This window comes from Clostridium sp. YIM B02569, from assembly GCF_022320765.1.
In the GTDB taxonomy this organism is placed as follows: Bacteria; Bacillota; Clostridia; order Clostridiales; family Clostridiaceae; genus Clostridium; species Clostridium beijerinckii.
In genome coordinates this window covers 1-115,343 of record NZ_JAKJJX010000017.1, presented here as the reverse complement: position 1 = coordinate 115,343, position 115,343 = coordinate 1, and the positions used below count along the sequence as shown (strand labels likewise).

The following is a 115,343-nucleotide window of genomic DNA, read 5'->3' as shown; positions in this document are numbered from 1 at the left end:
TTTCTATTTAAATATTTACATTTTTAAATAGTTTTCTATAAACGTAGATTCCTTTTTAAATATATTTATTTTTCATTAAATACAAACTGAACACAACTTTATTTTTAAGGAAAAAAGAGCATAAATTCGAATTAAGAAAACCGACCCGAAGGCTGTGTTCTACTCGCTTTTATGCTCTATCTTTTATTCTATTTTGAGTTCTCTTTTTTACTGCTCCGCCACGTAGTCAATCTTTTTTATTTCTTGGGCGATCTTTTTTGGACGAGGAGAACTATTTTAATTCATGAATAAATAATCCACTTCTTAATTTAGGCTCAAACCATGTTGATTTTGGTGGCATTACCTCTCCAATATCAGCAACATCCATAATGTCATGAACCTCTGTTGGATACATAGAAAAAGCAATCTTCATATCTGAATTAACTCTTTTTTCAAGCTCTTTGATTCCTCTGATACCGCCTATAAAGTCAATTCTATCTGATGTTCTGACATCTTCAATTCCTAAGATCGGTGTTAGTACATTACTTTGAAGAATTGCAACATCAAGTTGCGCTATAGGATTATTTTCATCAAACGTCCCATCTTTTGCCTCTAATAAATACCATTCTCCTTCAACATCCATCCCAAATGTATGCTTCTTAGCAGGCTTTACAGGCACATTATTTTCAGATTTAGTTACAATAAAGTTTTCCTCTAACTTCGTAATCAATTCTTCTTTAGTCATTCCATTTAAATCTTTAACAACTCTGTTATAATCCATAACCATTAGATCATTATCAGGGAATGCAACCGCTAAGAAATAGTTAAACTCTTCCTCACCAGTATAATTTGGATTTTCGGCTCTTCTCTTAAGCCCAACTTTTACAGCGGAAGCCGATCTATGATGACCATCTGCAATATATAAATAATCTATTTCCTTAAATAGGTCAACTATTTCGTCTATAATAATTTCATTATCTACAACCCATACAATGTGCGTTATACCATCTTCGGCTACGAAATTATATATAGGTTTTCTTTTACTTTCATTCTGAATCCAAGCATCTATTATTTCTGATGCAATTTGATCTTCCTTGTATGTTAAGAAAATTGGCCCAGTATTTGCATCACAATAATCAACATGATTAATTCTATCCTGTTCCTTATCCGCCCTTGTAAACTCGTGTTTTTTAATTATATTATTCATATAATCATCTATAGATGCACAGAATACAATTCCTGTTTGAGATCTTCCATTCATTATTTGCCTATATATGTATAAACAAGGTTCCTCATCTTGAATAAATTCTCCATCTCTTATCATTCTATCAAGATTCTCTTTAGCCTTTGCATATACTTTAGGATCATGTACATCTATTTCTGGATCTAAATCTATTTCTGGTCTATCAACGTGGAGAAATGAGTGTGGATTTCCAACCACCATTTCTCTTGCTTCATCACTACTCATTACATCATATGGTAAAGCTGCTATTTTTGAAGCTAATTCCTTAACTGGTCTAATTCCTCTAAAAGCTTTAACTATCGCCATCAAAAATTCCTCCTAAATTATAGATTAAAGAATTCCTTTATTACTGAAACTACTTCTTCACCTATTCTTGTTTGAGCTTCTTTAGTTGCAGCTCCAATGTGTGGGGTAGCACTAACTTTTGGATGGTTAATTAATTCTTCATTCTTAGTTGGCTCCTCTTCAAATACATCAATACCAGCTCCAGCAATTTCACCTTTATTAAGTGCTTCTATTAATGCTGCTTCATCAACAACCTTACCTCTAGCACAATTAATAAGATATGCTGTATTCTTCATTAATTCCAATTCTTTTTTTCCTATTAGTGAACCAGCCGCTTTATCATAAGGTACATGAAGTGAAATAAAATCTGAAACCTTTAATACTTCTTCTAAAGATACAAAATCATAATCTAAATCATCATGTCTTCCTTCAATTGTATAATATACAACCTTCATACCCAAAGCAGTTGCCTTTTTAGCTAAAGATTGACCTATTCTTCCCATTCCAACGATTCCAAGTGTTTTACCCGCAATTTCAGTTCCTTCATATTTCTTTTTATTCCATTCACCATTTCTCATAGTGTAGTTAGATATCGCAATAAATCTTGCAAGTGCAAACATATGACCAATTGCAAGTTCTGCAACTGAATCCGAGCTTGCTGATGGAGTATTTCTTACTGTTACTCCTTTTCCCTCTGCAGCAGGAATATCTATGTTATCTATTCCAACACCAGCTCTAATAGCCAATTTTAAATTTCCGCCTGCTTCTGCTTCAAATACATCAGCTGTAAGCTTAGTAGCTGATCTAATAACAACTGCATCAAATTCCTTTAATTTCGCCCCCAATATATCTTGGTTAAAGTGTTCATTGACAACTTCTACTCCCAATCCATTCAATGCCTCAATTGACGCATTTTCTAATCCGTCGTTTGTTAATACTTTGATCATGTTTAAAATCCCCCTTAATTTAAATACGCTTATTGCTAATATTTCTAATAAAATTTATAAGCTTCAAACAATAACTAATTGTTATATCATAGTTATTAACTACTAATATTATTAGTCAGATAAATTATCCGCCTTTTCATAATAGCTAACATAAATTCACACAATTAATTATAATTCCACTACTAAAGTACCATAAACAATATCCAATTTCCATATCCTATTAAACTTATCTGAATTGTAGAGCTAAAAAAATTGCATAGACTTAAATTCCTTATATTTCTATATAATTCTAAGCTTCTGCACCATATAAATTACTCTATAATAAACTTTAAATTTTATCCTTGGACTTGGAATATTTATTTCACTTCTTAAATCCTATCTTTTTTATTTTACTACTTATTTGGCTTTAATTCAATACTTTATGGGCCAAATTATGATTTTAATATTGATGCTTTTATACTGTTAAATCTATGTAAATATGTCTTAAAAATTGCTTAATATAAATCTTAAAGTATATATTTTCAAAATCCTAGTAATCGAGTACTTATACTTAATTCAGCTGGAAACGTAAAAATCGCTTGCAGCAGAATATATTAAATAGTTTTCTTTATAGTGACATGCTCCACTTTTGAGATTGCGTATTTCTATTATTTTTAAGAGCTATCTTCGGATTTAATTTAATTATATCTTCCTAAAAAATAAAAGAACCACTTTAAAACATAAGCATATTTTAAAGTAGCTCTTTCAATTTATTTAACTAAAGTTTATTATTTTTTACCTTCTACATAAGCATTTTTAAAGTAGATAGTGTTCATTACAGATACTCTAGCGCCTTTAACATAATCTTTTATACCTATTGTTCTAGTGTAATAGTATAAAGGAATAACTGGCATATCATTCATTAACATATCTTCTGCTTGATGCATTATATCAAATCTCTTTTGTGGATCTAATTCTTTCTTTGCAGCATCAATTAAGGCATCATATGATGGATTGTTATATCCGCAATTATTTTGATCTGATGTTGATTGGAACATATCTAAGAAAGTCATAGGATCGACATAATCAGCATTCCAACCATCTCTTGCAAGCTCAAATTGCTTTTGAACTCTTGTTGTTAAGAATACTTTCCATTCTTGGCTTTGAAGTTCAGCATTCACGCCTATCTTTTTCCACATATCTTGAATTGCTTGCATTGTATCACCGTGACCGGACTCTGGGTTATAAAGTAGTTGAAGTGTTGGTAATCCTTGACCATCTGGATATCCAGCTTCAGCTAATAATTTTTTAGCTTCTTCTACATTTCCCTTTGGATCAAAATAAGTAGTTTTTTCTGTATAGTCTTTTCCATCTGGACCTATAATTCCTTTTCCTACAATACCATGAGCAGGAATTTGGCCAGCCTTAGTAACATTATCAACAATTGATTGTCTATCAATTGCAAGATTTAAAGCCTTTCTTACCTTTGGATCACTTAAAACCTTAGCAGCATTTGGATCTACAGCTTTTGCCTTATCTGAAACATTTATTGATAAGAAATATGTTGCTAAATTAGGGAATGACTTAGCACTTCCATCTTTTAAAGCACCTTGTACATCAGATTTTGGAACTGTATCAACTACATCAAATTGACCTGATTTATAACTTGCCCATGCTGATGTTTCTTCTGCAACAAATTTTAGGTTTAACTTATCAAGTTTAACTTTATCTTTATCATAGTAATTTTCGTTCTTTTCTAAAACTACTGAGTCTTTTATTGTATAATTTGTGATTTTGAATGGACCATTAGAAACTAATGTCTTTGCATCATTTGCCCAATCTTTATTACTTTCAACAACCTTTTGATCTACTGGGAAGTAGTATGATTGTGCTGTTAACTCTAAGAAATATGGACATGGAGCTTCTAAAGTAACAACTAGTGTATTATCATCAGTTGCCTTTACCCCAACAGCATCCGCATTTCCTTTTCCTTTGTTATAAGCTTCTCCACCTTTAAGATAGTATAATGCATAAGCGTATTCTGAAGCAGTTTCAGGATTTAATAATCTCTTCCACTCATATTCATAATCGCTTGCTTTAACTGGATCTCCATTTGACCATTTAAGATCCTTTTTTAAATGGAAAGTATATGTTAGTTTATCATCAGACACATCCCATTTTTCGGCTTGACCTGGAATCGCCTTTTCATTCTCGTCTAATTCAGCTAAACCTGAAAAAGCATTTGCTAATACAGTAGTTCCAGTAGTGTCCGTACACAATGCTGGATCTAAAGTTCTTGGATCTGCTCCTAAATTATAAGTTATTTCTTGTTTACTTGCAGCTGCTTTATCTCCACCTTTATTTGAACCACAACCAACTAAGATTGACATTCCAAGTGTTGCTGCTAAAGCTACTGCACAAAGTTGTTTTACTTTGCTTGTTTTCATTTATATTCCCCCTTAATTTATTATTTATTATTTATATCTGTTTAAATCATTTTTCCCAAAATTCTTTAACAGTATGCTAAATATCTAATTTTTTTTTTATTTCTTAATCATTATTAAATTTTAACTAATCACTTTTCTTGATAAACATTAGTTATCGTACAAGTGGCATGCCACGAAATGACCTGGTTTTACTTCCTTTAACTCTGGATCAACTTCTGAGCAAATTGGCTTTGCATATTTACATCTACCTTTAAATCTACATCCTGGCGGTGGATCTATTGGCGATGGAATATCTCCTTCAAGTACTATTCTTTTGCTATTCTTAGCCACATCTGGATCCGGTATTGGTACTGCTGAAAGCAATGCTTGTGTATATGGATGTAATCCTTCAGAGTAAACTTTATTACTTTCTCCCTTTTCAACCATTCTTCCAAGATACATAACTCCAATATGAGTTGATATATGCTTAACCATTGAAAGATCATGCGCTATGAATAGATAAGTTAACCCGAGTTCCTCTTGAAGCTCTTCAAGCATATTTATAACTTGAGCTTGAATAGAAACATCCAGCGCTGATATAGGTTCATCACAAACTATTAGTGATGGTTCAACAGCTAATGCCCTTGCAATACCAATTCTTTGTCTTTGCCCACCTGAAAATTCATGTGGATATCTATTTATATGATCACTAGCAAGCCCAACTTTTGATAATAAACTTCTTATTCTTTCTGTTCTTGCTTCACCTGTTAGCAATTTATGAATATCTATAGCTTCTCCAATTATGTCCCCAACAGTCATTCTTGGATTTAAAGATGCATATGGATCTTGAAATATCATCTGCATTTCTTTTCTTAACGGAACCATTTCTTTTACTGAATTCTTTGTTATATCTTTTCCATTAAATATTATTTGTCCTGATGTTGGCTCATAAAGCTTCAGTATTGTTCTTCCTGTAGTTGTCTTACCACAACCAGATTCACCTACAAGTCCTAAAGTCTCTCCCTTTTTAATTGTAAATGAAACTCTATCTACAGCTTTAACATAGCTATTGCCTTTAAATAAGCCCTTTTTTGCAGGGAAGTATTTACATAAGTCTTTAACTTCTAAAATTATATCTTTATTAGCTTCCACTACTTTATCCTCCTTATAGGTGATTCAACTTCCGGTGCATCCTCATGGCATAACCAACATGCTGCTTGATGTTTTGCTCCTACTTCAAATAATGGAGGCTGCTTTTGAATACATATCTTCATTGCATAGTCACATCTAGCTGCAAACGGACATCCAACTGGTGGATTTAATAAATCTGGTGGTTGCCCTTCAATTGGAATAAGCTTTTCCTTTATATCTTCCTTAGGATTTGGCACACTTCTTAGAAGTCCCCATGTATACGGATGTTTCCCTCTATAAAATATGTCTTCTGTTGTTCCAGTCTCTACTATTACCCCGCCATACATTACATTTATCCTTGAACAAACATCTGCAACAACTCCTAAGTCATGAGTTATTAATATAATTGCAGTATTAAGTTTTTCTCTTAAATCTTTCATTAAATCTAAAATTTGAGCTTGAATAGTAACATCTAATGCTGTTGTTGGTTCATCTGCAATAATAAGCTTTGGCTCACAAATTAAACTCATAGCAATCATTGCTCTCTGTCTCATACCACCTGAAAATTCATGAGGGTATTGTTTCATTCTCTTTTCAGGACTTGGAATTCCAACTAATCCAAGCATCTTTATAGCTTCCTTTTTTGCTTCTGCTCTACTAATTTTTCTATGTTTTAAAAGAGGCTCCATTAATTGCTCACCTATTGTATATACTGGATTTAATGATGTCATAGGATCCTGAAAAATCATTCCTATATCATTACCTCTTATAGTTTCCATTTCAGATTCTCTAATATTAGAGATATCTTTTCCATTAAAATGTATTTCTCCACCAACAATTTTTCCATTGTCAGCTAGAAGTCTCATGATAGACATCATAGTAACACTTTTACCACAACCTGATTCCCCAACTATTCCTAATGCCTCTCCTTTTTCTAAGTAGAAGGATACTCCTCTTACTGAGTGTACTTCACCAGCACTAGTTTTAAAGGAAGTTTGTAGGTCTTTTACATCCAATAATCTTTCCATATACTCTTTCTTCCTCCTATCTCTTGTTCTTAGGATCTAATGCTTGGCTCAATCCATCACCAAAAAGGTTAAACGCTAATATAATTATACAAATCATCGCTGCTGGAAATATTAATTGATACGGATATGTATAAATACCAACCATTGCTTCATTTGCTAAAGTTCCAAGAGATGCTCTTGGAGCAGCTATTCCAAGACCGATAAAACTCAAAAATGCTTCAGTAAATACTGCTTCAGGAATTAATAGTGTTAATGTAACCATTATTGACCCTATACAGTTAGGTATTAAATGCCTTATTAATATTCTTGCATTTGATGCACCTAATGATTTTGCTGCAAGAACAAATTCTTGTTGCTTTAATTGAAGTATATCTCCTCTAACTATTCTAGCCATTCCAATCCAATACGATATAGAAAGTGCTATTACTATTGTAAGAAGCCCACTTCCGCCTGAACCTGGCTTGTTTAAAATAGCCATAAATATTATTACATATATAGTTAACGGAATTGCATATATGATATCAACTATTCTCATTAATATAGCATCTACTTTTCCACCAAAGAAACCAGCTATTCCACCATAAAATACTCCTATTACTAAATTAATAACTGCCGCTAAAACCGCAATAAGAAGTGAATATCTTGCTCCATAAAAGTTTCTAACGAACAAATCTCTTCCAAGATTGTCTGTTCCAAACCAATGCTCTGCCGAAGGTTTCAAATATGTTGATGATAAATCATTTGCTGCATAATTGTATTTAGATAACCATGGAACAAATATAGCTCCAAGGATTACAGCTACTATTACAACAAGTGATATTATAGCAAACTTATCTTTTTTCAATCTCATCCAAGCATCTTTCCAATAACTAATACTTGGTCTTACTGATACCTCAATTTTCTTTTCTTCTTCGCTTAGAGGAGTAAATAAATCCTTTTTAACTTTTAATCCATTTTCCATCTTCTCTTCCTCCCTAAACTTCTGCATCTTGTAGTTTTATTCTTGGATCAATTAATACGTATATTACATCTACAAAGAAAGCAAAAAATACTAACATTGTTCCATAGAATATAGTTACTCCAAGCAGCATACTGTAATCTCTATTTGTAACTGACTGTACGAATTCATTTCCAAGCCCTGGAATCGCAAAAATCTTTTCTGTTACAAAACTTCCTGTTAATATGCTTGCTATTAATGGTCCAATATATGTAACTATTGGTATCAAAGAATTTCTCAATGCATGTTTGAATATAATTGTAGTTTTGCTTAAGCCTTTTGCTTTCGCAGTTCTTATATAATCAGCTTTCAATACATCTATTAATTTACTTCTTGTAAGTCTTGTGATAAATGATAATGGTGCTGCTGCTAGTGCCATACATGGCATTACATAATTCTCCCATTCTCCAAATCCAGTCGCTGGTAATAACCCTAACTGAACTGCTAGTACATATATTAAAACCGCACCTATTACAAAACTTGGTATAGTTATGCATAATGTAGAAATGAACACTATTAATTTATCCGGCCATTTTCCATTTTTAAGAGCTGCAAGCACTCCAAGAATTATACCTGTTATCACGGCCATTCCTACTGCTACGCCTCCAATTTTTGCAGATGCTGGAAAAGATTTAGCTATAGTATCTGTAACGCTTCTTCCCTTAAAAGTCATTGATTCGCCAAAATCTCCTTGAACTAAATTCTTCATGTACATCCCATATTGCTCTAATACTGGCTTATCCATTCCATATTTAGCTTCCATATTTGCCTTAATTTGTGGCGTTAACTTTTCACCATCAAATGGTCCCCCCGGCATAAGTCTCATTAGAAAAAATACTATTGTGATTATAGCCCATATCGTTACAAGGCTTATAAGAAATCTTTTTCCAATATATTTTAACATGTATTTCTCTCCTTCTTTTTTTATTTTATATAATTTATTTTTTAATATTTGGAAATTCTGTATGAATATTTAAAATTTTTAATAAAATTTTAAATATTTTCTGTTTTCTTGGAAGCGCTTCCACATTCGCTTAAAAATTTCAATATATTATGGCAATGGAGTCATTAAACAAAACTTAAATGTCTAATAACTCCGTTGTTATCTATTTATCAATATTTAATTTTTACTCCATAAAATTTAATTTATTCTCAATATAATACTATAATAATAATCTCATTCTCTAAAAATGTCAACATTATATTTGAAATAGATAATATCAACTCTATGTAAATTTCATAAAATATTACCATTATGATGAACTAAATATATGCATTATAAATCTAAATATTCGTTATTTTAACTAGTTTCTAATGATCAATATTATATTCTTTCTAGCGCAAAGCTATAACTTATTATTCCAATTATAATTTCTTTATATCTTTGAAAATACAGAGCATTTTTACTAAACTCCATATTTTTTTGATATCATAATCTGATGTAAAATAGTATTCATATGATTATCCTAATTTATTTATAGATTTAAATTGTTATTATCATTAAGACCTTTTGTCTTTTACTTAATTTTATAAATTTCTATAATTTATATTTGTTTCTTCTATATTTAATCTATCGCCTCTTACTTGATGAACTTTTTACAATTAGTTTGCATAATAGATTTTCTACTTGTTCAAACACTTCGCTAGTATTGCACTCTAACAAATTTGCAAAAAATCCATTCAATATTATGATGTCACTATCAGGATATATCCGCTGATAAGATTTGAGCATTTCCATAAACTTAATATAATTAGCTTCTCCATACGTAACTGTATTATCTTTTTTTCTTAATTCCTGCTTAATTACATCTAAATCATCCCCGCCTGTATTTGCAAAAGCAATTTCTGAATAATTGCCTGCTAAAAGAAAATCATCTACTGTCTGACTACTCATAACCATTTCCTTGTTTATAATATTTTTATAGCTTCTAAATATTATTTCAACAGCTTTTAAAGAAAAAAGCCTAGTATATTCAGTTGCTCTGGGAGATAAATATGATTCAATGGCATGAATTAATGCATTTATAGAGCTACTTATAAGCAGGTCTAGTGGTAATTTGCTTAGTAATTCTGTTATCATAACTGTACTATCAGCATATAATTCATCTGCAACAAGGCTTACTTTCATATTATTTTCTTTTAATTCTAATGCAGAAACATTATTTACTTCACTTCCGATACCAAGTTTAGTTGGAACTAATACTAATTCTTTTTCTTTAATTATTTCTAACTTATTATTGTATAAATCTACAACCGGAGAAATATTTGTTAAGGAAAATAATTTTCCGATCTCTAAAATACATTTCTCGCCAATAGCAATAATCCTTTCATGAGATATTCTTCTAACATGTTCATACATACTCTCAACGATATCCTCAGACATATTTCCAATTCCATAGTTCTCTTTAAACAGAACTGCTGCCTCATTTACATTAAATTTCAAGCAATTATTATATATTTCTTTTCCTGTAATTATCAGATCATCTTTGCCTATGTGAAATTCCTTACAAAAAGTTTTACAATCATTATATTTATATATCACAGGACCTAGCATTAATTGTCTCATAAGCACATATCTCCTTATCATGAAAAAAATGCTATATACATTGATATATAGCATCTTTACTTCTAAATATTAAATTCCTTTTTTGTATCTTCCAATGCTGCATCCATTCTCTCAATAACATTATCCATATCTTTTTTTGAAATAACAGCTGCCGGTTCAAAACGGATGCATTTAGCATTTACTAATGTTCCTGCAGTCATAACTCCTCTTTTAAATAACCCCTTAGCGACAGAGTATCCTATATCACTTTCACGAAACTCTACAGCTAACATAAGTCCAGTACCTCTTACCTCATTTATAACTGTAGGATACTTCTTCCATAACATTTCTAACCCTGACTTTAAATATTCGCCTTTTTCTTTACATTGTCCTGGAACATCATTTTCTAGCATATATTTTATTGTAGCAAGCGCTGCTGAACAGCAAACTGGATTTCCTCCAAAAGTTGGTGATCCTAAAAGCCATGGATTGTCCACTAATTCTTCTGTCCACATTTTAGGTCTGCATATAATACCTGTTATTGGCATTATTCCTCCACCAAACGCCTTACCAAAAGTCATGATATCAGGAGTTACACCTTCTGCTTCACACCTCCACATTGTTCCAGTCCTACCCATCCCAGTTTGAATTTCATCAAATATTAGAGCAACTCCATATTCATCGCATATTTCACGAACTTCTTGTAAATAACCTTCTGGTGGAATGATAATCCCTGCTTCACCTTGTATTGGCTCTAATATAACAGCTGCAACTTTCTCGCCTACTGCATATAGATTACTTATAGCTTTCCTTATATCTTCTGCATTTCCATATTCAACGTGTTGAACTTGCTGTACCATTGGTGTATACGGCACTCTGTACGTGCTCTTCCCCCCCATTGAAATAGCTCCCATTGATTTACCATGAAACGCTCCTACTGTTGAAATGTACCATCTTCCACCTGTTGCAATTCTTGCAAGCTTTAATGCCATTTCTACTGCTTCTGCTCCTCCATTAGTGAAAAAGCAATATTCTAAATCTCCCGGCGTAATTTCAGCAACTGCTTTTGCAAGATATCCTCTTAATGGATCTAATAATTCTTGTGAATGTAATGCTTGATGATCGAGCTGTGCTTTTACAACATCAAGTATTTCCTCATTTCTATGCCCACATGTATAAATTCCAAATCCACCTAGACAATCTATAAATTCTTCTCCATATAATCCTGTGCAATATGCTCCCTGATCTGTCCATTCTACAACTGCTGCATTTGTTGATACTGATTTTCTGTATTTAAGCCATCCTGGACTTACATAGTTATCAAAATAATTTATTGTATCCTTTGTAATTGATTCTTTTTCCTCATTTGTTAATCCATCGCTTTTTATATATCCTATAACTCTGTTTAAATCTTCAATAATTTGTTCTCTTTGTGCCATAATAATTACTCCCTTTCTAAAATTAAAACGACGCATTACAATGATTTTAAATCAGTAATACGTCGTTGTATTTAATCTATTTTCTTTATTGATATTATTATAAATCAAATGCCCTAGTTAAAACAATTCTCTCAATGTATGGTTATTGCATTATTTTAGAAGTACGTATACTACTTTATAAGTATCTTCTTTCCTTGTTAGTATATACTTACAATAATTTTTAAGTATTATAACCGCATGTACAATTTATGTAATTTATGGTAAAATACCTTTAATAATCTCGCATATTTATAGAATATTTGTGCAGATATAAATATTAGTAATATATAGTTATGGAAGGTATCTATATGCAAAATAATGAATTTCTATTAATAAATAATATAATTTATCAGATATATAGCATTCCGGATTTTGATACAATGAAAATAACATTTTTGAACCTACTAAAAATGTTAATTCCTAATACAGCCTCCAGTATTTTAATGGCTGACCATACTAATTCGAAGAACTTGGTATGTGATCCCATCTGTGTCCCTGAGATTTACTCAGATACTGAAAAAAATTACCTTTTAAATGAAGATGAAGATTATACTCGTTGGGTAATGTTGAGCGGACAATGCCTACTTATTCGTGAAAGCGATTTAATGCCTGAAGAAGAGAGAGTGAAAACAGTACTATATAAGAAATGCTACGAGCCATTTAGGCTTCATTACTCATTACAATTAAATCTCGTATATAATGATTTATTTTTAGGAGTTCTCACAATTTATCGTAAACGAGAAGAAGGAGATTTTACCTCCGATGAGATGTTCATTGTAAAGGCCTTTAGCGATCATCTCAATCTTCGCTTTTATGAATATTATACAAAGGATTCAAAAAATTCTTCCAATATATCTTTCTCTATGGCAAATCTAGCCTCGAAGTATAATTTAACGAATCGTGAAGTAGAAGTTTTACAATTAATTTTTCAGGATATGAATAATGATGAAATTGCAAGCAAACTTTATATAAGTGGATATACACTAAAAAAACACATTCAGAATTTATACCGCAAATTCAATGTGTCTACTAAATGGAGCTTATTAAAATTTAGAGAATAACTGAATACTTAAAGTGAGGCGCTAGCAACCGAAATAGAATACATATATTTAATTTCTGTTGCTTAGCAGCAAACTTAAAATATCATAAAACTGCAAGTATTTTTATACCAAATTTAGTGTTCGTACCAACCAATTGGTCCTGGTGTTAAATTGATGTTTATTTGCTTTATTTCCTGGTATTCTTCTAAGCCGTGGACACCTAGTTCTCTACCATATCCACTCATTTTATATCCTCCCCATGGTGCTTCGTTGAAGGTTGGATTATAACAATTAATCCATGTGATACCTGCTCTAATTTCCTTTATTACTTTTAATGCTCTGGTTCCATCTGATGTAAATACTGCTCCTGCCAAACCATATACGGTGTCATTAGCTAAGGCTATAGCTTCCTCTTCTGTTTTAAATGTTTGAATTGTTACAACTGGTCCAAAGATTTCTTCTTTTGCAATTGTCATATCTGAAGTGCAGTTATCAAATATAGTTGGTCTTACATAATATCCCTCTGCACATTCTCTCTCAATATATCTTTCGCCACCGCAAACTAAAGTTGCACCTTCTTTTTTACCTATCTCAATATATTTTAAAACTGTTTCCATATGCTCTTTCGAAACTAATGGTCCCATGTCAGGATTATTTACTGGATTACCTATAGTCATTGCATTAGCCTTTTCTGAAAGACGTGCGACAAACTTATCTTTAATTGATTCCTCAATAATAATTCGTGAACCTGCTGAACAAACTTCACCTTGATTAAAGAATATACCAACCATGGCCCATTCAACTGCTCCTTCAAAGTCCGCATCTGCAAAAATAATATTTGGTGATTTCCCCCCAAGTTCTAGGCCAACTTTTTTAAGGTTTCCTACAGCAGCTCTTGCAATACTTTGTCCTACTTCTGTGCTTCCTGTGAAAGTAACCATGTCTACATCATTGCTTTCAGCTATTTCCTGCCCTACAGTTCCACCTGAACCTAACACTAGATTGACACATCCTTTTGGAAGTCCTATTTCATCAAATATTTCAAATAAGGCAATTGTTGATAACGGAGTATTTGAGCTAGGTTTAAATACGACGCTGTTTCCTGCTGCGATTGCCGGTGCAATCTTCCAAACAGCCATTAAAAATGGATAGTTCCAAGGAGTAATCTGTCCGCAAACTCCCACTGGTTCATGCACTGTATATGAATGCATTTGTCCAAAGCCATCATTTACATCATAAACTCCGCCATATGGTTTAGTAATTAATCCTGAATAATATCTAAAGCAGTGAATTCCATCATCAACATCCCCCTCAGCCTCGCGAAGAGGCTTTCCATTATCTATTGTATCGAGCATTGCAAATTTATCTCTTTTTTCTGCTATCTTATCTGCAATTTGTAAAAGAATATCAGCACGAGCTTGTGCATTCATTCTCCTCCATTCACCTTTTCCATAAAAAGATTCTTTTGCAGCTGCAATTGCTAGCTTAGTATCCTCAATCCCACCTTCTGTTGTCTTTGCAATTACTTGTCCATTAGCCGGATTTATTACATCTCTCGTTTTTTTAGAAATAGCTTCTACCCATTCACCATTGATGTACATCTTTTTAATTTCCATAATATCTCTTCCTCTCATTTAATTAATATAAAATCTCTCAACTTATTTTTGCCAACAATTTATTTTGCTGTGAATTTCACAGATTAATTTCTATTAACAATTAATTTCAAATTCTAATAAAATATCTGTAGCTCCCGATTTTTTAAGCATATTCTGAAGAATATATATGGTACAGAATACTTATTCTTAAGAATATTTGTGGTAGAGCTTATTAGTTTATTCCATACTTCTCATTGTTCCCAATTCCACATAAGACACTTATCTTTAATAGTTTTCCCTGCACTTATATCCAATGCTTCTTTCCCTTTTACTGTCATAACTCCATTTACAAAAACATATTCAATGCCTTCTGGCCTTGTGTCTGTGGCTCCAAAGCATGGATACTCTGCTTTATCTTCTATTATTTTTGCATCAAATATTAAAATATCTGCATCAGCTCCAACTCCAATAAATCCTTTATTTATTAATCCTAAGCGTTTTGCCGGCATATATGTGCATCGTCTTATAGCATCTATTAAAGTGATTCTATGCTGCTCTCTTACCATAGTTTTAAAAAATTTAGGATATGTCCCTGCATCTTGGGGATGACCTGGAACTCCAGCATCGTATAATGTTCCCGCATCTGTAGAGACCATTACATAAGGTTTTTCTAGGATTTCAAATACTTCATATTCCTCTCCCACCATGCCTATGACCGTATCATCCTGATAATTTCGTCTAAGTTCTTCATAAATTTCTTTGGTTAATCTCTTACCTTTATATTTACCAGTCCCAGCTATTAAGCTGCTATAATCACATCCCCACTTTTCTATGCAGCCTTCATCAAAAACAGCACTTCCAATGGAAGTCGCAAATCCACTATACAATCCGCTATCTACGGATATATCTAGCCCTTCGGCTAAAGCTTCTTCTATCATATGAAGAGCTTCTGTTGCCATTCCCATTCCAAACTGATAAGTTAAATGAGATATATTTACAGCTGCACCTGTTTTTCTAGTTATGTCAATAGCTTCTCTTAAGCTAGAAAGGCCACCATAAGAGTCTGACCTTGTATGAATTGATACTAACTTTCCATACTTAGCTGCAACTTTTGCTAGTTCTAATACTTCCTTCCTTGAGCTTCCAGGAACATATTCAAGTCCGAATGATAATCCGCTGACTCCAAATTCAAATGCTTCTTCAAGGATAACCTTCATCTTTTCAATTTCTTCATCGCTGGATGATTTATATCTATCAGTAACCCCAACTTGTTCTCTCAGAGTAGTATGTCCAATTTGTTCTATTTGATTGATTAAAAAACTATCATACTTATTGTAGAATTCCTTAATATTTTCTGGAGACATTCCACAATTACCATTGTATACTGTAGTAACTCCCATGGCTGCTAGCACTCTAGCACAATCTAAATCCCCCTCTACATGAGCATGAATATCTATAATACCTGGACATACTATTTTACCTCTTACATCTAATTCAATGTTACCTTCCATATCTTCTCTTGTTATAGCTTTTATTTTTCCATTCAGGATTCCAATATTAGCAATAGTGCTCTTTTTTCGCTCTGGATCTATTATGGTTCCATTCTTAATAACAACATCGTATTTAATCATTAACTCACCCTCTTATTCAAGTTAGTAAACCTTTATGCCTTATTATCTTTATGAACATGAAAATAAATAACAGACAAACATTCTGTTCCACTATTCTCTTATTGTGACTTAAGCTTCCTAACTTGAAATGCAGTATTTAAAGCTATAATTATAATAGTTATAACCATTATTACTGTGGATAAAGCATTTACTTCTGGTGTTACTCCAGTCTTTACCATAGAGAAAATTTTAAGTGGAAGTGTTGTACTTCCTGGTCCAGCTGTAAAGAAGCTAATTACAACATCATCAATAGATAATGAAAATGCCAGCATAGCACCAGACAAAACTCCTGGCATTATGAGCGGTAACGTTACTCTCCAGAAAGTCACAATCCTATTTGCACCTAAATCCATAGCTGCTTCTTCAAGATATTTATCAAATCCGGCAAGTCTTGCTCTTACTGTTATTACAACAAAAGGAATACTGAAAGTAATGTGAGATAAAGTAATACTAATTAATCCTAAAGGAATACTAAGAACTGAATATATTGAAAGTAGAGCAATACCAAGCACTACTTCTGGAATTACTATAGGGATGTATAATAATTTATCTATTACATCTCTTCCTCTAAATCTGTATTTACTTAGCCCTATAGCACCAATAGTTCCTATAATAGTTGAAATAATAGTACTTATAATCCCAATAATCAAAGTATTTGAAAGCGCCTCCATTAAAGTTCTATTTTTGAAGAAGGTCCCATACCATTGAAAAGTGAAATTTTCGAAAGTAATATTTAACTTTGAAGTATTAAATGAAAAAATAATTACATAAAAGATAGGAAGATATAAAAATAAGAAAACAAGATAAATATAAATATTTTTAAATATTCTAGATATATTCTTTTTCTGCATCTTTGTCATTTTACATACCTCCTAAGTCGTCCATATTACCACCTGATTTTTGGTATAACCATACAAGTACCAGAGTAATTACAATTAAAAATATTGAAATTGCTGATCCGAGTGGCCAATTCCTGGCGGTTATAAATTGAGTTCTAATAACATTACCAATTACTTGAGTTTTACTTCCTCCAAGTAAGTCAGTAACAAAGAAATATCCTAGCGAAGGAATAAATACTAGAATACTGCCTGCAAATATTCCCGGCATCGTAAGTGGTAAGGTAACTTTTATAAAAGAAGTAATAGGTTTTGATCCTAAATCACTACAAGCTTCTAATAGCGATTTATCTAATTTTTCAATTGAGCTGTATAAAGGCAAGATCATAAATGGCAGTAACATATATACTAGGCCTATCATAACACCAGTTGTATTGTATACTAATTGAAGTGGTTCATTAATCAATCCTAATTTCAACAATAGTGAATTAATAATCCCATCCTTACGTAGTAAATTTATCCATCCAAAAAGTCTAATTAATGAACTTACTAAGAAAGGGACTATTACCATAGCCATAAAAACAGTCTTCTTTATAGTAGTTTTTTGGGCTATAAAGTAAGTAAATGGATATGCAATTACTATACAAATTATAGTCGTAAAAGCCGAAATCAAAAATGATTCACCAAAAACCTTTAAATATAACGGATCGAATACCTGTATAAAATTATTTAGAGTGAATCCAATAACAACCCCACCATAAGTTCCTTTATTCATAAAACTCATAGCAAAGACATAAATAAATGGAATAGCTACTAGCAAAATCATCCATGCTGAAACTGGACCAACTCTGGTTATAAGAGGCATGTTTATTTTCTTTTTACTTTTCATTTAAGCACCTCCTTATTTTGTTTGGTTCTCTACTGTAAATACGGGATTATCTACAACATTGAAGACTTCTTGGCTTTGTGATTTAATAACAACTGCATCTTCCTTTTCCCAATACACATATACTTCTGAACCTATTGGTAGTAATTCCACTTTTGGAGTAGTATTCATCTTTATCTCCATTCCTGTTGGAAGCATAATTATTGTTTTATTAACATTCCCAATATAAACATGCTCTTTTACTTTTCCTACGAGAGTAAATCCTTCTATCGGTTCCTTAGATAATCTTATATTTTCAGGCCTTACTAGAACATAAATTATTTCATTATCCATAACCTGAGAATCCAATACTATAGCATCTCCATTTTCTAATTTTACTCTTGATAAATCATTCTCTAACTTATTAGCAACTCCATAAAAAATATTTGATTCTCCAATAAAATCTGCCACAAATTTAGATTTTGGCTTTTCATATATTTCCTTTGGTGTTCCTATTTGCTCTAAATCTCCTCCATACATAATTGCAATTCTATCACTCATTGTAAGTGCTTCCTCTTGATCATGAGTGACATAAACAAATGTAATTCCCAACTTTTTTTGGAGACGCTTCAATTCAAATTGCATTTGCTTTCTTAATTTTAAATCCAAAGCTCCTAAAGGTTCATCTAGCAGCAAAACCTTTGGTCTATTTATAAGGGCTCTTCCTATTGCAACCCTTTGTTTTTGTCCACCTGATAATTGATCTGGTTTTCTATTTTCAAATCCCACTAGCTGCACTAGCTCGAGAATTTCTGTAACACGCTGTTTAATTTCTGCTTTGTTAACTTTCTTGACTGATAATCCAAAAGCTAAATTATCATAAATAGTCATATGAGGAAATAGTGCATAGTTTTGGAAAACTGTATTTACTTCTCTCTCATAAGGTTCAGAGTTTTGAACCTCTTCACCCTCAATATAAATGCTTCCACTAGTAGGTGTTTCAAAGCCTGCTATCATCCTCAAGGTTGTAGTTTTACCACAACCTGAGGGGCCAAGCATAGTTAAAAATTCACCTTTTTTTATGTCAATAAATAGATCTCTAACTACATGATTATCTCCGTATTTTTTATTTATATTATCTATTTTCACGATAACCTCAGACATTTAATCCCCTCCAAAGTCTTATTTTTCACCCTTATACTTTAAACTTAGTCCATAAGTCAGTTATTTTTGATACATTTTCTCCAATATCTTGTAAACCCTGACTTTTCTTCATTTCAGCCTCTGGGATATTCATAATATTATTATTTTTAAAGTCGTCTCCTAGAATATCTTTAGCTGCTTTGTTTGGATTTACATATGGGAAAGTCTTTGAAATAGTAGCACTTACTTCTGGATCTAATATATAGTTCATTAGTAAGTCTGCATTCTCAGAATTCTTAGCTCCGTTAACTTTCATCATCATATCAAATGTGAAATAAATGCCTTCTTCTGGATAAACTACTTTAATTGCCGGATTCTCCTTAGCTGCTAAAGCGCATTCCCCTCCATAAACAAGGCCTAATGAACACTCACCATTTAATAATAATGTTTTTGGACTATCACCGTTGAATGCATGAATATTTGGTTTCAATTGTGTTAAAAAGTCCTCTGCTTTCTTTAATCCTTCATCGCTTGTATCATTTATCTTATATCCATTTGTCATTAATCCAATCCCGACTATTGGTCTGGCATCCTCAACAACAACCATAGTATCTTTATACTTAGGATTCAATAAATCTTTATATGATTTTATATTATCCTTAATTTTATCTGTATTAACTGCGATTAATATGCTTGTACCCAAATAAGGAATACTGTATTCATTTTTAGGATCATTTGCTTCATGTAAATATTGCTCATCAATATTTTTGAAGTTCTCTATTTTACTTGTATCTAATTTTTGAATCAAATCTTGAGATTTTAGTATATTAATATCTTGAGCCGGGCCAATAATCATATCATATGTCCCTTTACTTCCTGATTTAACTTTTGCAAGCATTTCATCTGGATCAGTAAATGTAGTCATATTAACTGTAACTCCATACTTTTCTTCAAAACCTTTTAGGACGTCATCAGGTAGATATTCGGACCAGCAGATAACATTTAATTCCTTACTTTCACCAGAATTTTCACCTGTACTTCCATTAGAAGTTGATTGAGTATTTGAACCACAGCCAGATAAACTCATTGTTACCATGCATCCTATTGTTATACTTAATATAAGTTTCTTTAATATACCTTTTATCATCTAAATCACTCCTCTAAATAAAAATAGCTTTTATGCTTATAATTTCCTAACTCTTCTATCATGAGCTAAAACAAAAAAGTGCATAAAGATATTCATACCTTTATGCACCCTTGCATCTAAATATTTATGATTATAAAGCCTTACTTCCTCTTTCACCTGTCCTAATACGAACAACTTGTTCTATATTTCTAACGAAAATTTTTCCGTCTCCAACATTACCAGTTCCTACCTTGTCTATTACCGATAAGATAATATCTTCTATTATATTGTCCTCTACTACTGCCTCGACTTTAATTTTGGGTAATAAATTTATATTTGTTTTTAAACCCTTAATCTCATTTACACCTTCTAGCGAGCCTCTTTGAGTTCCACATCCCATTGCAGTTGATATTGTCATTCCACCACAGTGGTATTCATCCAAAATACTTTTAATAATTTCTAATTTTTCCGGTCTTATAATTAATACTATTTCTTTCATAACCTCTCTCCTCCCTAATTGCAAAATTATATACAAACTTCCATCTAAACAACTATTTCACTACTTCTTGTGAATAATATACTATCAAAATCTTTTTATAACAATTCACCAAAAACACCATTTTAATTATCCTTTTTAATATATAGATACCCCTAAAGTAGTATTCTCATCCTCTTTCTTTAACCATCTTAAATAGCTGAACTCTATTCTTAATACCTAGCTTTCTATATATATTAAGTACATGTTTCTTTAATGTATTATTTGTAATGCATAATTTATTGCTAATCTCACTGTTCTCTAATCCATTCATTAGTTCACATAACACAGCTTCTTCCCTTTTGGTTAATCCACAAGTATCTACACACTGGGAAATAGATATTTTTTCTCCACCCATGGAATTATTATTTAGATCATGATATAACCTAAAGGCTAAATGTTCTTTAATAATATCAAGTACAAAAGAATCCTCATATATAAAATCCTCTTTTCCTTTTATTCTAAAGAAACATACTACACCAACAAACTGATTTTTGTGTGCCAATATCATATTTAGTGTATGATGCCAATTGTTAGGTTCAAAGTACTTTTTATAGTATTCCGTCTCTACTCTCTTTTTCTCCGAAATAATATCACTTTCTCTATATACTTTACTTTTACCACCAAACATTAATCCCCTGCTATAATCTATACCGTCATACTTGTCCATGTAATTTTCATCTGCTCTAGGCTTGTAATTGTAAAATACTGGTTTAACCAATGTATGGCTATTTAATTCTGATGCAATATAAAAATCAGCACTATCAAAATCTAAAACTAAAGCCATCTGAGTAAGGAAATTTTTTCGCATAGTAGTAGAATTCTCAATAGAATTAATCTGATATACTATATTGTTAATAACCATCCAATCATTTGTTTCTAAACTACGCATTTGCTAAAACTTCCTTTCCTAAAATATTAAATAATATAAAATAAGAGGCATATGTAATTCTCTTAATGAGATATTTACATATGCCTCTTTGCACATATCAATTTACTTATACATTATTTTACTCTTTCACTATTCGCCTTTCAACATTATCATTTGATTATTTTTTATACTAAACATACTCCTTTAGGAGTACATTTAAAGTAATTATAAAGTTATATTTTAATTATCTTCATCAAAATATAATACTGATTCAGTTTCTCTACAATATTTAACACACATACATTGTGCTAATTTTCTTGGGCACTTATAACATAAACAAGTCAGATCCTTTCCATTACATCTTCCTTGCTTTAGCTCTCCACAATCTCCGCAATTTACTCCATTTCCTGCTGGCATAATAGTATCACTACTCCTTTAACTTTATACTTACATTATTATTAACTCAAAATTAATGAATGTCAAATTATAAGCCATTAATAAATAAATAGATAGCTTTTTTGAAAAGCTACCTACTTTTTCACTTAAAACATATAAGATATCATTTACCAAATCCCTATTCTATCCCCCGGCTTAACATACATACCATCTTTTTCAGTAATTCCATATGTGTCATAGAACTTTTGAAATTGTGGTAGGACTGCATTTACTCTAACCTTATTAGGAGAGTGAACATCTATGATTAATGCATATGTTGCATATTCCTTTGTTGTTATCTGTCTCCAAGTAACTGCATAACTTTCAAAAAACGCTTTATAATTTGCATTATTCATTTCGCCTAGTATATCTAAAAGACAGGATACTCCACCTATATCTGCAATATTTTCTCCCACAGTAAGATTGCCATCTAACTTTTCACCAGGCATTGCTTCAATCTGACTATAAAAATTTGCAACCTTTTGAGTTTTTTGCATGAATTCTTTATAATCCTCTTCGGTCCACCAATTATTAAGGTTACCATCAGAATCATATTGAGCTCCAGTATTATCAAAGGCATGGCTAATTTCATGACCAATAATAACTCCAATTCCGCCTAAATTAACTTCCTTAGGTGTATTTACATCATAAAAATGGCCTTGAATTATTCCGCCTGGTATAATAATTGAATTTTCTGTTGCACTATAAAAAGCATTGACTGTTTGAGGTTTAAACTGATCTTCATCTTTATCCACTAGTTTGTTTATTTTATTAAACATCTTATCACGCTCAAATATTCTAAGTGTCATTGCATTTTGGAAAAGTGATCCACCTTCTTCGTATGATTTAATATCTAACTTTGAATAATCATTCCAACTGTCAGGATACGCTATCTTTATCTTTAACTTATCTAGCTTATCAATAGCATTTTTTTTAGTTTGACTACTCATCCAATCAAGATTATCAATTCTCTTTTTGTAAACTGCTATAATATCCTTTGTTATGGACTCTACATCTTTTTTAGTCTTTTCAGGAACATATTTTTCAGAATAAAGTCTTCCAATAGCCATTCCCATCATAGAATTTACATTATCAACGGCCTCTTCCTCTTTTGATACATTACCAGTTATGCCTAGCATATTACTTGCGTATTCTTTATTGGCATTTTCAAAATCCTCACTTAAATAATTTGATGCATATAGTAAATTAACTATTTCAATATAATTTTTAATGAGAGGTACATTTTCTTGATTATATAATTTATTAAATGCTTTCAACCATTCTGGATCTTCTAAAATAATCTTATTAGCTTTGTCTATTCCCATATAATTCATAATTTCTGGTAGATTTAAATTAGGAGCTAAATTATTTAATTCTGCTACTGTATATACATTATATTGTTCATCAATCAAATTCTTAGTTGTAGCCTTTTCCTTTTTTCCTTTAATATACGGAGCTACCATTTCTTCAAATTTAAACATATCATCAACTTTTTTCTGAGATTCTTGTTGAGTATATCCACTTAACATCAATATTTTATTATAATAATCTTCCGTTAACTTACGCTCTTTTTTGCTATTCTCTGTTGGATTAGTATATTCATCTGAATCCCCTAAACTAAGCGCAATAGGACTTATATAAAGTATATTTGTTTTCACATCTTTTATATCTTTTTCTACAGAAAACTTTATTGTTGAGTTTAATATCCTCTTATCCTTCCAGAGCTTAGTAATATCATCTATTGTTCCAATTGATTTAATTTCATCTAAATTTTCCTTTACTGGTTTTATCCCTTCTCTATTTCTTGCTTCTATATTTAAAGTATTATTGTAAATATTTATTATTTTCTTCTCATCACTATTTTCTTTATACGCATCCTTATTAATCAACAAATTGTTAATTATATCTTTGATTTGTTCTGTTACTTTATTCTCAACATCATCAAAAGTAGACGCAGTAGATTTTCCATCTTCAATTTTAGCATTTTTAATCCAATCACTATTTACTGCATCATAAAAATCATCATTTAATCTTACTCCTTGACTATTGTTTGTTACTGATGATTCCTCTGCCATTGCAACATTATGTGATCCATTAGATACAACCAGCATAAATGCTACTATACTTGCTACTATACTTAACTTTTTAATTTTTTTCATTACTACACCTCTCTTTCAGGATAGCTTTTTATAATTAGCTTTTATAACTTACTATTAACCTCTGTTTATATTACATGTGCAATAATATTTATTATGTTTCACTAATAAAAACTACTCCCTAGCCCCTTTAGCTTATGAAATTCTTAGTGGTTTGCCTTGTCCAGATAAATATATCCATATAAATAATTGGTATCATATATTTCTCTATACCTAAAAGTTACACCATTCCAAGTTGATTCTGATATATAAATTTTACCACCATCTATTTTTTCAACTATTGCTACATGTCCATCGCCTCCAGAATTAGGCATGTTAGATTTCCAAACTGCAATAGCTCCTACTCTAGGTTGAGAACCATACTGGTATTTACCGCTTTTTTGATTTGCGTCCCACCATTCATAGGCATTTCCTATAAATCCTGCATCACTTGGCTTTACTCCTGTAATTTCCCAAGCGCGTCCCCAAGCATACCATGTACAATTTCCTTTAATCGGTTTTCCTCCACTATAAAATGGTGGCGAAAGTTTAACTTTATAAAAAAGATTATCATCAGAATAGTAATACTTATTATCTGTACTTGGCTGTGTATTCCTTATATCACTAAGCGAACTACTGATCGCATTAGAATTTTTATTATCTACTGATGGAGTATCTACACTAGAATTAGGTATATTAGAAGAGGTTGGACTCTTTGTTGTATCATCTTCAGGTTTATTAAACGTGACCCATTTAGAGCTTACCCATCCCCTTTTTCCATTTATTATTATAGGATAGAATCCATTCTTTTCATCATCAACAATTTTAACCTGTGCACCTCTGTATATATTGTCAATTATATCTGACGAAGTTGATGCATCTGATCGAACATTTAATGAATCATTATTTGTCGCAACATATGCAATACGAGAATTCGTGTCATCCTTTACACCATTTACATTCTCTGATCCACTTTCTATTTGCTCAGTATTACCATTTAGCATTTCTCCGCTATCAGAGAAAGTATAAACTTTGCCACTTATGCCTAATGTTCCAGTTTCCATTTCTCCACTAAAATTAGTATAATACCAAGTGCCATTGTCATTTACCCATCCTATGCTCATTACCCCATCATTATTAAAGTGATACCACTTTTCACCAACCTTTTTCCAACCTATAGTCATCTCTCCACTATTAGATAGGTTGTACCATTTTCCATTATCACTAAGCCATCCTGTTTTCATTATTCCATCTGTATTAAAATAATACCACTTTTCATCAATTTCTTTCCAACCAGTAATTTTAATATCTCCATCTAACCAACTCCAACCATTGTTCTTATCATTAATCCATTTAGCTGATGCTGAGATATAACACATGTTTGTTACCATTAGAGTTGTCATTCCCGTTATTATAATCTTTTTAAGAAATTCTTTGTTCACTTTCTTTTCCCCTTCATAAATTATTTCTTATACGTAACTCATAATATACTCTTTTATTGTTTATACATAAAAAATTACTATATTAATTTCAATATAAAACTAATCTCAATAAGTTAAAAGAGTCCCCCCTTGGAAAATAAATAATACTCTAGGAATTTTAATCCTTATACATTAAATATTAACTCAAAATCACTTAATTAACAAACATAATTATAATTAAAAATAACAAAATCTGTATTTAGAAACATAATGAACTTTTTATATTTCTAAATACAGACAATCTTTGAACAATTATTAAATTTTGCAATGTCAAAATTCTCTAAATGAAAATTCTAAAACTCAATTAAAGAAATAACCTTATTATAATCAAAACAATAACACCAGGAACTCCAAAAAAACCTGCTATCAAAGCGGTAATTGGATTAATCGCCAGCGAAAAATTAACATTTATGCCTATTAATCCGAGATTTGCAATTATAAAATTAGCTAAATATAATATTACAACGCCTATGATACCATTTATAAGTATTTTTATCGGCCATTTTAATAATCTTATCATTAAAAATAATAATATTATCCCTGCTAATCCATATATTAAATATTGTCCCTCCATATTTAGCTCCCCCACTTTATTTATTCAACAATTCGTACATTATTTTCTACTACATAATTATGTTCTACTCTTATCCCCTTTTCTCTTGCTATTGATAATAAGTAATCATATCTTTTTCTTGCAACATTCTCTGAATAAATAGCTACTTCTATTAATTTGTCATCGTTAACATTATTAAACATGCTACGAGCCACATTTATTTCCATTTTTGCAATTTCCATATCATGTAATAACTTAGCATACATAGTTGAGTCATTAGTCTTGTTCATCAGGTACTCTACAATATTTTTTTTATTCATGTAAATCCCTCCAAAAAACTTCTTACTACCATTTTATCCATTCAATGGTAAAAATATACATAATTTGATTTCATAATTTATTTTAATACTGTAACACTTTTTCAAATATATATATATATATATATATTATACTTAAGAAGCTTTTCACTCATGCAGATAGAAACTTCTAACTCCCATCTATGTAACACTTTTTAGGAACCTAATTTTATTTAGGTTCCTTTATTTTATATCTCTTTTCTTCCCTCTAGTGCCTTAGATAATGTAACTTCATCTGCATAATCTAAATCACCACCAACAGGTATACCTGAAGCAATCCTAGTAACTTTAACATCAAGAGGTTTAAGTATCTTAGATATGTACATTGCAGTTGCCTCTCCTTCTATATTAGGATTCGTTGCTAATATTACTTCCTTTACATCTTCGTTCATTCTAGAAACAAGCTCTCTAATTCTTATATCTTGAGGACCTCTTCCTTGCATTGGAGATATATTTCCATGTAATACATGATATACTCCATTGTATTCTTTAACCTTTTCCATTGTCATAATATCCTTTGGCTGCTCTACAACACATATTGTACCCTTATCTCTATTAGGATTCCCACATAATGCACAAGGATCTTTATCTGTAAAGTTTCCACATACCGAGCAATACTTAACCGTTCCTTTTGCCTTAACTAATGCATCCGCAAATTCCTTAACTTCATCATCCGGAAGATTTAAGATATGTAATGTTAATCTTTGAGCCGTCTTTTGTCCAATACTTGGTAGCTTGGCAAATTCTTCTATCAACTTTTCTATGGCTACTGGATAAAACTCCATCATAATTTATAATTCTCCTTTATCTATATTTTTAGCCTATTATAAAAAGCATACAGGCTGAAGTTTCTTCTACAATCCTGTATGCTAACCTATTAATAACTATTGAGATTCTTAGAATAACCCGCCTGGCATTCCGCCTGTTAGTTTACCCATTTTGCTTGAAGTTTCCTCTTCTGCTTTTCTTAGTGCTTCATTAACAGCACTCATTACTAGGTCTTCAAGCATTTCAACGTCATCTGCATCTACAACTTCTGGTTTTATGTTAATTGATGATACTTCTTTTTTACCAGTTACTTTTACAACTACAGCACCACCACCTACTGATGCTTCAAATTCCTTTGTCTCAAGTTCCTTTTGCATATCTTCCATTTGCTTTTGAAGCTTTTGTGCTTGCTTCATAAGGTTATTCATATTCCCGCCACCAAAGCCTCCTGGAAATCCACCTTTTGCCATAAAAAATCCTCCTCTTTCTTGAATCTCATTCATTAATTATAAAACATCTTTTATTAATACTCAAGTTTAATGAATAAGTAACTTCTTATTCATCATATATTTCAAATGGTATTCCTTCTATTGTTTCTTTTAATAGCTCTTCTTGATCTTTTACTTCATTATCATTTTTTACTACATAATCTACAATTACTTTTTCTTTTAGAACTTCTGAAAATACGGTATTCACAATTTCTCTGTATTCTGCCTTCTGCAACCTATCTTTATTAAATGCATACATTGAATCATATTCAAGTGTAGCTATACCATTTTTTAAGCTATATGGCTTTGCTGTAACGATTGAAGCATAAACAATCATTGCCCTCTTTGCCTTGAACTTTTCTAATATTTCTGTCCATACTCTCCCAACATCATCTACTGTTAACGATGAATTTGGATTAGCTTCTAAATTAACACTGTTACTATTTATGTTACCCTTATTAATAGCATTTCTACTTTGATTATTATTTGAATTAGTTCCTATATTATTATGTGCAGATTTTAATTCTTCATTAATATTTTCTGATTGAACCATTCGAATCTTGCCAGTTTTTAATGATTCCTCCAACTTGTTTATTCTTGATAAAATAACCTCATTTGAAGTATCATACTCAATTTTACACATCTTTATAATAGCAAGCTCTAAATATAATCTACTTTGCTTGCTAGCTTTTGAATTTGTTTCCGAATCCTGAAGTATTCTAATAGCTCTCATTATTTCTTCTACTCTAATCTTTCTTCCCTGCTCTTTAATTAAATGAATATTTTCAAGAGACATGTCTAAAACTTCTTCTGGATTATTTGTAACCTTTACCATAAGTAAATTTCTAAAATGTGCTATTAAATCTTTAATGAACAATTGCATATCCTTACCAGAATAAACAAGCTTATCAATTATAATCATGGATTTTTCAATACTTCTATCTATAATGGCATAAGTTATGTCAAACAAATATTCATTTGTCACAAGTCCCAATATACTAACTAAATCTTCGTAGTTAATTTTATCTTCACCCATAGCAATCGCTTGATCTAATATACTTAATGCATCTCTCATTGCACCATCGCAGACTCTTGAAATTAAATCCAAACTTTTTTGCTCATAAGTTATTCCCTGAGAATCTGTTATCTTTTTAAGTCTGCTAGATATTTCTTTTTGGCTTATTCTCTTAAAATCAAACCTTTGACATCTAGATAGAATAGTTATAGGTAGCTTTTGCGGATCTGTTGTGGCTAATATAAATATTACTCTCTTAGGAGGCTCTTCTAAAGTTTTTAAGAACGCATTAACTGCTCCTACTGAAAGCATATGAACCTCATCCATTATATATATTTTATACCTAGCTTCCTGGGGCGGATATTTTGTATCATCTATAATGTCTCTAATTTTATCTATACCATTATTAGAAGCGGCATCAAGTTCTGTTACATCAATTGCTAATCCCTCATTTATTTTTCTACACATCTCACACTCGTTACATGGTTCTCCATTTTGTAAATCTAGACAATTTAATGCCTTTGCCATTACTTTTGCAGTTGATGTTTTTCCTGTTCCTCTAGTTCCACAAAAAAGATAAGCATGTGCAATTCTATCGTTTAAAATTTCATTTTTTAACGTTGTAGTTATATGTTCCTGTCCAACAACGTCTTCAAAATTCTTTGGTCTCCACTCTCTATATAGTGCTGTATAACCCACGGGATACCACCTCGCCATTTCTCTTAAATATAACATTATTATACACTATTGCTTGTGCAATGCAAAATACACAATTAGTTTTATATTACATATATTTGAATAAATATATGTAATATAAAAATCTTTAAAAATAAATACTAATAGTTTCTTGAATTTACACTCCTTCTGAAGACCATATACTTTTAATATGCTTTTATATAAAATATATTGGATGACTTGTTAAATACTTTAGGTTAAAATGTATATTGAATAATTTTATTATAAAAATAATTTTTAAATATAAGGAGGCATATCTATAATGAGTTTATATGATGATAAATATTTAGCCATTGCTAATGATATATTAGAAAATGGTTACTTCGATAATAACAGAACTGGAGTCAAGACTTATAAACTACCTCATCAAATTATGCAATTTAATTTAGAAAAAGAATTTCCAATACTAACAACAAAATTTGTGGCATTTAAAACTGCCGTTAAAGAACTTCTTTGGATCTTTAAAGATCAATCAAACAGTGTAAAAGAACTTCAATCTCAAAACGTAAAAATATGGGATGAATGGATGATGGAAGACGGAACTATTGGAACTTCTTATGGTTGGATAGTGAAAAAGTTCGATCAAATGGATAAATTAATAGATGCATTAAAAAATAACCCACAAGATAGAAGAATGATGATTAATTTATGGCAGATTCCATACCTAGATAGCGCTCCTTTATATCCTTGCTGCTTTCTTACAATGTGGGATGTAACAGATGGGAAGCTCAACTGTATGCTTGTTCAACGAAGCGGAGATTGGGGACTTGGTGTTCCATTTAATACATCTCAGTATGCTGTATTAGTTCATCTGTTAGCTCAAGTTACTGGACTTAAGCCAGGATTATTTACTCATGTAATAAATAATGCTCATATATACGAAAATCAAGTAGATGGTTTGAAACTTCAACTTACAAGAAAAAATGATGCATATAATGCTCCAAAACTTTGGATCAATCCAGAAATTACAAATTTCTATGATTTTACTCCTGACGACATAAAATTAGAAGATTATAAGCATCATGAATCTATAAAAATGGACGTATCAGTATAATTAAATTTAAGGCATATGAAAGAAAATAATATACTTTTTGATTGTGCCTAAGATAGGTGGGATAATAAATGATTTCAATAATTGTTGCTATTGCTAAAGATAATGTAATCGGGAAAGATAACAAATTATTATGGCATATTTCAGAGGATTTAAAGAGATTTAAAAAAATAACTACAGGCAAAAAAATGATTATGGGTAGAAAAACTTTTGAATCATTGCCTGGAATTTTACCAAATAGAGAACATATAGTTCTAACTAGAGATAATAATTTTAATGTAGATTCAGATAAGGTGACAATAGAGCACGATTTTAATTCAGTACTTCAAAGATATTCGGAGTGTGAAGATGAAGTCTTTGTAATTGGAGGTGCTGAAATTTATAAACAATTTCTCCCTTATGCAAAGAAATTATACTTAACAAAAGTAGATGAAGAATTTGAAGGCGATACATATTTCCCTGGAATTAATTATTCAAATTATAATACTGAATACACATCAGAGAAATTTATTGATGAAAAGAATGGATTGCATTATACCTTTGTAAATTTAATACAGGCATAAATATACGGTAATATCAGTTTTAAATTCATATTACTATATCATAATTACGAAGAATTACATTCTATTTTAGAAATGGGCTACAATACAACTTTAAAATAAAAAATCTTTAGAATTGGGGAATGTATTATGAAATTTGTAACTTTTAAGCATGAAGGTATAGAGCAAGTAGGAATACTAGCTCTCAATGAGCAAGGAGTTTATCCTATGAAATCTCTTGGCATTAATTATGATAGCATGATCAGTTTAATAGAAAACATAACAGATCATGAAATGGATCTTCTACAAAAATCATTAACTAATAATGATAAGGAATATATCTCCATAGAGAATATTTCTAAAATGCCTCCAATACCTAATCCTAATCAAGATATTATTTGTTTAGGTATCAACTATATGGAACATGCAGTTGAATCTGCTCGATATAAAAACGAAGCCTTTGGTGGAGATAGACCATATGCAGTATATTTTTCTAAAAGAGTTAATACTGCGACTGCTGATGGTGATTATATCCCTAGTTATCCACAAATAGTTGATAGTCTAGATTATGAGGCTGAATTAGCAGTGATCATTGGAAAAGACGCTAAAGATGTACCTAAAGAAAAAGCTTTTGATTATGTTTTTGGTTATACTATAATAAATGATGTGAGTGCAAGAAATCTTCAAACAAGACATAAACAATGGTATTTTGGTAAAAGTTTAGATGGTTTTACTCCAATGGGGCCTTGTATTGTCACTAAAGATGAATTTGTTAATCCTCCAGTATTAAGGATATGCTCTAGAGTTAACGGAGAGCTAAGACAAAATAGTACTACTGATCTTATGATTACTTCAATACAAGACGTAATTCATGAATTGTCTCAGGGAATTACTTTAAAGGCTGGAACTATTATTGCAATGGGAACTCCAGCTGGTGTGGGCATGGGATTCATACCACCTAAATTCCTAAAGACTGGCGATATAGTTGAATGCGAAATTGAAGGTATAGGCTGTCTTAAAAATATTGTAAAGTAAATAGTAAATTTAAATTAAATAGGATAAGAAAATGAGGGTATTTCATTGCTGAAATGCCCTCACTTTCTTATCCTATTGTGTCCTATGTTAATCCTATTGAAGAATAACCTAATTAATTTTTCATTTCCATGCTATAATTAAACATTAAAATAAACCATGCACCTCGCTTCGTTATTAGTTTTCTATACGTTACTAATGCAGTTAGCTCAGACCAGATTGATCCACGGCACATGGAAGGAACCACTTATCGCTGCTTCCTTCCAGATCTGACGAGGTTCATGGGCTTCCATTGCGTGGGACCCAGTCATCAACACCACTTACAAAAGTCAGACTATAAATCGCTAATACCTAAGCGAGGAATTCAATCCTGCTATAGCGGATTGCAGGTTACAGGGCACCGCTAACTCCCCATCTAGCATGGCAATGGTGGAATGATAAGGGTTTGCACCTTAATTTCTCCTATTGAGAAAATCGTCTCTTCTCAGACGTCAAACCATGTTAATCATTGCTTTTATCAAAAATATATTTTTAAAATTATTATTAATTTATTAAATGTCATTTTTGATACTTGTTAATGATAACACATAAAAAGTCTAAATTCAAGAACATTATTACTGTCTTTATGTTAAATTTATTCCATACATACCATAATACAATAACAAAATTAAATTTATATCAATTCTTCCCTCATATTTTTTATTTAAATAAGCCTTAAATCTTTTCAAATTAAAGATTATCTATTCTTCAACAAGAATGATATGCTCTTTCTCTACGCCAGCTAAAGCTGCAAATATTTCAAATAAATTGCTGTCATTAACCTGATTTTTATATTTTTCATAATATCCAACAGCATGTTCTTCTTTTTGCTTTGCTAATTGTAAAAGTGCACTATCACTATCATATCTATCATAGCTAACTTTACTTAAATTAGGAGCCTTTATAAAATCACCTAGTCTTTGGTGTATTCTTGAATGACATATTTCTATTTTTGATAATGCTCCAAATACTTTTTTGACTTTATCATTTTTAGCTCTCATAGCTGCCGTGTTATAAAAGTCACCATTAAAGAGCTCAAGCTTAACAGCATGATCTAAAATCTTCAAAGTATTTTCATCAAACAAGTCACTTTGTACTGTAATTATTTCGTTACTTTCACTCAAATACTCCTTACCTACACCACAAAATGGACAATGAATAATATTGTCTATCGAATTCTTATTAATAAAAGCTTCTTCATTAAAATTAAAATTTATTTCATTTATTTCCATACCACATATTTTACACTTCAAATAGTCCATCCCCCTTAAATTTCATATATATTTTAACATACTTTTCATAGACTCATTGCTTTAATCTCATCTTTTTTTAGTTTTTTAAAATAACTATTCTTTTCTAAATTGATATACTACATACTAATCTAGCTAAGGCAACTCCCCCTATGCTTAAAAATACATTTAATAAAATGTTAGCAATTCCAAATAAGTATCTTCCGTCGCTAATTAAATTTATTGTTTCATAGCTAAATGTTGAAAATGTTGTTAGCCCACCCATAACACCTGTTGTTAAAAAAAGCTTTAAATTGGGCGATATCAAATCTGTTGAAACACTTAGTTCCATTATCATTCCTATAAGGAAACCTCCGACTACGTTTACTATTAATGTTCCTAATGGAATATTAGAATTTATCATTTTTGCTGATTGCATGGTCACTAGGTATCTCATTACAGCTCCAATGCAACCACCTATTCCAACATAAATAATCTTTTGCAAAATAATCTCCTCCTTAATAATAAAAAAACTCCCGCCTTCTAAAGCAAGAGTCTTTAACATAGCGTATGTCGTATTAACCTCGCTATATTTAATCAGTTTTTCTTATAAATGTTATTATATACCAGAGAGTTTCAAAAGTAAATTATAATTAACTTTTCGAACCTAATTTGTTTCTAATATAAAGTAACTTTATAACTACAGTAACTACTACCAACAAAATTATTATGCTCATTAATTCAAGCATAAAAAATTCTTCTGGTAATGCATTTATTATAGGATCAGTTCTAGGATCAAATATCCAGTAATTATTTCTAAAGAATATTTTATGAAAATAAATAAATGCTTTGGAAAAATCCTTTGCTGATATTGCACCAACAAATATGAATATTACTGCCATCATATTTACACCACTATTGAAATTTGCTATAAGCCTCTTTTTTAAATCATTTGATTTATTAGCCAATACTTTAAAGATTATAACGCCAATAAATATTATACTAAATACATATAGCGCTATAAATATTCTCTTCACCTCAAAAAAGTGTATCCTTCCGAATTCACTCATAGGTATACTATTAAACTTTAATTCCTTAATAAACGGATTCTGAACATAATAAATTACTCTTTTATAGTTATCCATTAATATTTCTGTTGATAATCCAGTGTATTCATTTAATTTATATCTTTGTATTGCATAACCATATATACTAGTTGTATTTAAAACACTTAAAACTATAATGGATATAATTGATATCGCATAAAATATATCTCTAGAAATCCCCAAAGCTATTCTTAAAACTTTTGAAAATATACTCTTATTTATATGAATTCACTTCCTTAAATAATCTAATTCGCCTTTAATAAAACCACTTATGATTCAAAATCACAAATGGTTTTATTATAAAAATTATAAATGTTCTAAATTGTGTTTTTCTCCATTGAAATATTAACCTCAATATTCATATCTCCAACACCCATTTGCACACATACAACTTTATCTGAACTCGCATTTGCAGTAAAGTTTCCATGTACAAGAGTTGGTGTAGATATATTTATATTAATATCTTCTTTTGAAAAATTAGTTGCTACAGTTGCAGTCAACATATTTGTTAGTTCTGAAATTGCACTTTGAGCCAATTCATCAAATTGTTCAACTGGCATTCCCATCATCATTGTAGATGCTATTCGTTTTGCATCATCTAAGCTTAACCCATAAATAACATTACCTTTAATGTCACCTATAATACCAACAATAATGACAACTCCAGGACTCTCTATGAATCTACCTCTTAGACTTATTCCCTTTTTCTCTACATCAGGTAACCCTAACTGTGGCAATACACTTGCAAAAGAATTTAATATTGGATTTATATAATTGACATCCATTCTCCTTCACCTCTTCCAAAGCCTATACTAATTGATAAATCTCCGAACTGAGTTTTTGCATTCGCAGAATAAGTAGTTTCTAATTCTGCTTTCGATATACTAATTGATTCTCCATGGAATGTGGTTGGCGGAGCAACCCTTAATCCAAATATCCTATTTCTTTTATTTATCATTGAACATGCATTTCCTGCCGCCATATTTGTTATCTCAGACATAACATTAAGCATTTCTTCAGTATTCTTTACCTCTCTCTTAAGCAATGCTTTTCCTATGCTATTAGCAGTTTCAAATGACATATCGAAAATTATTCTTCCTGAATACTTTCCTATAACCCCCATGACAATTGAAATTCCCTTACTAATTTTCTCAACATTTTCATTACTTTCATGTGTAATCACCGGCACTGTTTTAGTAAGCTTATTAAAGACATCTAATAGAGCCTCTCTAAACACTGATGAATATAGGCCTTCCAATTCTAAAAACAATTCTTCATCTGCCATAACTCTATTTATTAATAATGTTAATTCTTCTGCATCTACTGGCTTTTGTGCGTACCCACATACGTGATTCTTTTTCGCTTTTCTTACTATTTCATCATCCATCATAGAACTAACAATTATAACTTTAATATTAGGATCAATTTTATGTATTTCCCTTGTACATTCAAATCCATCAGTTCCTGGCATAGTCATATCCATTGTTACTAAATCCGGCTTCATATTTGTAACAACCTCAATAGTTTCCTCTAAGGAACCTGCTTCACCCACAACATTAAATCCACTTTCTGTCAATAAATCTCTCAATAAAGCAATTTGAAAAGGCGAGTCATCCACTATAACAATATTCACATTTTTCATAATTACACCACCTACCCCTTTATTTATAAATACAATCAACCTACCTAACTTTAATATCAATCTGTCTCACAATTCTCCTTCTTAAAATAACCATTAAATTTAATATGCTTTGTAAGTTAATCATATTATCATTATATTTTAAATTCTACTAATACTCAACGAAATTTCTACATAATATAATAAATTTATCATATTAATACATATTCTAGTTAAGATAAAAATCAGTAAATCACCCTATTTCTTATTTCATATTTATATTATATTTTGAGCTTGTCACTTTCTGTATAATTAATATTCCATCCACTATAAATAGCCCTATAAACTATCTTATAGGGCTATTTATATATGCTTATTATTTAAGTTTTACTAATAATTCACCTGTTTTAACTTGTTGTCCTTCACTTACTAAAACAGATTCAATAGTTCCTGCACTAGATGCAACAATATTTGTTTCCATCTTCATTGCTTCTACCACAAGTAAACTATCTCCTTCTTTTACACCGTCTCCTTCTTTTACAAGCACCTTGATTATGGTTCCTGGGATACTAGCTCCAACTTCTAGCTTATTATCAGGATCAGCCATCTTAGATGAATCATCCTTACCTGAATTACTGATAATTCTCTCAGTTTTATCTTTTATTTTAATTTCTCTTCTATTTCCATTGATTTCGAAATCTAAGGTTCTATTTCCTTCAGCATCAAGATCTCCGATTTTAACCAGTTGGACAATCATGGTCTTTCCTTCTGCTATTTCAATTTCACTGGTTTCTCCCTCTGCAAGTCCATGGAAGAATACATCACTGCCCATACGGCTTACGTCACCGTACTCTAATATAGATTTTATATATGCTTCAAATACATCTGGATATAATGCATAACTTATTACGTCTTTTTTGCATGGTGTGAACTTATACTTTTCTTTTAAGTATGTTTCAATCTTTCCAAAGTCTTCTGGTGGTAATAATTCACCTGGTCTAACAGTTATAGCCTCTTCTCCTTTTAGTACAATTTCTTGTAAATCCTTAGGGAAACCGCCTTCTGGCTGACCCATCATTCCTTTGAAATATGAAACTACAGAATCTGGAAAGGCCATATTCTTAGCTTTTTCAACTATATTTTCAGGAGTTAAATCATTCTTAACCATGAAGATAGCTAAATCTCCAACCATTTTTGATGATGGAGTAACCTTGATTATGTCTCCAAGCATATCATTTACATCTTTATACATGTATTTTACATCATTAAATCTATGTCCAAGACCAAAGCTCTCAACTTGTGGCTTTAAGTTTGAATATTGTCCACCAGGTATTTCAAATTTATAAATTTCAGCACTTCCTGATTTTAAGTCTGATTCAAACTGGCTGTATACTGGTCTTACTGTATCCCAATAATCAGATATCTTTTGAATTCCGCTTAAATTAATACCTGTATCTCTATCTGTATTACGAAGAGCAGCAACAACTGAGTTTAAAGCCGGCTGACTTGTAAGTCCTGACATTCCATTGAAAGTTGTATCAACAATATCAACTCCTGCATCTGCTGCCATTAATACTGTAGCAACACCATTACCAGTAGTATCATGAGTATGAAGATGAATAGGGATCGAAACTTCATTCTTTAATGCAGTTATAAGCTTCTTAGCTGCATAAGGTTTAAGTAGTGCTGACATATCCTTTATTGCAAGAATATGAGCTCCCATTTTTTCAATTTCCTTAGCTTTATTTACATAGTACTCTAAGCTATATTTATCTCTTTTTTCATCTAAAATATCTCCAGTATAGCATAATGCTACTTCAGCTACCTTATTGCATTTTAATACTTCCTCTAAAGATACCTCTATGCCCTTTAACCAGTTAAGAGAATCAAAAATTCTAAATACATCTATTCCGCTGTCAGCTGATTCTTTTATAAATTCTCTTATAACATTATCTGGATAATTCTTATAACCTACACCATTTGCTCCTCTAACAAGCATTTGGAACATTACGTTTGGAATTCTCTTTCTTAACGATTCAAGTCTCTTCCATGGAGATTCCTTTAAGAATCTATAAGCAGTATCAAAAGTAGCTCCTCCCCACATTTCAAGTGAGAATAAATCATTTCCAAAAACTGCTGTTGCCTTTGCAATATTCTTCATGTCCTGGGTTCTAACACGAGTAGCCATTAAAGACTGCTGAGCATCTCTCATAGTTGTGTCTGTAAGAAGCAGCTTATTTTGATTTTTTATCCATTTAACTACACCTTCTGGACCTTCTGCATCTAAAATCTGCTTAGTTCCGCTTAAGCCTTCTAAAGATGCTATAGCTGGAATATCTGGCACGTCATATTCTTTCTTAGTACCCTTAGTTTCATTTACGATCTTTTCACCAATGAACTTTAATACTCTGTATTCTTCATCACTTCTAGGCCTTATATCAAATAATTGTGGATTATTTGATATAAAGTTAGTATCACATTCACCTTTTTTGAAGGTTTCATTATTTAACACATTAATTAAAAAGTCTACATTAGTTTTAACCCCTGAAATTGTAAGCTCCTTGATTGCACGTATGGATTTTCTAACAGCATCATCAAAAGTTCTTGCATATGCAGTACTCTTTACAAGTAAACTGTCATAATATGGGCTTATTACTGCGCCACTATATCCATTTCCTCCATCAAGTCTGATACCAAAACCTGATCCTGTTCTGTAAACATCAATTTTACCTGTGTCTGGTGAAAAATTATTTGCAGGATCTTCTGTAGTTATTCTACATTGGATTGCATATCCTCTTGGCTGTATATCGTCTTGAGAGTGTATACCTACTTCTGCAGAGCCTAACTCATAGCCTTCTGCTATTAAAATCTGGCTTTGAACTATATCAATTCCAGTGACCATTTCAGTAATTGTATGTTCAACCTGGATTCTTGGATTCATTTCTATAAAGTAATGATTTCCGTGCATATCAACTAAGAACTCTAGAGTTCCTGCACTTCTATAACCTACAGATTTAGCTATTTTAAGTGCATCTACGCAGATTTCTTCTCTTTTTTCTTGTGTTAATGATAATGCTGGAGCAATTTCGATAACCTTTTGGTGTCTTCTTTGAATAGAGCAGTCTCTTTCATAAAGATGTACTATGTTACCATACTTATCTCCAAGCACTTGTATTTCAATATGCTTTGGTCCTTCTATATATTTCTCAATGAACATATCATCATTACCAAAAGCTTTTTTTGCTTCATTCTTAGCATTTCTAAAAGAAGGTAGAAGCTCATTTTCGCTTCTTACTATTCTCATTCCTCTACCACCACCACCGGCAGCAGCTTTTATCATTACAGGAAAACCACATATTTTTGCAATTTCAATTGCTTCTTCTTCAGAAGATATAGGTTTTTCTACCCCTGGTATTACTGGAACGCCAACTTCTTTAGCTACTATTTTTGATTTAATTTTATCCCCCAATTTTTCCATCATTTCTGATTTTGGACCTATGAATTCTATACCAGCTTCTTCACATCTTCTAGCAAAGTCTGGATTTTCAGATAAAAATCCATATCCTGGATGGATAGCGTCTACATGTTTTTTTAATGCAAGATTTATTATTTCGTCAATGTTTAAATAAGCTTCAACTGGCCCCTTATTCTTTCCAATTTGATATGCTTCATGAGCCTTAGTTCTAAAAAGAGCAAACTTATCTTCTTCTGTGTATATAGCCACAGTTCTTATTCCAAGTTCATGACAAGCTCTGAAAATTCTTATTGCTATTTCGCCTCTGTTTGCAACCAGTACTCTTTTAAATTTTTTCCCCAATTAAAATACAACTCCTTCAATGCTTATTATTTTTATTTCATATGAATTATCTTTTAATGCATGTGTTAGTTGTTAGAAACCAATTATGCAATTTTTATAACTCATAAGTTGTCATAATACAAATTTTGTTCATTAAAAAATTAATATATTGATTATAACATATTTGACGTTAAATGATACATATTATTTATCTTTTCTATGAATCTTTACATAATTCTCACTATGCCTGCAAGCTATTTTTTTTCACAAATATGAAATATAAAAAAATTTTTCTTTCATTTTTCTGTATTTATACACCATCTCATTTATCTAATTTTCTTTCAATTCTGACGTACAATTAGGACATCTTGTTGCCTGCGAATTAATTTCGGTGTAGCAGTATTTACATTTTTTCTTATCAGGAACAATATTTTCTCCCTTTTTCTTAGTAAGTTTGCTTATTTGCTGTATAATAATAAAAATTGAGAATGCTACAATCAGAAAATCTATTATGTTATTTATAAATATTCCATAGTTAACTGTAGCCACTCCTGCATCTTTAGCTTCTTGAACAGTTTTAAAATTTCCACTTCCTAAAGTAAAAAATAAATTAGAGAAATCAACTCTTCCCATCAATAAGCCAACTAGTGGCATTATAATATCATTAACTAAAGATGTAACAATTTTGCTAAAAGCTCCACCAATAACAACACCTATCGCTAGACTAACCATGTTTCCTTTCATAGCAAATTCTTTGAATTCCTTAAACATTTTTATTCTCCTTTTTCTTGCTTTATTGTTTAAATGCGTAACTGCATTAAACATAGACTAATCATTCATAACTTATTTTATTATCTGTGACTTTAAATTTTTTATTCTTGTGAATTATTTTATATTCATTAATTAATGAACATTAACATTATAGTGAAAATTATAACTTTCTACTTTATATTCTTTATTATCTATGTGTTGATTTCAGGCTATTGAAACTTAAATATACCAAAAAAAGAAATGTAAGAATATCTAATTTTTACAAACTACATATTCCTACATTTCTACTACATATATCTATACTCTTGTAAATTCATGACTTTTGTTTTTTATATTCTTTGATTGATAGACCAGTACACTTCTTAAACCAATTACTAAAATAGTTAGGATCATCGATACCAATTTTTTTTGAGATTTCATAAGCCTTCGCATTAGGGTTCTTGAGCATTTCAGTAACTATCTTTACTTTAGTATTTACAATATATTCTGAAAAAGTCTCATCAGTTTTTTCCTTAAAAATTCTGCTTAGGTAACTTGGATTAACATAAAAATATTCAGCTACCAGTTTTAAAGATAAATCTCGATTAGATATATTTTTCACTATAAATTTTTTAATTTGTTCTATACTTAAATTTTTATCCTCAGTTTCATTAGCATCATTTAGATTTATTATATTATTGTATACAACCATCTTTTCTTTAATATCCTTATATTCTTTTTTCTTTAGATATTCATCTTGAATCTCGTCTTTTAGCTTTAAAACTGAATTTCTTAATTCATCTTCATCTATAGGCTTAAGAATAAAATCATTCACACCAATCTTTATACTTCTTTTAGCATATTCAAATTCATTGTAACCTGTAATTACAATAACTTTTATATCTGGATACCTTTCTAATATACTTTTACTCATATCCAATCCATCTGTTACAGGCATATTTATATCTGTTAAAATAATATCTGGCTTTTCTTTATTTATTAGATTCAATCCCTCAACTGCATTAGAAGCTTCAGCTACTATCTCCATGCCAATTTCATTCCAATCAATGCAATTTTTTATTAGATCCCTTATAAGATGTTCATCATCAATTATCATAACTTTTATAATGTTATCCATAAAATAATCCACTTCCCTTTAGAATATTCGTTAGAAAACTTAATCTATTTCTTAATTCTAGGCATCTTAATAGTTATTCTGGTACCAACATTTTTTTTGCTTTCAACAATAAATTCGTGCTCGTCTCCATAGAACACTCTTAATCTTTCCTTTGTAGTTCTTACTCCAATGCCAGTAGTTTTATTTTCGTTTATATTTCTAACTTGTGATTCCTCCATGCCATTCCCATTATCTTCTAGCATTAATATAACTTTTTCTTCCTCTTGAAAGGTAGATATTCTTATCTTTCCTTTATTCTTGCTGCTTCTAATTCCATGATAAATAGCATTTTCAACTAGCGGTTGTAATACTAATTTTATTATCTTAAAATCGTCGCATCGTGGATCTAAATCATATTCAACCTCAAACATATCCTCATATCTTATATTTTGAATTATCAGATAGCTTTTTACCGTATTTATTTCTTCTTTTACAGTAATAATATCTTTTCCATTATTTAAGCTTGTTCTATAGAATTTACCCAAGGCTTTTATCATTTCATATATTGTTTTATTTTTTCCGAGTAGAGCTAAAGAATTAATAGTATCAAACGTATTGTATAGAAAGTGAGGCTTTATTTGTGACATTAACAAATTCAATTCATTTTGCCTTTTTATCTTTTCATCTTTACGTATTTTATCCAAAAGTAAATTAATTTGAGAAATTGCAATGTTATATCCCTTTTTTAATTCTCCTACTTCGTCGTTGTACGTTTTTATATTAACAATATTAAACTCTCCACTTTGAATCCCCTTCATTGATTCACTAAGCTTCTTTAAAGGCATTGTTATAAATTTAGATATTACTATAGACCCAATAATAATTAATAGGAAATTTATTATACTAAAACACAAAAGAAAATAATTAGTATACTTTGTTTGCTCCGGAGATTCATTGTATTCTGCCACAGTCGTCAGATTCCAGTTATAGTCTGAATTTTTAAGATTTGATATTATATAATCTTTATCTTGTATTTTTTCCTCTAAAAAAAACACTTTTGATTTAGAATCATTATAATTTTTTATTCTACTTAGTATTTTAGAGTCAACCTCTGAACCTGTTATCAATTCATCTTTATCATTCTTTATAATCAATTTTGTTCCATATTGATTATTTAGCTTCAAACTTAAATTATAGAATGCATTCTCGTTCATGTTTATAATTATCAAACCAATTTTTTCACCAGTATTTATATCATTTATTTCTCTTATGAGGGATACATAATTATTACCATAACCCTCAAAAAATCCTCCGCCATTTAATCTTAGTATATATTTACCCTTACCCTCTAGTAATTCATTATACCATTCAGAATTTTTAATCTTATCCATCTGAAAATCCTTATAAAAGACATTTTCAGAATAATACTTATTGCCATAGTTATCTAATACATATATTGAAGATATATTAGAGCTAAAATTAGTGAATTGTATCAGATAATTACTAATATTATCATAGGCAGTCCCTTCTTCCTGAACTCTCTTTAATGTATTTTGAACATTGTCACTTGATATAATCATCTTTGATACGTTATTAACATTATCAATTATCATGCTCGTATTAGTTTCTGCACTTTCCAAAACCTCAACTGAACTTTGTTTCATTTTTTCTATATTATAAATAGAATTTATTTTCTTATATGCAAAGGTAAGTATGACTGTTGAAAGCACAAAAATTATTGAAAAATATACAATAATCTTTATACTTATTTTTGAATTTAAATATTTATCCTTCAAATTCTTTAATATAAAAAATTTATTATACATTTAATCATATCCTCATCATTCTATTTTCACCATTTCCTTTGTGAAGTCTTCAGGACTTATTTGTCCTTTAAATAGCTTACTAACTAGCTCCTTCTCTTTGTTTCCCTTTTCTTCTCCTAAGTAAATATCTCCGTATAAGCTATATGATGCATTCTCTGTTAATGTCTCTAATTCCTTAGATAATTTATTTACATTGCTCTTATCATCAGTGTATTTCCACGCTGGAAGCCCTGAACCAAATTCAAAATATCTTTTTGATATTCTTTCAGCTATAAATTTTGCCGCATCAACAGCTTCTTTTTTATATTTTGTATTATTACTTACCATCAAGTGATCCACTGCTCCACCCAAAAATTCTTTATCATTCCCATCTCCCTCTTTAACTACCGGGAATTTCTTAACGATTACATTGTCCTTTATAGACGGATCCATATTCCCTATCTCACCAATGAACCAGTTTCCTGTATAATACATAGGAATTTTTCCTTGTTTAAATAAGATCTCAGATTCATCTCTTGTAAGCTCCATATTTGATTCATTAAAAGCTTTTGAATCTATTAATTCCTTTAATCTATATGCAGCTTTTAATATTGTATCACTTTTATTGGCACCTACATGCGGATCACTGACTCCACCTATTCCACCTTCCCGTAACGCTAAGATATCATAATAGAGAATTCCTGTCCAATTGTCTTTTTCACCTACTAAAAGAGGTGTTATACCTTTATTCCTAAAAGCTTTTACTGCATCTAGGAATTCATCATAATTTTCTGGCACTTTAATATTTGCTTGTGAAAAGAGCTTTGTATTACAATAAAATGTTCCAACTGATAAAGTCATTGGTAATCCATATATGTTGTTATTATAGGTTACATTATTAAGCATATCTTTATTAATCTTATCTTTTGTATCTTCATCTATATATTCATTAAGATTTAATACCTTTCCAGATTCTATGAATGGCTTACTAAAGCCACCTCCCCAAGAATAAAATATATCAGGTAACTCGTTTACGGCAAATGCTGTCTTTATTTTTGCTTTATATCTTTCATTTTCTACAGCCTCAACTTTAATTTGGACATTAGGATTAGCCTTATTCCATTCTTCCACCGTATCCTGAATTATCCTTCCATTAGCATCCATTGTAGTTTGTGACCATATATGCCACATTGTTAATGTTATTTTTTCTTTATTTTCTGTGTCATTTTTTTTATCTAAAGAACAGCCATTTAAACTAACTAAAAATATTAAAATTATAGGAAATAAAATTACTTTTTTAATAATTATCCCTCCCCAAAAAAACTGATAATTAGGTCGATGATGATCAATCATTTAAATTTTCCTTCTTTAACTATATCTGTATTATGCTTTTACTGCAAGTCTTCAAATTCCTCTTAAAATATAAATATACTTTATATTTCAATAAAACCAAAACTCTCTTTTAACACAACTCATCTATATAGTAAATCTATTAATGACCTCATTCAATTTTACTGTTAATTCACTTTGATTCTGCGTATTAAAGGAAATTTGCTCTACTTCTTTGGTTACTTCATTTATACTATCTAATATTTCATTAGAATTATTTTTAGATTTCTCTATATTACTTGAAAACTCTCTCATTGTACTATCTACATTATCAATATTTGAATTTATTGCCTTTACCATGATAGCAATTTCCTCAGACATTTCATTTATAAATCTAGCATCATTTTCATAACTTTTACTAGATTCTATCATAAACTCATAATCATCGTTTACGTTTTGTTCTATATACTTTAAAATTCCTTTTGAATTTTCTGATAAATATTCAAATACATTTTTTATTTCTTCTATAATTCCATGAATACCACTTACAGTAGTAATAGATTCTTCTGCTAGCTTTCCAACTTCATCTGCAACAACTGAGAAACCTTTTCCCATTTCTCCCGCTCTTGCTGCCTCTATTCTTGCATTTAAGGCTAAAAGGTTAGTCTCTGAAGCAATGCTTACTATAGATTCACTTAAAACTTCTATTTCTTTAACTACCTTTCCCCTCTCTATAGCATCTTTAATTTTTTTATTTTTCTCCTCATATATCTTTCTGGATAATTGTATGGAATCTTCGCTTTTTTCCATCATGCTACTTGATTTAGTTTTTATATCTACTGATTTTTTAAGCTCTTGATTTACTATTCCAGCTAGATTATTTATATTTTCATTAATCTTTTGAATAGATAAAACAAATTTCTCGGTTGATGAACTCGTCTGCTCAGCTCCTACTGCTATTTCATCTGTCGATTCATTTATAAAAGAAAGCTTTGAGCTTATTTCATGAACAGATGCAGCTAATTCCTCAGATGATGCTGATAGTTCTGTTGAGTTATCTAGGATTGTCCTAATAAGTTCCCTTACATTTTTCAATGCTATATTAAGAGCGTCTCCTGTTTGTGCAAATTCATCTTTTCCCTTAAGTATAATTTCCTCTGAAAAATTATACTGCGCAAGATTATTCGCATAATTCTTTATCTTCTTTAAAGGTACTATCATATTTCTAGCCATTGCATATCCCAAAACTATAGTAAGCATCAATCCTGCTATTATAAAAGTTAATATTTGTATCTCTACCTTACTGTATAAATCAGCATTGTTAATATTCTCATTCTTTGCCTTAATCGAGCTATACTCTAATAATTTAGTTAGTGATGCTGCAACCTTGCTTCGTGATACTGATAAATTTCGATAATCTAGTATAGCTTCATCATAATTATTTTCCTTTACAAGCTTTAGCAACGAATCACTTTTTTCCTTATAATCCTTATAAATTTCATTATAATTTACAAGCTCATTCTCTTGATATTCATCTAAATTTAACCCTCTATATTCATCTATAAGTATATTTCCTTGTTCAAATCCTTTTGAAATGTCATCATTTAATTTTTTTATCATTAATTCATCTCTATCATAAATTAGGCTTAATATGTTATTATTTATTTCCAATGAATTTGCGTTTAATCTATGTAAAACATCTATAGATACAAGATCTGTATTGTACATACTATCTGATGCATTATTAACTTTACTTAAACTCTTTAAACCTATGACTCCTACCGATGTTATAATTATAAATAATAGCGTGTATGAAATTACCAATCTTTTACCTACACTAAAATTATTCCCAAAATTCATCCTCTAAACCTCCTTGTAACCTTTAGTTCAAAGCTTGATTTTCATATGTATCTTAAATCACTTATAAATCATTCCCAATTACCAATTAATATGTATAGTTATTTAATTAAATAGCAATAAAAAGGGTAACTCAATTTGAAAATATACTAAAGTAAATTTGAATACATTAATCATTTGAGTTAGCCCTTATTAATTTTATTTGTATTTAATTATTATTTAGTTTCTGTTGTAAATTGCTTTTGTTTTTCTTTTCCGTATTCAACAATTTTATCTGGAGTTACCCATTTAACTGGTACTGGATAAACATCATCAACTTTTTCACCTTTTATTTTCTTATCTAAAGTATCAATTATAGTTTTACCTATTGCATAAGAATCTTGGTCAACAATTCCTGATATTAAATTGCTACTTACACCATTTTCCCAAGTTGGAGTATAGTCAAAACCAAAGTGATAGATACTTCCTGATTTACCTTGAGATTTTATTGCTTCCATTACACCTGTATCTGGTCCTTCTGATCCTAATGAGAATACAGCTACCATATCAGGATTTGAAGTTATTTGTCCTTCTAATTGTCTTTTAGATTCTGCTGATTGGTCATTATCTTGGATTGGTTCTAACCACTCAAAATTCTTAGCATCTGCTCCCATAACTTTTTCAAATCCAGATTTTATTCCATCTTGTCTATATGTCATAGTTGTTTGAGTTAAGTTTACTGCTGCCATTGCAATTTTACCTTTTGTGATTCCCTTTTCCTTTAAAGCTTTAGCACCATTTTCACCAAGTTGTTCTCCTGCTAGCTTATTGTCTGTTCCTATATAAGATGTTCTATTTTCTTTTGTCTTTACATCAGCATCAAAAGTTACTACTGGAATTCCCTTATCATTTGCTTCCTTAACCTTCTTATCAAACATATCTGGATCCATTGGAGCAATAGCTATTCCTGCTGCTTTATTCTTTATAGCTTCGTCAAGGAATCCTATATGCTTTTCGTTCTTTTGTGTTTCATTTGGTGGTGAAGTTTTAACTACTAAATCATATCCTAATGCCTTAGCCTCATCCTCGGCTGCTTTCTTCATAGGTGACCAGTAAGCTCCTGTATCAACTATTGGAATAAAATAAATAACCTTTTTTCCACTTGTACTTGCTGTTCCCCCTGCTTGTGTCTTTGTTCCACACCCTGCTAAGCTACCAACAATAAGCACTGTTGATAATAAAGCAATTATTTTCTTCTTCATAATTTTTCCCCTTCCGTAATTCCAATTTTTTAGATATGTTTTTATATTTTAAGCCTTATTCAGTAGTAAACACTTAAGCCTCAAGTCTACCAAATTACGCTCAAACGACTTTTTATGATTAGCCTTTTTTCTTAAATAAACTTCCTTTTCTGTAGAAGTCAACAACTATAGCAAGTACAATAACAGCTCCTGTTACAGCTTGTTGTAAGAATGAGTTAATTCCAAGGATTGCTAATCCACTTTGGAATACTTGTATAGTAAATATTCCTACCATAGCTCCACCGATAGTTCCTACTCCTCCACCGAATTGTACTCCACCCATGATTGCACCAGCCATTGCAAATAGATCTGGACCATTTATTTCACTTGGAGCACCAACATTTATACTAGACATTAGTAATATACCAGCTATTGCAGCTAAAACACCTTCTATTGCATATACCTTTATAACATGCTTGTTTACATTTATTCCTGATAATCTTCCTGCTTCCTTGTTTGATCCAACCACATAACAGTATCTACCAAATCTTGTATTTTTCATTAAGTAAGCCATTACTAATACTATTATGATGAATACTATAGTGTTAGTGTGTATTATTGATATTCCAACTTCTGTGTTAGAAATATTATAGAACCAATCCGGAACACCCTTGATATAAATCCCATTTGTAAAAAATAGTATTAATCCTCTTATTAAATAACTTGTACCCATAGTAAGTATAAAAGATTCTAATTTAAATTTTGTAATTAATACTCCATTAAATAATCCCCAAACTGCACCTACTAATAACCCAGCAAGTAAAGAAACTGGTACGCTAACCCCTTTTACAGATAGATAGGCTACTGTACATCCAGAAAATGCAGCTATTGCACCAATGGAAAGATCAACACCTCCAGTTATTATTACCATAGTAATAGCAACAGTTAAAATTCCCACTGTAGGAATCTGTCTTAAGAAATTTGAAGCATTTGCTGCTCCCAAAAAGTCCGGGCTTGCTATTGAGAATACTAAAATAAGCACTACAAGTACTAGATAGATTGAATATTTGAGAAATAAGTTTTTAATATTAAACCCTTCCTTTTTCATCTTAATACCTTCTTCTTGTACAATTTTATTATTAATTGTTTGATTCATCTTTATTAATCCCTCCAAGCGTAGCTAATTTCATAATCTTTTCTTGTGTCGCTTCTTCTCTGCTAAGTTCTCCAGTGAGTTTTCCTTCACACATAACATATATTCTATCTGACATACCTAATAATTCAGGTAATTCAGAAGACACCATTATAACTACTTTGCCCTTTCTAACTAGATCATTCATTATGTGATATATTTCAGCTTTAGTACCAACGTCTATTCCTTTAGTTGGCTCATCAAAAATAAATATTTCCGAGTCCGTATTTAACCACTTAGCTAGTATTAACTTTTGTTGATTTCCACCTGATAATGTTCCTGCCATAACATCAAGATTTGCTGTTTTAATCTCAAGTGCATCCTTAAATCTTTCTCCAGTTTCCCTTAACTTTTTATGATTTAACACAAAATCTTTTAAGTTAGTTAAAGTTATATTATCAAGCACACTCATTACTAGAGATAATCCTTGGCTCTTCCTATCTTCTGTTAAAAGGCAGATACCATTATTGATTGCATCCATAGGTGAATTAATCTTAACTTCCTTCCCATTGATTCTTATCTTACCTTCACTTATTTTATCAGCGCCAAATACAAGCCTCATAAGTTCTGTTCTACCTGATCCAACCAAACCAGCTAGTCCTAAAATTTCACCTTTTCTTGCTTTCAAACTAACATTCTTAACTCTGCCAACATTATCACTAATATTTTCTACTTCTAAAACGTATTCTTTAGGCTCAAAAATCTCCTTAGGAAATAGCTCTGTCAAATCTCTTCCTACCATCATATTTATAAGTCTTTCCTGAGTTATCCCTTCTAGTTCACAGCTTTCAATATAAGTACCATCTCTGAGTACTGTAGCTCTATCACAAATATCAAAAACCTCTTTTAATCTATGTGATATATATATTGCTGCAACACCTTCATTTTTTAGTGTTTTTATAACTTTAAAAAGGTTTTCAACGTCCTTCTGAGATAACGATGTTGTCGGTTCATCAAAAATAATCGCTTTTGCATTTAAACTTATTGCTTTTGCTATTTCTACCATCTGTTTCTTTGCAGTTGGAAGCTGCATAACTAGGTCAGTAGCTTTTATATCTATTCCTAATTTTTTTATTATAGAATCTGTATCTTCGTGTAATTTCTTGTAGTCAACAATACCCAAGGCTTCATTTTTATATGGTAGTCTTCCCATATAAACATTTTCTGCAACCGTCAATGTCTCTGCTAGATTTAGCTCCTGATGAACAAATCCAATACCTAATTGTGCAGCTTTAGTTGGATTAATAACTCCACAATCAACTCCTTCAACAAATATTTGACCTTCATCCTGTGTATGAACTCCCCCAAGTATTTTCATTAAAGTTGATTTTCCAGCACCGTTTTCTCCTAATAAAGCATGTACTTCACCCTTTTTAATTTCCAACTGTGCTCCCTTAAGAGCATAAACTCCTGGAAATCTTTTATGTATATTTTTCATTTCTAAAAATACATTACTCAATTCTAACCACCTCAACTTTCACTAATCGTTTTCATGAACATTTTACAATAATATATTAGTTAGTTATATTTAATATCTTTACTTCTACATTTGAAATTTTTACTTTTTAAATAATGATTAAAAAGTTATTAAATCTCTAAGAATACGTTTGCTAAACTCTAATCTTCAAAGTGTTTAATATCGTTTACATTTGTTATTTTACAGTAATGCATTAATTAATTATATGTAATATCTTTACCTTTACATTTGAAATCTTTACTTCTTAAATAAGTTTTAAAAAGTACTTATTTACTAAATTAAAATAAAAAGAGCTGCTACAAAAGTAATTAACTAAGTTTGTAGTAGCTCTTTTTTTGCACATATTTAAAGCCCGGCTTGCACGTCGGGCTTTCTTTATTTTTGCTTTTACCATACAATTTCACAAAACATTCCAATAGTCTTCTAGTATCTTATTTATTTTATCCTTTTTCATTTGTATACCTCTTAATTTTATAGTTACTTCTTAACATGCCGAAGGATTTCATCTAGCTTTAAACTCTTAAAAATTCTATAATTTCCTATACAATTAAATTATCCTAATAAATAAATCATACATTAAAAATTATTGTAAAAGACAGTTTTGGAAATATCCTTTCTTTTTTCGTGGTTAGGATTTGGCTTAGCCTCGCTACTTGGATAACCAATTGGTAAAAGACATACAGGTTCAAGATTTATTGGTATATTAAAAGCCTCACGTATAGCCGCAGGATCAAAATGACCAACCCATGTTGAACCTAATCCAAGTTCAGCAGCTTGTAACATCATATGCGTAGCAATAATACTTCCATCAATATCAGTGTAGACTTTTCCGTCATAGCTGCGTTCCCATGCTTCATTTTTATCGGCGCATATAAGTAATGCTAGCGGTGCATTAAAATGATAAATTGTGCAAGTTTGTAGTTTAGCAAGAGCATCCTCACTTTCAAGTACCAAAATTCTTTGCGGTTGGCGATTTGCAGCAGTCGGAGCTAATTGTCCTGCTTTTAAAATTAAATTTAAATCCTCCTGACTGATTTTCTTTGTGTCAAAACTTCTTACAGAATATCTTTTGGCAGCTAATTCTATAAATTTCATATATACATCTCCATTCATTTAAGTTAATATCTTTATACCTCATCTATTATGACTTTGTAAAATGTTTTATGATTAAACTTATATATATTACTTGATTAGACTAGCCCCTATTTCAAATGCCTTTTGACAATCTAAAGGAAATTGAATTTTTCTATGTTCTGCTTTTGCTTCTTCAGAGAATACTTCCATTTTATATTTTGAGTAATCATCAAATTGATAAGTATCATTTGAATGCATAACTAATGGTTTTGTAAATATTCTTTCAATCACTCCTTCTACATTATTAAAGGTTGATAAGTAACCAGATTTATTCATTATCTCTTCTGTTACATTCATTGTATAAATTATTGCTGTTGCCATCTTCTTTGGAGCAATTGAAGAATGATTATTATCATATACTAAATAAGGGAAGAATAATCGTTCTAGAAATGATCGTAATTGACCTGTTATATCCCCAAAATATACTGGAGACCCAAGAATAATCCCATCAGCTTGAGATACTTTTTCTAAAACTTCTTGAAGATCGTCTTTTACTGCGCATTTCCCATAACTTTTTCCTCCAAGCCTCTTGCAAGCAAAACAGCTTTTACATCCAGTATAGTTATAATCATATAAATTAATCATTTCAGTTTCAATTTCTTTATCTTTTGCCGCTTCTTTCACTCCATCTAAAGCTTTTTGAAGTAATGTAGCTGTATTTTTATTTTTTCTTGGGCTTCCATTGATAGCATAAACCTTCATAAATAACACTCCTCTTTTTAATGTTTTATTTTTCTGTTATAATCAATATAACACAAAGGTATAAATACACAAGTATGCAGTTTTTTCTGTGTCAGTATAGAAAGTATACTATGAAATTCAAAGGAGCTATGCTTATGAGTGAGTATATGAATAGAGAATTCCCTGATGATAATATATATGAAACAGAATGTCCTGTTTTATATGCACTTGATGTTGTAGGTCAAAAATGGAAACTACCTATTATATGGTATTTATCCCGTAAAGATTCTACTAGATATAATGAATTAAAACGAAAAGTTAACGGTGTTACTAATATGATGCTTACAAAGTCTTTAAAAGAATTAGAAGAACATAAGCTAGTTATTAGAACTCAATATGAAACTATTCCTCCTAAGGTTGAATATTCTTTGACAGAAAGAGGTAAAGCCTTAATTCCCACATTAAAGGAATTATATGTATGGGGCGAAGATCAACTTAAACTTGATAAATAAATTTTTAAAATACTTCTTATTTATCTCCGTATATTATATATTAACAGGTGGTTTAAATCTATATTGAAACCACCTGTTTTGACATATGAACCATTTATGATAATGCAATTGGAATTTTAACTTATCTTCCCTCTACATATGAAAAATAATCAAAATCTGCATACTTATTCATACCCGATAAGTCCTGACACGCAATTCCTATAAAAGCACCGGTGAAAGCCCATGAACCTTTGATAGCATCATCTGACAATGTACTTGCGTCATAAACTTTGCCTATAGGCCTCCACTCGTCCTTATTGGTAGCAAAGAAAAATCTAAGTTGCCCAAAATTCACTTCCACTTTTAGATAAATACGTTCTACATCAGTTATCAAGATGTTATCATCCTGAGTCATGGACTCTGATAAATCATTATTTATGCTAGCTAGAACCCCTATGCATTTGCCTCCTAATTCTTCATCCATACTTATCCTCAAATAATAATAGTTTTCTGTGTTGTAATAGCAAATTAATCCTGCAAGCTGCAACGTTGTTTCAGGCCCAAATTCAACACAGGTTTCGGCAGAATAAACAAAGTTCTGCTGACGTCTTGCTATCATACTTTGTGCAAACTTGGAGAACATTGATTCTTTTCCATATAACCTTAAAAATCCTGGCCTTTCAGTAAGTGACATAAAGGTTTCCGCTGGAACTCTTAAGGACTGAAAATTTATATTTAATAAAGTATTATTAAAATCGTCATACTGTGAAACTAAGACATCTTCTTCATTATTTGATTCACTTTCACTGTTATTGTTAATTTCTATTTCCCAAGAAGGTAAGTTATCTGTGTCAGAACATAAATAAAGCCAATCATCTTCACGCCATTCCACCTTTTGTATAGCCGTTTCTCTTCCTAGAATGCAACGATCTGTTTCAGGAAGAGGCCTTCCACAAAGGTGAACCATAAACCATTCATTATTAGGACCTTCCACTATGCTTGCATGTCCTGCTTTTTGAAGAACTTTATGCATATCACTTCCCACAGAAGTAAGAATTGGATTTTGTGGATGAACCTAATAGGGACCCGTAAGTTCTCTCGAACGAGCAAGTGTTACTGCATGTTCATAACTAGTGCCTCCTTCAGCAGCCATCAAATAATAGTACTCATTATGCTTATATATATGAGGACCCTCAGAACAACCTAAATCTGTCCCTTTAAATATATTCATTACAGGGCCAGTAAGGCATTTGTTTTTTTCATCATATTCTTGTAAAAGGTGACCAGCAAAATTATTCTTTCCTATACGATTATCCCATTTCATGTTTATAAGCCACTTTTTTCCGTCATTGTCATGGAATAGAGATGGATCAAAACCACTCGAATTAAGATAAACAGGCTCTGACCACTCACCACAAATATCACTTGAGGTTACCAGATAATTATGGGTATCTTTAATATGTCCATTGTTGTTTACTATTGTATATATTAAGTAAAAGATACCTTTATTATAGGACAAACATGGCGCCCAAATTCCACCTGAATCAGGGGTTCCTAACATATTTAGCTGAGAGACTCTATTCAATGGATGTGCTATAAGCTCCCAATTCACTAGATCTTTGGAATGATGAATTTGAACTCCTGGAAACCATTCAAAAGTAGAGGTTGAAATATAATAATTATCCTCAGCTTTACATATAGATGGATCTGGATTAAAGCCCTTTAAGATTGGGTTTTTAATTTTTAACATAATTCTCCTCCTTAAGTTAAGAGTTTTATATATAGAAAGACTACAGAAAATATTGAAAGGTCTGACTCCAATGGACTATTGAAATCAGACCTTAGCATCATAATTTTTCATTATTTCTCCTGTCTACTTGACAGGGTGAATTTCAAATATGAAGTACCTTTCTATAAACTTTCAAGATACATATTTATTATAATTTAGATTATTAAGACAACTCTACTTTTTGTAAAGTACCATCATCATTATACTTTATTTCAGTGTATTTTACACAACGTTTGTTGTCAGCCCCACCTGATAAAGAACTATCATGATAGAATAAATACCATTTATCTTGGAATTGAACAATTGAATGATGAGTAGTCCAACCAATTACAGGATCAAGTATTTTCCCCTTAAATGTATAAGGACCCTTTGGATTTTTACTCATAGCATATACTATGCAATGTGTGCTACCAGTAGAGTATGAAAGATAATAATTTCCATTATATTTATGAACCCATGGTCCTTCAAAATATCTTCTTTCTTCATCACCAGCAAGTATAGGATTACCATCTTCATCAACAATTGATATCTCCTCTGGAGCTTCTTTAAAAGTGAGCATATCATCATTTAATTCAGCTACTCTTGGTCCTATAGCAGGTGCTGTAGCAGCAGGACCTTCTCCATCTGGATTAAAAGTGCCAGTTTGCCATTTTTCTAGCTGTCCTCCCCAAAGGCCTCCAAAATAAACATATGATCTATTATCGTCATCCATTAGAACAGCAGGATCAATGCTATAGCTTCCAGGTATATAACTTTCTTGCGCTTTGAATGGTCCAGAAGGAGATTCACTAGTAGCTACTCCAAGTCTAAAGATATCTTCTTTATCTCTTGCTGGGAAAAACAAGTAATAAGTTCCATTCTTATAAGCAGCATCTGGAGCCCATAATTGTTTACTTGCCCATGGAATGTCTTTTAAGTGCAGTGCTTCTCCATTGTCAATACAAGGTGAATTAGTATCATCAAGAGATAAAATATGGTAATCTTCCATGTTATATTGGTCACCATTATCGTTTGAAATCTGTACTTGGTCAAGATCATGAGAAGGATAGATGTAGATCTTACCTTCAAATACATGAGCAGAAGGATCTGCCGTATAAATATGAGTTACTAGAGGCTCGTTTTGTTTTGCAATATTTTTCATATGATTCTCTCCTATCTTTTCTTTGAATATTTATTTCCATACTAACTTACGTTTTTATAATTATAATTTGTCTGTTTAATATATAATTTAAATCTCTATATTAATTCAATATTTGCTTCCAATGGCGCTACTGAGGTAAGCTCAAGGCTTCTCTTATCTGGTTGTGATACCCCTACAAATAATTTGAATTTCTTACTATCAAGAAGCCTTTCTCCGTCATCATTTACAACTTCGAATGATCTCTTATTCAATTTTATTGTTACAATTTTGCTTTCTCCTTTTTTCAATGAAACGCGTTTGAATCCTGCTAGGCTATGATTTAATACAGCATATTTTGATTCTATATCTTTTACATAACATTGAACTACTTCTTCAATATCATATTCCCCAGTATTTTTAATCTCTATGCTAATATCAAAACTCTCAAAGCTAGGCTTAACAGAAGGCACTTGTAAATTAGATAATTCTACTGTTGAATAAGTTAAACCATACCCAAATGGATATAAACTCTCATGTTCTAAATATCTATAAGTTCTTCCCTTCATTGAATAATCAGTAAACTCAGGAAGCTTAGCTGTGTCTTTATAAAAAGTTACTGGTAATTTCCCACTCGGTGAGCATTTTCCAAATAATATATCCGCTACAGCAGTTCCTCCGTGGCTACCTGGATACCATGCATTTAAAATGGCTGCACATTTTTCTTCTGCACCATTTAGTGTTAAAGCACTTCCAGCTCCAAGGACAACAATAACTGGCTTTCCAACCTCAAGTACTTTTTCGAGTAAATTTTGTTGCCTTCCTGGCAAGTTCAAATTCTCTTTGTCTCCTGCCCCGTAGCTATTACCCGCATCCCCTTGTTCTCCTTCAATTGTGGAATCTAATCCTAGGCATAATACAACTACATCAGATCTTTCTGCTACTGAAATCGCTTCAGATAATCTATCATCTGGCCTTGCTAAGTCCTCCACTTTATCTTTAAATAAGTGACATCCTTCAGAGTAATATACTCTCACATCATCACTAACTGCATCATGAATTCCTTCTAATATTGTTGTATACTTAGATGCTGTTCCAGAGTAATTTCCCTTTAACATTATTTCGCTGTTTGCATTAGGACCAATTACTGCTATTGATTTTAAATTTGATTTATTCAATGGAAGCGTTCCATTATTCTTTAGTAATACCATTGATTTTCTAGAAGCTATTAATGCAACATCGTTATGCTCTTTAGAATCGTTTACTTCATATGGTATCTTGTTATATTCACAATCTTCATCAAACATACCTAATTTAAATCTTGTCGTCATTAATCTTTCTGCTGCTGTAGTTATTTGTTCTTCAGTTACTAAGCCTTCTTTATAAGCTAATAGCAAATTAAGATACATATTTCCGCAGTTAAGATCACAGCCATTTTCTATAGCCAATGCTACTGATTCAGTTGCAGTACTTGTAACCATATGGTGTAAATGAAAATCTGCAAGAGCCCAGCAGTCAGATACTACATGTCCTTTAAATCCCCATTTGCCTCTTAAGATATCTTTCAACAAAGTCTTACTACCACAACATGGCTCCCCATTTGTACGATTATATGCTCCCATTACACTTTCAACATTTGCCTCTTTTACACATGCCTCAAATGCTGGTAAATATGTTTCATATAGATCCTTATTGTTAACTACCGCATTAAATTCATGCCTTAACCCTTCTGGTCCGCTATGAACCGCAAAATGTTTTGCACAAGCAGCTAACTTTAAATATTTTCCTTCTCCTTGCAATCCTTTTATGAATGCAACCCCTAATCTAGATGTTAAATAAGGGTCTTCCCCGTAAGTTTCATGTCCACGTCCCCATCTAGGATCTCTAAAAATATTTATATTGGGAGACCAATAAGTTAATCCCTTATATATACCTCTGTCGTCTTTTTTGCTGTATTCATTGTATTTAGCACGTCCCTCTGTAGCAATAATATTTGCAACCTTTCCTAGGAATTCATCATCAAATATAGCGGCTAAACCAATCGCTTGAGGGAACACAGTTGCTGTTCCAGCTCTAGCTACCCCATGAAGACCTTCATTCCACCAATTATACTCAGGTACATTTAAGTGCTTTATTGCCGGTGATTGATAAGTTAATTGCTCCGCTTTTTCTTGTAATGTCATTTTAGATACTAATTCTTTTGCTGCCTTTACTGCAAATTCATGAGTATTTTCTTGCTCACCATTCATCTATATCCCTCTATTCCTTAAATATTTATGGAGCTTAAAATTTATAATACAATATTCAATTTGTAATTTAATAATATAAAATTTATGGTTGACTTAACAAGAAAGTATTTATATAATTGTAGACAAAATTTACTCTCTTGGAGGTATTCTATGTTAAAATACGAGTCGCACCACTTTGGAGAAAACACTCTTTTTTCCCACTACCATCCAATTAGTCTTAATTACCCTGTTCATCTACATCGAAGCTTCGAGTTCATATCTGTTATTGATGGAGATCTTCAAATTTCTGTTAATAATAGAAATTTTGAAGTAAAAAAGGATGAATGCATATTAATTTTGCCTTACGAAATCCACTCTCTCTCAACTAATAAGTACTCTGATGCTCGTATTTGCATATTTTCCCCCGAATATGTAAAAACATTTGACAGCATGATCTATGGTAAATTTCTCGAAAATCCAGTCTTTAATTTATCACATAACGCGCGAGCTCTTATACTAGACAAAATTTTCAGAGATAATGTCAATGTTCTCGAGATGAAAGCTTGTCTTTATTTGCTTTGTTCTGAAATTATGGAGCATACTCAATTACTTATAAGCGTGAAAAATGATTATGAATTATTACATAAAATTCTTAACTATATTCAAAATAATTTTACCAAAGATATCTCATTAAAAAGCATCGCAGATGAATTTTGCTACAGTTATAATTACCTATCCAAGTATTTAAATAATGTACTCGGAATATCGTTTGTTGATTTTGTTAATCAAAATAGAATTAATTACGCGGCATATTTATTAAAAAATACAGAAGACCCAATTACTGATATTACTTATAAATGCGGTTACTCAAGCATCCGTTCATTTAATAGAAACTTTCTTAAGATTATGAATATGACTCCAAAAACTTATAGAAACTTTTAATCTACAGTTAATTAAATATCATACAATAGCAATTCCAGTATTCTCAAACGTCTATAAATGCGATTACTCTTTTGTCTATTATGTAGATTTTAACTTAATCATAATGATATACTAAAGGAAAAGTAATTTTATACGCATAAGAATTATTTTTACAGACGGGAAGTGTTAAAAATGCAAAGTAATATAAACCTCTCAGAGCTTGAAAAAATAATATTGAATAAAATACATGAGCATATCAGCAAAAATGAAAAGGTTGGAATAAATGGAGTTGCACAAGAATGCTTTGTTTCAAAAGCAGCAATTATAAAATTATCGAAGAAACTTGGCTACAGCGGATATAGTGAAATGTATTATACAATTCTTGCCTCTACTAATAATGCACTCAAATTAGACTTTTCGAATAATATTGTTAGTACTTATGAAAGTGAGGCTTTAACAATTCATGTTAATATGCTTGTGGAATTACTAAGAGAATATAGCGAAAAAAGAATCTATCTTGATTCCCTAGGCTTTTGCGACAGTGCTAAGGAATATTACTTACAAAAATTATTATCATTTGGATTTGATTCCGCTAGCAGCTATCATTACGAAGCATTCAGTAAGAATAAATCTGGACTTTATTTTTTTCTTTCTTATTCTGGGGCAAGGTCAGAAGTTCTTGAAAAGGTTAACGTAGCTATAGAGAATAATTTTAAAGTTGTAGCCTTTACTTCAACTAAAGATTCTCCATTGGGCAAAATAGCTCATATGACAATAGAGGTTGCTGGAACAAAATCAGATAAAGAGCATTACCTACCTAACTTTTTCACTTCAAATTTAATAATCTTATTAGAATTAGCATTAAGCAAATATTCTAATAAATATTTATCGCCACAAAGAAACTAGTGTCTATAAACTCAATTAAATATGATATTTGCGCCATGAAAGGTCTGTTAAAAGTAGATTGCTTTGTAAAACTCTTTACAATATTCACTTCTAACAGATCTTCTTATATTTGTAGCTCAGTGAACTTTTTCACTAAAAGTAAACATTATCATAGAAGTGGCAATTCCATTGATACTATATATATTCTAGTGTATTCTAAAGACAAATAAAAGGAGGTACATATTATATGAAAGAAAAATTATTATCATTAAGTCAAAAGTTTTCACAAGCCGCAGTTCAACCTGTAATGTTCTTAGCAATCATGGGAACTGGTCTCGCTATTGCTGTCATTATGCAACTCAGCTTTATGCCATCATTTATGATTTTTATTGGAACTTTATTAAAGACCATGATGAATGCTATGCTAAATAATCTTTCTATTATTTTCTGTGTTGGACTAACAACCGCATTTGCTAAAAATAAAAAAGTGGACGCCGCTATTATTAGTCTGATTGTGTACATTATATTTTTGGCTGGAAACAATGCATGGCTTACTTCACAAAATATGCTAGCTCAGCCTGGCGCTATGGGGTTATTGGGAACTGGGCAAAACCTTGTTTTAGGATTCCAGGTAGTAGATATGAATGTATTTTTAGGAATAATACTTGGATGTATTACTGGATACGTGTTTAATAAAGCGTCTAATATACAATTCGTAGAAATGTTTCGAGTATACGGCGGATCACGACTTGTATTTATAATTATGATACCAATTACTTTAATATTAGCAATTGTACTTAGTTATGTATGGCCTGTTATAAATTATGGCATTTCTTGTTTATCAATATTCATGAAAGGCGCAGGCGCATTAGGAGTATTCGTATATGCATTTGGTAACAGATTTTTAATTCCAACAGGATTACATCATTTATTATGGATGCCATTTTGCTTCACTGGATTTGGAGGAACTTCCCAAATTGATGGTAATACTGTTCAAGGCGCCGTAAACATTTTCTATGCGGAAATGGGTAGTGGTGCCAATTTAACAGCTATTGATCCTTCGATAAGATTTGCTACTTTTGGATTTGCAAAAATCTTCGCAAGCTTAGGTATAGTTCTTGCTATGATAAAAACTGCAAAACCAGAAAATAAAAGCACTGTGAAAGGTTTGCTTATACCAACACTCTTCGTTTCAATGGTGGCAGGTATTACAGAGCCACTTGATTTCTCATTTCTTTTTATATCACCATTACTTTGGTTAGTACACGGATTACTCACTGGCTTTTCAGAAATGCTACTTTGGGTATTAGGATCAAGGACATATTCAATCTATGGCCTACTTGATACTATGGTTTGCAATTCTGTTATAGATCCAAAGTTATCTAAGATATACATTTTCTTTGCCGTTGGTATTGTGATGGCTATAGTATGGTACTTCATCTTTGTTTTCCTAATTAAAAAATTTGATATAAAGACACCTGGTAGAGAGGAAGAATCTCTTAATAATGGTATAAACTATGACTCCCTTGAAAGTAATAATTCTAACAATCAAAATGCTGAACTATTTATTGAAGGGCTAGGTGGTGCAGAAAATATTGTGGAAGTAAACAACTGCTTTACACGTTTAAGAATTGATGTAAGTGACATTAACAAAGTAGATAAAGAAATAATTAGTAAAGCAAAACAAAAAGGTGTCGTTATTAAAGGAAACAACGTACAAATTATTATTGGAATGACTGTAGAATCTGAAAAAGAAAAACTTGTTAATGTATTAAACACAAAAAAATAAAACTAAAAGGAGTAATGTAAAATGAAAAAGTATTCAATCTGTATCGTTGGCGGAGGAAGCCGTTATACACCAGATATGCTCGCAATGTTATGTAATCAAAAAGATAGATTCCCCTTAAGGAAAATTATCTTATATGATAATGAAAGTGAACGTCAAAGTATAGTTGGAAAATATGCTGAAATCTTATTTAAGGAGTATTATCCAGAACTCGAAGAAATTATATATACTACTGATGAAAAAGAAGCCTTTAAAGATATAGACTTTGCACTTATGCAAATTCGTGCAGGAAGATTGAAAATGCGTGAAAAAGATGAAAAAATTTCATTAAAACATGGATGTCTTGGTCAGGAAACATGTGGTCCTGGAGGATTTGCTTATGGATTAAGAAGCGTTCCTGCTGTTATTGACATAATAAAAAATATTCGTATTTATTCTCCAGAATGTTGGATTTTAAATTATTCAAACCCAGCTGCAATTGTTGCTGAAGCAACAAAGAGAGTATTTCCTGGTGATCATCGTATTATAAACATTTGTGATATGCCAATTGCAATCATGGACATTTATGCAAGTGTGCTTGGCTTAAAAAGAAAAGATTTAGATCCTAAATATTTTGGTTTAAATCATTTTGGCTGGTTCACCAATATCTTAGATAAAAAGACCGGAGAAGATTATTTACCTAAATTAAGAGAAATATTAAAAACTCCAGTAGATGTACAAACAGAACCTCTTTTTAAAGAACCTTCATGGAAAGCAACCTTTGACTTTATGAGTCAAATGATTAATGATTATGATGAATATCTGCCAAACACATATTTGCAATATTATTTATACCCAAATAAAATGAGAGATAAAGAAAATCCCAAATACACACGTGCTAATGAAGTAATGGATGGAAATGAAAAAGAAACTTACGAAAGATTGCGTGAAATTATTTCTCTAGGTACGATGCATGGTACCAAATATGAAATCACCAGTGATGTGGGATGCCATGCAGAATATATAGTTGATTTAGCAACAGCAATCGCAAATAATACAAATGAAATCTTCTTAATAATTACGGAAAATAACGGAGCTATTCAAAATGTTTCATCTGGAATGATGGTAGAGGTTCCATGCCGTGTTGGAAGTAATGGTGTTGAACCATTAGCCGTAGGAAGTGTACCTACTTTTTACAAAGGACTTATGGAAAATCAATATGCATATGAAAAATTATCAGTGGACGCGTGCTTAGAAGGAAGCTATCAAAAAGCATTACAGGCACTTGTATTAAATCGTACAGTTGTAAATACTAATATTGCTAAAGAATTATTAAAAGATTTAATGGATGCAAACAAAGGTTATTGGAATAAGCTCCATTAGACTCTAGCTAATTCATAACGTATGCAATCTATATACTTGATCAGACAATCTTCTCTTATACTTCAAAATAAAACCAGGGTTTATTTTTAAACCCTGGTCTGTTTCGAAATAAGTGTACTTATGGGGACTTTAAAATCATTTTCGGACTAATCCTAAAATATTATTGTTAAAATCAATGTCCATGAGAACCACCTCTTTCATTTATTATTGTGTGTAATATAAAATTAAATATACTAAAATATAAAACCATATATTCTATATAATGGTATTCATTCTATTAAAAAGCTTATATTTTTTTCATCATATTAATCTATATGCACTAGTTAATGCTCAATCAATGGCTCGTAACTTCCACATTCACCTTTCATAATAAATTTCATAAATTAGCGTTGAAAACCTCATTATAATGGATATAATTGTAATAGGAGGTATTTAAATGGAATCAAATAAAATAAACACTAGACTTTCTTTAATCGGAGCATTGCTAGGCTTAACATTATTCATTATGGGTGGATTATTGAATACCATACTAGATCGTTATATAATAATTATCCCAGCTGTTACTATAGTAATCAGTTTGATATCCTTAATAAAATCTAAAAAAACTGATATAAAAATTAAAAGTTATTGTTCTCTTGGGTTAATACTTGGATTATTTTACTTTATTTTATCTTTATATGAATTATTAAAATTATAAATTTGGAAAGCCTTTATATTCTAATATTACACTTGCAAGAGAAAAACATGTCTTGCCATTTTCACTTAAGTGTAAATGGTAAGGACATGTTTTATTATTTTCTGGCTAATATCATTGTTTTTATATCTTCATAAAACTATATGATTTAAAGATACTAATCTACAGATAATATAAAAACATCAGTTCGAATTTTTGCGATAAAAAAATACCTAAATACTTTTATTAATACTGTTCATATATTCATTAATCAACTTATCTAGCTTTATACTAAGTTCTAATAATTCCTTATCATTTGTAATTATTTCCTTATTGTCAATTAATATATTTAATTCGTCTCTAGTTCTTTCAAGTTCACTCTTTATACCCATAGCTTTCGTTCTTCCCTATTCCTTAAATTTATACTTTATCCATATTATACAATAACAATGCATTAATTTCAAACATATGTTCGTATATTTCTTATAATTATGATCTAGCACTATAAGCCCCCATTACGGACTTTCACCGATTAGCACGCGCCAATGCTGGGCACACTACAAAAAAATAAGAGCTTATATTTCATAAACTCTTATTTTACACAATGATGTCTCAAGTTCTTATGTGTCCTATAAATATTTACATATATTTATATTTACATAGGAATATAGTTATCTTTTTAAATATGTTTCTATGAATAAATGTATATATTTACCCTTGTTCATATTAAACTTTAAACTGGTGCTCCAAATACATATTAGAGTTTTTCAGTTTTTTACTTCTTAGTCTTAAAAAAGTCAAGGCAGCGCCGATTAAGCTTATTACTGCAGCCGCTATATATACAGCTCTCATAGCATATATAAAAGCATCATTTCTTCCTGCTACAAAATCTGTAACACGGTATCCAATTATAGAACTCATCATACTATATAAAAGCGTTGTAGCTAAAGCTATCCCACATACCATTCCCAAGTTTCTTACAAGAGCATTTACGCTTCCTGCAATTCCAAGTTTCTCTTTCGGTACTGTTGACATTATCAAAGAATTATTAGGCGATTGAAATAATCCCATACCAATAGACATAATTCCTATGAATATTATTGTGATTATTACAGTTGAATTTACATTTAAAGTGGACATTAATATTAACCCTAGGCTTATAAGTATCAAACCTATGAAGGTTAAAAGTTCTGAACCAATTTTATCTGATAAGCTTCCACTAAGAGGTGCTACTACAGTTAAGAGTAATGGATAAACCATCATTATTAATCCAGTATGTTCTGGCGTATAATTCATTACATCTTGAAGGTAAAATGGCAGAATAATATTGTTACAGAAGATTGCCACAAAAGTTACAAATGCACAAAATATACTTAAAGAAAATAATTTATTGCTAAATATATTTAATTGTAATAGAGGATCTTCTTTTTTCTTTTCCACAAAAATAAACATTATAAATGAGATAATTGCGATGGCAAAGCTCAATAAAATCATTGGATCTGAAAAGCCAATGTTCAAACCTTCATCTAAAGCTCCAAAGAGTGGAACTATTGCAAACATAAATAATACAGCTCCTAAGATATCTAATTTTCCCTTAACTGTTTTATTCCCCTTCGGTAACAATTTAATAGCATAAAATAATGCTATTACACCAATAGGTACATTTATCAAAAAAATATATTCCCAACTTGCTGCGCCTACTATTAGTCCTCCAAGTCCTGGTCCTATTAGAGATCCTAAAGCTACAGAAGTACCTAAAAATCCAAGAGCTTTTCCTCTTTCATGTGGAGGGAATGTTTCTGTAATAATCCCTTGATTATTAGCCATAGTTCCAGCAGCGCCTATAGCTTGTACTATTCTTGCTAAAATAAGTATTGGAAAAGAATTTGTTATACCACATAGTAACGATCCAAGGGTAAATAATCCTAATCCAAATATAAACATCTTGGATTTTCCAAGCATGTCTCCAAGTCTTCCAAAAATCAATACTGTCCCAGCGATTACTATTAAATAACTTGTTGCAACTAATTGTATACTAGATGTTGTTACATTTAAAGCAATAGCCATTTTAGGTAATGCTACATTTACAATGCTACCATCTAGGGCAGACATAACTGTAAACATTAAAACTATTACTAATATGGACCATTTGCTTCTATCTTTTATATTTTCCATCAATTTTCCTCCTTTATCACTTGTCACTATTTAGCTTACATAGCCATATTACCTTAATTCTCAAATTCGTTTAATCTTCGAATATTGATTAGAATTTTCTTTAAAGACTGCATTGTAATTAACATTTCTGCTTCTGATACATCTTCTGTTATTAAACTCATCAACATTTGAACATCTTCATGAATTTTTGGCAATACTTCTTTAGCTTTCTCTGTTAAATATAATTTATAAGATCTACTATCTTTTTCATCTTGTTTTTTATAAACATAACCAAGATCTACTAATTTTGTAATTGTTCTTGCAGACATTGCCTTGTCATTACCAAGTTCTTTGCTTAAGCCGTTTTGGCTTATACCTTCGTTTCCTTCAAGATTAAACAAATATGGGCTGGAACCACTGCTTAATCCATATTTTTTTAAGGCCTTTTCTAAATACATTTGCTTATATCTGAAAATTTTATTTGTAATCATTATGAGGTTCATGCTTTCAACATCCATAATCATTCTCTCCTTATAATATAATTGATTAGTCTACTATATTATATTTACACTATGTTGACTTGTCAACTTTTATAATGGAACATTTTTACTAAATAGAATATAAATATTCTATTTATATTCACATAATCTTGATCATCATATAACCCGTTCTCACAACAGACTTATATAAATTACTTTTGAATAATCTTTTTAATTATTGAAAGCATGATGATTTATCTGTTACTACAAAGTGATAATATAACAGCTGCTTATCAATATTTACTTATAAACATTATCAAATTTATACTTTTAAAATTTATCATCTTATCATATCCCAATATAATTGACCAGTCAACAATACTTTGTCATCGTCAAGTTGACTAGTCAATCTATTTGCTTATTTCTACATATTTTATGAGGATGAAGCAAAAACTCATTTAACTCATAATTGGTAATAATGATGATATGGCTATAGGTGCAATTAATCATTTGTTGTAATCTTGTAAATAACAAATGATAAAAAAACATTAAGCAAACTTATAAAATTTCACCTTCTTAGACTTTATGCAGAAATATAATTAAAGGTACAAGCAATCCTTTACTTGTACCTTTAATTTATAATTTATGAATTTGAGTTCATACTGTAGTCAGCTTCTAATTATTCTTGCAACGCTTCATCTTGACATCTTAGTTCTCCACTATCTTTCAAAATTATTTTTACAAACTTATTTATATTTTTTATCTAACGATAACAGTTCATTTAAAATTATATATCTCTCGAAATACTACGTAAGTCTTTTTCCACGTTAAGTAGCACACTCCTCTTTATATTATCACCAATCCATGCTCGCATAAGGTGTTGCATCACTCTATCTTGATTACAATTTGATTACAATATAGCTGGTAAATTAACGTCTTATACGGTAGTTTGAGCTATGATTTGGACAACTTAAAAAGTGCCTGAGTCCTTAGTTTTACTAAGTTCTCAGACACTTTTAACATCTTATTTCCATGGCGGAGAGAAGGGGATTTGAACCCCTCACCCGTATTGTAAAGCCTTATAAATAGGGTGTTTCTGAGTATAGGTAATCAAAAAGGTAATCAAACGGGAAGGAGGTTTGTACGCTATACGCAAATCCCAATCTTCAGCCATTTTATCAGTCACACGAATTAAAAATACCGCTCTTATAATTATAGAGAGGTATTTTTTATTATTTGCGGAGTTTCTTCATTTCTACCGCAGAATTAGAAGTAAGTGAAAAAATTTTTATAGTAATATATTGCAACTAACGAGTCATAACATTGTAATAGCTTTGAAAGATGAGTTAGTGCCAGAAACTTTTTCCCTGATATTCACCACAAATATAAAAACAACGCACTTCATAGAAATATGCGTTGTCTTTATATTATAAATCACCACGTTTTTTCACTTTCATAATCGAATTGCATGAAGACGATGATATTGATATACAGAACCTTGGAACCGTGTAGCTTTGCCGATATGTTTCCGCATACGTGCTGATCAGGTGGAGGTATCACACGACCAAGTGAAAGGGCAGCTTCAACTTACTGGCAAGCCGGGGTCAATCCCTGTCATGTCGATGGATACATCCCACAATCGCTTTGCAAGCTGCGGATCTCGCGCCTGCTCGGAACAAGAGGATTCGAAAGAAGGTCCCCTCAACTCATGAAATCCTGTCGATCCATAATAACCGCCTGGCTTTATCTGCCCAGTCGCTGCATGCAGTGCTCCCCAGGCACCCATGGCAGGCGTATTCAAGAACAGACGGACCACCGGCATCACTACTTTGCCAAGCACGCTATCGCGTCCAAGCTTCGTTCCTCCTGCAAGGCCAGGATGGCAGGCCACGGCTGTCGTTTGCGCACCCGCAGCCCGCAGCCGACGGTCCAACTCGAAGACGAAAAGCATATTCGCGAGTTTAGTGGCACCATAGCGTGGGAGCCATCTGAAGCTCTTCTCTGCGTTAAGGTCTTCCCAGTCAATCTCCGCGCCCTTGTGTTGACCGCTGCTGGTGACAACGATACGAGATCCAGACGTTTCCATGAGCTTGGGCAGCAGTAGAGCGGTGAAGGCGAAGCAGCCAAGATGATTAACTCCAAACGTAAGTTCAAAACCTTGCACCGTGTGCCTTAGCTTAGGACCTTGCACGCCAGCATTGTTAATGAGAACGTCGATGTGCGGCTCCTTCGCGGCCAATTCAGCTGCGCTGCGCACACTCGCCAGATCTGCCAGATCGAGTTGCAGGAAAGCGAGGTCAGCTTCGGGGACCTTCTGCCAAATCCGGTCCATGGCGGCTTTCGCCTTCGTTTGGTCGCGGCAGGCGAGCAGCACTCGCGCGCCCCTCGCTGCCAGCACGTTTGCAACTTTGAATCCAACGCCGGTATTGGCTCCGGTAACGATGATGCATTTACCTGATTGATCAGGTACACTAGCATCAGTAAATCCTGTTTTACTATTTAACATATAAATCACACCTCCAACAATTTCAATCGACTAGTCTGTCGATTTTAAACAAAGAATATTTCTAATTTTTAATACTATCTTCCCAAAAGGTCACAGAATATAGATTCTGTGACTTTTGCGGTAATGCTTCTGATAATAAAAGTTGGTATTCTAATACAAGTGACTAGTATACTCTTTTGATAAGTCTTAAACTTTCTCCATAAGTTTCAAAACAAAGATTCCTTCACCTATTTCTTCCTTCTAATTAGCGAAAGTAAGTTTAATTATGTAATTTGAAATTGTGAACAATTAAACTGACTGTTTCATTATTTGAATCTCCATTCCCCATGAAGTTGTTATATAGAAAAATCCAAGAGGGCTCAGCTCTCTAACTTTAACATCAGACTGTTCTGAAAAATACTTCATAGCCTCTTCTAAATCAGTTACTGTAATAGCTAGATGAGCTACACCGATATCACTGGGTTTTAGGTTAACATTTTGTTGATCTGGCGTCGACCATTGAACCAGTTCGATCTTCCTACCCCCATATTGCAAAAATGCTGCCCCTTCTACTACTGAATTTTCATGAACCCCAAAGCACCTCTTTAAACTATCATCTTCAAACTGCATCCGTCCTGGCCGGAACAAGACTTCAAAACCAAAAATGTTAGTGAAGAATTCAACTGCTACTTCGATATTTGGTACTACAAATCCAGAATGTTCAATTGTGCCTTGAAAAATTGTGTTTTTCATATCGCTAAACTCCTTTGATTTTTTATTTGGAAATAAATAATTTATTATAAAGCTTGCACCTAGTTCAAATGCTTTTTGACAATCTAGAGGAAAAATAACAGCTTCCTTTTAAAATTTACATGTTCCATCGGAACAATAGTCATCTGATGACTGTTCTGATCTATGCGCTTTAGCCTTAGCATTGTCATAATCTTCTTTCCATGTTTGTCGTAATACCTCTAAAAAAGTTTCACTGGGCTGTGCTCCTGAGATGGTATATTTGTCATTTACAATGAAAAATGGGACACCCTGAATGCCGATTTTCGATCCCTCGGCTTTATCATCTGCAATATTATCGCTATATTTATCATTTGCTAAAACATTCAAAGCTTCGTTTTCATCAAGACCTATCTCACTTGCAAGTTTGGCAAGTGTTGCATGATCACCAATATCTAGTGTATCAGTAAAGTGAGCTTTCATAATACACTCCATAAACTCTCGCATCTTCCCATTCTCTTTTGCATAATAAGAAAGGCGAAGTGCGTCATATGAATTCGTAGGAATCATTGTATCAAATTGATAATCTAACCCAACCCTTTTCGCTTTTTGTTTAAGTTCATTGTTCAATGCTTTTGCTTTTTCATATGAGATACCATGCTTTGAAGATAATACTTGATGGATATTCATTCCTGTATTTTTTTTCACATATGGATCTAATTGAAAACTACGAAATACGACTTCTACCTCTTCCTTGTGTTCAAACTGCTCTAATCCTTTTTCAAAGTTGCGTTTGCCCATATAACAAAATGGGCAAGCAAAATCAGACCAAATTTCTATTTTCATAATTATACACTCCTTCTCTTTTAATCTGTTACAGCTCAATATCACTGATCATTTCTGTATTTAATAGTTTGTGTATTAGTAATTTATCCAATTAGGTTTTCCCAACCATTAAATACGCTTAAAGCTAATGGCTTCATCTGAGACGGTCTTAACTTTATCACATATAAAATATTCATTATTCTGGAACATACCTTAAAATAAAAATATTACGATTCATCTATTTGCTTTAATGCCTACTAGTATAAATATAGCTATTTTTCTTTTATGGTTATAACTCTATCTTTATTATAACGGCATGCTTTGGCGCATTTACCACAGCCAACACATTTATTTATATCTATTGTTGGATAATCTACTTTAAAAATAAATTTTCTATCCTGTGTAATTGCATTAGCAGGGCAGCTTTTTATAGTGCTGCACACTAAACATTTATGACAACTATTAGTATTTATGAATGCTTTTCTCATTTGTTACCTCCTAATTATTATTAAGTTAATAAATTTTTTTATTTAACTAAACAACAATTGTTGTATAAATAATTTATATTATTTATACTAAAGTAATAACACTATATAATCAAACAACAAAATTTATATAGTGTTGTCTATACAACAATTTATGTTTTTTGTATATTAATTTAAGAAATAGTGAGGAGATTCTATGAAGACAAAAAATAATTATAATGACCCAAGAGCAAAAAGAACCCGTCAATTTATTATTGACGCTTTCATTTCTTTAATAATCAAAAAAGATTTTGAATCCATTACCATAAAAGATATTACTGAAAAAGCTGCCATAAATAGAGTTACATTTTATGCTCATTTTCAAGATAAATATGCTCTTTTTGATTTTGTAATATCAGATAGATTTAATGAAATATTATCTCAAAATATTAATCTTCAAGCCGAAATTGATGATAAATTTATTAGAAGTTTAATTATCTCAGTTTGTGAATACCATCAAAGTGCTCGCGAAACATGCAAGCGTGGTTATATTTCTGTTGCTTCCATAATGAATAAAAAATCTGGAGATGCTCTAGTTGATTTTTTATATAATAAATTTAAGAATTATAAATCTGCAAATTACGATTCTAGAAGAATAAAATTACTATCTATCATGGTGAGTAACTCAATTTCAAGCTCAGTCTATGAATGGATCACTAATAATGAAGTAATATCTCCCGAAATCCTTGCTAAAGAAATTCTTCCATTTATAATGGGGGGAATACATCAGATGCTAGAGACCTAAACTGAAATAATAAATAAAAAAACTAAATTTTAAGCGGCTATATATTGCCACAAGCAATAAAAATAAAGGCTTCTGAGTATTGTTTCCTCCCAGCATTACCTGGTAAATCGAACAGCATACTCTGAAAGCCTTATTTTACAAGCTTGCAAACCTTATTTAATTTATACACTTTTTATCAATGCACACACTCCAAGTGCCTTGAGTATAAAAAAGATACTGCTTGAGCCTAGTTGGGACCTAGCTGCATTTAAAAGTTTTCTGCCAGTTCAGCAGCTCTGATCAATCCTGATTCGATAATTTCCTCAGCACGGTCTCTGTATTTTGCGTGTCCTTCAATGACTACAATCTCAGGGTTTTTGATACCCAGCAATACACCAAATATATTCTTTACGTAATTTAACCCCATCTCCAATGGAGCTGCAAATTCCGACGAAAAGTCTCCGCCACGCGCACAGAGAAGAGCAACTTTTTTGTCGCCAACCAATCCTTCTGGTTGACCTTCTGCCGTGTATCTGAACGTTCTCCCTGATTGCAACAAATAGGAAATATAAGTGATGAGAGGGGCCGGAACCGTTAAGTTCCATAAGGGGAATGCTAAAACAACTTTGTCCACGGCCAAAAATTCGTTCAAATAGTGGTTCACTATTTCTGCAGCCTGACTTTCTTCCGCAGTGTTTTCTAATCCTTGTGCTGCTTTATAAAGTCCCGAAATAGCTGTATTACCGTAATATGGAAGACCAACGCTAAAAAGATCCAGTTCTATTATTTTATCCTGTGGATGAGACTCCTTGTATGTTTTCAAAAAAGTATCGTACATTTTGACACTAACCGCTTGCTCTGCTGGTCTGTCGTTAGATTTGATGAATAATACATTTGCCATAAATATAACCTCCCAAAATTACAATATTTAATAAATTAAGCAACTTTCTTTTTGCGAGTTTATTTGTTCGATTCCAAATCAGTTATATTCAACTGGTGGCATCTTACTTTTTTTATCGCCCTCATTTATACAACACGTGTTGCATAAATAAATTATACTATATTTCAAAGATTGTTCAACCAACAATTTTAAATACATGTAGTATACACAACAAAGTATTAAAAATGTATTAAAAATAAAGAAGCCCATGAGTTAAAAGTAATATGAAAAATACTCATCTTCGGTTTACCCTCAATTTTATGTCACACGATTTTTAATCAGCAACTTTACTTCTTCATCTGTACAAGTTTCTGTTACTGGTTTATCACATTTTATTAATTGTATATGAAACTTTTCCATGTATCCTGATCTCATGAAATAATATAGAATGGCCGTTAAGGCCCTAAGATAAGTATGTATAGTTATGTCCTTTATATCCAATTCAGTCTGACAACCTATAATAAAGTTATCAACTGTAGCCTTGGTTATATCCCTTATCGGCATCTTAGGATCAATAAACTTATAAATACTCCTCATTGAATTATCATAGAATTGTATTGTTGCAGGCCTTAAATTCCTAGCTCTGCAGTTGAAGATAAACTCGTCATAGCCTCTATCAAAGGTTGTACCTTTAGTGCTAACTTCTATTATTTTTCTTTTCAAAATATCTACCACCTTTACATAAAAAAAACTACACACGATTCGGATATTTTCCGTAAATAATCGTGTATAGTAATTTTATGCTTCCATAAGGTGGAGCACACCTGGAAGCCCCTAAATATGCGGTGGCGGAGAGAAGGGGATTTGAACCCCTGATAGAGTTGCCCCTATACACGCTTTCCAGGCGTGCTCCTTCGACCACTCGGACATCTCTCCATATAGTATTTAATGCTTTATTATAATATCATATAATTGTTATCGATTCAACTGAATATTTTATATATACAAATCCTATCATTTAATACAATCTATTTATTCTTATTCAATATAAACCATCATACTTCCATTTTCGTAATTAATGCAAATAATAGGCAGAAATACTTAAAATTTAAGTACTTTTGCCTACTATAAATTACTTCTAATTTAATTAGCTATCATTTCTATAATGAAATAAATAGTACTACCACAAATTTATCTCTTAAAGTGCTTGTATAAACTTATTTATACATATACTCTCTAGTCCATGGTAAATCGTTGTTTACTCCTTTATTGAATACGAATTGATGAATACTTATATTTCCGGAGTTAAAAGATGCTGCACAAGCATTTAAATACAATCTCCACATTCTTATAAATGTTTCATCCTTAGTCTTCCTTATCTCCAGCAATGCATTCTCAAAGTTCTTTGCCCAATGCTCCAAAGTTCTTCCATAATGAAGTCTTAGGTTTTCTGCATCAATTAAAGTGAACTTTTCATCTGACATACAATTGATTAGTTCTCTAACTGCTGGCACATATCCGCCTGGGAATATATATTTATCAATCCATGTATTATTTCCTCCAACCTCTGTTGATGTTATGCAGTGGAGTAAAGATACCCCTTTATCATTTAATAAGTTATTGACATTTGAAAAATACTCTGCAAGATGATCTTGCCCTACATGTTCTAACATTCCCACACTAACGATTTTATCAAATGTTCTATTTTTTAGTTCTCTGTAATCTACAAGTTCAACTTCAATAAGATCCTCTAATCCTTCACTTTTTATTCTTTCTTTAACTTTTGCTAATTGTTCAGAACTTAAAGTTATGCCCATAGCTTTTACCTTATATTTTTTTGCTGCAGATATTATCAGTTCACCCCAACCACAACCTATATCAAGTAGTGTCTCTCCTTCTTTTAAGTTTAACTTTTTAAGAATATGCTCTACTTTATTCTTTTGTGCTTGAGTTAATGAATCACTTTTTGATTTGAAGTATCCACATGAATATGTCATAGTATCATCTAACCATAATTTATAAAAATCATTTCCAATATCGTAGTGGAACTCAATATTTTTCTTGCTATTTTTGATACTATTTGTAGCCATCCTTAGTAAATTTGCATATTTGTCACTATTACTCAAAAAACTTTCCTGATTATTATATAAAGATTCTATAACCTTTTGAATGCTTCCTTCAATATCTATTTTTTTAGTCATATAAGCTTCACCAAATGTTAATGAAGGGTCCTTTATAATATCGGCTTTAGGAATAGGCTCATTAAATATTATTCTGAATTCTGGATTCCCTTCCCCATAAATTTCTGAACTTCCATCCCAAAGTTTTAATTCAAAAGTATCTGAAAATAAATTCTTAAATAATGTTTTGTAAAATATTTTATCAATAATCATGATAATCATCTCCCTATTTAAAATTAATTATTAAATATAGAACTTTAAACAGAAATATGCAAATTAAATTTCTAAATAGATTCTAAACAATATGATTTAATTCCAAGTGTTTTTGTGCCGCAATTGAAGCTGCATTAGAATCATGATCTTTTAAAGCTCTCCATATTTCTTCATGATGATTTTTTACAGGTATTTTATTAATAGTATGAACTTTTGAATTTTCAATATATTTTTCAACCAAAGAAGATATAGAAAACATTATAGTTGAAATTAAGTGATTGCCAGTAGCTTGCGCTATTTTATAATGAAATTTTTTGTCTAATATAGCACAGGCTTCAATATCTGAATTATTATTTAATTCGTCCATTATTTCCTTCAATTCTATAAGTTGTTCATCAGTTATATTTTTAGCAGCGATAGCTGCTGTTTCTGGTTCAATTATTTTTCTAAGCTCAAGAACATCCTCACTTTTGCTTCCTAGAAGTAAGAATACAATAGATAAAGGTTCAAGCAGACTATTTTCAAAATTTTCATTGATAAAATTCCCTTCCCCGTGCTTAGATTCTATAAGTCCAAGCATTTGTAAAGATTTTAGTGCTTCTCTAACAGATGCCCTGCTAACCTCAAGCTTCTCACATAAATCTCTCTCAGATGGTAACTTATCTCCACTCTTTAGTTCTCCTCTTTTAACAATTTCTTTTATTTGCTCTATTACTATTTCATATATTTTTGTACTCTTCACAGGACTTAACATCGATATCATCCTCTCAAAACTTTATATGTTTGCTTTTGATAAGTAGTTAAGTAATTCGTTGTAATTTTTTTCTGCTAACAGTTCTTTATTTTTTGAATTCTCTATTTTATGATTATGTATACTAATATTTTTTCTAAAGCTATCCAATGTGTTCATAATAGCAATTTTAAAAAGAGGAATACTATCAATTATTCTCTTTATTCCATATACATATTCATCATCACTTAGTTTAAAACATTGAAATAATCCAGAGGTCAACCTCCCATCAGAAAAGATATAAATATATCTATCGCTCATTTCATCAGATAAATTAACTTCTATTTTATGCTTATACAGTCTAAAAACAACATCTCTACTTTTTATAAATACTGGAAATATACTTGAAAAAAGCATCGCCATATTATTATCTTCCTCATCAATTAAACCAGAGAAGTCATTTTCATTAAGTTTCATTATAATTTCATCTGTGAATATGCTATTCTTTATCTCTTTTCCTAACTTTACTTTTAACCTCTGTTCTCTCTCTTCAATTAATAAATTATCAATAGAACTAAATAACTTATTAATTGGACTCTCTCCCTTTTTGTAGTTATTTTTATCTCCATTCAAAGATAATCCCCCCTAACTAATTTAAAAATACTGAAAATAAACTCCATAATACAGGTGCTATCAGTACAGTCACAATCCCAGAAATTGCAATAGTCAAACTACTCATAGCTCCTTCAATTTCACCTATTTCCATAGCTTTTGCTGTCCCAACAGCATGTGATGAACTTCCCATGGCAATTCCCATGGCTACTTTATCATTTATCCTTAATATTTTATATAGGAATGGTCCAATGATAGAACCCAGTATTCCAGTAATTATAATGGCAACAACAGCTACAGAAGGAAGCCCTCCTAACTGTTTAGATAATGCCATTCCTATAGGAGTAGTTATAGATTTAGGAATTAATGATTTTGTAAGCTCGCTTGAAAGATTAAATGCCTTTGAAAGCAGAATTACAGATATCATCCCAGATACAGCTCCAAATAAAATACCTGATAAAATAGGCAAAGCATTTTCTTTAAACAAAGAAAACTTTTTATATAATGGTAATGCTAATGCAATAGTTGCTGGAGCCAAAAAGAAAGAAATTATTTGTCCCCCGCTATTATAATCATCATACTTAATATTAAATTTTAATAAAAATGCAATTAGAATTACTATTGCTATAAGTAATGGATTAAATATTGAAAGCTTAAGTTTTTGTTTTATTAAAAGACCTATTTCATAAGCAATAATAGATATTAAGACTCCAAAAACAGGTGAATTTATCATATCATTCATTTTGAAGTCACCTTCCTTAAAAATTTAACAACGTAGGCAGTCACAATCCAAACTACAAATGTAGAAATAACAATTATAGTGGAGAAAGGTATAATCTTGCCTTTAATTGCTTGAAATGATGTCACTAACCCTACCCCTGCTGGGATAAATAAGAATGACATATGAGTTATTAATACCTCACATATATCTTCAATCATCTCAACTTTAACAATTCCAAAATATAACGCTAAGAAAAGAAAAATGAGACCTAAAACTGTGCCTGGTATAGGTAATTTAAAAACTACTTGTACTATTGTTCCTAAAAAATATGATACTAGAATAATCATTAACTGCTTTAAATACTTCAACTAAAAATCACCTCTTGTTTAAAAATCATTGGTATAGTGGTCTGACCAGTTGCTATTACTATATCATATTTATTTTTATATCTCAACTTCATAATATTCTAAAAATGTGATTTTATTCCCCATATTTCCAATTGGCTCTCACTAACTACCTATATCTTTACTAATCTCTTTAAATAAGAAAAGCACCTTAAATCTAATACTTTTAAGATTTAAAGTACATAGTTTATTTCTATATTGCAATAAAATTTAAAATTAATTCCATTCTTAACTATATATTTTTTATAATTTATTTATACTTATTTCTTCTCTGGCAAAAAAACTCCAACATGATATCAGAACATTCTTTATCATATAGCCATTTGGTACTTACAAAAGAATTTAACCATTTATTATCTGTAACATCAATTACCGAACCACAAGCACCCATATCTTTATTAAATGTTCCTATATATACTTTAGATATTCTACTCTGAATTATCGCCCCCGCACACATGGGACAAGGTTCTAATGTAACATACATTTCAGCTCTATTTAATCTCCAATCTCCAATAAATTTCGAAGCTTCTTTAATAGCTAAAATCTCAGCATGAGCAGTACTATCATTTAAGGTTTCTTTTAAATTATGAGCTCTTCCTATTATTTTATCATCCAATACAATCACTGCTCCTACTGGAATCTCCCCTTTTTTCATTGCCATCTTAGCTTCTTCTTTTGCAATTTTTAGAAAATCAACCATTTGTAATGCTCCCATCATGAATTTTCTTGACTAAATATTTTTAATATTATATATGTTCCTTTCTCAATATTCTACCATATAATAAAAATATAAAATCATAAGTTTCATACTCATTATTATTAACTTATATTCAATAATCAAATAAAAATCCAAAAATATAGAAGGGATATATTTAAAATATCTCCCTCCTATATATGAATTCATCTAACTTCGGCTTAATTTAATTCGTTTAGTGTCGGCATTGAGGCTATAGCCCCGTAGTTGGTGCATGTTATTGCACCTACCTTATTTGCAAATAAAACTATCTCTTTCCATCTATCAAAACTTATACTCTCTTTGTCATCAATATCGGATACCTGCCTTAATACTGCTCCAACAAATGCATCTCCCGCACCAGTGGAATCTACTTGCTTAATTTTTATAGATGGTATTACTTCATTTTTTCCATTAACACTTAAGTATGTGCCCTTAGACCCTAAAGTAACCGTTACAACCTTAACTCCAATTTCATGTAACTTGTTAACAGCGCTTTCTATATCTTTTTCTTTTGTTATTAAATATAATTCTTCATCACTTAGTTTCGTAAAGTTACTGTATCTCAAGAATTTAACACAATCCTCAACAAACAACTCTAACTTGTCTTGAGTGATTAGTGCATCGCGGTAATTAGGATCAAATGATACATATATGTTATTAGATTTCGCATATTCTAATAGTTTAAAATATGTCTTTTTTAACTCTCCATCTAAAAATCCCGTTGCAGACCCAAAATGAATTATATCTGAATTACTTATCTTTGATAAATCTATATTATCAAACGAATATTCCCCATCACTACCTCTTAGGAAGTCAAAGTTACGTTCACCATTTGCATCAATTCCAACTAATGCAATTGTTGTACTTCCTCTTTCTACAGTCATATCAGTATTTATATTCAAGCTTTTTAGCAGCTCAACTAAATGCTTACCAAAAAAATCATTACCTACTTGTCCTAAAAAATAAGCATTACCTTCTAATTTACAAATACTCGCCGCTACATTTGCTGGTGCTCCACCTGCTTTTTTCTTAAATTTCTCTCCATTTTTTAAACCTTTATTATCTACACAAACCATATCAATTAAAAGTTCCCCAATGCAAAAAACATTATTATTCATACTTCACACTCCTTAAGTTCCACATATTTAGCTCATTAATTGTAATTTTGCTATCATTTCTTATTTGAAGTTCTAATCCTTCACTCTTAGGGTAATATGTTAATGTTGTTACTTCTAATCCATCTTGATAATATATTTCCATCACAGAATTGTCAATGAATACATTCATTTTTAGTTCTTTTGAAGAATTTAATTTGAATTTTCTTATGCCTTTTCCGCCAATATTCATATTACTTCTATCAACTGTACATAGTTGTCTTTTATTATCATATGTTATCAGAATATATTCGCCATTAAATTTAAATTTAACTTCTGTAGATTCAATATCCTCAACTTCTATACTTATCATTATTTCTACTGAACGAGACTCTAAAGCTAAATTGTAGTTATTCAAAGTTAGCCCTTTAATATTTATTAATTCATTTTCTCTTAAATTTCTCATTTCATTAATGGGCTTTTGATAAAGGACATTATTCTTATACTCTAAAACTCTAGGCATAGTTAATGAATACATCCATCCATGCTCATATGTCGGGTATTCAGAGTCCCTATCTGGCATTCCGATCCATCCAATCATTATATTTTCACCATTATGCTTAAATATTTGTGGAGCATAAAAATCAAATCCCATATCTAATTCTTTAAATCTACTATGATTTTTAAGCTCAACACTTTTTATATCTAGCTCACCAATTACATACCCTGACTGATATAAATTTTGATTTTTCAATTCTTCTTTTTCTAAACCTTGTGGTGAAAATATAAATGCATGTTTGCCTTTACTTATCCTTATTATATTGGGACATTCCCACATGTATCCAAAGTCCTTCATATCGGTTTTTAACTCACCAAGCAAGTTCCATTTAACTGAATCTATTGATTCATAAATTAAAGCTCTTCCTTTTAAGTCTTCACTTTGAACACCTAATATCATGTAATAAGTGTCATCTTCTATAAATACATATGGATCTCTAAAGTGAGCTGTATATCCATTTGGCTGTTTATCTATAATTACTCCATGTTTCTCTATTATTCCATCTTTATGATAAATGGCTAAGCACTGATATGACTCTCTTTCTCCATTTGGACCTTTTACGTTTCCTGTGTAGTATAACTTTAACTCATTATCTTTAACCACTCCACAACCTGAATAGCATCCATTTCTATCGAACCAATCTTGAGGTTTTAACGCCATTTGGGGCTTAGTAAAGTTAATGAAATTGGTTGTTGTTACTAATCCCCAGTGCTTTGTTTTATGCTCACATCCAAATGGATTCCATTGATAGAATATATGAAACTTATTGTCATAATAACTTAATCCATTTGGGTCATTGATCAAACCAAATGGCATCTCAATGTGAAAGTTGTTTCGCCATATACTCATTTCTTTATTACTGTAATAATTATTTAAATTTTGGTTTATTTCCTGGTATGATTTTGGGTTTGGCATCTTTCCTCTTCTCCTATTAATTTAATTAATCCCACCCACACTTTCTCTTTCTATTAGCTTCAAGGAAGTATCCTTATTCTCTTCTAACTCTTTTCCCTCTATTAAATCTAGGATTCCTTGAGCTGCTTTTATACCAATTAATTCATAATCAAAAGCTACTGTTGTAAGTGTAGGGTATGAAACACTTCCTATATCATATCCTCCAAATCCAGCTACTGAAATTTCTTCTGGAACTTTAATATTATTTTCATGTAAATATCTAAGTACTCCTAAACAAATATTATCAGTTGCACAAACTATTGCTGTGGGCTTATATTCTAATATCTGGCTAGCCTTACTGTATGCATTAGTAAATGAAAAATCAGTCTCAACAAATTGAACATTACAATCTGGATTATCTTTCTTCACGGCATCAATGAATCCAATTTTACGATCCACTCCTACTGCTATATCCCATTCATTTACTCCTAAAAATACTATATTTTTATGCCCCTTAGATTTAAAGTAACTTCCAAGTATTTTTCCTGCTTCATAATCATCTATTTTTATATAATTAGTAAACTCATTTTTTTGTCCTGTAAATATAGTTGGAATACTAAGCCTACTAATTAATTGAATATGCTTTTTAGTAATAGCCATAGAATTAATAATTATTCCATCAACCCCTTGCTGATAAAGGCTATTAATGTTTGCTAGTTCTTTCTCTATGTCTAATTCACTGATCAAGATAATTCCTTGATAATCATTTTCCATTAATTTTTTATTGATACCAGTTAATACCTTGCCTATTGTAACAGAATCGATTCTAGGAATTACAATTCCAACTAATCCACTTTTTTTAGTCTTTAATCTCTTTGCAAAAAAATTAGTTTCAAATCCGGTCTTTTCAATCGCTTCTTTTATCTTCTTAGCATTTTCTTCGCTCACATATCCATTATTCAAATATCTAGAAACACTACTCTTTGAAACATTAACCATATTAGCAATATCTTGAATTGTGACTTTTCGATCCATATTATCCTCCATATATGTTTTATATAAATATTATTATATATCATTAATACATATTATTGAAAAGATAACTTATAAACTTATATGGATATTAATATATAAAATATAGCTTTATATAGCTTGATAGATTTAGCAAGCAAAATTATCCCTGCTAAATCTATCTATAATTCATCTAAATATTTTTTATTATTCCTATTCTTCTGGCTTGAAGAAGAACAATGTTAAGCAAAAAGCAACAGCTATAGCTACAACGTTAACTAAAATGTAACTTCCAAGATTGTTCACATATAATAGCATACCTGGTAATGCTGTAATTCCCATTCCTGTACCTGCTAGATGAAGTATTCCTGAAAGCATTCCTCCAACTGCCCCTCCTGCACATCCAAATATAAATGGTTTTATGAATCTTAAGTTAACACCAAATATTGCTGGTTCAGTAATACCTAAAAATGCTGGAATTGCCGATGAAATATATAATGAGCGCTTCTTTTTATCTTTTGTTTTGACGGCTACTGCTAAAGCTGCCGCACCTTGTGCTACAATACCACAAGTTATCATTGCATTAAATGCATCTTTTCCTGTGCTGGATAGTAATTCAACTTCTAAAGCATTTAATGCATGGTGAACTCCAGTAACAACTATAAGTTGATGTACTCCTCCTACAACTAGTCCACCTAATCCAAATGGAAGCCCCATGAATCCTTTGATTGCTCCAAATATTAATTGCTCAGCATTATGCATAATTGGCCCAACTATTAATAATCCTAGTACCATTGAAAATAATAATGTAATAAATGGAGTTACTATTAGATCCAATACATCTGGAACTACTTTCTTAAGTGCCTTTTGAGTTTTAGCTGCAATAATTCCTAATACTAATGCTGGCAATACAGATCCTTGGTATCCAACTACAGGAATATTTAATCCTAGTATAGTTAGATTAATTGGCGTTGCTGTTCCCGCTGCCACAGCATAAGCATTTGGTAAACTTGGTGATACGAGCATTAATCCTATTACTATACCTATTACTGGTGTACCTCCAAACTTTTTCATGGTTGACCATGCAACTAATGCTGGTAAAAATGCAAAAGCAGTATCTGTTAATACTTGAGTAAAGAGAACAAAATTCTCATTCATTTGAACTCCTAGATTTGTCAAAAGACCTCTTAGTCCCATAAACAAACCTGTTGCGACTAATACTGGTATTATAGGTACAAATACATCTCCAAAAGTTCTAGATATTTTTTGAATTAATGTCATTTGGCTATAAGCTTCCTCTTTATTATTTCCAGTTACTAAGTCAGAATTTTGTCCAACTATGACATCATAAACTTTATTTACAAATCCTGTTCCAAGAATTATTTGGTATTGCGCTGCCGAGAAAAATTGTCCTTTTACACCATCAATATTTTCAATAGCTTTTTCATTTATTTTTTCCTTATCATTAAGTATAAGTCTTAATCTAGTTGCACAATGTTCTACTGATTTTATATTTTCTTTTCCACCAATATTCTCTAGAATTTCTTTTGCTACTATTTGTTCCTTCATTAATGTCCCCTCCTAATTCAATCAACCTTGAAAACCGTTTTCATGTTAATATGATACCAGTTCCATATATAATGTGTCAATACGTTTTTTACCTAAATAATAAATTATATAAATTTCCTTTCTCCCCCATGTACAATGCATGGTTTCTAATATATTATCCATTACGCCTTCCTATTCATATGATTTATATTTTCGAAAACTATAATTCATCTTATGTGGTACTGTTCCCACTATTATTGCTAATTTTAAGAATTAAATTTATATATAAAACAATTAGTTCTTAGAACATAAAAAAAGTGTACTCCTTTTTGTAGTTTAAGGAATACACTTATTAACTATACTGTATTTTTAAAATGTAATTTTTTGAACATAAATTATCTTGACTATTTTTTCAAGTTCTTCATTTAAGGCTAATTGTATTATTTTATTGTTGTTTAATTCAAAAGTATAAATCTTTAGTCCATTTATATTAGTATTATAATACGCTGCCACCCCGCTCTTAAGAGCATCTTTCCGTTCTGTAAGATATACTTTTCTCACATCATCTCTACTAATCTTTTGGGCAATCTTTCTTCTACTTGCATTGTAGACCTTAGTTATTGTTATATCACCATTATATAACTCATACTCATAATCAATATACATAAAGTAACTTCCCACAAAAAATATTAATGCTACTATTATTAGCGCTATTCCGATTATTGGTGATGCAAAAACAATCATTAATCCAACTACTAAAAAAACAATTGAAATCTTTTGGAGTATGTTACTAATTCTCTTAGGCTTATCTGATGGAATAAACTGTTCTAAAACAACTTCCATATTCTCACTCCCCCTTTAAACAGTTATATCTATAGTAAATATTTTAAATTAATTTATATCATGTAGTAAGCATAAAATCAAAATTTATTTCAATGAAAATTTCATTTTATCATTACTTAATTACTATTATACATACTAATAGCAATTAATTATATTAGTTCTTTTACTTTTTGTGAAATATTACATAGATTTCATATAAATTTCTATAATCTAGCAACTATACATTCATATCCTTTTATTAATAATGAGATGCATAAGAACAGATGAAAATTTTCATCTGTTCTTTACCACTGAAGCAATCTATCTATCTCATTTTCCTGCTCACTATCTATTTTTATAGATTCTTTTTCGTCTATGGATATAGCTGCCTCATCAATTTTATCATCACTAACTTTTTTAATCGTTGAAGGTATCATAGTACCTCTCATTTTTTCACCTATTAGTACAGTTATATATGCAGAAAAATCTAAACCCAGAGATTTAGCTTCTTTAGATGCAAATTCCTTAATATGGGGAGCTAAAGTAATTGTAGTTTTTAACTTTTTACACATTCTTACTCTTACCTATTATGTCATAAGTTTTTACATTAATCATCTGTGCATCATCTAATACTCTATAGTCTTTTAAATAATTTTTAAGCAATAAGGCTCCCCCACCTATGAAAACAAATCTCGAATATTTCGATTGCTCTGGAAATGCCTGTTTTATGGCATTTATTATTTCTCCTGCTCTCAAACTTAATACATTATCAATATCCTTGCTTACGTCTATTTCCTTTCCTTCTACAAATATAGCTTTATCTGCAATTATTTGTTCTGCTTTCATACGATTAGAGTAGTTGACTCCATATTTGGTTAACTCTTGTAGAAGTACATCATATGTCGGATTCACTCCCAATGGATACGTTCTACCTTCTTTAAATTGGCCATTGCTCATATATGCTATATCTAGTGTACCACCACCTATATCTACTACTAGCGTATCCTTTTCTACTAATGATTTATCATATAAAAATAATCCTGCCGACTGAGGAAATACAATTACTTTGGTAATTGTAAAACTTCTATTTTCTCCATTAAGTTTCATAAAGACTCGTCTATTTTCAAGAGCTTTTATCAGAGAATTCTTTTGTTCTGCAAAAAATTGAGCAGGAAGTCCTGTTATAACCCTTACATTGTTATCTATTGTTGAACTCATTGTAGCTGCTATAGCTGTATATAGGCAAATATGAAATATAATATCCTTATCTCTTGAATGTTCTATGCTGGTAAATCCATCATCATTACCAATTAAATATGTTTTATTATTGTACTCAACAGTATATTTAGCCGTCTCTAACTCGTGCATCTTTTCTTTTACTGTCGATGAAAAGGAGCCTTCTATGTTATGTCCAATAAAATTTGTTGTATTGTAGCCTATGTCTGCACTGATTCTCATTTTTTAATCCCCCTTTTTTACTTTTACATTCTATTTGAATATCTTTTTATGGCGTTTATACCACCGTTCACCTAAAAATTATTTATCCTTATGAAATGTTTCTCCATTAATATTCCTTTGTATGTAGTTTATATAGCTATCATACTGCTAGTATCTTAGGCCATTAAACAGTATTTGTACAATGTATTGCTTGTCTATACTTTATATACAAGCAGGTAAAACTCAAGATCAACTTACTATTCTTTGGATTCTAAATTCAAATTAATATCTCCGTTTATTTCAGATAATTCAGATTCACTAATCGATTTCATCATATTAAATAGCATAAATTCTGTAATAGTCATTCCTTGCTTTCTAGCCATTCTTTTTATAGCTAGCTTCTGTTCTGTTGTAACTCTGAGCATTATGGTAGCATCTTTCATCGTATCCCCCCATTCTACGTAATGTATATAATGTAATTACGATTTATACATTACATACAATATCACACTTGTTTTACATTTTTTGTAAAAATATAGCATAAAAATTATAAAATCTCTCGACTTCTTTCGTATTTTGTTTTTTATATTATATAAACATTATCACTTGCGTAAGTCACTCCAGTATATAGACTTGACTCTCTTGCCAGTATATTGATTTATACAAAGGATTATTTAACAACTATAATCTTAGAGAATAAAAAATAATCTAGAGCATATATTCGCATATTATACTCTAGATTATTTAAATCAACCTTCATAATTTATCATTTTAATTTATTGTATCTTTAATAAACTAGTTGTACTCTAGTAGGATTATCTCATTTGCCTTCATATCCAAATCAATATGGATATCCACAATTTTATGATTATTAAGTTCTGATATTACCAGCATAGTAATATCGTCTAAGCCCTTTTCCTTAATAAATTTTCTGTCAAAGCTTAAAAGAAGATCACCTTTTTTTACTGCGTTTCCTTCTTCGCAATATAGTTCAAAACCTTCTCCGTTTAGAGCTATAGTATCAATTCCCACGTGAATTAGAAATTCTACTCCATCTTTGGTCCTTATTCCAACAGCATGCTTACTTTCCTTCATAACTGCCGCTATCGTTCCATCACAAGGTGAATATATTTTTCCTTCACTTGGTTTAATCGCAACTCCTTCCCCCATCATTTTTTGTGAGAACACTTCATCATTAACCTGACTTAGGTCAACACTTACACCATTAGCAAAAGCATAAAATACTTTATTCTTATTTTTATTAAACAAATTCTTAAACATACATACTCCTACTTTAATTCCGGCCAATAGCCCTTATTAACTTCAATAAGATCATCTAATAATAATTTAGCAACTCTAGCACTTGCTACAGTCTTAGATAAAGTAAGTGCCTGCCATAATTTCAAATAGCTATTTTCAATCCATGCCTCAACAACTAATTTTTCTACTGATACTTGTTGCTCCATTAATCCCTTTTGGAATTGTGGAATTTCTCCTTGTGCTAAAGGTTCTGGCCCATCACTTCCAACAATGCATGGAACTTCCACCATAGCTGTAGAATCAAAATTAGAAATAGCACCTTTATTTTCTACAATGCATAACATTCTTTCATGAGTGTTATAGGCAATCGCTCTAGCTAAATCTACGATAAAGGTAGCATGAGCATCAATATGGAATTCTCCGCCTTTTGCTGTTCCTGCCTTTGTAATAGCACGTGCTGCATTGAATACATCTTTTTCTCTTCCGTCCATTACTTCGTTTGCCCTAGAATATTCTGCATTAGAATGCTCTACAACATAATCTGGATATAGATAGTATTTTAAGTAAGTATTAGGTAAAAATCTTGGGTCTACTGCTAATAAATCCTTTGCTTTTTTATGAGTTTCCTGCCAGCTTGGATCAGTATGTTGTGTCTCTACTTCTTTTACTGTTAAGTAGCCATTTTCTGCAACATAAGCTTTAATCCTGTCTGTTAAGTCATTACCTTGTTTATCTTTAATGCTAGTCCACCATCCAAAATGGTTTAAACCAAAGTATTTAACTTCTAAATCACTTGGTTCTAGGTTCACAATACCAGCCATACGACGAAGTGTTCCAACCGGCATGTCACAAATGTTTAATACCTTCGAATTTGGTTTTAATCTGCGGCAGGCTTCAGCAACAATTGATGCTGGGTTAGAGTAATTCAACATCCAACAGTCTGGTGAATATTTTTCCATCAAATCTATTAACTCTAGCATACCTCCTATACTTCTCATTCCATAAGCAATTCCTCCTGCTCCACAAGTTTCTTGACCAAGCACTCCATATTTTAAAGGAATCTTTTCATCCTTCTCACGCATTTCATATTTTCCAACACGTATATGGGCCATACAGAAATCAACATCTGTAAATGCTTCTTTGGGATCTGTTGTATAAGAAAATTCGATATCTGGTGCATTTTCTTTTAATACAATTTTTAAAGCTTCACCAATGACACCTTGACGCTCAGCATCATTATCATATAATTTTAATTTTCTAATTGGAAAACGGTGTAGATTATCTAATAGCATCATAACTATTCCTGGAGTGAATGTGCTTCCTCCTCCTGCAATAACAATAGAATGTTTTTTCATATATATTACCTCTTTCCTTTAATTTATATTATTCTTCAAATATTTCTACGATTTAAATTATTATTCTCCTACAATTCCTAGTGCTTCATCCACTATAGATCTTATTCTAGTTACATGTAATCCATAAATTACTTGAACATTTTCTCCTTTTTTAACTACTCCTGTAGCCCCTGTTCCCTTTAATGTAGCTTCATCAACTTTTGATGTGTCATCAAGGATTAATCTTAGTCTTGTGAAACAGTTATCTACTTTTTTAATATTTTCCTTTCCTCCTAGGGCCTCTATTATTACAAAAGCTTCATTTCCTGATGTTGATTCTTTATCTCCAGCCCCTTGGCCTACTGTTACTTTATCCTTATAATCTTGCTTGGTATAAAGTTTAACTTCTTCATTACTGTCTTCTCTTCCAGTAGTCTTTAAGTTAAGCTTAACTATTAGAAATCTAAATATCACATAGTAAACTACAAACTGTACTATACCTACTAAAATAAACATTGGCCAACCTGTTTTTTCTATGCCTAATGGTAAATTATAAAGTAAGAAATCTATAAATCCATTAGGTGCTATAGCCCTTACGTTTAATATATTTAAAGCTACCATTCCAAGACCGCTTAAAACTGCATGTACTCCAAATAATATTGGTGCTGTAAATAAGAATGAAAATTCAATTGGTTCTGTAACACCTGCTATTATTGAAGTTACTGCTGCTGGTATAAGAATCGCTCTAGCCTTCTTTTTCTTATCAGCATCAGCTGTGTGATAAAGTGCTAAACACGCTCCTACTAATCCAAACATCTTTGATAATCCTCTAGCATCCCATATAACTGTGCTAGATAAAACTTTAATTGAAGGATCTGCAATTTGTGCAAAATAAATGTTTCTTGCTCCTTCTATCGCCTTCCCCCCTATAGTCTCTATTCCTCCAAGCTGACTATATAAGAATGGAGTATATACCAAATGATGCAATCCTGTTGGTATTAAAAGTCTTTCTAGTGTTCCATACATAAATACTCCAAAATTACCACTCTTTTGTATGTAATACCCTAAACTTGATATTCCCCACTGTACTGATGGCCAAACATAAGAAAGTATAACAGCTAATACAACAACTACTGGAATTAAAATTAAGAATACTAATCTTGAACCCCCATATATTTGAAATGCTCCATTAAATTCTTTCTTGCAATATTTATTATGAAAATACGCTACCACTATACCTAAAATTATTCCTAAAAAAACTCCCATATCCAAAACTTGAGTTCCAAGTACAATCGCCTGCCCAGAACCTCTTAAATTATCTGGATTTACTAACTTCCCTGATAAACTTAAGAAAATATTCATGGCATTATTAAATATTAAGTAAACTAGTACTGATGTGAAACCTGATTCTGCTTTTTTCTCTTTTGCAAGTCCTACAGCTAAACCAACACAGAATATTATTCCAAGGTTTGATAGTATAGGAACCAAGGATCCTGATAATATTTTTCCAAATCCAAATATCACACTATTTTTTAAGAACGGTGCATATTCTGCTAATTTGGTATTTGTGAGAATATTTCCAAAAGCTATTAATATACCTACAATCGGAAGTATTAATACTGGAATAAACATAGCCTTAGAAAATCTTTGCATAGCATTCATAATTTTATCCTTCATATATTCCACCTCTTATCAATTATTGTGTCATCCATAGGCTCATTATATATACGTTTTCATTGAATTAAAATAGATTTCAAGCATTAAGAAACCTGTTAGCTTAAAAGATAACAGGTTTCTTGATTTGACTATTTATTTTCTTTTCTTGTTTCTTGATAATATCTGTAAATTAAGTATTCCATAAACATAAGCATATTTGCAAAAAATGAGTTAGGCAGCACATTACTGTCATCTAATTTATGCATATCAAATATCTTAAATGAAATATCTGAAAGAGCTGAAATACTGTTTTCTACTTCCTTTGTGAAGGAAATTACTACTTTATTTTTCTTCTTCGCCACTTGAACCTTATCTAATACTTCTTTAGTCTCTCCAGATTTTGATATTACTATTAATGTTTCCATGTCTTCTAGATTATTTTCAAAACTCCCCTTAGAATCTATTAATATGCTCTTTATCCCTACCCCAAGCAGCTTTTTGTTAAAGTATTCTCCAGTGATTTCAGAGTAGCCTCTTGCATAAATAAAAATATACTTTTTGGTTCCACTTGCTAATATTTCTATAAACCTTTTTACATTTTCCTCATCTGTATATTTAGATAAAAACTTAATATCAGTACCTATTAATGCTTCTGACTCTTCTATAATTCCCGTGCCACCACCATCTATTAGTGGTGTTATATTATAAATCATATCTATAAATCCTGTAAAACCTAATTTTTTTGAAAGTCTCATAATAGTTGATGTAGATGTGTAGTTTTCAGCAGCAACCCCTCTAACGCCAAGATCCATTACACTATCAATATTATTGATTATATATTCTAATACTTGTTCTTCTATCGGTGTGATTTTTTTATTATTAACAATTTTGCTTAGATCAACTTTCATTTTTAATCATCCTCTAATTATTATACGATTTCAATAGTTGCAATAACATTATTGTAATACATTACTATCTTACTATTCAATCTTAGCACACTATTATATATGTTGTCATAACTACTTCCTTGTTCCTATATTCCATTCAAATACTTTTATATGGGAATTGTAATACAATCTACTTATAAATTGCTTATCTAAATGCAATACTTATTTTAGTATTCTTTTTTATGTCATTAGTATGGTTCTTATACCTCAATTACCTTATACAAAGTCCAAATATCCTTAATCTTACCTAGAAAAATATGTACTGTATTGCTTGTTTATACAATATACACAACATTTAATTTATAAAAATTTTATTTTATCTACTTAGAATATAACTTCTTAATCTATATGTAATTATAGATTAAGAAACATACTACTCGAAGTTTATTTATATTCTTAGTATCAAAATATGAAAAACATATTATTAACTTATATGAACGCTGGATATTCCTCACTGCGAAATTAGTCTATTTATATAATCCAAATCTAAAGTATTTTCAATAATTTTATATTCTTTATTAGAATTATTAATATTATTAGCAATACTGATATATTCCTTGCCTTGTATAATAACTTCAGCAGATATACTATTTTTATCGTAAATATATATATGATAAGAAACTTTTGTCCTATTTGATATGCTACCATAATGTTGAATTAGTTTTATTTTAGATAAATTAAATAAAATATCGTTTATCTCAATCTTATCTTTAATTGTTTTATCTTCGCCTCCCGATGTACTTCTAATCTCAATTTCCTCTATATTTTCCTTGTTATAATTACTAAATAAAAAATCATTTAAAGTTCCTTTTCTAGGATATAAAGAATATGATGAGCAAACTATTAGCACAGTAATAAAGAATATGCATATACTTAATCTTTTTCTCATGATAATTCTCCTACATAAGTAAAGAAATACTTAAAGTTCTTATTACTTTAAGTATTTCTTTTACTTATTATCTTATATTTATTGTAATGGCTTTATCATAATTGCTAATAGTAGGAAATTTTCTAGGATATGCTGTATCAGGGTTGTTAAAAGAAGTTCTTGGGATTATCGTTACACTTCTCATATCAGTTGTGTCAACAAAATAATTTAACATTATACTTTTATCAGATCCATGACCATCTGATTCCTTAATCTTATTTCCTTTATCATCCGTAAGTTCCCATGATGCCATATCTGTAGTATCACTAAAACTATCGATATCACTGCCTCCTGTAAATTCAATTCTGTATGGGAATATTTTTATATTGTGCACATATAGTTCATGGCTATCTATTACTAGAGTCTGATTAATATCCTTGGCTAAAATCGGCTTGTCTATTTGAGATGCGCCAATTGCAAAATTGAATTTCCAATTCCCTGTTACATACGAGTCAATATTGGATGTACTAGTTACCCCTATCCTATCATAATCTATTGAAATATTTAAATTTTGACTTGTATCTATATTGTCTAAGTAAATATGTGTCACTATATCACAAGTTCCATCATCGTTATGGATATAATCGTACTTAAATTTATTTGTTTCATTATTTATTATCTTTCCATTAATAGATATACTTGGTTTCAACTCTTGTGCATAATCACCTCTTTCTTTACTATCCAAATGTGTTGTAAAAGTAAGCATATGAGTATCTGCATAACAATCAGATAGAGTAACCTTAATTCCCTTATCTTCAACAGTTTTTCCAATCACTATTTTAGATTTTTCAGGTATTGAATAATTTTCTTTTTCTGAAACAGAATTTCCGCTAGCATCTTGAATTGCAGATGTATTATTAACTACTGCAGCACTAGAATATTGGCAATTACCTGCAGTAATTACTGAAATAAGTGCAATTGCTCCAATAAGTAAACTTTTAGATTTTTTATTTCGAAAACCTACTTTTATTTTTTTCATTATCTTATTCCTCCCACATAACTTTTCATTTTTTTGATATCACTGCAAGTCCACTTTTAATAATAATTAAAAATGATCTTCTGTTATCATTCGTTCTTTATTGACAGCCTCCTTTCTTGTTGTAAATAATATTAAATTATACGCCTAATTCCTATTTCATACAAATAATTACATATATTGAAATAGCTTGTTGGTAGATTTGAGAGAAAAGCACTATCTCTTATCTCTTGATTCCTCATCTCTTTTACATTTATAAATCCAAATTCTTTGATATAGGATGCTAGCATTTAATATCAAGTATTAGCGTATATATGCACTAAACTCCTAAAATATTTATCTATATTTTTTTGACTTTCCTTTTAAGAATCAGTATGAAAACTTTTGTTCATTTTTTTGTTTAATTTCTTATTATTTTTTGCTTATCAAAATAAAATAGTGCAACTACAGTACAATTTTAAGCTCTATTTCTTTTTCGCCTAACATGATTTTTATTTCCTCTACTTAATTTAATATTTACTTTGAGTATTTTTATTTTAGTTCCTCTAGTTGTTCCTTTTTATATAATTTCATCATCGTTAGTACCTCTTCAAAATAGAAAAAGGAATACTCAAAGTTCCTATTACTCTAAGTATCCCTTTTATACCAAATTGTAATATATATTTGATTATATTTTTTAATTCACTAATATATACTAACTTACACTCCAAGAAATTTTTCTTCTGTCGAAAGCCTTAATACAACTTCTTCCTCTTTCTATTCCAAGTTTCTCAATTCCATCATTCAGAATTAGAAATATGTACTGGCCCTCAAAGTTACGTGTCTCCTTAACGATATTACTTAACTCCATTAAATCAATATTTTCTAATTTATCATGAATTTTAAAAATTGGCATATGATATACCTTATTTATAATTAACTTAACATGAACTAAATAAAAACAAATGATCATTGCTTTCTTTATTCCAGTTCCAGGCTTTCCATTAATTCCAATTATCTTAACAGGAATTTCATCATCATTATATTTTAAATACAGTGGCAAATGGCTATCCTACTACTACATAAGTTAATTCTTTAAAATAATCATCTAAATTTTCTTTAATATCTTCCGTATCCTTAAATTAAAATATCTCGCTATATGCTTTCTAACAAGCACGGTTCCACCTGTATAAATGTAAGTTTCATAAGCTCCACCTTCTGATTAACTTAAAAATATCCTAGAAATCACTTGGTCTAGGTGCAGAAGGTCCAAGACCAATAGAACAAAGCCAATTCAGTACTACCTCATGCAGCACATTTATGTTGTCTACTTGGCAGTGTTCTAATCCGCCAAGTCTTCTATCCTCTATGGCGAAGAACGTCTTGTTTTTCGAACCAGCCTGCTCGTAATTTTTAAGAGCTTGTGTTAGCGGATTGGGCTGAACCAATATCTCTTCCGCACCGTGCATCACAAGAAGTGGGCATTCTATCTGGTGAAGCACGCCCTCAAGATTGTAGGCAAAACGAGGATTTCCAGCAAAGTCATCCAAGCTTTTTGCACCCAAAATTCTCATGCCGTGAGCAGCTAAACTTGGTGGCATCCATTTTAGCATTGCCTCCCAGTCGAACGCGTGGGTTCCTCCGTCAGAGATGACGGCAGCAATCCTGTTGTCGAATGCAGCAAATCTAAGGGAGTCATATGCCGCAAAACTCTCACCATGAACAATAATCTTGTTAGGATCCACTTCCGGTCTAGTTAGAAGAAAGTCAATTGCTCTTGAATGAAAAGCCTCGCTGTCAGCTCTTCTGCCCTTTCCTTTTTCGTACATTGAAAGACCAGTTCCAGGCTGATCATAGACCATAAAGTTATATCCACACGAAATAAAGGCAGGTCCTAACCAGAAATAGTTCTCAATTGACCACTCATCACCACCATTGAGGGCCAAAATTGTGGGCTTCGGACCTTTTATCCAAGGAGGTGAGAAAAAGTACCCATCCAACTTGACATCCTCATAATCTACTTGGATTTTCTCTGGTTTTACATCAAAGTACTTTCCAGCAGCTTCAAAGAGTTCATTTACTTTCCTAAATATACGGAGTTTCTCGGCATCATTATCCATCACAGCATATTCAGCGATTCGGTGGTAATTGCAAGCACGAATGTAACAGTTACGTGCTGTATACCAGTTTCCAACCGCTTCTGCCTCCTTACCATGCCTTTCCAAAGCGTCTGCTGTTATGAGCCATTCCCTATGCCATGTTTCCTTATCATTTGGATCTATTTTTTTGCATGCTTCATAAATTTCGGTGACGTCAGCAGCACCAAGACTTGCCAAACCTAGAGCTTTAGTTACTTGATATGACATCATATAGTTGTTTGGCCAACGGCTAAATTCAATTGACATTGCAGTATCCTCCTTCTCTAGTTATATTTATTACTTCCATCCTTCTCTGATTAAGCATAAGAGTACATGTTTCGAAATAGCGGCACCTATCTATGTCCGTGCCACGAACTTGATTCTCTACCATATCATTTCCTCCTATCAATTTACTTGTAGTTTTTACGCTACAAGTAAATTTTACGATATAAAAATAAAGCTGCCCTAAAAGGAAAATAAATCTTTATAAAGAGAATGTAAAAAATTATAAAGTATTAGGAAGCAAAAAAGCCACTGCCGGTGTTCTCTACGTTCAACCAACAGTGACCTTTAATTTATTTTAGAGAAATAAAATTAGTGTTGTACAAGTGGAAGGCTGAACTTTATACCCAGGCCACCATATTCAGAAGAATATGCATAGATTTCTCCACCATGATATTCAATAATTGATTTACAGCTTGCTAGTCCAAGTCCTATCCCACCATTTTCAATTTGCCTGGATTTATCCACAGTGAAAAATTTAAGAAATAGTGAAGATATATCCTTATCCGGTACTCCAATCCCATTATCCTCAATTTCAAAATAGGTATAAGCCCCTTGTGAGTATCCAGTCATATACACTTTCAACTCATTTTTTCCTCCATATCTTACAACATTACTGAATAGATTACCAAAGACTCGACCTATCATAATCTCATTGACCATAAGCATCATATTTTCCTTAAATAAATGTTTGTAAATAAGCTCATAGTCAAATCCTGATAGCTCATGTTCATATTCTAGAGCAATGTTCTCAAATAATTTTGATGCATTAACGGGTTTCACGGTCATGGATTCTAAATTCAGTTTCTCTTTGATGAAGCTTACAAAGTCGTTGATGAGTTCAGCCATATATTTTGACTTTTTTTGAATCAACTCATAATATTCCTGCTTTTCATTTTCTGGTAGACCCTTTTGCATGGCTAACAGTTCAGCGAAACCATTAATAGATGTTAATGGTGCTTTTAGATCATGAGCAATGGCAGCAATCATATCCATTTGCTCTTTATGTGCTAGTTGGAGCCTCTTTTCCATATTATTAAAATGATTATAAAGGTCTCCAATTTCATCATTACTCCTTAGCGCAAGTGGCGGCAATGGATGCACAATATTTATTCTTTCTAGTCTGTAATTAAGTAGTCTTATTGGTTCTTCTATGCAAAAATGGATATACATAATTAAAATAATAAAGATGAAACAGGCAATAGCAAATATGGGGAGGAGTAATACTATATATGATGGATCCAGTAATGAACTAGATATAGGTGAATATTCTGCAAAGATAAACTTCAAATAGATTCCAATTGAAGCCATAAAAACTATAAACATAACCAGAAATAGTAAAGGAAGCTTTATTTTCAGTTTCATATTATCACTCTCTTTCCTTATACTTATATCCAATTCCCCAAATTGTTTTAATAAAATCATATTCAGGACCAAGTTTCTTACGGATATTTTTTATATGAACCGTTACAGTATTTAATTCTCCGTATTCGTCTCCCCAGACATATTCATATATCCGCTCACGAGTCAATACATTATTGGGGTTATGCATGAGCATGGACAATATTTGAAATTCCTTTGTTGATAAGTTAAGCTTTTTGTTATTTAGAAATGCTTCAAAAGTCTTATCATTCAAAATGAGAGGCGAATCAATCTTTTCTCTATTTGGACTAAGTTCATTCCACTCTTTAAACAGCCTGTCGACTTTCCTGAAGTTGGCCCTTATCCTGGAATTAAGCTCCTGAATACTAAAGGGCTTTGTCATATAATCATCTGCCCCTATTTCGAGCCCAACGATTTTATCAATATCCTTATCCCGGGCGCTTAAAAACAGAATTGGAGCATTATAAGATTTTCTGATGCTTCTGCAGACATCAAGGCCATCCATATCAGGCATCATTATATCAAGAATGATGAAATCAATATTATTTTCTTTCAATACACATAAGGCCTCTTTCCCAGAATATGCCGAAATAGTTTCAAATCCTTCATAGCTTAAACTCTTTGTTATAAGTTTTACTATATCTTTATCGTCATCTATAACTAATATCTTTTTTTGCACTTTTGCACCTCCGATCTGCTTCAATAAACGTTCTCTTCTACAGGCCTTCCACACAATACTATCTCATTTATGATTATCAAGGATGATAAATTTAATGCCTTTTCAGAAGTAGTATTTAACGAAAGTGAAATCTTATTATGATTATCTGCTCTTGTTATAATTGTTCCAATTCATTTGCGAATGTCATTTTTCTCATTTGAATCAGCATAATTCCACCATAATATATTGACATAAACACCAATAAATACAATGGCTGATACAGTTAATGAGCCGAAGATTACTTATATATATTTCAGGGATTTTCAAATAAAGTACCATAGTACCCTATACAAAAAAGTATAGCACTCTTTTTTTTAATATTCAATTAGATACTTATTTTATTTCATGGTGCCAAAAAAGTAGTAAATTCTTAAGTAAAAAAAATATAGAATCATAGAAATATGTTATAACAAACTAATTCTTAAAATAATTCATCATTATTCCCCCATATCTGTATATATTTTTATTAATCATATTACACTTAAGTACTTTTATATGGCGTTTATATAAATATCCAATCATAATTTATTTGATATGTCTTAAATTTATAGTGTAATATTCTTTTTTATGCTGTTCATATGACATTTGTACTACTATTACCATATAATCTTTAATAGAACAAGAATATTAAAAAATAATTGTATTGCTTGTATATGCAATATATACAAAACTTCACATAAAATAAAGCACCTATATCTATATAGATGCTTTTACAACTCACGATTTCTGGATTCGATTAACTCATTTTCTATTCAGTATACATTATTCTGTAAATATTAGTATTTAAGCAATTTTATCAGTTCCATTTTTCATTGTGACTTATTATTTTCTATAATTGGTGCAATCTACTGCACCATCATTGCACCATTGACTTAATATTTATCTTATCATAAATATACTAAAAACCTGCAGCTTATTCATTCAATTAACTGCAGGTTTTTTATGGTACTCCCAGCGGGAATCGAACCCACATCTATCCCTTAGGAGGGGATTGTTCTATCCATTTAACTATAGGAGCATAATATTTAAATATTCTTTTTTGTTTAATTTGTACTTATAAATTTTATTACAATTATTTGTCATTGTCAAATTAATAATTTATTTTTACATAAAAAAATAAATTATATTAGATATTAAAGGTCTGATTAATAACTTTTAAAAAAACAAATTTTTTCATAAATACTTTATAAAACACAAATATTATAACTTATTCTTCTTCTAGCTCTATATGAACTTCTAAACTAATAAGCAAAAAATCTGAATGTACTAGGCCAAAACTGTAAAAATAAAGCTTAAATACCCTCTATATGTATTTAAGCCTTATAATTTTAAATTGTTTTAACTTTAAATTTCTTATTAACTCTAACTCTAAATATATCTACAATTTTGGTTATCAGAGGACTGGATGCTATTATTACTGCTAGCGATATGAGCCAATGACTTAATTGTATTTTAGTTAAGCTAAATATATATCTTCCTATTGGTGTTAAGAACCCTAGCACTATTATCCCAAACATAGATAAACACATTATCGTTTTAAACTTAGTTAACGGTCTTGCGACTCTAAGTAATACCACCATACTAATTCCAGAAAACATTAGTACTGCTAAAGTTCTACTGTAATCCATTGGGAGATTCATTTGTATTGATATAATAAATGTTATAAGTATAAATATAGCAAGTAATATCCCGTTAGGAATACTAACAGTTAATATTCTTGTTAAAAATCCCTTTTTAACTCCACCCGTACTAGGCAATAACGCTAAAAAGAATGATGGAATTCCTATAGCGCAACTTCCCACTAATGACAACTGTATTGGAAGTATTGGATACTCTATAAATAATATAGAACATACAAATGATAAAATTATGCAAAATACAGTTTTGGATAAAAATAATTCTGATACCCTCTCCAAATTATTAATTTGCTTTCTTCCCTCTTCAAGAACTTTAGGAAGCGCAGTGAAATCAGATTTCATTAATACTAATTGGGCTACAGCCTTTGTTGCATCAGAACCATTTGCCATTGCAATGCCGCAATCAGATGATTTTAAAGCAAGTACATCATTTACTCCGTCACCTGTCATTGCAACAGTATGCCCCATCTCCTGAAGAGCTAAAACAATTCTTTTCTTTTGATGCGGAGTAACTCTTCCAAAAACAGTCATCTCCTGAATCAAATTCTTTAATTTTTCATTATCATCTGGCAACTCTCTTGCATCCACATATTTCTCCCAGCCACTTACGCCTGCTCTTCTTGCGACCTCTGAAACAGTAATAGGACTATCTCCAGAAATAATCTTCACCCCTACGCCTTGACTATCAAAGTACTTTAATACATCAGGTGCTGCTTCTCTTATGATATCCTCAATTAGCAATAGTGCTATACTTTCTATCTTACCTTCTAATTTTTCATTCAAATTATTATGAAGATTTGCTAGTAATAAAACTCTTTTTCCTTTTCTAGCTTCTTCTTTAACTATTTCTTCTATTAACTGATATTCCTTACCCAATATTATTTCCGGTGCGCCAAGTACCCATGTCCCAAGCTTTTCAAAAGTAGCTCCACTCCATTTTCTTTTAGATGAGAAAGCAATTTTGTCTAAAACTTTGATTTCCTTATCATATTCCTTATATTTTTCTAATATAGCTTTCTGAGTTGGATTATTACTTGGTAAATTATTTATTAATGCTGCTAATACATTATCTATATCTTCAGAACTTTTAGAACTAATATTCTTAACTTCTGACAATCTTAACTCTCCTTGAGTCAAAGTTCCTGTCTTATCTAAACAAAGTACATCAACTCTTGCTAAGACTTCTGTAGCACTCAACTCTTGAACTAAAGTATCATATTTAGATAATTTTATAATTGACACTATAAATGTGGCACTCGTTAGTAATACTAATCCCTCTGGTATCATTCCTACAATTCCTGATACTGCTCCTATTAATGCATCCTGCCACGTATTCCCTGGTATTCTTAGTTGAGTTACTATTAATAATGCAGATAGAGGAGGTACAATCCATATTATTACTCTAAAAATTTTATCTATTGCTGCTTGTAGCTCTGAATTTATTATTTTAAATTGCTTAGCTTCCTCAGCAAGAGTAGACGAATATGTTTCTTTACCTACTTTTGTAACAATCGCATATCCCTCTCCAGATACTACGAAACTTCCAGATAGCAATGTCTCTTTGTAATTTTTAGATATTGCATCAGCTTCTCCTGTTAACATAGACTCATCTATTTCTAATCCGTTACTATGCAAAACTTCTCCATCAGCCAATACCTGCATGCCGGTTTCCAGATAAATCACATCATCCAATACAATTTCTTCTATTGCAATCTCCTTTATTTCACCATTTCTAAGAACTTTTGCATGCGCAGAACTTATGACTGATAACTTTTCTAATGTGCGCTTAGCTTTAATTTCTTGAACCACTCCAATTAATGTATTTACTATTATAACGCCCACAAATATAGCATTCTTAGGTGATCCTGCTAGAATAATTATTGCTGCAAGTACAAAGTTTATTGCATTAAACCTTGTAAACAAATTAGCTCTTATTATTTGAGGCATAGTTCTTGATGGTGTTTTCGGAATGTGATTTACTTTTCCTTCTTTAATTCTCTGCTTAACTTCTTCAGATGTTAAGCCAATTATAGTTTCAGCATCTTTCTCCTTCATATTCAAAGTATTATTATTTAAATTCATCAAATTTCTCCTGCCTATGTAAATTATTTGCTATACTATTTCATAGAATTATCATTGTCTTATATATTATACATTTTTTAATATTATTTTACCCTAATTATTTACTTAATTTTAAATTAATTTTATTGAATTTTTAATAGGTATGTAATCTATTTAGTCTTTCAATCTATTAATTTTTATACTATACTGATTAGTGTAAAAATTAATAGATTAAGGGTGTGTAATTTTTAATGTTAAGAACTATCTATTTTTATCTCGGATTAATAATAAGTCTTATATTTTCATCTATTTATAGAATTAGAATAAAAATCTTAACCAATAAAGGTGATATTAAAGGAAGAAAATATTTCATTCATAAAGTAAGCCATTCTTGGGGCAAATTTATAATGAAAATATCAGGTGCAAAAATTAATGTTATAGGTTTAGATAATCTTCCAAAAGATAAAACTGTATTATTTGTATCTAATCACCAAAGTAACTTTGATATTCCGTTGCTTCTAAGCTGCATCGACATTCCAAAAGGATTTATTGCAAAAAAGGAGCTTGAAAGGCTACCTCTTATTAGTACTTGGATGAAATATATAAATTGCATTTTTATGGATAGAGATAACTTAAGAAAATCCGCTGAATCAATAGTTGAAGGCGTTAATTTATTAAAGTCTGGTTATTCAATGGTAATATTCCCAGAGGGCACTAGAAGCAAAGGTAAGTCTGTAGATGAGTTTAAAAGTGGAAGCTTTAAGTTGGCTACAAAATCTAAATGTCCTATAGTTCCACTAACCATAAATGGGACATATAAGCTTATGGAAGAAAATAACAATGCAATAAAAAGTGCTGATATAGAATTAGTGATACATCCTGTAATAGATGTTGCTGCTCTAAACAAAGACGAGCTAGAAAAACTCCCTGAAACTGTTCATTCTATCATATCTAGTGCTTGCAAGCTACACTAATATAAAAAGCGAGTTGCCTTAAATTAGGCAGCTTATTTTTATGCATCAATTTAAGTATATTTTATACTAAATGCTGCTAATAATATATTTAGATTATAATATCTTTTGACATGAATTTATCTATTGTGTTATAATGAATTCATTTGACTTATATATAAAAATTTAATATAAGTTATCGAAACAAAAATAACTAATTTTGAAACAAAGAAACGAGGATATTTAATGAATGATAATCAATTTGCTACATTAGGTCTTAAAGAGAGTATTGTTAAGGCAATATCAGACCTTGGTTTTACAAAACCATCTCAAATACAAGAACAAAGTATCCCTGTAACACTTAGTGGCGCTGATTTAATAGGGCAGGCACAAACTGGTACCGGAAAAACTGCAGCTTACAGCTTACCAATTATCACCAAGATGAGTGATAATAAAGGAATCAAATCTCTTATTTTAGCACCAACAAGAGAACTTGCTGTTCAAGTTAATGAGGAGATACAAAGACTTTCTAAATATGAAAAAATTGGAACTCTAGCTGTTTATGGTGGAGATTCAATCGACAGACAAATCAGAGCACTAAGAAAAGGTGATGTCGATATTGTAGTTGGAACACCTGGTAGAATATTAGATCTTGTAAAAAGAAAATGCCTTCATTTAGAAAGTATAGAATTTCTAGTACTAGATGAAGCTGACGAAATGCTTAACATGGGATTCATCGATGATATTCAAGAAATTCTTAGTCATACACCATCTGAAAGACAAACTTTATTATTTTCAGCAACAATGCCTGATCCAATAGCAAAGTTGGCTAAAAAGTATATGAAACCAGATGCTAAACTTGTTAGTATTAAGAGGAGTTCATTAACTGTATCTAAAATTGAGCAAAGTTATTTTATGATTAATAATAAGCATAGATTAGAAGCTCTTTGTAGGTTACTTGATCTAGATAATCCTAGTTCGGCTATAATATTCTGCAGAACTAAAAGAGGTGTTGATGAGCTTGTACAAGAGCTACAATCAAAAGGTTATATGGTTGAAGGTATGCATGGAGATATGACACAAGCTCACAGATTAACTACTTTAAATAAATTTAAAGAAGGTACACTAAGCCTATTAATAGCTACTGATGTTGCTGCTAGAGGTATAGATGTAGAAGGTGTGACTCATGTATTTAACTATGATTTACCTCAAGATGTAGAATCATATGTTCACAGAATTGGTAGAACTGGTAGAGCAAATAAAAGCGGTACAGCTTATTCTTTAGTAACTCCAAAGGATTTTTCAATGCTTAAACAAATTCAAAATGTTACTAAAAGTTCAATCACACAAAAGCCAGTTCCAACTGCAGAAGAAATTAATAATAAAAAATTTAAGGACATGATGTCAGAAGTTGAGAGTACTATTAAAGCTGGTGATCTTACTAAGTTTATACCAAGTGCAATAGAATTGACTGAATCTTATGATGCAGTATCAATTATTTCAGCTCTAATGAAAATGAAGTTTGAAAATGAAATTGTATTTGATTACAGTTCAAACAAATTAGAAGCGCCTAAAAAAGAAGATGTTCGTTTATTTTTCTCTGTCGGCAAAAGAGACGGTTTGACTCCAAAAGTATTAATTAATTATATTAAAGATATGACAAAAGTTAATGCTTCAGCAATTGGTCAAATAGACCTTATGGAAAACTTCTCATTTGTAACTGTTGATGAGTCTATATCTTCTAAAATATTAAAAAATTGTCCTGGTGGAAAAATTAATAAGAAGAAGGTTAATGTTGAAGTTGCTAATAAGCGTAAGAGATAATAAAACTTTTTATTCTTAATACTCTTACTTAAGGGAAGATTTAAATTTAGGTATAATGCCTAGAGCTTATCCTCCCTTTTTTGCTTTTATTATAAAAATAACTACTCTAAAAATAACATTAAAACATTTCATGCTATTGCTTATACATTACTGTATATCCGCATCATCTTGATAAGAATCCACATCTATTATATTCGATGTATTTTCTAACGAATACTTTTTCTGCATTATTATACTAAGAACTCCATTATCAATACTTTTAAGTATCTGATTTGTGTCTATATCCTCAATATCATTAAATTTTTTATTATAAGCCTTCTTAACAAGAGCAGTATTAGAAAATATCCCAAATCCACTTTTTTTAATTTCTAATCTATTTAGGTTTATATCTAATATTCCTGGATCATATCTTATGCTTAACTCTCTAAGATCAATACCTTTTAGATCTATAGTTAGATGATACATATCATCATACCGATTAAGTTTTATAAAATTATTATATTCTTCTCTATTTCCTTCATCAGAAGAAATATCCTCATTATTTTTAGCAAATTCATTTATATCAAAGTTATCTAAAAATGAATTCATAATTCCACTTATCTTTTCTATATTGTTTGGATTAAAAACATTATCAAATCCAAAAGTAAAAATTTTAAACATATCTTCCTCCCAATATATTTCTTAACACTTATATAATATTTATAAACTTCCAATTTGTTTAAATCATTTATCTTAATTTTAGTTGTATTTTTAAACTTTAATTAGTGTATCAATTCTAAATATTACTTAATTTTTTCAAGTGTATAATATCATTACTTTTTAATACTCTATTAATCCAAAGCGTTTCTTTTTTCAATATATATCAATACACTATTGAATAATCTCATATAAGATATTACAATATTTATTATATATAGGAGGATACTATAATGAAGCGTATTGATAAAATTTATAACTATATTTTAAAAAATTCTAAGAACTTTAATAAAGATAAATTTTTAGATCAAAAGGGGTTTAGTGCCCAAGAAATTGGCGAAAAATTAGATATATTAAGGAATAATGTTTCAAAAGAGCTTAATATTCTCTGTAGAGAAAAGAAAATTATTAAAATAAAAAATAGGCCAGTTATGTATTTTGATAGAAGTTGCCTTGAAAATATACTATCTATAAAGCTACCTGAAGATTTAGAGGAAATATTAGATGTTAATATATTACTTTCTTCTCCTTCAAATGCATTTACTGAGAATAAGTCACCTTTTAACTATCTAATTGGTGCTAATACAAGTTTAAAAAATCAAATTGAACAAGCCAAAGCAGCACTGATGTACCCACCAAACGGATTGCATACATTAATAATTGGTGGTACAGGCGTTGGTAAAAGTTTATTTGCTAACATAATGTATGAACACTCTAAATATATAAAAAGGCTCTCAAAAGATGCTCCTTTCGTTGTTTTTAATTGTGCTGATTATGCTAATAATCCACAACTTCTTCTATCGTATATTTTTGGACACATCAAAGGTTCCTTTATAGGTGCCGATAAAGAGACAGATGGTATTGTTTCAAGAGCCGATGGAGGCATTTTACTCCTTGATGAAATACATAGATTACCACATGAAGCTCAAGAAATGGTATTTCACTTCATAGATACAGGAACTTACAATAAACTTGGCGAAACAGGTAGCACCCGAAGAGCTAGTATACTATTAATAGGTTCCACAACGGAAGATCCTAATTCCACATTACTTAATACTTTCATAAGAAAAATTCCAATAACTATAACTATTCCAAGTTTTGATGAAAGACCAATTGATGATCAAATTGAGTTGATACACTATTTATTATCAAATGAAGCTCAAAGAGTTAACAAAACTATTAAGATTTCAGCTGAATCTATTGAAGCTTTAATAAGAAGTACATCTTACGGAAATGTTGGACAGCTTAAATTGAATATTCAATTAGCGTGTGGAAAAGGATTTTTAAACTGTATTAATACAGATGAATGTATTGATATAAATTTAAACTTATTCCCATCTAATATAAAAAACAAAATTTTAACTTTTAGCGCTAAAGGAAAAGTTAATGTAACAGAATGTGATACAATCCCTAACACAATTACAATTCAACCCGATGGTGATAAAACTTTCTTAGAAACTGATGATTATAAACCACCTTTTAATATTTATAACATTGTTGAGGACAAAACTTCTGCTCTTCATGAAGAAGGCATGAGCGATGATTATATAAAAGATTTTATAACTACTGACATCAATATTCATTTAAAGCAATTCTATGCTAGGCTTAAAAACGATACAAATCGTCGTGAAGTCTTATTAAAAATTGTCAATAAAGATATTGTTGAATTTGTTGAAGAGATCAAAGCTCTGGCAGAATCCAGATTAAATAGAAAATTAAATGAACGATTTATTTATGCAGTAAGCCTACATTTTAGCGCTCTGTTTAATAGAATTAAGAAAAGAAAGGTTTCCTTTTCATCACATATTGAGCTACAGTTATCTGTTAACAATAAAGAATATGATGTTGCAACTGAAATCCATCAGTTGACCCAAAAACGTTATAGTATGACTATTCCTCCAATTGAGGTTGATTATCTAGCATTGCTTTTAGCTTCAATACAAGAATCCTCTCACCAAGAAAGGGTTGGGATAGTAGTTGCTTCTCATGGTTCGAGTGCAGCAACAAGTATGGTTGCTGTTGCTAGAAAGCTCTTTGATGTTGATAATATTTTAGCTGTAGATATACCTCTTGAAATGACGCCTTCTGATATATTACAAACTGTTATTGAAAAAGTTAAAATAGTCGATGAAGGTAAAGGAGTATTGATTTTAGTAGATATGGAATCATTAAATAATTTGAGTGATGTTATAAATGAACATACTAACATTAATACTAAAAGTTTAGATATGGTATCAACACAATTAGTTCTAGAGGCTGTTAGAGCATGTTCCCTCTATAATACAAATCTAAACGCCGTTTATTCTTATCTAATTAATGGTTTTAGAGGCTATGCAAATAACATTATTACTGAATACTAAACTTCATCCAATTCTGAATTTAGTATTAAAATAATCTTGTAAATATTAGATAATATATTATTTCTAAAATAAAGTGTATTAAATAATTAATACACAGTATTGACTTTGTATAATTTTATTCTATTAAACACAATAGAACTGTATTCTTAATACTCTGACACACTAATGAGGCTGTTAATGCTATATATTAGTATCCAAATAGTAATTAAAAGGTGGTAAAGTAGTGATTTCATTAATTGTAGGCATTTATAAAAATTTCTCAAAAAAGCCTATCAAATCAGCAAAAATGATTTTCGGTACTCAAAAATGTAGACATAGTTATATTAAAATCACGTGAGGATATAGGTAATCTAGTTGGAACATATATTAACACAATTTTCACCTTCAGGTGTTCAATCTCACATAGTTGATTAAATTTGTTAAAAAAAATGTAGTTAATCTACATTTTTTTTAACAAATTTAATCACTTACATTCAGATGATTATTTATTTTTTCTTTTGAAATCAGTTATTTTTTCTTTAAACTTTCTTACTTCCTCTTTTGTTTTATTTATTTCTATATGATCTAAATTACCTCTACCTAACCTATCTGAAAGGGAAACTAAGAAAATCTCATTTATATCTACATCTCTTAGCATGTCTCCTATATTTTGAAATTTCATATCTTTAGTTACAAATAAACTTTGCATATGCCATCTTACAAGCCCTCTTACTTCATCTATAAAGTTTTCTTCCATATTAAAATATGTAAGAAATTCTCTAGCCATTTCAGCTCCTACACTGTCGTGGTTATAAGATGTTAGTCTTCCTTTTCTTAATTTAGTAGTAGGTTTTTTACCTATATCATGCAATAGAAGCGCCCACATAAATACTCTTTTATCTCTGCTTCTTTCTCTATTTACTGCTCCTTGATCAATAACCATCATTGTATGTACAAAGACGTTCCCTTCCGGATGAAATTTAGGATTCTGATCAACATCTCGTAAGTCACTTATCATTGAAAATGGATAATTATCAAGATTATGATTTTTTAGTGCATTCTCTAAGTACATAGATGGCTTATCATCGCTAATTAAACGCTCCTCAATATTTAAAAAAATTTCTTTTTCATTCATAATATACTCCTATTAGACATTTTCTACTGAACCAATAAACTTTATTTTAATTCAACAATATTAGTATATCTAATATCAAAATTATTAAACTCAAAAGTTTTTAAAAAGTCACTTTCAATATTAATACATTATTTATATATAGAAAATAGTAGGTAAATCTATATCAAAACAGATCAACCTACTATTTTCTATATATTTTATTCTTATTGCTTACTGCAAGTTAGATTCTATATTAATTGGTGAATACTTTATTTCTATAAAGCTGAATTTCCTCTCTCACCTGTTCTAATTCTTATAGCATCTGCAATATCAATTATAAATATTTTTCCGTCTCCAACTTCACCAGTCCTAGCAATTGAAGTAATAAGTTCAATTACATCTTCTACTTTATCATCTTCTACAACTATTTTAACTTCTATCTTTGGTAATACATTCGTTGTTATTTCAGTACCCCTATGATATTCTTTCCAGCCACGTTGTTGTCCGCATCCCATAACCTGACTTATAGTAACACCATTTATATTTTTATTCTTTAATGCTTCTTTAACCTCTTCAAGCTTTGAAGGTCTTACAATAGCTTCTACTCTTTTCATAATATACTTCCTCCCTAATCATCTATATAATGTATATAATATTATTTTAACAATATATATCTAAAAATTATACAACTAATTTTTATACAAATATTTTATTATAATACATACATTACACAATACTATAAAGTTTCCTGGATATATTAATATTTAGTCTAGTCCAGTAAACGCTGGGTATGCTGTTTCACCATGCTCAGCCACATCAAGACCATCAGCTTCTTCTGCACTTTCAACTCTAATAGTCATAAATAATTTCATAACTTTCAAGATAATGAATGTCATAACCGCTGCAAAAACTATTGTTATTGCTATACCTTCTATTTGAGCTATTAAAAGCTTAATATCTCCAAAGAAAAGACCATTCCATTGTGCTACAGAGTTTATTGCTGTTTGTCCAAATAATCCTGTTGCAATACCTCCCCAAACTCCTCCAATTCCATGACATCCAAAGGCATCTAATGCATCATCATATCCGAATTTAGATTTAACTGCAGTCATGAAGAAGAAGCATATTGGAGATACTATAGCTCCTATTATAATTGAACTCCAAAGAGGAACAAATCCAGCCGCCGGTGTTATTGCAACTAATCCTACAACAGCTCCTGTTGCAGCTCCAAGTATTGTTGGCTTTCCATGTTTTATTTTTTCAATTAGCATCCATGAAAGCAATGCCGAAGCTGCTGCAGTATTTGTTGTCATAAAAGCATGAACTGCAAGTGGACCAGCATTTAATGCACTACCTGCATTAAATCCAAACCAACCAAACCAAAGTAATGCTGCTCCAAGAACTACAAATGGAATATTGTGTGGTTTATATGACATCATACCATAGCCACGCCTTTTACCTAGTACAATACAGGCTACAAGTCCTGAAACTCCTGAACTTATATGAACTACATCTCCACCAGCAAAATCAACTGCTCCCAAAGAGTTTATCAATCCACCTGACCCCCATACCATATGTGCTAATGGGTAGTATACTAAAATTGACCACAATGCTATAAATATAAATAGTGCTGAGAATCTCATTCTTCCTACTAAAGATCCAGTTATAAGAGCTGGAGTTATTATTGCAAACATCATTTGAAACGCTGCAAAAAGCTCATGTGGTATAGTAGGTGCATATGATGAAGGATCTCCACCTACTCCATTAAATCCAAAGAAATTAAGTCCTCCTATTATTCCCCCAATATTATCTCCAAATGCTAGTGAATAGCCTATTAAAACCCACATTACAGATGCTAATCCACAAATAAAGAATGAAGACATTAACGTATTTAAAACATTTTTTCTACGAACCATTCCACCATAAAAGAATGCAAGTCCTGGTGTCATTAAAAGTACAAGTGCTGAACAAATCAATATAAAACTGCTATCGCCAAAATTAATTTCCATAAAAAATCCCCCTTAAATATAGTAAGTTTAAGATATAAATTGCTAATTAACATCTTGAAATTACTTAAATTTTTTCAAATAACTGTTAATAGAGAGATAACTGCGCACATTATCTAAAAATCAATTTAATAGTCTCTTAGAATTATAATTATAATTTTTATAAATGAAAAAAGGTGCTTGAGAAATATACTTTCGAGTATATTTCTCAAACACCATTGTTCTTATTGATAGTATATTATCTCCATATAAAATTGTCAACATTTTTTTCAAGGGAGATTTAATTTTGTTTAACATCTAATCAAAAACACTTAATGTATTAATTATTATTTTTTTTATGTTTTCATGCTTAATTGGCATTTCCTCATTCGTTCCTATTAATTGAATCAAATTTACGAGATCTCTTAGCTTACTTATGTTATACCAATTTTGAGTAAGCTTATAATCTGAAAATTTATTATACTCATATTCAAATGCCTCAATTAATTTTCTATTAAAATATTCTTCATATCTAAAGAACTGTCCTATATCTGCTAAAGGGTGCCCTGCTATTACGAACTCCCAATCTAATATACCTGCTAGCATTTTATTTTTTATTATTATATTAGTCCCCTGAAAATCGCCATGAACAAGCCTAGGATCCTTATCTAAATCTCTTAATGCTTTTTCATTCTTCCTAACTACGCGATTAATGTCATTTACAATAGTTTTTCCTAAACGCTTCTTAGCTATATCTCCCATGAAGCTTTCATACCATGAAACAAGTGGTGGTAGTTCTTCTCTTATATGTAAACATTCATCTAAAGCCCCAACCTTAGAAAACTTATAGCTATGTATTTTAGCTAAAGCCCTTGCAACGTTTCTAACAAAACTATCCTCCAAACTATAACCTTCTCTTATAGCCTGCCCTATAGTCTTTCCCTCAATATATTCATAAATGGCATATTCTCTGTTTCCAATATCCTCATCTTCACTTACTCTATATACTTCTGGTACAGGTACGAACTTAGAGTTTCTTAAAAAATTTAATAATTTAATTTCTTTCTTATAATCCTGCCCCTTTATAAAAAATATTTTTAATATATATTTTTTTTCTAGATTATTAGATTCAACAATATAATTTGTAGTCCTGCACCCAGAATCTATTGGTATAATATTATTAATGTCACATTCTTTCAATATACCTTTAAATAACTTTTTAATCGTTGCACTACTAACTTCCAAAAATGGAAATGTCCTTTCCCATCTATATTCCATGCCTTACCTCTTTATTTATTCAACTTATTGCTTATAATCAAAATTAAATGAAAATATTCTTAAAAAATTTTTTTTATGAGTCCCATTACTTTTAAGTAAAATATTAAAATTTACGACAATATCTAAACAATATATTTTACTATTTCCTTGGGAATAATCCACTAGGATGCTTCTAATTCCTTTACATAATCATAAGCTTTCTCTATAGCTTCTGTTTTTGTTTCGTATATATGACTTACTCCAATTTTAACTACAAACCCCATCTTATTTAGTACTTTCATAGGTTGATTTTGTACATGTGTTAAGCAAAGTTTTATATTCAACTCATTACAATGTTTAAGTAATCTAGTTAATGCATCTATTGCAGATGCATCTATTGCGTGAGTATGTCTCATGTCTAAAATTACAACCCCCACTGAAGATTCAATTTCCTTCATTTTATCAAAAAACTCATTTACTACTCCAAAGAACATCGGACCATTTACTTGATATACTCGTATCCTTCCATCTGCTTTTTCTAGTACAGTATTAGTATCCTTATCGAAAACCTTCTCCTCTACCAAATCTCTAATTTCAGTAGTATCAGATACTCTCTTCATAAATAAAAACATAGTCATGATCATTCCAATTCCTATTGCTACAACCAAATCAAATATAACCGTACATGTAAATGTAAGTAATAATACAATAACATCACTTTTAGGTGCCTTTAATAATGATTTAAACACCTTCCATTGGCTCATATTATAAGCAACTATTATCAAAATTGCTGAAAGTACGGACATCGGTATCATCCTTGCAAGTGGCATCAAAATTAACATAGTAGCTAACAATGTTATAGAATGTACCATCCCTGATATTGGACTTCTTCCATTTGATTTTACATTAGCGGCAGTCCTTGCAATCGCACCTGTAGCAGGTATTCCACCAAATATTCCACATGTAATATTAGCTAAACCTTGAGCTATGAGTTCCATATTTGAATCATGCTTATCTGATATCATTCCATCCGCCACGGTTGCTGATAATAGTGATTCTAATGCTGCCAGTATAGCAATAGTAATAGATGGAGCAAATAATTTATTTATTACATCCATATTTATCTTAGGAAACATAGGCACTGGTAATGTTGATGATATCTCCTGAAACCTACTTCCTATAGTCTCTACTGGTATATTAAATATTTTCACAAAAATAGTAGCGACAATTAGCGCAATCATTGATCCAGGTATTGTCTTACTAACTTTAGGCCAAAATATCATTATAAAAATACAGCTTATACCTATTATTAGCGACCATGTATTTAACGTTCCTATATTGGTAAGATAACTTTTCCATTTTGCAAAAAACTCTGCTGGAACATTTTCAATTTTCAATGCTAAAAAATCTTTGACTTCAGTGGATACCAGCGTTACTGCTATACCAGCAGTAAATCCTATTGTTATTGTCTGGGGTATGTACTTAATTAATGAACCAAACTTTAAAATCCCCATTATTACTAATATAATTCCAGCCATTATCGTTGCTACAACAAGTCCACCTATACCATACTCTTGAATAATAGAATAAATTATAACGACAAATGCCGCTGTAGGTCCACCTATTTGAACTTTACTTCCACCTAAGAGCGAAATAATAAATCCTGCAAATATTGCTGTCGTAAGCCCTTTCTCTGGAGATACTCCCGATGATATTCCAAGTGCTATTGACAACGGTAATGCTATTACAGCTACAATAACGCCAGCTATAATATCCTTCATAACTTGCTCTCTAGTAATTTCCTTGTTCTTAATCATAGAAAAGAACTTAGGCATCATTTCTAATCACTTCCTTATTAAATTTGTCAGTCTCTATATTACTCCTAAATTTTAAAGTAGTCAAAATCCCCCCTATCATTACTACATTACTAGAAGAATATATAAAGAAATTAATCCAAAGTGATTTTTTATTGAAGCCAATTTATTTAACTTATAACAATTAACTATAATATAATTATACTTTTTTTATCTCAGTTATGTTAAATACTTAATATTTTATCTATCTTACTTTCTAATCCTTTTGTGATATTCATTAATGGCAATCTAACTTCATCAGAATCTATTATACCTAGTTTCTTTAGGCTGTACTTAAGAGGTGTTGGATTTGGTTCTGAAAATAATAGCGGTATCATTTTATATAGAGAATTCCATTTTTTTAGTGCAGCTTGATGATCATTAGCCTTAGCTAGGTTATATACCTCAATAAAATCTTTAGTATTTAAATGTGCTGATGCCATTATTCCGCCTTGTCCTCCAAGCATAAGCGTCGTATAAAAATACATATCTTCACCTGTTAAGATGGAAAAATCTTTTGGAGGATTCATTAATAGTTCAGTTGTTTGCTTCATGCTTCCACAGCAGTCTTTTATTCCTATTATGTTTTTTAACTGAGATAATACATGCACAGTTTCATTTTCAATATTAGCTCCAGTTCTATATGGTATATTATAAAGTACTATATCCAAATCAGTTGATTCTGATATACTTTTAAAGTGCTCATAAATACCTCTTTGATCTGGTCTCGAATAATATGGTGTAACTGATAGTATTCCATTCACTTTATGCTTTTCTACTAATTTTAGCTTTTTAATTACTTCACTTGTATTATTACCACCTAATCCTATGTATACTGGAACTCTATTCTTATTATATTCAACAGTTTTTTCTAAAATTTCTTCATATTCATTCTCTAGTATTGTAGGTGATTCTCCTGTAGTTGCAAGTGGTATAATTCCATTTACTCCTTCTTCTACGTAATGATTAATAATTCTTTCGTAAGATTTAAAATCTACCTTTCCATCTTTAAATGGTGTTAATAATGGTACTAGAACTCCTTCAACCTTTGCCAACTTTTCCAACTCCTCAAATCTATTTTATTAAATAAGAAAACCCGTTAGCATATATACCAACGGGTAGAGTTAACCGCATAAAACTTGTACAAAACTAAAACATAATAATATCATAACTATAACATTATTATCTATAGCTTCACCAAATCCTTGTAGCTCTCCACTTTCGTGACAGTTATGCATATATTTTATGCATACCCAGAAATAAATTTTTGCATAATCTAAATCTTCGGCTATAATACCTTTCTTTATTAGTCAACGTTTGCCAACTCATAATAAATACTCCTTATTAATAGCACCTCTACCTTAGGTTTTCGTTATTACATTATTGAAATTATATCATTTAATTAACTACTTGTAAATAAAATAGCATCTATCACTTTGCCAAATAACATAATTATTACTAATATTATTATTGGCTTTATAATCTTCGCTCCACTTTTAATTGCAAAATGCGCCCCTAAATAATTTCCTAAACTAGCACATATAGCTGCAGGTATACCTATCATAAATAAAACCTTACCATTTAATATATAAGCTATTAGTGCTGCAAAATTAGATGCCAAATTCACTATCTTAGCATTACCAGACGCAGTTATAAGATTGAATCCTAAAAACGATGTGAAAGCTAAAACTAAAAATGTTCCTGTTCCCGGACCAAAAAATCCATCATAAGCTCCTATTACTAAACCTATTATTCCTGCCACTAAATAAATGTTTCTATGTTCTACTTTCTTTTCGTTATTTTCTACTCCAATCTTTCTGTTAAAGAAAAGAAAAATTGCAACAATAGGTAAAATGATAATAAGACAGTATTGCAAGTACTTTTCATCTAGTAGCAATACTAATTGCGTTCCAAACCAAGATCCTATAATAGCACCTATAGCTGAAATTAATGCTGGTTTAATTTTTATATTACCACTACTTAAAAATTTTATAGAAGCTGCAAATGTTCCAATACCATTTGCAAACTTATTAGTTCCATATGCCATATGTATTGGCATTCCAGCAAAAATATATGCTGGCAAAGATATTATTCCTCCTCCACCTGCAACAGCATCCACGAAACCTGCGCAAAATACTAATGGGCATATGATAAGCAATGTCATATTATATGAATACATAACCTCTCCTAACGACAATAAGCTAATTATATTCTCTATAAAGATAATTAACTTATTACGACTTTAATAAAACTAAAATAAAAAAGATAGTCATTACAACTATCTTTTGCTTACCTCGCAACGTCCTACTCTGCCACACAGTCTCCCATGCAGTACCATCGGCGCTATAGACCTTAA

General features: G+C 30.9%; 100 protein-coding genes, 2 tRNA genes, 1 other RNA gene, 1 pseudogene and 1 riboswitch. Of the genes and pseudogenes, 14 read left to right on the top strand and 90 right to left on the bottom strand.

Annotation, left to right across the window (positions count from 1 at the left end; all coding sequences use genetic code 11):
• Positions 1–271: 271 nt before the first annotated feature.
• The 9 genes from L3B96_RS16350 to L3B96_RS16310 all read right to left on the bottom strand — a co-directional run bounded on the left by L3B96_RS16350 (position 272) and on the right by L3B96_RS16310 (position 11,999).
• Complete coding sequence (locus L3B96_RS16350) at positions 272–1,528, bottom strand: DUF1015 family protein (protein WP_077869676.1); 1,257 nt, start codon at positions 1,526–1,528, stop codon at positions 272–274.
• Between the two features lie 17 nt (positions 1,529–1,545).
• Positions 1,546–2,454 (bottom strand): D-2-hydroxyacid dehydrogenase, encoded by a 909-nt coding sequence (locus tag L3B96_RS16345; protein WP_238948083.1) that lies wholly within the window; start codon positions 2,452–2,454, stop codon positions 1,546–1,548.
• Between the two features lie 767 nt (positions 2,455–3,221).
• Entirely contained in the window at positions 3,222–4,880 is a 1,659-nt protein-coding gene (locus L3B96_RS16340; RefSeq protein WP_017212263.1) for a peptide ABC transporter substrate-binding protein, read from the bottom strand.
• Between the two features lie 147 nt (positions 4,881–5,027).
• Positions 5,028–6,011, bottom strand: a complete 984-nt coding sequence (locus tag L3B96_RS16335; RefSeq protein WP_012061079.1) for a dipeptide ABC transporter ATP-binding protein — start codon at positions 6,009–6,011, stop codon at positions 5,028–5,030.
• On the bottom strand, positions 6,011–7,018 hold the full coding sequence (locus L3B96_RS16330; protein WP_023974889.1) for an ABC transporter ATP-binding protein: 1,008 nt from the start codon (positions 7,016–7,018) through the stop codon (positions 6,011–6,013). The genes L3B96_RS16335 and L3B96_RS16330 overlap by 1 nt, the downstream gene beginning before the upstream one ends.
• A 16-nt stretch (positions 7,019–7,034) precedes the next feature.
• Complete coding sequence (locus L3B96_RS16325; protein WP_012061081.1) at positions 7,035–7,979, bottom strand: ABC transporter permease; 945 nt, start codon at positions 7,977–7,979, stop codon at positions 7,035–7,037.
• Between the two features lie 13 nt (positions 7,980–7,992).
• Positions 7,993–8,919: an ABC transporter permease gene (locus L3B96_RS16320; RefSeq protein ID WP_023974890.1), complete on the bottom strand. Its 927-nt coding sequence runs from the start codon at positions 8,917–8,919 to the stop codon at positions 7,993–7,995.
• Positions 8,920–9,585: 666 nt separating this feature from the next.
• Positions 9,586–10,581 (bottom strand): iron-containing alcohol dehydrogenase, encoded by a 996-nt coding sequence (locus tag L3B96_RS16315; protein ID WP_238948082.1) that lies wholly within the window; start codon positions 10,579–10,581, stop codon positions 9,586–9,588.
• A 62-nt stretch (positions 10,582–10,643) separates the two neighbouring features.
• A complete protein-coding gene (locus tag L3B96_RS16310) occupies positions 10,644–11,999 on the bottom strand; it encodes a putrescine aminotransferase (protein WP_039772962.1) in 1,356 nt (451 codons plus the stop codon).
• A gap of 347 nt (positions 12,000–12,346) precedes the next feature.
• On the opposite strand from L3B96_RS16310, the gene L3B96_RS16305 reads away from it, so the two are divergent.
• Positions 12,347–13,099 (top strand): helix-turn-helix transcriptional regulator, encoded by a 753-nt coding sequence (locus tag L3B96_RS16305; protein ID WP_238948081.1) that lies wholly within the window; start codon positions 12,347–12,349, stop codon positions 13,097–13,099.
• Positions 13,100–13,212: 113 nt separating this feature from the next.
• Here L3B96_RS16305 and L3B96_RS16300 read toward each other — a convergent pair whose 3' ends face one another.
• From L3B96_RS16300 to dnaX, 16 genes are all read right to left on the bottom strand, one after another.
• Positions 13,213–14,694, bottom strand: a complete 1,482-nt coding sequence (locus L3B96_RS16300; RefSeq protein ID WP_238948080.1) for an aldehyde dehydrogenase family protein — start codon at positions 14,692–14,694, stop codon at positions 13,213–13,215.
• Positions 14,695–14,924: 230 nt separating this feature from the next.
• Positions 14,925–16,301, bottom strand: a complete 1,377-nt coding sequence (locus L3B96_RS16295) for an amidohydrolase family protein (protein WP_343073100.1) — start codon at positions 16,299–16,301, stop codon at positions 14,925–14,927.
• A gap of 101 nt (positions 16,302–16,402) precedes the next feature.
• Positions 16,403–17,203 (bottom strand): ABC transporter permease, encoded by an 801-nt coding sequence (locus L3B96_RS16290; protein WP_039772956.1) that lies wholly within the window; start codon positions 17,201–17,203, stop codon positions 16,403–16,405.
• Between the two features lies 1 nt (position 17,204).
• Entirely contained in the window at positions 17,205–18,068 is an 864-nt protein-coding gene (locus L3B96_RS16285) for an ABC transporter permease (RefSeq protein ID WP_238948078.1), read from the bottom strand.
• Between the two features lie 12 nt (positions 18,069–18,080).
• Positions 18,081–19,208: an ABC transporter ATP-binding protein gene (locus L3B96_RS16280; protein WP_238948077.1), complete on the bottom strand. Its 1,128-nt coding sequence runs from the start codon at positions 19,206–19,208 to the stop codon at positions 18,081–18,083.
• A 31-nt stretch (positions 19,209–19,239) separates the two neighbouring features.
• Positions 19,240–20,334 (bottom strand): spermidine/putrescine ABC transporter substrate-binding protein, encoded by a 1,095-nt coding sequence (locus tag L3B96_RS16275; RefSeq protein ID WP_238948076.1) that lies wholly within the window; start codon positions 20,332–20,334, stop codon positions 19,240–19,242.
• 130 nt (positions 20,335–20,464) lie between these two features.
• Positions 20,465–20,812: a P-II family nitrogen regulator gene (locus L3B96_RS16270; protein WP_012061092.1), complete on the bottom strand. Its 348-nt coding sequence runs from the start codon at positions 20,810–20,812 to the stop codon at positions 20,465–20,467.
• 166 nt (positions 20,813–20,978) lie between these two features.
• Positions 20,979–21,740, bottom strand: a complete 762-nt coding sequence (locus L3B96_RS16265) for a helix-turn-helix transcriptional regulator (protein WP_238948075.1) — start codon at positions 21,738–21,740, stop codon at positions 20,979–20,981.
• A gap of 219 nt (positions 21,741–21,959) precedes the next feature.
• Entirely contained in the window at positions 21,960–22,136 is a 177-nt protein-coding gene (locus L3B96_RS16260; protein ID WP_017212276.1) for a hypothetical protein, read from the bottom strand.
• A gap of 146 nt (positions 22,137–22,282) precedes the next feature.
• The gene (locus tag L3B96_RS16255) at positions 22,283–24,313 is read right to left on the bottom strand and encodes a M13 family metallopeptidase (RefSeq protein ID WP_238948074.1); all 2,031 of its coding nucleotides are present in this window, start codon (positions 24,311–24,313) and stop codon (positions 22,283–22,285) included.
• Between the two features lie 143 nt (positions 24,314–24,456).
• Complete coding sequence (locus tag L3B96_RS16250) at positions 24,457–25,731, bottom strand: CHAP domain-containing protein (RefSeq protein ID WP_041900545.1); 1,275 nt, start codon at positions 25,729–25,731, stop codon at positions 24,457–24,459.
• A gap of 343 nt (positions 25,732–26,074) precedes the next feature.
• Positions 26,075–26,344 carry a pro-sigmaK processing inhibitor BofA family protein gene (locus L3B96_RS16245; protein WP_023974900.1) on the bottom strand — a complete coding sequence of 90 codons (270 nt, stop codon included), beginning with the start codon at positions 26,342–26,344 and terminating at the stop codon, positions 26,075–26,077.
• A gap of 20 nt (positions 26,345–26,364) precedes the next feature.
• Positions 26,365–26,643 (bottom strand): YaaL family protein, encoded by a 279-nt coding sequence (locus L3B96_RS16240; protein ID WP_012061098.1) that lies wholly within the window; start codon positions 26,641–26,643, stop codon positions 26,365–26,367.
• Positions 26,644–26,867: 224 nt separating this feature from the next.
• Positions 26,868–27,464 carry a recombination mediator RecR gene (gene recR / locus L3B96_RS16235; RefSeq protein WP_023974901.1) on the bottom strand — a complete coding sequence of 199 codons (597 nt, stop codon included), beginning with the start codon at positions 27,462–27,464 and terminating at the stop codon, positions 26,868–26,870.
• A gap of 111 nt (positions 27,465–27,575) precedes the next feature.
• Positions 27,576–27,917, bottom strand: a complete 342-nt coding sequence (locus L3B96_RS16230; protein WP_023974902.1) for a YbaB/EbfC family nucleoid-associated protein — start codon at positions 27,915–27,917, stop codon at positions 27,576–27,578.
• 85 nt (positions 27,918–28,002) lie between these two features.
• On the bottom strand, positions 28,003–29,649 hold the full coding sequence (gene dnaX / locus L3B96_RS16225) for a DNA polymerase III subunit gamma/tau (RefSeq protein ID WP_012061101.1): 1,647 nt from the start codon (positions 29,647–29,649) through the stop codon (positions 28,003–28,005).
• Between the two features lie 298 nt (positions 29,650–29,947).
• Between dnaX and L3B96_RS16220 the strand changes: the two genes are divergently transcribed.
• The 3 genes from L3B96_RS16220 (at position 29,948) to L3B96_RS16210 (ending at position 32,310) form a co-directional block, all read left to right on the top strand.
• Positions 29,948–30,739, top strand: coding sequence for a thymidylate synthase (locus L3B96_RS16220; RefSeq protein WP_017212280.1), 792 nt, complete (start codon positions 29,948–29,950; stop codon positions 30,737–30,739).
• 68 nt (positions 30,740–30,807) lie between these two features.
• On the top strand, positions 30,808–31,299 hold the full coding sequence (locus L3B96_RS16215; protein WP_012061103.1) for a dihydrofolate reductase: 492 nt from the start codon (positions 30,808–30,810) through the stop codon (positions 31,297–31,299).
• Positions 31,300–31,425: 126 nt separating this feature from the next.
• Positions 31,426–32,310 carry a fumarylacetoacetate hydrolase family protein gene (locus L3B96_RS16210; protein WP_238948073.1) on the top strand — a complete coding sequence of 295 codons (885 nt, stop codon included), beginning with the start codon at positions 31,426–31,428 and terminating at the stop codon, positions 32,308–32,310.
• A gap of 154 nt (positions 32,311–32,464) precedes the next feature.
• On the opposite strand, the gene ffs is transcribed toward L3B96_RS16210, so the two are convergent.
• The 17 genes from ffs to L3B96_RS16125 form a co-directional block, all read right to left on the bottom strand.
• Positions 32,465–32,731, bottom strand: an RNA gene (gene ffs / locus L3B96_RS16205) — signal recognition particle sRNA large type.
• Positions 32,732–33,047: 316 nt separating this feature from the next.
• On the bottom strand, positions 33,048–33,599 hold the full coding sequence (locus L3B96_RS16200) for a ferritin-like domain-containing protein (protein WP_012061105.1): 552 nt from the start codon (positions 33,597–33,599) through the stop codon (positions 33,048–33,050).
• A gap of 103 nt (positions 33,600–33,702) precedes the next feature.
• A complete protein-coding gene (gene crcB, locus L3B96_RS16195; RefSeq protein ID WP_023974908.1) occupies positions 33,703–34,080 on the bottom strand; it encodes a fluoride efflux transporter CrcB in 378 nt (125 codons plus the stop codon).
• A 148-nt stretch (positions 34,081–34,228) separates the two neighbouring features.
• The gene (locus L3B96_RS16190) at positions 34,229–34,864 is read right to left on the bottom strand and encodes a TIGR01906 family membrane protein (protein WP_012061107.1); all 636 of its coding nucleotides are present in this window, start codon (positions 34,862–34,864) and stop codon (positions 34,229–34,231) included.
• Between the two features lie 134 nt (positions 34,865–34,998).
• Positions 34,999–35,466 (bottom strand): chemotaxis protein CheX, encoded by a 468-nt coding sequence (locus L3B96_RS16185; RefSeq protein ID WP_012061108.1) that lies wholly within the window; start codon positions 35,464–35,466, stop codon positions 34,999–35,001.
• Entirely contained in the window at positions 35,448–36,323 is an 876-nt protein-coding gene (locus L3B96_RS16180) for a response regulator (protein ID WP_023974910.1), read from the bottom strand. The genes L3B96_RS16185 and L3B96_RS16180 overlap by 19 nt, the downstream gene beginning before the upstream one ends.
• A 352-nt stretch (positions 36,324–36,675) precedes the next feature.
• Positions 36,676–40,116: a pyruvate carboxylase gene (locus L3B96_RS16175; protein ID WP_077829451.1), complete on the bottom strand. Its 3,441-nt coding sequence runs from the start codon at positions 40,114–40,116 to the stop codon at positions 36,676–36,678.
• Between the two features lie 309 nt (positions 40,117–40,425).
• Positions 40,426–40,866 carry a large conductance mechanosensitive channel protein MscL gene (gene mscL / locus L3B96_RS16170; protein WP_012061111.1) on the bottom strand — a complete coding sequence of 147 codons (441 nt, stop codon included), beginning with the start codon at positions 40,864–40,866 and terminating at the stop codon, positions 40,426–40,428.
• A 313-nt stretch (positions 40,867–41,179) separates the two neighbouring features.
• The gene (locus L3B96_RS16165) at positions 41,180–41,983 is read right to left on the bottom strand and encodes a response regulator (RefSeq protein WP_012061112.1); all 804 of its coding nucleotides are present in this window, start codon (positions 41,981–41,983) and stop codon (positions 41,180–41,182) included.
• A gap of 44 nt (positions 41,984–42,027) precedes the next feature.
• On the bottom strand, positions 42,028–43,788 hold the full coding sequence (locus L3B96_RS16160) for a sensor histidine kinase (RefSeq protein ID WP_041900559.1): 1,761 nt from the start codon (positions 43,786–43,788) through the stop codon (positions 42,028–42,030).
• A 15-nt stretch (positions 43,789–43,803) separates the two neighbouring features.
• Positions 43,804–45,120: an extracellular solute-binding protein gene (locus L3B96_RS16155; RefSeq protein ID WP_023974913.1), complete on the bottom strand. Its 1,317-nt coding sequence runs from the start codon at positions 45,118–45,120 to the stop codon at positions 43,804–43,806.
• Between the two features lie 123 nt (positions 45,121–45,243).
• Positions 45,244–46,956 carry a methyl-accepting chemotaxis protein gene (locus L3B96_RS16150; protein WP_238948072.1) on the bottom strand — a complete coding sequence of 571 codons (1,713 nt, stop codon included), beginning with the start codon at positions 46,954–46,956 and terminating at the stop codon, positions 45,244–45,246.
• Positions 46,957–47,168: 212 nt separating this feature from the next.
• Entirely contained in the window at positions 47,169–48,194 is a 1,026-nt protein-coding gene (locus L3B96_RS16145) for a sugar ABC transporter substrate-binding protein (RefSeq protein ID WP_017212292.1), read from the bottom strand.
• Between the two features lie 118 nt (positions 48,195–48,312).
• Positions 48,313–49,329 (bottom strand): ABC transporter permease, encoded by a 1,017-nt coding sequence (locus L3B96_RS16140; RefSeq protein WP_012061117.1) that lies wholly within the window; start codon positions 49,327–49,329, stop codon positions 48,313–48,315.
• On the bottom strand, positions 49,313–50,824 hold the full coding sequence (locus L3B96_RS16135; protein ID WP_012061118.1) for a sugar ABC transporter ATP-binding protein: 1,512 nt from the start codon (positions 50,822–50,824) through the stop codon (positions 49,313–49,315). The genes L3B96_RS16140 and L3B96_RS16135 overlap by 17 nt, the downstream gene beginning before the upstream one ends.
• Before the next feature lie 594 nt (positions 50,825–51,418).
• Positions 51,419–51,937: a nitroreductase family protein gene (locus tag L3B96_RS16130; RefSeq protein WP_238948071.1), complete on the bottom strand. Its 519-nt coding sequence runs from the start codon at positions 51,935–51,937 to the stop codon at positions 51,419–51,421.
• 87 nt (positions 51,938–52,024) lie between these two features.
• A complete protein-coding gene (locus L3B96_RS16125; protein ID WP_238948070.1) occupies positions 52,025–52,678 on the bottom strand; it encodes a flavodoxin family protein in 654 nt (217 codons plus the stop codon).
• A gap of 134 nt (positions 52,679–52,812) precedes the next feature.
• Here L3B96_RS16125 and L3B96_RS16120 point away from each other — a divergent pair, with 134 nt between their 5' ends.
• Positions 52,813–53,169 (top strand): helix-turn-helix domain-containing protein, encoded by a 357-nt coding sequence (locus L3B96_RS16120; protein ID WP_238948093.1) that lies wholly within the window; start codon positions 52,813–52,815, stop codon positions 53,167–53,169.
• 121 nt (positions 53,170–53,290) lie between these two features.
• Here L3B96_RS16120 and L3B96_RS16115 read toward each other — a convergent pair.
• The 3 genes and pseudogenes from L3B96_RS16115 to L3B96_RS16105 form a co-directional block, all read right to left on the bottom strand.
• Positions 53,291–54,898 (bottom strand): annotated as a pseudogene (locus tag L3B96_RS16115) (glycoside hydrolase family 43 protein).
• Positions 54,899–55,100: 202 nt separating this feature from the next.
• Positions 55,101–56,078 carry a glycoside hydrolase family 43 protein gene (locus L3B96_RS16110; RefSeq protein ID WP_026886757.1) on the bottom strand — a complete coding sequence of 326 codons (978 nt, stop codon included), beginning with the start codon at positions 56,076–56,078 and terminating at the stop codon, positions 55,101–55,103.
• Positions 56,079–56,173: 95 nt separating this feature from the next.
• Entirely contained in the window at positions 56,174–58,303 is a 2,130-nt protein-coding gene (locus tag L3B96_RS16105) for a glycoside hydrolase family 3 C-terminal domain-containing protein (RefSeq protein ID WP_238948069.1), read from the bottom strand.
• 150 nt (positions 58,304–58,453) lie between these two features.
• Between L3B96_RS16105 and L3B96_RS16100 the strand changes: the two genes are divergently transcribed.
• From L3B96_RS16100 to L3B96_RS16080, 5 genes are all read left to right on the top strand, one after another.
• Positions 58,454–59,224 (top strand): AraC family transcriptional regulator, encoded by a 771-nt coding sequence (locus tag L3B96_RS16100; protein WP_238948068.1) that lies wholly within the window; start codon positions 58,454–58,456, stop codon positions 59,222–59,224.
• Positions 59,225–59,395: 171 nt separating this feature from the next.
• Positions 59,396–60,109, top strand: coding sequence for a MurR/RpiR family transcriptional regulator (locus tag L3B96_RS16095; RefSeq protein ID WP_238948067.1), 714 nt, complete (start codon positions 59,396–59,398; stop codon positions 60,107–60,109).
• Positions 60,110–60,335: 226 nt separating this feature from the next.
• Entirely contained in the window at positions 60,336–61,877 is a 1,542-nt protein-coding gene (locus L3B96_RS16090; protein ID WP_343073099.1) for a PTS transporter subunit EIIC, read from the top strand.
• A gap of 21 nt (positions 61,878–61,898) precedes the next feature.
• Complete coding sequence (locus L3B96_RS16085; RefSeq protein ID WP_238948066.1) at positions 61,899–63,236, top strand: 6-phospho-alpha-glucosidase; 1,338 nt, start codon at positions 61,899–61,901, stop codon at positions 63,234–63,236.
• A gap of 436 nt (positions 63,237–63,672) precedes the next feature.
• Entirely contained in the window at positions 63,673–63,933 is a 261-nt protein-coding gene (locus L3B96_RS16080) for a hypothetical protein (protein ID WP_077829443.1), read from the top strand.
• A gap of 209 nt (positions 63,934–64,142) precedes the next feature.
• On the opposite strand, the gene L3B96_RS16075 is transcribed toward L3B96_RS16080, so the two are convergent.
• From L3B96_RS16075 to L3B96_RS16045, 7 genes are all read right to left on the bottom strand, one after another.
• Complete coding sequence (locus tag L3B96_RS16075; protein ID WP_077829442.1) at positions 64,143–64,301, bottom strand: aspartyl-phosphate phosphatase Spo0E family protein; 159 nt, start codon at positions 64,299–64,301, stop codon at positions 64,143–64,145.
• Between the two features lie 334 nt (positions 64,302–64,635).
• A complete protein-coding gene (locus tag L3B96_RS16070; protein WP_238948065.1) occupies positions 64,636–66,084 on the bottom strand; it encodes an MFS transporter in 1,449 nt (482 codons plus the stop codon).
• A 53-nt stretch (positions 66,085–66,137) separates the two neighbouring features.
• Complete coding sequence (locus L3B96_RS16065; RefSeq protein WP_238948064.1) at positions 66,138–66,581, bottom strand: MarR family winged helix-turn-helix transcriptional regulator; 444 nt, start codon at positions 66,579–66,581, stop codon at positions 66,138–66,140.
• 1,543 nt (positions 66,582–68,124) lie between these two features.
• Positions 68,125–69,048, bottom strand: coding sequence for an oxidoreductase (locus tag L3B96_RS16060; protein WP_238948063.1), 924 nt, complete (start codon positions 69,046–69,048; stop codon positions 68,125–68,127).
• 288 nt (positions 69,049–69,336) lie between these two features.
• Positions 69,337–69,780, bottom strand: a complete 444-nt coding sequence (locus L3B96_RS16055; RefSeq protein ID WP_238948062.1) for a VOC family protein — start codon at positions 69,778–69,780, stop codon at positions 69,337–69,339.
• A gap of 108 nt (positions 69,781–69,888) precedes the next feature.
• Complete coding sequence (locus tag L3B96_RS16050) at positions 69,889–70,602, bottom strand: DsbA family oxidoreductase (protein ID WP_275297200.1); 714 nt, start codon at positions 70,600–70,602, stop codon at positions 69,889–69,891.
• A 251-nt stretch (positions 70,603–70,853) separates the two neighbouring features.
• On the bottom strand, positions 70,854–71,069 hold the full coding sequence (locus L3B96_RS16045; RefSeq protein ID WP_238948060.1) for a 4Fe-4S binding protein: 216 nt from the start codon (positions 71,067–71,069) through the stop codon (positions 70,854–70,856).
• 193 nt (positions 71,070–71,262) lie between these two features.
• Between L3B96_RS16045 and L3B96_RS16040 the strand changes: the two genes are divergently transcribed.
• Positions 71,263–71,850 (top strand): TetR/AcrR family transcriptional regulator, encoded by a 588-nt coding sequence (locus L3B96_RS16040; protein WP_238948059.1) that lies wholly within the window; start codon positions 71,263–71,265, stop codon positions 71,848–71,850.
• Positions 71,851–72,097: 247 nt separating this feature from the next.
• On the opposite strand, the gene L3B96_RS16035 is transcribed toward L3B96_RS16040, so the two are convergent.
• The 30 genes from L3B96_RS16035 to L3B96_RS15890 all read right to left on the bottom strand — a co-directional run bounded on the left by L3B96_RS16035 (position 72,098) and on the right by L3B96_RS15890 (position 100,990).
• On the bottom strand, positions 72,098–72,730 hold the full coding sequence (locus tag L3B96_RS16035; protein ID WP_238948058.1) for an FMN-dependent NADH-azoreductase: 633 nt from the start codon (positions 72,728–72,730) through the stop codon (positions 72,098–72,100).
• A gap of 297 nt (positions 72,731–73,027) precedes the next feature.
• On the bottom strand, positions 73,028–73,444 hold the full coding sequence (locus L3B96_RS16030) for a phage integrase SAM-like domain-containing protein (RefSeq protein ID WP_238948057.1): 417 nt from the start codon (positions 73,442–73,444) through the stop codon (positions 73,028–73,030).
• A 111-nt stretch (positions 73,445–73,555) separates the two neighbouring features.
• Positions 73,556–73,645 (bottom strand) — tRNA-Ser (locus L3B96_RS16025).
• Positions 73,646–73,926: 281 nt separating this feature from the next.
• Entirely contained in the window at positions 73,927–75,102 is a 1,176-nt protein-coding gene (locus L3B96_RS16020; RefSeq protein ID WP_275297195.1) for a cyclopropane-fatty-acyl-phospholipid synthase family protein, read from the bottom strand.
• Between the two features lie 82 nt (positions 75,103–75,184).
• Entirely contained in the window at positions 75,185–75,856 is a 672-nt protein-coding gene (locus L3B96_RS16015; RefSeq protein ID WP_041900610.1) for a FadR/GntR family transcriptional regulator, read from the bottom strand.
• Positions 75,857–75,877: 21 nt separating this feature from the next.
• Positions 75,878–76,465 carry a hypothetical protein gene (locus tag L3B96_RS16010; RefSeq protein WP_012061154.1) on the bottom strand — a complete coding sequence of 196 codons (588 nt, stop codon included), beginning with the start codon at positions 76,463–76,465 and terminating at the stop codon, positions 75,878–75,880.
• Between the two features lie 16 nt (positions 76,466–76,481).
• Positions 76,482–77,186 carry an LrgB family protein gene (locus L3B96_RS16005; RefSeq protein WP_238948056.1) on the bottom strand — a complete coding sequence of 235 codons (705 nt, stop codon included), beginning with the start codon at positions 77,184–77,186 and terminating at the stop codon, positions 76,482–76,484.
• Positions 77,183–77,533 (bottom strand): CidA/LrgA family protein, encoded by a 351-nt coding sequence (locus tag L3B96_RS16000; protein WP_017212307.1) that lies wholly within the window; start codon positions 77,531–77,533, stop codon positions 77,183–77,185. Before L3B96_RS16000 ends, L3B96_RS16005 begins: the two co-directional genes overlap by 4 nt.
• A gap of 286 nt (positions 77,534–77,819) precedes the next feature.
• Positions 77,820–78,269 (bottom strand): nucleoside deaminase, encoded by a 450-nt coding sequence (locus L3B96_RS15995; protein WP_012061157.1) that lies wholly within the window; start codon positions 78,267–78,269, stop codon positions 77,820–77,822.
• A 215-nt stretch (positions 78,270–78,484) separates the two neighbouring features.
• On the bottom strand, positions 78,485–79,423 hold the full coding sequence (locus tag L3B96_RS15990) for a carbohydrate kinase (RefSeq protein ID WP_238948055.1): 939 nt from the start codon (positions 79,421–79,423) through the stop codon (positions 78,485–78,487).
• The gene (locus tag L3B96_RS15985; RefSeq protein ID WP_238948054.1) at positions 79,416–80,873 is read right to left on the bottom strand and encodes a sucrose-6-phosphate hydrolase; all 1,458 of its coding nucleotides are present in this window, start codon (positions 80,871–80,873) and stop codon (positions 79,416–79,418) included. Before L3B96_RS15985 ends, L3B96_RS15990 begins: the two co-directional genes overlap by 8 nt.
• Before the next feature lie 21 nt (positions 80,874–80,894).
• Positions 80,895–81,887, bottom strand: coding sequence for a LacI family DNA-binding transcriptional regulator (locus tag L3B96_RS15980; protein WP_238948053.1), 993 nt, complete (start codon positions 81,885–81,887; stop codon positions 80,895–80,897).
• 189 nt (positions 81,888–82,076) lie between these two features.
• A complete protein-coding gene (locus L3B96_RS15975; RefSeq protein WP_012061161.1) occupies positions 82,077–83,432 on the bottom strand; it encodes a sucrose-specific PTS transporter subunit IIBC in 1,356 nt (451 codons plus the stop codon).
• A 348-nt stretch (positions 83,433–83,780) separates the two neighbouring features.
• Entirely contained in the window at positions 83,781–84,254 is a 474-nt protein-coding gene (locus L3B96_RS15970; protein WP_012061162.1) for a hypothetical protein, read from the bottom strand.
• A gap of 284 nt (positions 84,255–84,538) precedes the next feature.
• A complete protein-coding gene (locus tag L3B96_RS15965; protein WP_012061163.1) occupies positions 84,539–84,805 on the bottom strand; it encodes a hypothetical protein in 267 nt (88 codons plus the stop codon).
• Entirely contained in the window at positions 84,798–85,691 is an 894-nt protein-coding gene (locus L3B96_RS15960; RefSeq protein ID WP_012061164.1) for a ParM/StbA family protein, read from the bottom strand. The genes L3B96_RS15965 and L3B96_RS15960 overlap by 8 nt, the downstream gene beginning before the upstream one ends.
• Before the next feature lie 236 nt (positions 85,692–85,927).
• Positions 85,928–86,113: a DUF1778 domain-containing protein gene (locus L3B96_RS15955; protein WP_023974936.1), complete on the bottom strand. Its 186-nt coding sequence runs from the start codon at positions 86,111–86,113 to the stop codon at positions 85,928–85,930.
• Between the two features lie 352 nt (positions 86,114–86,465).
• The gene (locus L3B96_RS15950; protein ID WP_238948052.1) at positions 86,466–86,951 is read right to left on the bottom strand and encodes a PTS glucose transporter subunit IIA; all 486 of its coding nucleotides are present in this window, start codon (positions 86,949–86,951) and stop codon (positions 86,466–86,468) included.
• 8 nt (positions 86,952–86,959) lie between these two features.
• Positions 86,960–88,285: a 6-phospho-alpha-glucosidase gene (locus L3B96_RS15945; protein ID WP_238948051.1), complete on the bottom strand. Its 1,326-nt coding sequence runs from the start codon at positions 88,283–88,285 to the stop codon at positions 86,960–86,962.
• A gap of 60 nt (positions 88,286–88,345) precedes the next feature.
• Positions 88,346–89,941 carry a PTS transporter subunit EIIC gene (locus L3B96_RS15940; protein WP_238948050.1) on the bottom strand — a complete coding sequence of 532 codons (1,596 nt, stop codon included), beginning with the start codon at positions 89,939–89,941 and terminating at the stop codon, positions 88,346–88,348.
• A gap of 128 nt (positions 89,942–90,069) precedes the next feature.
• Positions 90,070–90,828 carry a MurR/RpiR family transcriptional regulator gene (locus L3B96_RS15935; protein WP_012061169.1) on the bottom strand — a complete coding sequence of 253 codons (759 nt, stop codon included), beginning with the start codon at positions 90,826–90,828 and terminating at the stop codon, positions 90,070–90,072.
• Between the two features lie 490 nt (positions 90,829–91,318).
• A complete protein-coding gene (locus tag L3B96_RS15930; protein ID WP_238948049.1) occupies positions 91,319–91,756 on the bottom strand; it encodes a hypothetical protein in 438 nt (145 codons plus the stop codon).
• 67 nt (positions 91,757–91,823) lie between these two features.
• Complete coding sequence (locus tag L3B96_RS15925; RefSeq protein WP_238948048.1) at positions 91,824–92,774, bottom strand: DUF4179 domain-containing protein; 951 nt, start codon at positions 92,772–92,774, stop codon at positions 91,824–91,826.
• Positions 92,775–93,465: 691 nt separating this feature from the next.
• Positions 93,466–93,813 (bottom strand): DUF2326 domain-containing protein, encoded by a 348-nt coding sequence (locus tag L3B96_RS15920; protein ID WP_012061172.1) that lies wholly within the window; start codon positions 93,811–93,813, stop codon positions 93,466–93,468.
• A 175-nt stretch (positions 93,814–93,988) separates the two neighbouring features.
• Positions 93,989–95,155, bottom strand: a complete 1,167-nt coding sequence (locus L3B96_RS15915; protein WP_017212321.1) for an alpha/beta hydrolase — start codon at positions 95,153–95,155, stop codon at positions 93,989–93,991.
• A complete protein-coding gene (locus tag L3B96_RS15910; RefSeq protein WP_017212322.1) occupies positions 95,145–95,279 on the bottom strand; it encodes a hypothetical protein in 135 nt (44 codons plus the stop codon). The genes L3B96_RS15915 and L3B96_RS15910 overlap by 11 nt, the downstream gene beginning before the upstream one ends.
• Before the next feature lie 203 nt (positions 95,280–95,482).
• The gene (locus L3B96_RS15905; RefSeq protein WP_238948047.1) at positions 95,483–96,535 is read right to left on the bottom strand and encodes a HAMP domain-containing sensor histidine kinase; all 1,053 of its coding nucleotides are present in this window, start codon (positions 96,533–96,535) and stop codon (positions 95,483–95,485) included.
• Between the two features lie 4 nt (positions 96,536–96,539).
• Positions 96,540–97,232 carry a response regulator transcription factor gene (locus tag L3B96_RS15900; protein WP_023974945.1) on the bottom strand — a complete coding sequence of 231 codons (693 nt, stop codon included), beginning with the start codon at positions 97,230–97,232 and terminating at the stop codon, positions 96,540–96,542.
• A gap of 982 nt (positions 97,233–98,214) precedes the next feature.
• Positions 98,215–98,289 (bottom strand) — tRNA-Arg (locus tag L3B96_RS15895).
• Between the two features lie 310 nt (positions 98,290–98,599).
• A complete protein-coding gene (locus L3B96_RS15890; RefSeq protein WP_238948046.1) occupies positions 98,600–100,990 on the bottom strand; it encodes a cation-translocating P-type ATPase in 2,391 nt (796 codons plus the stop codon).
• Between the two features lie 230 nt (positions 100,991–101,220).
• Between L3B96_RS15890 and L3B96_RS15885 the strand changes: the two genes are divergently transcribed.
• Positions 101,221–101,943 (top strand): lysophospholipid acyltransferase family protein, encoded by a 723-nt coding sequence (locus L3B96_RS15885; protein ID WP_238900024.1) that lies wholly within the window; start codon positions 101,221–101,223, stop codon positions 101,941–101,943.
• A gap of 222 nt (positions 101,944–102,165) precedes the next feature.
• Positions 102,166–103,743 carry a DEAD/DEAH box helicase gene (locus L3B96_RS15880; protein ID WP_238948045.1) on the top strand — a complete coding sequence of 526 codons (1,578 nt, stop codon included), beginning with the start codon at positions 102,166–102,168 and terminating at the stop codon, positions 103,741–103,743.
• Between the two features lie 147 nt (positions 103,744–103,890).
• On the opposite strand, the gene L3B96_RS15875 is transcribed toward L3B96_RS15880, so the two are convergent.
• Positions 103,891–104,403 carry an Hsp20/alpha crystallin family protein gene (locus tag L3B96_RS15875; RefSeq protein ID WP_012061179.1) on the bottom strand — a complete coding sequence of 171 codons (513 nt, stop codon included), beginning with the start codon at positions 104,401–104,403 and terminating at the stop codon, positions 103,891–103,893.
• 269 nt (positions 104,404–104,672) lie between these two features.
• On the opposite strand from L3B96_RS15875, the gene L3B96_RS15870 reads away from it, so the two are divergent.
• On the top strand, positions 104,673–106,799 hold the full coding sequence (locus L3B96_RS15870) for a sigma-54-dependent transcriptional regulator (RefSeq protein ID WP_238948044.1): 2,127 nt from the start codon (positions 104,673–104,675) through the stop codon (positions 106,797–106,799).
• 481 nt (positions 106,800–107,280) lie between these two features.
• Here L3B96_RS15870 and L3B96_RS15865 read toward each other — a convergent pair whose 3' ends face one another.
• From L3B96_RS15865 to L3B96_RS15835, 7 genes are all read right to left on the bottom strand, one after another.
• Positions 107,281–107,913, bottom strand: a complete 633-nt coding sequence (locus tag L3B96_RS15865; protein WP_238948043.1) for an HDIG domain-containing metalloprotein — start codon at positions 107,911–107,913, stop codon at positions 107,281–107,283.
• Positions 107,914–108,167: 254 nt separating this feature from the next.
• Positions 108,168–108,506, bottom strand: a complete 339-nt coding sequence (locus tag L3B96_RS15860) for a P-II family nitrogen regulator (RefSeq protein WP_012061182.1) — start codon at positions 108,504–108,506, stop codon at positions 108,168–108,170.
• A 150-nt stretch (positions 108,507–108,656) separates the two neighbouring features.
• Positions 108,657–109,901: an ammonium transporter gene (locus L3B96_RS15855; RefSeq protein WP_238948042.1), complete on the bottom strand. Its 1,245-nt coding sequence runs from the start codon at positions 109,899–109,901 to the stop codon at positions 108,657–108,659.
• Positions 109,902–110,195: 294 nt separating this feature from the next.
• Complete coding sequence (locus L3B96_RS15850; RefSeq protein WP_023974954.1) at positions 110,196–111,155, bottom strand: aminoglycoside phosphotransferase family protein; 960 nt, start codon at positions 111,153–111,155, stop codon at positions 110,196–110,198.
• A gap of 161 nt (positions 111,156–111,316) precedes the next feature.
• Positions 111,317–112,972: a SulP family inorganic anion transporter gene (locus L3B96_RS15845; protein ID WP_012061185.1), complete on the bottom strand. Its 1,656-nt coding sequence runs from the start codon at positions 112,970–112,972 to the stop codon at positions 111,317–111,319.
• A gap of 200 nt (positions 112,973–113,172) precedes the next feature.
• Complete coding sequence (gene dapA / locus L3B96_RS15840) at positions 113,173–114,042, bottom strand: 4-hydroxy-tetrahydrodipicolinate synthase (protein ID WP_238948041.1); 870 nt, start codon at positions 114,040–114,042, stop codon at positions 113,173–113,175.
• A 145-nt stretch (positions 114,043–114,187) separates the two neighbouring features.
• Positions 114,188–114,354: riboswitch (Lysine riboswitch) on the bottom strand.
• A gap of 35 nt (positions 114,355–114,389) precedes the next feature.
• Positions 114,390–115,166, bottom strand: a complete 777-nt coding sequence (locus tag L3B96_RS15835) for a TSUP family transporter (protein ID WP_238948040.1) — start codon at positions 115,164–115,166, stop codon at positions 114,390–114,392.
• Positions 115,167–115,343 lie beyond the last annotated feature (177 nt).

Excerpts from the sequence above, each read along its gene's own strand:
- L3B96_RS15965 (WP_012061163.1), bottom strand. The coding sequence starts at position 84,805 with ATGTGTAAAAAGTTAAAAACTACAATTACTTTAGCTCCCCATATTAAG.
- L3B96_RS16055 (WP_238948062.1), bottom strand. The coding sequence starts at position 69,780 with ATGAAAAACACAATTTTTCAAGGCACAATTGAACATTCTGGATTTGTA.
- L3B96_RS16215 (WP_012061103.1), top strand. The coding sequence starts at position 30,808 with ATGATTTCAATAATTGTTGCTATTGCTAAAGATAATGTAATCGGGAAA.
- L3B96_RS16280 (WP_238948077.1), bottom strand. The coding sequence starts at position 19,208 with ATGTCTGAGGTTATCGTGAAAATAGATAATATAAATAAAAAATACGGA.
- L3B96_RS16220 (WP_017212280.1), top strand. The coding sequence starts at position 29,948 with ATGAGTTTATATGATGATAAATATTTAGCCATTGCTAATGATATATTA.
- L3B96_RS16035 (WP_238948058.1), bottom strand. The coding sequence starts at position 72,730 with ATGGCAAATGTATTATTCATCAAATCTAACGACAGACCAGCAGAGCAA.
- L3B96_RS16180 (WP_023974910.1), bottom strand. The coding sequence starts at position 36,323 with ATGAAAAATGTGAATATTGTTATAGTGGATGACTCGCCTTTTCAAATT.
- L3B96_RS16325 (WP_012061081.1), bottom strand. The coding sequence starts at position 7,979 with ATGGAAAATGGATTAAAAGTTAAAAAGGATTTATTTACTCCTCTAAGC.
- L3B96_RS16315 (WP_238948082.1), bottom strand. The coding sequence starts at position 10,581 with ATGAGACAATTAATGCTAGGTCCTGTGATATATAAATATAATGATTGT.
- L3B96_RS16290 (WP_039772956.1), bottom strand. The coding sequence starts at position 17,203 with ATGACAAAGATGCAGAAAAAGAATATATCTAGAATATTTAAAAATATT.
- L3B96_RS15935 (WP_012061169.1), bottom strand. The coding sequence starts at position 90,828 with ATGAAAGTTGATCTAAGCAAAATTGTTAATAATAAAAAAATCACACCG.
- L3B96_RS16080 (WP_077829443.1), top strand. The coding sequence starts at position 63,673 with ATGGAATCAAATAAAATAAACACTAGACTTTCTTTAATCGGAGCATTG.
- L3B96_RS16140 (WP_012061117.1), bottom strand. The coding sequence starts at position 49,329 with ATGAATCAAACAATTAATAATAAAATTGTACAAGAAGAAGGTATTAAG.
- L3B96_RS16130 (WP_238948071.1), bottom strand. The coding sequence starts at position 51,937 with ATGAAATTTATAGAATTAGCTGCCAAAAGATATTCTGTAAGAAGTTTT.
- L3B96_RS16120 (WP_238948093.1), top strand. The coding sequence starts at position 52,813 with ATGAGTGAGTATATGAATAGAGAATTCCCTGATGATAATATATATGAA.
- L3B96_RS16100 (WP_238948068.1), top strand. The coding sequence starts at position 58,454 with ATGTTAAAATACGAGTCGCACCACTTTGGAGAAAACACTCTTTTTTCC.
- L3B96_RS16240 (WP_012061098.1), bottom strand. The coding sequence starts at position 26,643 with ATGAATAAAAAAAATATTGTAGAGTACCTGATGAACAAGACTAATGAC.
- L3B96_RS16040 (WP_238948059.1), top strand. The coding sequence starts at position 71,263 with ATGAAGACAAAAAATAATTATAATGACCCAAGAGCAAAAAGAACCCGT.
- L3B96_RS16255 (WP_238948074.1), bottom strand. The coding sequence starts at position 24,313 with ATGAAAAAAATTAAAAAGTTAAGTATAGTAGCAAGTATAGTAGCATTT.
- L3B96_RS15910 (WP_017212322.1), bottom strand. The coding sequence starts at position 95,279 with ATGGTAGAGAATCAAGTTCGTGGCACGGACATAGATAGGTGCCGCTAT.
- L3B96_RS16210 (WP_238948073.1), top strand. The coding sequence starts at position 31,426 with ATGAAATTTGTAACTTTTAAGCATGAAGGTATAGAGCAAGTAGGAATA.
- L3B96_RS16020 (WP_275297195.1), bottom strand. The coding sequence starts at position 75,102 with ATGATTATTGATAAAATATTTTACAAAACATTATTTAAGAATTTATTT.
- L3B96_RS16245 (WP_023974900.1), bottom strand. The coding sequence starts at position 26,344 with ATGGAGGGACAATATTTAATATATGGATTAGCAGGGATAATATTATTA.
- L3B96_RS16230 (WP_023974902.1), bottom strand. The coding sequence starts at position 27,917 with ATGGCAAAAGGTGGATTTCCAGGAGGCTTTGGTGGCGGGAATATGAAT.
- L3B96_RS16145 (WP_017212292.1), bottom strand. The coding sequence starts at position 48,194 with ATGAAGAAGAAAATAATTGCTTTATTATCAACAGTGCTTATTGTTGGT.
- L3B96_RS16350 (WP_077869676.1), bottom strand. The coding sequence starts at position 1,528 with ATGGCGATAGTTAAAGCTTTTAGAGGAATTAGACCAGTTAAGGAATTA.
- L3B96_RS16060 (WP_238948063.1), bottom strand. The coding sequence starts at position 69,048 with ATGTTAAATAGTAAAACAGGATTTACTGATGCTAGTGTACCTGATCAA.
- L3B96_RS15995 (WP_012061157.1), bottom strand. The coding sequence starts at position 78,269 with ATGGTTGATTTTCTAAAAATTGCAAAAGAAGAAGCTAAGATGGCAATG.
- L3B96_RS16300 (WP_238948080.1), bottom strand. The coding sequence starts at position 14,694 with ATGGAAATTAAAAAGATGTACATCAATGGTGAATGGGTAGAAGCTATT.
- L3B96_RS16110 (WP_026886757.1), bottom strand. The coding sequence starts at position 56,078 with ATGAAAAATATTGCAAAACAAAACGAGCCTCTAGTAACTCATATTTAT.
- L3B96_RS15940 (WP_238948050.1), bottom strand. The coding sequence starts at position 89,941 with ATGAAGGATAAAATTATGAATGCTATGCAAAGATTTTCTAAGGCTATG.
- L3B96_RS16185 (WP_012061108.1), bottom strand. The coding sequence starts at position 35,466 with ATGGATGTCAATTATATAAATCCAATATTAAATTCTTTTGCAAGTGTA.
- L3B96_RS16065 (WP_238948064.1), bottom strand. The coding sequence starts at position 66,581 with ATGGATGTTGAAAGCATGAACCTCATAATGATTACAAATAAAATTTTC.
- L3B96_RS16150 (WP_238948072.1), bottom strand. The coding sequence starts at position 46,956 with ATGAATTTTGGGAATAATTTTAGTGTAGGTAAAAGATTGGTAATTTCA.
- L3B96_RS16105 (WP_238948069.1), bottom strand. The coding sequence starts at position 58,303 with ATGAATGGTGAGCAAGAAAATACTCATGAATTTGCAGTAAAGGCAGCA.
- L3B96_RS16345 (WP_238948083.1), bottom strand. The coding sequence starts at position 2,454 with ATGATCAAAGTATTAACAAACGACGGATTAGAAAATGCGTCAATTGAG.
- L3B96_RS15970 (WP_012061162.1), bottom strand. The coding sequence starts at position 84,254 with ATGGAAGTTGTTTTAGAACAGTTTATTCCATCAGATAAGCCTAAGAGA.
- L3B96_RS16155 (WP_023974913.1), bottom strand. The coding sequence starts at position 45,120 with ATGATTGATCATCATCGACCTAATTATCAGTTTTTTTGGGGAGGGATA.
- L3B96_RS16005 (WP_238948056.1), bottom strand. The coding sequence starts at position 77,186 with ATGAATGATATGATAAATTCACCTGTTTTTGGAGTCTTAATATCTATT.
- L3B96_RS15850 (WP_023974954.1), bottom strand. The coding sequence starts at position 111,155 with ATGGAATATAGATGGGAAAGGACATTTCCATTTTTGGAAGTTAGTAGT.
- L3B96_RS15875 (WP_012061179.1), bottom strand. The coding sequence starts at position 104,403 with ATGTTTAAAATTTTTACTTTTGGATTTGATAATGTTTTTAATCCAAAC.
- L3B96_RS16330 (WP_023974889.1), bottom strand. The coding sequence starts at position 7,018 with ATGGAAAGATTATTGGATGTAAAAGACCTACAAACTTCCTTTAAAACT.
- L3B96_RS16340 (WP_017212263.1), bottom strand. The coding sequence starts at position 4,880 with ATGAAAACAAGCAAAGTAAAACAACTTTGTGCAGTAGCTTTAGCAGCA.
- L3B96_RS16125 (WP_238948070.1), bottom strand. The coding sequence starts at position 52,678 with ATGAAGGTTTATGCTATCAATGGAAGCCCAAGAAAAAATAAAAATACA.
- L3B96_RS15845 (WP_012061185.1), bottom strand. The coding sequence starts at position 112,972 with ATGATGCCTAAGTTCTTTTCTATGATTAAGAACAAGGAAATTACTAGA.
- L3B96_RS15860 (WP_012061182.1), bottom strand. The coding sequence starts at position 108,506 with ATGAAAAGAGTAGAAGCTATTGTAAGACCTTCAAAGCTTGAAGAGGTT.
- L3B96_RS16285 (WP_238948078.1), bottom strand. The coding sequence starts at position 18,068 with ATGAAAAGTAAAAAGAAAATAAACATGCCTCTTATAACCAGAGTTGGT.
- L3B96_RS16050 (WP_275297200.1), bottom strand. The coding sequence starts at position 70,602 with ATGAAAATAGAAATTTGGTCTGATTTTGCTTGCCCATTTTGTTATATG.
- L3B96_RS16085 (WP_238948066.1), top strand. The coding sequence starts at position 61,899 with ATGAAAAAGTATTCAATCTGTATCGTTGGCGGAGGAAGCCGTTATACA.
- mscL (WP_012061111.1), bottom strand. The coding sequence starts at position 40,866 with ATGTTTAAGGAATTCAAAGAATTTGCTATGAAAGGAAACATGGTTAGT.
- L3B96_RS16265 (WP_238948075.1), bottom strand. The coding sequence starts at position 21,740 with ATGCGTAGTTTAGAAACAAATGATTGGATGGTTATTAACAATATAGTA.
- L3B96_RS16275 (WP_238948076.1), bottom strand. The coding sequence starts at position 20,334 with ATGATAAAAGGTATATTAAAGAAACTTATATTAAGTATAACAATAGGA.
- L3B96_RS15950 (WP_238948052.1), bottom strand. The coding sequence starts at position 86,951 with ATGTTTAAGAATTTGTTTAATAAAAATAAGAATAAAGTATTTTATGCT.
- L3B96_RS16260 (WP_017212276.1), bottom strand. The coding sequence starts at position 22,136 with ATGCCAGCAGGAAATGGAGTAAATTGCGGAGATTGTGGAGAGCTAAAG.
- L3B96_RS16090 (WP_343073099.1), top strand. The coding sequence starts at position 60,336 with ATGAAAGAAAAATTATTATCATTAAGTCAAAAGTTTTCACAAGCCGCA.
- L3B96_RS16320 (WP_023974890.1), bottom strand. The coding sequence starts at position 8,919 with ATGTTAAAATATATTGGAAAAAGATTTCTTATAAGCCTTGTAACGATA.
- L3B96_RS15870 (WP_238948044.1), top strand. The coding sequence starts at position 104,673 with ATGAAGCGTATTGATAAAATTTATAACTATATTTTAAAAAATTCTAAG.
- L3B96_RS16075 (WP_077829442.1), bottom strand. The coding sequence starts at position 64,301 with ATGGGTATAAAGAGTGAACTTGAAAGAACTAGAGACGAATTAAATATA.
- L3B96_RS15980 (WP_238948053.1), bottom strand. The coding sequence starts at position 81,887 with ATGGATCGAAAAGTCACAATTCAAGATATTGCTAATATGGTTAATGTT.
- L3B96_RS16095 (WP_238948067.1), top strand. The coding sequence starts at position 59,396 with ATGCAAAGTAATATAAACCTCTCAGAGCTTGAAAAAATAATATTGAAT.
- L3B96_RS15945 (WP_238948051.1), bottom strand. The coding sequence starts at position 88,285 with ATGAAAAAACATTCTATTGTTATTGCAGGAGGAGGAAGCACATTCACT.
- L3B96_RS15975 (WP_012061161.1), bottom strand. The coding sequence starts at position 83,432 with ATGAAGGAACAAATAGTAGCAAAAGAAATTCTAGAGAATATTGGTGGA.
- L3B96_RS16165 (WP_012061112.1), bottom strand. The coding sequence starts at position 41,983 with ATGGATAACATTATAAAAGTTATGATAATTGATGATGAACATCTTATA.
- L3B96_RS16160 (WP_041900559.1), bottom strand. The coding sequence starts at position 43,788 with ATGTATAATAAATTTTTTATATTAAAGAATTTGAAGGATAAATATTTA.
- recR (WP_023974901.1), bottom strand. The coding sequence starts at position 27,464 with ATGGAGTTTTATCCAGTAGCCATAGAAAAGTTGATAGAAGAATTTGCC.
- L3B96_RS15905 (WP_238948047.1), bottom strand. The coding sequence starts at position 96,535 with ATGAAACTGAAAATAAAGCTTCCTTTACTATTTCTGGTTATGTTTATA.
- L3B96_RS15930 (WP_238948049.1), bottom strand. The coding sequence starts at position 91,756 with ATGAGAAAAAGATTAAGTATATGCATATTCTTTATTACTGTGCTAATA.
- L3B96_RS15890 (WP_238948046.1), bottom strand. The coding sequence starts at position 100,990 with ATGAATTTAAATAATAATACTTTGAATATGAAGGAGAAAGATGCTGAA.
- L3B96_RS15955 (WP_023974936.1), bottom strand. The coding sequence starts at position 86,113 with ATGAAAGATGCTACCATAATGCTCAGAGTTACAACAGAACAGAAGCTA.
- L3B96_RS16310 (WP_039772962.1), bottom strand. The coding sequence starts at position 11,999 with ATGGCACAAAGAGAACAAATTATTGAAGATTTAAACAGAGTTATAGGA.
- L3B96_RS16015 (WP_041900610.1), bottom strand. The coding sequence starts at position 75,856 with ATGTTAAGTCCTGTGAAGAGTACAAAAATATATGAAATAGTAATAGAG.
- L3B96_RS15880 (WP_238948045.1), top strand. The coding sequence starts at position 102,166 with ATGAATGATAATCAATTTGCTACATTAGGTCTTAAAGAGAGTATTGTT.
- L3B96_RS15960 (WP_012061164.1), bottom strand. The coding sequence starts at position 85,691 with ATGAGAATCAGTGCAGACATAGGCTACAATACAACAAATTTTATTGGA.
- L3B96_RS15925 (WP_238948048.1), bottom strand. The coding sequence starts at position 92,774 with ATGAAAAAAATAAAAGTAGGTTTTCGAAATAAAAAATCTAAAAGTTTA.
- L3B96_RS15865 (WP_238948043.1), bottom strand. The coding sequence starts at position 107,913 with ATGAATGAAAAAGAAATTTTTTTAAATATTGAGGAGCGTTTAATTAGC.
- L3B96_RS15915 (WP_017212321.1), bottom strand. The coding sequence starts at position 95,155 with ATGTCAATTGAATTTAGCCGTTGGCCAAACAACTATATGATGTCATAT.
- L3B96_RS15835 (WP_238948040.1), bottom strand. The coding sequence starts at position 115,166 with ATGTATTCATATAATATGACATTGCTTATCATATGCCCATTAGTATTT.
- L3B96_RS16045 (WP_238948060.1), bottom strand. The coding sequence starts at position 71,069 with ATGAGAAAAGCATTCATAAATACTAATAGTTGTCATAAATGTTTAGTG.
- L3B96_RS15885 (WP_238900024.1), top strand. The coding sequence starts at position 101,221 with ATGTTAAGAACTATCTATTTTTATCTCGGATTAATAATAAGTCTTATA.
- L3B96_RS16070 (WP_238948065.1), bottom strand. The coding sequence starts at position 66,084 with ATGGAAAATATAAAAGATAGAAGCAAATGGTCCATATTAGTAATAGTT.
- L3B96_RS16305 (WP_238948081.1), top strand. The coding sequence starts at position 12,347 with ATGCAAAATAATGAATTTCTATTAATAAATAATATAATTTATCAGATA.
- L3B96_RS15855 (WP_238948042.1), bottom strand. The coding sequence starts at position 109,901 with ATGGAAATTAATTTTGGCGATAGCAGTTTTATATTGATTTGTTCAGCA.
- L3B96_RS15990 (WP_238948055.1), bottom strand. The coding sequence starts at position 79,423 with ATGAATAATAATGTTTTTTGCATTGGGGAACTTTTAATTGATATGGTT.
- L3B96_RS16270 (WP_012061092.1), bottom strand. The coding sequence starts at position 20,812 with ATGAAAGAAATAGTATTAATTATAAGACCGGAAAAATTAGAAATTATT.
- L3B96_RS15985 (WP_238948054.1), bottom strand. The coding sequence starts at position 80,873 with ATGCCAAACCCAAAATCATACCAGGAAATAAACCAAAATTTAAATAAT.